This window comes from Aeromonas sp. 25-AL00135 (assembly GCF_054052385.1).
The window spans coordinates 1-93,719 of sequence record NZ_JBSTYQ010000020.1 but is presented as its reverse complement, the minus strand read 5'-3'; the positions used below and the strand labels follow the sequence as shown (position 1 = coordinate 93,719).

Here is a 93,719-nt window from a genome sequence, read left to right as displayed (position 1 = left end):
GGGCTGGGCTGGGCTGGGCTGGGCTTGGCTTGGCTGGGATGGGGAGGTGGGATGGATTGGCCAGAAGGGAGCCAGGGAAAGGTAAGGGGAGAAGTTAAGGGAAAAGTGAAGGGAGAGGGCTGATTGACCACCAATTCTCAGGTGGCGATATTGGGGAAAGGCCCGCCAGCCATCCCAAAAAACAAGAGGCCACCCCGTGGGGTGGCCTCTTTTATGCTCGACGAGCCGCGATGGCGGGGGGCACTTAGGCCGCCTTGGCCAAAGTTACCTCATCACTCTTTTTGACCCGCAGTTTTTTCAGGGCAACCGCTACCACGCCGGTGACGATGGCACCGCAGATCATGCAGAGCAGGGCCAGCAGCGGCTTGTTGACCGCGCCCAGCAGGGCCACGATGGGGCCACCGTGGGCGACGCTGTTGGTGATGCCAAACAGGAAAGCCATCACAGCTGCGGTCATGCTGCCCAGAATGTTGGCCGGGATCACGGCCAGCGGGTCACGGGCGGCGAACGGGATCGCCCCTTCGGAGATACCCACCAGACCCATGGCACCGGCGGCTTTACCCGCTTCGATTTCAGAGGCATCGAAGATACCGAGCTTGCGACCGAGTACGGTAGCCAGCGACATGCCAAGGGGCGCGGCCGGGATGGCGCAGGCCATGGCACCCATAAACTGGGTCTGACCGGAGGCGATCATGCCGACGGAGAAGAGGAAAGCCACCTTGTTGACCGGGCCACCCATATCAAAGCCGGCCATACCACCCAGCACGATACCCAGCAGCACCAGACTGCCACCGCTCATGGAGAGCAGCATGGCGTTGAGGCCAGTCATCATGTCGGCAATCGGGGCGCCGATGATGAAGATGAATACCGCAGCGATAAACAGGGAGCCGACGATGGGGGCGATCAGGATCGGCACCAGCGGTTGCACCATCTTGTGGTACTGGCGAGTGGCAATCCAGCGCACCAGATAACCGACCAGGAGGCCCGCAATGATGGCACCGATAAAGCCGGTACCGGCATCCGCGCCGTAGAAGCTGCCGTTGTTGGCGATCCAGCCGCCGATAAAGCCCGGTGCCAGCGCCGGACGATCACCGATGGCGTAGGCGATATAGCCCGCGAGAATGGGGATCATCAGGGTGAAGGCGGCCACGCCCACGTTGAGGATCTGGTTCCACATGCTCCCTTCGGGGATCTGCATGCCGCTCGGGGTCGGGTTGCCGCCGATGGCCAGTGACAGGGCGATCAGCAGACCACCGGTCACTACAAACGGGATCATGTGCGATACGCCGTTCATCAGGTAGCGGTAGAGATCCGAGCTGCCGCCGCTGGCGCGCTTCTCGTCACCCTTCTTCTCATCCTTGTCAGCCACATAGGCGGGGGCTTTCAGGGCCTGCTCAATCAGACCCTTGCCATCCTTGATGGGGGCTTTTACGCCGGTTTTGATGAGCGGCTTGCCAGCGAAGCGGGCCATGTCCACCTGCTTGTCACAGGCGACCACGATGGCGCTGGCGCGGGCGATCTCGTCCGCAGTCGGGCTGTTCTTGACGCCGATGGAGCCGTTGGTCTCCACCTTCACCTCATAACCGAGCTCCTTGGCGGCGCGCTCCAGCGACTCGGCTGCCAGATAGGTATGGGCGATACCGGCCGGGCAGCCGGTGACACCGATGATAAAGCCTTTGCTGGTGGTAGGGGCCGCGCTCTGCTCCTCTTTCTTGGCCAGCAGCAGCGCCAGCGCATCGGCCGGAGCTTTCGCCGCCAGCAGCTTGGCGATAAAGCCCTCTTCGATCAGCTTGCCGGAGAGCTCGGCCAGCACCTCGATATGGTGGTTGGCGCCACCGGCCGGGGAGGCAATCATGAAGAACAGTTTGGACGGCTTGCCATCTTCGGCGCCGTAGTCGATGCCGTTGCGGCTGATGCCGATGGCGACTGCCGGGGTGCTGACCGCCGCACTCTTGGCGTGGGGCAGGGCAACACCCTCTTCAAAGCCGGTGTTGTCCAGCTCTTCACGGGCCCACAGATCCTTGACGAACTGCTGCTCGTCGCTGACCTTGCCTTGCGCGACCAGCAGGCGGGCCATCTCGGTGAAGACCTCCTCCTTGCGTGTCGCTTTCAAATCGAGATTGATCAGATGTTCATTGATCAAGGTGGTTATCATGGCGCTCTCCCCGCTCCGTTGCCGGAGCCTGTTGGCATGCCGCCCTTGCAGGCCGGCATGCAGACAAAATTGACCCGACTATTATCGCGCTGGGGCAGAGGTCACCCTATCGGACAAATGTGCGAATAACTGGATTTTTGTGCGCCATTACCTTGAGTGTGACCCTGATCGCAAAGCTGAACAGCTGCCGACTTGGGGGCGGATTGAATCGCTCATATTTTTATTGATGATTAAAACCAATTGGTTGTGTTTGTTCGTGGTTCAGCGCTTTGGCCGTGCGGTGAGTTTTTACGCAGTGGATGGGCGCGCTCTTTCTATAAATTTGTGAGGTGAAAATCGGCGGCGGGATGTGAGCCAACGCACAGAAATGCCCCCGCTGGCGGGAAGCGAGGGGCAAGCGCAGGGGAAGCGTGAGCAACAAGCTGGAGAAATGAGTTGCACCATCGCTGCCAGATAGCTCACCACAACGGGCAAGAAACCCCACAGCCATCGGCGCACCGTAGGGTGCAATGAACAAAAGTGGATTGCACCGCCTGTTTGGGCAGGCTGGGTGGTGGCAAAGATAGAGGTGCAATGCGCTGCGCTTATTGCACCTTACTGGATTGATATTGATTACGCGAGAATCTTAATGCCTGTAAAAATTCAAGTTTGCAGGTTAACTTTTGGCTATTGCTTCTGGAAGATAAATCCAGCGGATAAGAGGACCTTTTCTCGATGCAAAGCGAATTTTAATCCAATCATCTTTTTGCCCGAGAGTTTCTACCTTGTCATTATGAATAAGATAGGCTTTGGTCTTTGATGTTTTTTCAGGTGATGAGTAGAGAAACACTTTCTCGGATGTGACTGGCCAGAGAATTTTCTTGCCATCAAAGTCAATCGCAACGGTGTCCAGTTTATCACCCTTATTATTAAATGTGTGCTCGTAAAGAGGGAAGGTCTCAATCTCGGAGTTCTGGATCTGATACTCTGTTGTTTTATATAGCCAGAGTTCACCCTGAGGATTATATTCGTAAGTGTCGTAATACCATACAGGGCCGGAGCGGCAAGAGCTAACCAAAGAAAGATCGTCTAATCGAACTGCAAGGTTATAGAGATCCCCGCAGGCAGAGGCGGGCATTTTATAGTCCGCAAATTTTAACTTTTTAAATGCTGCATTTATATGGTCATACAAGAATACATAAAAGACGGTATTTACCATGCCGAGAGAGCTAGAGATTGCGATATCTTTGTAACCGTCAAAGTTGAAATCTTTTATGATAATGTCAGATTGAAGTTCATCATCAACACATATCAGTGTTTCTTTCTCTTTTCCGGTAGCCAATAAATAATAACAGTCATTTTCTTTTTGTATTTCAATTTTGACTCTGTCAATCATATAAGATGAGTTTGTCTTTGCTGAGACGGAGAAACACAGCAATAAAGCTGTAATGATGACAAGATATTTCATGGTAATTTATTCTTCTGCGTGAGTTTTTGAAAAGTGTTGCTTTCGTATTTTATTTACTTTCTTGGACAGTTTTTATAAGTGTGAGCTGGTTTTTATCAACAATGTAATAGTTCGTGTAATAAACAAAATGTTTTCCGTCTTGACTGTTTTCAACTTTAACCGTTGTGAGAAGGCTGCTATCAATTTGGGGAGATTCTATCCATTCTCCCACACGGATATCAGATTCATCATTTACATCATATGAGCTATAAGCATTAAATACCATATCAAGTACCTTGCCCGTGCGTTTGTTGACAAGGACTTGATCATAACAACCAGATGAACCACATCCCCAGCCTGTCAGTACATATTCACCAGCATATACTGGTTTTTGTGACAAGGCCGCGGTAAGTCGGGTTCGGAATGTTCTGGCCAATTCAGAGTCTAGTGAAAGCTTGGCAGGCTTACCTCTATATACAGGTGGTGCCGGGTAGTCTTCTGTCCGAGGTGAAACTTGAGATCCGGTTTCATTAGCAAATGTGATTTGGCTGGATAACCCGAGGAAAAACAATAAATAAATTGCGCGTGCTTTCATAATTTTTTGTCTTGGTGTTCAACTGTTTATTTACACTAAGTTTTTAAAAGTCATTTAACTCTTAAACTTCTCAGCTCTTTATGTGGATTGTGTGGTAAGCAGTTAACGTATGCCTTAGCCGTATGATTATTGCCCATATCATCAACAATAGTGCAAGTCAGGTTACAAGGCTTACCAAGATCACGACGCCAGAAATGGTAGTGGTGTTGGTATTCTGCTTCAAATTCAGATGTTACTGTGACAGAAACTATCCAGTGGATAGGTATTTTCTTATTACATACTAATTTAGTAAGCAATTCTGAATATGATAGAGACATGAGCTTCAATTCATTTATATCTGGAGTTACGACTTTGGTAATCAACTCTATAGAAACGATTTTTGACTCTTTAGATTCAAGAGCTTTGTACAGTTTTCCTAATCCCCAGTATCCATCTATATCATTGTTTCTACTCGCAAAAGAATTGATGATGCCTGATGCTACACATATTAACTCTGTTCTACGCCCCATATTTATCCTCTACAGGAACTAGCCACCTTAGTTGTGACCAGCGCTCAAACTCCAATGGCTAGTTACTAGTTGGTTAAGATAGAGATTTACCTCTGTGCGAGTCGTGAAACGGTGCTTGTCGTTTGGGAATCGATCAAACAGCTCGCGATGGAATTGGCGGGAGCTTTTGCCGGCTCGCTGCCCATATTCCGATGCCCACTCCAGCAGTTGTTGAAAACTCTCTTCGGCTGCCACTGCATCCCGTTGCCTGGCACTTTGTGATCCGCGCGATAGCAGTGAATCACGGCATACAGACCAGTCGAGATCCAGAAAAAGCAGGGTATTGGCCGCATCAAGCAGTTGCTCGGCCAGGGCACCAAATACCCCTTCGACCACCCATGATGGCTCTTGAGCAAGTGTTTGAATGGCATGATCAATCTCATGCTGGGGCCGTTTTTGGTTAAAGCCGCCCGGTTGCCAGACAATGGTGCCCAGATTGACCTCTCGGATAGTTAACTGCTCAGCCAATCGAGCCGCCAACCAGCTCTTGCCCGATCCCGAGTTGCCAATAATCAGAATTCGTTTCATCTCTGAGCGCTCTTTTCTGGAACATCTCGTATGTTGGGCCAAACATCGTAGGTTGGAGCTGAACGAAGTGAAGCCCAACGTTTACCGCGACAATATCTTAATTGCTTACATCGACTTCAATCGCCCTTGGAAATGGCGGTAAACATCATCGTTATTAAAGCCATCTACATTCTGGCTGGAGAAAATAAGCGGGGTGACGCCTTGTACCAGCGCCAGTTTCTGCGCTTCGACTACCAGCGTATTGATCAGCACCATGCCGGAGATGGAGGAGAAGGCGCCAGTGACCCGATCATTGACTTCGCACAGGCCATCGCCCGGCGGCACGCAGTTGTCCAGTACCAGATCGGCCAGCTCCATCAGTTTCTGGCCTGAAGGGTGACGACTCGGATTTTGTGCCGATTGCGCCACCGAGGTAATAGCGATCACCTTGTGGCCGCGTACTCTGGCAAGCTGGGCCCACTCGATGGGCAGGGCGTTGCGCCCCGAATTGGAGATGACCACCATCAGATCCCCCGGCGCAATCGGCTGCTCCTCCCACAGGATGGCGGCAAGCCCGGGCAGTTTTTCCAGCGCCGAACTGCGCAGGGCGCCATCGGCTGTGGTGACGGTGGAGTCGAGCACGGCGTTGATATTGCCAAGGCCACCGGCACGGATAAACCCCTCCAGCCCGACCATATGGGAGTGCCCGGTGCCCAGCATATGGATCATCTTGTTGTGGACGATGGCCTCGCTAAACCAGTGGGCCGCCTGCCGGATCCCGGCTTCGTTCTGGCTGACCATGGTAGCGATGCGCGCTTGCAGTTTTTCGACGTACTCAAACATAACGGCGGGATCCTTGTGGATTGCTGGAGAGGGGGGTGTAGCCCTGGTGTGGCCAAGCGGCACGCTACCGCCCCTGGACGACAGCCTCCACTCTGCTGCTGTTAACCGGCGATGTGGCGGGAGGGGATGGCGCTATGGTGGCCAGAGCGATCTCGGCAACGCCCTTCCCAATCCCGGTTGCCAAGTGAGCCATGGTAATCAAGGTGGGGGCGATGCAAAACCGGCAGTAGGTAAAAACCTGCCAAGGATCAACAAACTACTTGCTTGATGGCGGGACTTGATTCGGTTGGTTGTGTGACGGATGACAGGTTGGAGCCATCAATACTCCAGAAACTTCTCCCCGCAGCGTTCGCAGATCAGATGTTTTACATGGGTGGTCTGGTAGGCCAGTGTTTCACCAAACGCCCAGTTGGTGATGCTGCTGGAAGTAAAGGCTTGCCAGAAGGCTTTGCGCGGATCCTTAGGCATGATGTCCTGGCTGTGATCGCGGGCGACCAGCACCACGATATGGCGGGTACGTTCTCTGCATTTGTCACAGCGATGGATTTCACTCGGCGGATTCTGGTCGTGCGGGTTGCTCATAAATGGGCTCGTGATGAGAGGGAGGTGCCCATCATATTCCTCTCCACTTGGCTCTCAATTTCTCCTTGCCGGCGCAGTGAGCTGGCTCACGTTTTGCGCTGCTGCGGGCTTGTCCAGCCAGCTCAGGCCGATTCCCGCTTCTGCGGTTTGCAGGTGAGCCGTGATGATATGGCGGGTTGGGACGAGCTCGGGTTGCTGCATCCGGGTCAGCAGTCGTTTTGCCGCCTGACGGCCGATTTCGCGGGCCGGTGAGCTGACGAAAGTGAGGGCGGGTGTAAGGTCAACTTGATGTGGATTTGAAAACATAACGGGGCCATCAGTGATGGCTCCGTTATGGTTGCGCTGTTTTCCCTTATGAGCAGACGCCGATATCAGGCGCGAATGGTCGTCGGGATAGTGCAATTCTGGCGTGACATGTCTGGTTCGATTGCGGGCTCGCTGAGCTCTGTAGCTGCTAGTGCAGTGCCTTGGGTCAGGGCTTCAGCCTGATGCAGCATGCGGCTGACCATATCGGTCAGGAGATCCACATCCAGCTTGTCCAGCCACTCGCGACACCAGAGCAGGGTGCTCTGCTCGCTGTCTCTACTGAGTTGCAGCACAGGCCAGTCGGCCATGGCGGCGAGGGAGGGGGTCTGGATATCCCCCAGCGGAATAAACAGGGTCACCAGTTGATCCCGCTCGCGAATATGGAGGCTGAAGGGGCCCGCCTGCAGATCCAGCCCTTCTTCGTGCAGGCACTCCTGCGGCAGGGTTAGCTGGCGAACGAGGGTTGATAGCATGGCATGGAACATCATTAATCCTCCCGATGGGTGTTATCAAAGACCGACTCTGTGGGCGGCCACAGGTTGGAGATAGGGGGGCGGGCAGGGGTACCGACCAGTGGCGCCCCTATGGTGGCGGCCCAGGGGTCGACTACCTTGGCGTGTGGCCCCCAGCTTTCCGGCTTGGTGAGTTCACTCCCCTCGGCGCGGCCAATCACCACAAAGCAGTGGGTCTGGGCGTGACCTTGTGCACCACGATGGGCCAGCACTTCGATCCGCTGGTCACTGTTGTGGCGCAGCAGTTCGGCCGCCGCCGAATAGGCCAGGGTCGAGCAGCAACCGGCCTTGGCGTCATCCACCGCCTTGGCGATGTTTTCCATGGTGCGCAAGGAGAGTGGCTGCTTGTTTCTGGTTATCTGGATGGCGGCCATATTGGCGCTGTTGTTGGCGCGCTGGTTGGCTGCCAGGCGCTGGGGATCCTGCCCGAAGGCGTTGAGTTTGCCGATGATCTTCTGATAGCTCGGGTTGTTGGGCTGGACAAAGGTCTGGGCGTCGGTGCAGGCGTAGCTGCCCAGTTTTTCCAGTCCGGCCATGCTCTTTTGCAGCAGGGCCTGGGTGCCACCTGCCATCACTTTCGGTTCATGTCGCGGGGCGGCTCTGGTGATGGCCCCCTGTTCTGCCAGGGCCTGCTTCAGTTCATTCAGACGAGCGCCGCGTGCAGCCACTTCTTTGGGGTGGTGCTGCTCCCAGTGCTGGATCGCATCCTGCACCCGCTGCGCTTTGCCGCTATCGGGGGCGCTTTGCAACTGGCGCAGGACGCTGATGACCTGCTTGAGATCGCTGCTCTGGAAGTGGCCGATGCCACGCTTGACGGATTGTTCGAACAGCTTGTTACCCTTGGCTAGCAGCGGGCTGGCCTCTGTCTGCTGGGGCGATGCTGGGCGGTTGAGGTGAATGTGTCCACCGATTGCTGGTAAGGCCATGATGTGATTCCCGACAGGGTTGACGATAAGGGGATGATACCGAGCCGTGACGGCGCGCTATATCGGGGAGCGGTCGGGGATTTGTCAGTTTTCCGCGTGTTGTGCTGTTTGTTCGGCGATGTGGGCAGCTTGCTGCCCTACCACTGTGGCCCTTCGCTCTGGCGCCACTGCTCCAGCCAGCGCAGAACCTCGGCGGTCGCCTCAATCTGGTCGGCGGGAATGTAGTTGTTGAGTTGGGCATCCCGATAGAGGGCTCGGGCCAGCGGGATGCGTTGCAGCACCGGGATCCCCTCCTCTTCGGCAATCTTGCGTACCTGCAGCGCCTGGGCATCGGTGAACTTGAGGGTCACCACAGGCAGCGGCGTTTCTCCCCGCTCGTAGCGGATACCGATGGCGATATGGGTCGGGTTGGCGACGATGACCGAGGAGCGCTTGACGTCAGCGCGCATGTTGCTCGATTGCAACTCCTGATGGAACTGGCGGCGCTTGCTCTTGATCTCGGGGCTTCCCTCCATCTCCTTGTACTCCCGCTTCACCTCGTCCTTGCTCATCTTGAGCTGCTTGATGTGCTGGTAGTGTTCGAAGGCGTAGTCAGCGATGGCTATCACCACAAAGCCCATGGCGCAGACCGCCATCAGCTGGCCCAGCATGCCTCCCAGCACCGGGGTGATGCAGCTCATGCCGCAGCCGGGCAACTGGAGCATCGCTTGCAGATTGCCCTTTATGGTGACCCACACCAAGAGGCTCAGGAGACTCACCTTGAGCAGGGATTTGACAAACTCCATCAGGCTCTTGATGGAAAAGATCTTCTTGGCCCCCTCCACCGGATTGATCTTTTTGATGTCGGGCTTGATGGACTCGCCACTCAGCAGAAAACCGTACTGGGCGAAATGGGATGCGAGTACCACCAGCACCGCGACCGCGAGGAGCGGAATGCAGAGATAGGCCATCTCCTGTATCAGGTTCTCCACTACATGGTTGAGCGCCTGGGTAAAGGGGAGGTTGATGTGGGATTCCGGGATCATCATCAATTTGCCCAGATGTTCGAGGTAGTAGTCGGACATCGCCATCAGCATGCCCACCAGACTGAGGATGATGGCGGTGGAGACCACCTCCTTGCTCTTGACCACTTGCCCCTTCTGGCGGGCATCCCGCAACTTTTTGGGGGTGGGTTGTTCGGTCTTCTCGCCGCTCATCGCGCCTCCAGAATGGGGATCAGCAGTTGCAGCGGATCCATCACTGCCAGCACCTGTTGATAGGCGTGGTCCATCATCAGCTTGATGTAGATGACCAGCAACAGGCTGGCGACGGCGCTTTTTATCGGCATCGCCAGCACGAAGACGTTAAGTGAAGGGGCGAAGCGGCTGATCAGCGCCAGCCCGAATTCGGCCAGAAACATGGCGATCAAGAGCGGCGCGGCCAGCAAAGCGCAGAGTAGCAACATATGGCTGAACTGGCTGTAGAAAAAGTTGACCCACTGCTCGTCGATGGTGGGGAAAAAATGCGCCACCGGCCAGCTGATATAGCTCTGGAACAGGGCGGCCAGCAGGGCGAGAAAGGCGCCGCTGGCAAAGAAGAGGGTGATCAGGGTCTGGGTCAGCAGCAAGCCGGTGGGACTGGTCTGGCTGCCGAGACTCGGGTTGAACAGGGAGCCCATGGCGGCACCGCGCTGGTTGTCGATCAGAAAACCGCTCGCCTCGATGGCCCAGAAGGGGATGGCGGCGACAAAGCCGATCAGCAGGCCGAGCAGCACCTCCTTGGCGATCAGCATGGCCAGCGCCATGCCGTCGATCTGATCCGGCAAGGTGTCGGCGACCGTGGGGTAGGCGTAGAGCGCCAGCGAGCAGACCACGCCGTTGCGGATCATCGCCCCTCCCAGCATCTGTTTGCTCAGTACCGGCAGCATCACGAAGCAGCTGATAAAGCGCGGCAGCAGCAGGGTATAGGCCAGCACCTGGGCCTGCAGGCTCTCCAGCGTCATTGGATCTGCGGCACCTTGAACAACACCATATCGGCAAAGCTGTAGAGCTCGTTACCCAGCCAGGCGGTGGTGGCAAACAGGGTGATCACCACGGCGATCAGCTTGGCGACAAAGCCCAGGGTCTGCTCCTGGATCTGGGTCAGTGCCTGCAGCAAAGAGACAAGGGTGCCCACCAGCGCCGCTACCAGTACCGGTGGCATGGAGAGGATCAGTACCAGCCAGAGCGCCTGGCTGGTGAAGTGAAGGATATCGGCGTGACTCATGCTAGCCTCCGTAACTGATGACCAGCCCGTGGGTCAGGCGGGCCCAGCCATCGAGCAGCACGAACAGCAGCAGCTTGAATGGCAGCGAGATGGTCATGGGGGAGACCATCATCATCCCCATCGCCAGCAAGATGTTGGAGATGATGAGGTCGATGGCGATAAAGGGCAGGTAGATGAGAAACCCGATCTCGAAGGCGCGGCTCAGCTCGCTCACGGTAAAGGCGGGCAGCAGGATCAGCAGGCTATCGGGCTCCAGCCGGTCGGCATATTTGCTGGGCCAGAGCTGCTTGGTGCTGTCGATAAAGAAGGCGTGCTCCCGCGGTTTTATCTGCTTTTTCAAAAAGTCGCGGTAGGGGGCAATCCCCTCATCGAGGAACTTCTCCACCGATTCGGCTTTCGCCAGCGACACCTCGTTCTGGCGCAGGTAATCCTGGGTGGCAAAGCCAACCGGCGCCATCACATAAATGCTGAGAATGATCGCCAGCCCGTACATCGCCATGTTGGGGGGGATCTGCTGCACCCCGAGGGCGTTGCGCAGCAGCGAGAAGACCACCGCCAGCTTGACGAAGGAGGTGGCCATCACGGCGATAAAGGGGAGCAGAGCCAGCAGCGCCAGCCCGACGATCAGGTTTAGCTCGTCTGGCAACTGGATCATGATTGTGACTCGTTGTCGAGGCGTTCGACCCGTACACCCAGGCGACCCTGGATCTCCACCAGTCGCCCCACTCCCAGCGAATGGCCATTGCTGATGATGCGCACTTCACCATCGAGGGGCGTGCCAAGATCGATCAGGGCGCCCGGTTGCAGGCTGGTGAGGGTATGCCAGTCCAGGGTCTGGCGGCCCACTTCGAAGCTCACCTGGATCGGCAGTTGATCCAGTTCGGTCGGGCCGAAGGGTTCAGCGGAGGCAGCATTATACATGGCAGTCAGTTCCAGATGTTGTTGATGGGGTTGGCAGTAGGCAAAGGGGCGACCCTCCACGCAGATCAGCAGTTGCTGGCCGAGTTGCGGATGGGGTGGCGGCAGCAGCACATCACCGATAGCGAGGGTGGCGAGCTCATCCATGGTCAGCCCCATCTCGCCCCACTGCAGGGAGAGGATGAGGGGCAACGGCAACCGCTGCTGCCGTGGCCGTGGTGGCAGCTTGTTCAGCAAGGGCTCGGGCTGCGGCAGCCAGAGAGTGAGACTGGCCCCTTCCCGTTGCAACAGCAGTTGCAGCGCGGGCTCGCCGGTCTGAACGTTACTCTCCGGTCGGGTCAGCGCCGAGCAGCTGAGGCCACCGAGGGGTTGTCCCAGCCGTTCGATCAGTGCCAGTTGCAGCGGCTCGGGCAGGCTGAACAGCGCCGCCTGCTGCAGATCGGGCGCCAGCCAGTGAGCCAGCTCGGCGCCGTGGCACAACAGCGGCAGAGAGAGCCCCTGCCACTGCAGTTGCAGCCGGGTATCGAGTGTCGCAGGCGGCAAACCGATGGCGAGGAGAAGCTCGCCGCCACTCCAGCCAAAGTGCTGGCGGTATTGGCTCAGGGTCTGCTGTAAAGTCAACTCCGCCAGCGAGGCGGAGGTGAGGGCAATCGGTGTCATGCGTCGGCATCCCACTCTTCGTAGATGGATCGTTTATGGCGTGAGCCCTGCTCACTGTCAGGCTGGCCGAAGAGATCGAGGGCGACCCGCTCGCCGGGATAGAGCCGTTGCAGGCGGTCGACCAGATCGCTGCGCCCCTGATTGAGCAGCAGCTCACCTTGCGCCGTGGCGAGGATCTCGATCTGCAGCTCGCCATGGTGGTGAGCGATGCGAATGGAGAGATCGCCCAGCTGTGGTAACGTCAGGCGCAGCAGTGGCGGGCGCTCCGGGCGGCCCAGCTCCTGATAGATATCCACTGCCAGCCGTTCCAGCAGTTGACCCAGCTCCCGATTATTCTCGGCTGGTGCCAGCCGGGCGAGCTGCAGATCCCCTGGGGTCACGGCAAGGGGAGCGATCCAGATTGTCGGGTTGGTAAAGAGCTCATTTTGGGGGGCTGTTTCACCTGTAGTGACAGACTTGAGCGCCACCAGCGGTGGTATTTCTGCGTCAAGTTGAGCTACCTGTTCACCGACCTCCGTTGGCTGGGGGGGGGCCAGTTCGGGAGTTATCACCTCGCTGTCCGTTGCCAATGGCAGTAGATGTGGCGTGGTATTGGCGAGGGTATGTATCGGGTTGGCGCTGCTTGCTTCATGAACCTCCATGACTGGACGCTGTTCATCAAGCCACTCGTTTTCAGTCAGCGTGGCTTGGGTAATATGACCATAGGGCTGGGTAATAATGGCGGTTAGCCCCAAACCTGCAGAGCTTTCGAGCAAGCTTGTCTCTGGAGCGCTTTGCATGCTCTCCGGTTGCGCGGTGAGCTTGCTCCCAATCCCCTCGGTGAGCGGCAGAGACTCGTTGAGGGGCGTTGAAATTACATCGCTGCTGGCATGTGTTGGCCTCAGTGCAGCCGGATTAGCGGTTATCGTCAGTATGGGGGGGCGTTGATCCTTGTCCTGAGCAGTGGGTTGTGTGTACTTGGTTTGTTGACGAGATGTGCGAGCCTTATCAAGCGTCAGTGTTATAGCATTTATTGGTGCAATGGCTGGTGGCACGAGTGGTGTGTTGGCCGTTACCGCTATTGGGTTTGTGTCGAGCAGTTCAGCGCTAGAATGTGCAGCAAAAGTGGGTTTGTCGTGCCTTTCTTTAGCTGAGATATCTGTTGCTGCCACTCGCTCATCAGTAAGGCGTTGGCTCTGATCTCCGTTAGAAGGGGTGAATGTTAGCTGTTGCGGGTTGGTTTGCTCGCTCCCCTGCCGCTGTTGTTTTGCAGTGATCTCTTTGTTGTCCGGCTGCGTGCCTTTGGTTGTGTGGTGTAGGGGAACTTGCTTGCCAGCTTCTGAGGGCGCGCGGTAGATATTCTGTTGCGGCAAGGGGTGGACGTCCGTCACTCTCTGTGAATGACGAATCTGCCCTTTACCATCAGGCTGCGGGTTGTGGCCGCGTTCTTTGAGGTTCTGATCCAGCCGCATCGCTTGCTCGAAACGCTGCTGTTGCGACCGATTGGCTTCAGCCATCTGGGTATCGCCCCGGGCTGTCACTGTGCCCTGTATCGGGAGGATTCGGTTCATGACTCGTTACATCCTGATCTGCTGGCGGAACTCTTCCTGTTCCTGCTCTTCGTTGTAGTCACGCAGGGCTTGCTGTGAGGCTTGCTCCTGACGGTGTAGTTCGGCAAATTTCTGTTGCTGCTGGCAGGCTCGGTGTACCGCCTGCTGGCGCTCCTGCAAACGGATGCGCTCTTCGGCGACCCGCTCGGCCTGTTCGGCCGCAGTTTGTTCAAGCTGGGCCTCTTTCTCCCGCAGCAGCGCCACTTGCTGTTGCCACGCCTTGAGCCCCTTGCGATCGAGCTGCTCCGCCTGACAGATGGCAAATAGCCGCTCCTCTTCGGCAAGGCGCCACTGGCGATAGTCGAGACTCTCCTGCTCCGCTTCGCGTTGGCGAACGCGGGCGAGTTGCACCCGAGCCTGCTGGGCGGCGAGCTGCTGCTCGGCCCGATCCAGCCGCAGGTCTTTTATTCGTTGCAGGCGGCCAATCATCGGGTCAGCGCCTCCAGAGTCGAGAGGGCTTCCGGCAGTGAGCTGGGTTCATGGGTGCCTTGCCTGAGCCACTGGCGAATAGTCTCGATGCGGGCGATCGCCTCATCGGCCACTTTGTCCTGCCCTTTCTGGTATTCGCCGATCTGCAGCAGCAGCTCCACCTCTTCATATTTCGCCAGCCAGCTGCGCAGTCGACCTGCCTGAGCCTGATGCTCGGGCTCGATGATCTGGTTCATCACCCGGCTGGCTGAGCGCAGCACGTCGATGGCCGGGTAGTGGTTGGCCGCCGCCAGTTTGCGCGACAGGATGATGTGGCCATCGAGGATGGATCGGGTCTCGTCAGCGACCGGCTCTGTCATGTCATCCCCTTCTACCAGCACGGTATAGAGGGCAGTGATGGAGCCCTTGTCTGACTGACCGGCCCGCTCCATCAGGCGGGGCAGGGCGGCAAACACCGACGGTGGATAGCCCCGTCGGGTCGGCGGCTCACCGGCGGCTAGGCCAATCTCTCGCTGGGCGCGAGCAAAACGGGTGACGGAGTCCATCAGCAGCAGCACCCGCTTGCCCTGATCGCGGAAATACTCGGCGATGGAGGTGGCGACAAAGCCCGCCTTGGCCCGCTCCATTGCCGGGCGATCCGAGGTGGCCACTACCAGCACGGCCTTTTTTAAACCCTCCTCTCCCAGATCCGCCTCGATAAATTCCCGCACCTCACGGCCCCGCTCACCGATCAGCGCCAGCACGGTGACATCCACCTCGGCGCTGCGAATAAGCGACGCCAGCAGGGTGCTCTTGCCACCACCGGCGGCCGCGAAGATCCCCATCCGTTGCCCCTCACCGCAGGTGAGCAGGCCGTCGATGGCGCGAATACCCAGCGAAATGGGCTCGGCGATGCGTTTGCGGCTCATGGGTGCGGGCGCATCCCGATAGACCGGGTACCAGGCATCTGGCTCCGGCAGATGGCCACCGCCAAAGGGGTTGCCGAGGCCATCGAGCACCTGGCCGAGCAGATGCTCGCCGACCCCGACCTGATGCATGGCTCCGGTCGGGCTTACCTCGGTGTTGGAGGAGATGCCGAACATCTCGCCAAGGGGGGTGAGGAGCGCCTGATGCTGGGCAAAGCCGATCACCTCCGCCTGCAGGGAGAGGGTGTTGTCGGGGTTGCGCAGATGGCAGAGCTCGCCGATCCGCACTCCCGGGACCACCGCCTTGAGCAGGGTGCCGGTCACCTGAGTGACCCGGCCACGGATCTGGATCAGGCGGCACTCGTCGATGGCGTGACGAAGCTGGTCGGGGATGTGGTCGAGGGAGAGGGTCATAACAATCTGCGCCATTGAAACTGGTGGCCACTATAGGGGATGGGGGGCTACGGGGATTTCAGCGCGAGTCGGGACTTTTTAGAAAACCGTTGGGGGCGGGCTAAAAATTCACGGCCGATTTTGGCATAGGGAGGCGAGGGCGATTTTTATAATGCCATCCTCGTCAATCCATTCGTCACGGGAGTTTCCATGGCCATTATCCAGAGCAACCCCTATGCCCCTGCCGCCCAGCCCGAGCTGCGCGGAGCAGAGGTCGCATCTCGTCAGGCTCCCCTGCAGGGAGGACAGTTTCAGGGGGAGCGGGTCGTGCTGGCCAGTGCCGCTCAGTCGCTGGCCGATGCCGCCGAAGAGCTCACCTTTGTCTTTTCCGAGCGCGCTGAGCTTTCGCTCGCCAAGCGCAAGCTGAGTGACAGCCATGCCCGCATCAGCGAGATCGAGGCGCTGGTCGGGGACTACCTCGACAAAGTGCCGGAGCTCGAACGCCAGCAGAAGATCAAGGAGATGGTGAGCCACCTCGGCAGCGGTCGGCTGGCCAATCTCTCCCAGCTGCTGGCCTACCTCGAGAGCTATTCGGGGGAGGTGAGCGAGCAGTTCGAGGCGCTCTGCCAAGCGCGCAAGGCCCTCGCCGGACGACCGGAGATGCAGGGCACCCTGGCGCTGGTGGAGCAGGCGCTGGCCAAGCTGGCGGACGAGCAGGGCAGTGCCATCGTGCTGGGGGCGCGCATTACCGGCCCCGCGGCCGAAGCGGCCAAAGCTGGCGTGGGAGCCGAGCAGGATCTGCGGGATCTCTATCGCGATGCGGTGCAGGACTACCGTGCCCTTTCTGCCGCCTGGCGCGATATTCACAGTCGCTTTGGCAACGGAGCGCTGGAGAAGGTGACCGGCTTCATGATGAAGGCCCTGAGCGCCGATCTCGACAGCCAGCAGCGCTGGCTCGACCCGGTCAAGCTGGAACGGGTGATGAGCGACATGCACAAGCTGCGGCTGCTCAACACTCTCTCGGCGCAAGTGGACGAGCTGTGGCAACGAGTGAAGGAGGGCTCGGCCCATGGCATACGGGCCTTCTGATCTGATGGGCGATCTGATCGCCCTGGTGGAGAAACGCTGGGCCAGCGTGCGGGATGTGGAGCAGGTCGGTGTGGCTCTTGAGCTGTCAGAGTGTCGCCAGCAGGTACTGCTCTATCAAGAGCTCAAGCGGCTGATCCGCCTGCTGCCGGTGGATCTGTTCAGTGAGGAGGAGCAGCGCCAGAACCTGTTGCAGTGCTGTCAGGGGGCGCTCGATAACGCCATCGAGCGGGAAGAGGATGAGTTGTCTGGAGAGTCGTCATGAACTGGATTGAACCCCTGCTGGTGCAGTTTTGCCAGGATCTGGGCATCACCATAGGGGATAACCCCCATTCGCTGATCCAGCTTGAACTGGAGCAGAGCGGCACTCTGCAACTGGAGCGCCATCAGGGGCAACTGACCCTCTGGTTGGCCCGCGCCGTGCCATGGCATCAGATTGGCGAGGCGATCCGCCGCGCCATGACCTTGACCGCCGCGGCGCAAGGCCCGGCACTGCCGGTGCGCAGCGGCTGGTTGGGGGAGGATCAGCTTATCCTTTTCGTCACTCTCGATGAGCGGGCCGTGACTCTGCCCCAGCTCCATCAGGCCGTGACCACCCTGACACGGTTGCAGCGAGAGGTGCTGGCGTCATGAGTCGGATCACTGCCGCGCATATCGGTATCGAGCAGCTCAGTGCCATTTCTCTTGACGATCAGGAGCGAAGCCTGCCGGGGCGTTATGCCCTGTTGCCCGATGGCCAGTCCATCGAACCCCATATCAGCCGCCTTTACCCCGAGCGGCTGGCGGATCGGGTGCTGCTCGATTTCGCCACCCCGGATCGCGGCTTTCACGACTTGTTGCGGCCGGTCGATTTCAATCAGGCGATGCAGGGTCTGCGAAGTGTGCTGGCAGAAGGGCAGAGCCCCGAGGTGCGAGCGGCCGCTGCGCTGCTCGAAAAAATGCACGCCGATGAACAACTGATGCAGATGACCCTTCACCTGCTGCACAAGGTATGACCATGGTGCTTACGTCACAGCAGCAGGATGCGCTGCTGCTCACCGGCTGGTTGCAACTGCAATATGGCCACCCTGACAAGGCGTGCGTCCTGCTGGCCGCCCTGCTGCAGATCCACCCCGACCATCAGGGAGGGCGACGGACCCTGCTGGTGGCCCTGATCAAACAGGGGGAGGGGGAGGCTGCGTTAGCCCATGTTGATCAGCTGATGCAACAAGGGGAGGCCGACGGCCCGCTCTGGCTCTGCCGCAGCCGAGCCTGCCAGTTGGCAGGGCGGTTGGATGAAGCCCGTTTTGCCTATCAACAATACCTCGAACTGGAAGAGCAGAATGAATCAACGCTCCCTTGAGCTGCTGCGCCGGATAGGCGAGCGCAAGGACATCATGCTGGCGATCCTGCTGCTGGCCATCGTCTTTATGATGGTCTTGCCGCTGCCGCCGGTGGCCCTCGATATCCTGATTGCCATCAACATGACCATCTCGGTGGTGCTGTTGATGATGGCGGTTTATATCAATTCGCCGCTGCAGTTCTCCGCCTTTCCGGCAGTGCTGCTGATCACCACCCTGTTCCGGCTTGCCTTGTCGGTGAGTACCACCCGGATGATCCTGCTGCAGGCCGATGCGGGGCAGATTGTCTACACCTTCGGCAACTTCGTGGTGGGGGGCAATCTGGTGGTGGGGATCGTCATCTTCCTCATCATCACCATCGTCCAGTTTCTGGTGATCACCAAGGGCTCGGAGCGGGTCGCCGAGGTGAGTGCCCGTTTCTCCCTCGATGCCATGCCGGGCAAGCAGATGAGTATCGACGGTGACATGCGCGCCGGGGTGATCGACGTGCACGAGGCGCGGGATCGCCGCGGGGTCATCGAGAAGGAGAGCCAGATGTTCGGCTCCATGGATGGCGCCATGAAGTTTGTGAAGGGGGACGCCATCGCGGGCCTCATCATCATCTTCGTCAACATCCTCGGCGGCGTCACCATAGGGGTGACCCAGAAGGGGTTATCCGCCGCCGATGCGCTGCAGCTCTACTCCATCCTGACGGTAGGTGATGGCATGGTCTCCCAGGTGCCGGCGCTGCTGATCGCCATCACCGCGGGGATCATCGTTACCCGGGTCTCCTCCGAAGAGTCTTCCGATCTGGGTACCGATATCGGCGCCCAGGTGGTGGCCCAGCCCAAGGCGCTGCTGATAGGTGGTCTGCTGCTGGTGCTGTTTGGTCTGATCCCGGGCTTCCCGATGATCACCTTCTTTGCGCTGGCGGCCATCGTCACGGCGGGCGGTTACTTTATCGGCTTGCGTCAGCGCAAGGCGCAGAGCAGCAACAGTCAGGATCTTCCTGCCGTGCTGGCGCTGGGGGCGGGAGCCCCCGCCGCCCGCAGCAAGCCAAAACCGGGCAGCAAGCCTCGGGGCAAGCTGGGGGAGAAGGAGGAGTTCGCCATGACGGTGCCGCTCCTGATCGATGTGGATGCCGCTTTGCAGGCCGAGCTGGAGGCGATTGCCCTCAACGACGAACTGGTGCGGGTGCGCCGCGCCCTCTATCTCGATCTCGGGGTGCCCTTCCCGGGTATTCACCTGCGTTTCAACGAGGGGATGGGGCCCGGCGAATACCTGATCCAGCTGCAGGAGGTGCCGGTCGCCCGCGGTCTGCTGCGCCCGGGCCATCAGCTGGTGCAGGAGAGCGCCTCCCAGCTGGATCTGCTGGGGATCCCCTACGAAGAGGGGGCGCCGTTACTGCCGGGACAATCGACCTTGTGGGTCGCTAATGAACATCAGGAGCGGCTGGAGAAGTCACGGCTGGCCACCCTCACCACCGATCAGGTGGTGACCTGGCATCTATCCCATGTGCTGCGGGAATATGCCGAGGACTTTATCGGCATTCAGGAGACCCGCTACCTGCTGGAGCAGATGGAGGGGAGTTATGGCGAGTTGGTGAAGGAGGCGCAACGCATCATCCCGCTGCAGCGGATGACCGAAATTTTGCAGCGGCTGGTGGGGGAGGATATCTCCATCCGCAACATGCGCGCCATCCTCGAGGCGATGGTGGAGTGGGGCCAGAAAGAGAAGGATGTGGTGCAGCTCACCGAGTACATCCGCAGCAGCCTCAAGCGCTACATCTGCTACAAGTACGCCAACGGCAACAACATCTTGCCTGCCTATCTGCTCGATCAGCAGGTGGAGGAGCAGATCCGCGGCGGCATTCGCCAGACCAGTGCGGGCAGTTACTTGGCGCTCGATCCCACCATTACCCAGAGCTTCCTCGATCAGGTGCGCCATACCGTCGGTGATCTGGCCCAGATGCAGAACAAACCGGTGCTCATCGTCTCCATGGATATCCGCCGCTATGTGCGCAAGCTCATCGAGGGGGATTACCATGCCCTGCCGGTGCTCTCCTATCAGGAGCTGACCCAGCAGATCAATATCCAGCCCCTCGGGAGGGTCTGCCTGTGAGCGGGGACCCGTTAACTACTGACCCCCTGATCCCCTGGCTGCAAGCCAGGGGAGTGGCGGTGGTACCTCACCATCTGGGGGCGACTCCCATCCAGATCGGCCACGGTTTTTGCTATCGCCAAATTTATCTCGCCTGGCGCTTTGATCCTGCGACCCGACGGGTCTGGATCCTGCTGGTGCGCCGAGAGGGGGAGCGGGCCGGACTGGCCAATCCCTTTGCCGCCCTCTATCTGCTGGCCGAAGCCACTCTGACAGCGCTCGGGCCGGGCCATTACCTCTACGGCAACGTCGATGTCTTTCGTGGCAGTAGCCTGAGCAGTGAGCGGCTCGGGCGCTTCTACCTGCGCTGGACGGGAGCCAGTGAACCCGAGCCCGGCTGGTTCATGCTGGCTGCCGAGCAGGTCTGTTCCCTGCGAGATATGCGAAAACGACAAAAGCACGGCCTTGCGTGACAGGCATGTCCAAAAGGGCCTCATAGAATAGGAGCCAAGATGAAACAACCGCGTTTTGCCGACCATAGCGAGACCATTTCGCAGGCAGAGCAGGCCATTGCCGACAGCGATCACCGTAACGCTCTGTTGCAAGAGATGCTGGCTGGCCTAGCCCTCTCGGATCAGACCTGTCAGCTGCTATTCGATGCGCCGACCGAGCAAGTGGCCGTGGCCGAGCAGGAGTTGCTGGCTGAGATCCAGCGCAGACAGGCGTTACTGCCGGCCCAGCCGGGAGAGGGCCGCAAGAGTCGCCGTCCCACCATGATGCGCGGACTGATGATTTAAGGAGTCGTGATGAGCACTATCCCTGACTACAACACCAACCCTGGTGCGTTCGTCGGCTGGCTTGATGGGCAAGCGCTGGACGCATTGCCGGGCCATAAAAACCCCAAGTTGACCGAACTGGTCGAGCTGCTCAAGGGCAAGATCACCATCAGTGCTGACTCATCGACTGCGCTGAGCAAGGAGCAGCTGGAGAAGTTGCTGGCTGCCTATCTGACGGATCCCGCCTCGATCAACGGGGGTTGGGCGATGGGCCAGTTCCGGGGGGGGCAAGATGCGGCCATTGCCGCCATCAAGGGAATGATCGAGCGGGGAGCAAAACAAACCCCGCCAGTCACCCACTGGACCGTCCCTGAATTTATGCTGCTCTCCCTCAGTGCGCTGACCATGGATCGCATCGATGACGATCTCATCACGACCTTTACCGGGGTGATGGCGTTTCAGGACAACCAGCGTAAAGGGCTGCGGGACGAGCTGGCAGAGATGACCGGTGAGCTGAAGATCTACGGGGTGATCCAGTCCGAGATCAACAAGGTGCTCTCTGCGGCATCCAGCCAGACCTTCAACACCAATTTCAATCTGCTGGATTACAAGCTCTATGGCTATCAGTCTCTGGCCGAATTTATGGATGGGTCAGAGTTCAAACTGTTGTCAAAAATGTTTACCGATGGGTCGGTGCAAAAAGCACAGCAAGATTTCACCAACGCTAAAAATGAGCTGGAAAAAGTAACGTCTGCCAACCTCGACCCCAAAACGCTGGGGGAGGCCAAGGCCGATTATGAGCGTAAAAAAGCCAATTTTGAGAAGATCGTAGCCACGCAGGTCATCACAGTTAAAACGTTCCTCGAAAGTGAGCAGAAGAAGAGCGGCGCGATGAAAAATATCGAAGTCAGCTACAGCTATGACAAGGACAACAACAAGCTTGGCAACTTCTCCACCAGTGTGAGCGACCGTTCTCGCCCGCTCAACGATCAGGTCAGTGAAAAGACCACCCGCCTCAACGATGTCAGCTCGCGCTACAACGCTGCCATCGAGGCACTCAACCGCTTTATCCAGAAATACGACAGCATCATGCGCGACATTCTTGGCGCAATTTGAGGAGAGATCATGCAGACCGATACCACCCTGACCCCGGAATATGAAGCAGAGCTGGAAGCCTTTATGGCTGACGGTGGCACCCTGGCCATGCTGCAGGATATCTCGGGCGACACCCTGGAGCAGCTCTATGCCCTGGCCTTTGGCCAGTATCAGGCCGGCAAGTGGGAGGATGCTCACAAGATCTTCCAGGCCCTCTGCATGCTGGATCACTACGAGCCGCGCTATTTCCTCGGGCTGGGTGCCTGCCGTCAGGCGATGGGAGAGTTTGAAACGGCGGTTCAAAGCTACAGCTTTGGCGCCATGCTCGACCTGAAAGATCCCCGTTTCCCGTTTCATGCTGCCGAGTGCCGGCTGCAACAAGGTGATTTGAACGGGGCCGAGAGTGGCTTCCACTCGGCCCGACTGCTGGCGGACACAGATCCCCGGCAGGCAGACCTGGCGGCAAGCGCCAAGGTCATGTTGGAAGCCATCGCAATCAGAAGGGATCTGCAAGATGAACCCGATCAGCAATGAAAGACAGGTTTCCCCGCTGGGAAACACAGGTGATGTTGCGGGCCTGGCGCCCGTAACCCAACCTCGCAGTGAAACACGGCTCGATGCCGCAACTGTGCAAGTCACCGGTCAGGCCCGCAAGTCAGGGGTCTCGCTGAACCCACCACTGGCGGTAAGCAATAGCCAGGTCAGTGCGCAGCAACTTGGTGAAATCGGCAAGTTGGTGGCTTCGGTGAAAGAGAACACCCGCTTGATTCTGCCGCACACCACCGGGTTGGTGACCGCAGCCTTTACCTCGCCCGAAGCGTTCGAGATTGAGCTGGGCAAGCTCACCAGCGATCTGGAGAAGACCCAGACCAAGCTGAAGCTTGATGATATCCGGCAAGCTCGCACGCTGAACGAGAAGAAGATCGGCGAGAACCAGGCGAAGATCAAAGAGGCAGAAGAGAGTGCCCAGGAGGCCAAGAAGGCCGGTATCTTTGGCAAGATTTTCGGCTGGATCAGTGCCATCGCCTCGCTGGTGATCGGCGCCATCATGGTGGCAACCGGGATTGGCGCTGCCGCCGGTGCCCTGATGATCGCAGCTGGCGTCGTTGGCGTGGTCAACATGGCTGTGCAGCAGGCTGCCGCTGATGGCCTTATCTCCAAGGAGGTGATGGAGAAGCTGGGGCCAGCCCTGATGGGGATAGAGATTGCATTGGCTGTGATTTCGGCCGCAGTCAGTTTCGGCGCGACCATTGGCGGTGCGATTGCCAAACTGGGCGCCAAGATTGGTGGCAAGGTTGCGGATGTTACCGCCAAAATCGTTGCCAAGGCGGGTGAAGTGGCCGCCAAATTTGGTGCCAAAGCAACCGCTGACGCGGTGAAAGTGACCAGTCAGGTGGCGAAAGTGGCCAAGATGGCCACCCAGGGTGCCGATATCCTCATTGATGTGAGCAGTGGCGTGGCCAAAACGGTCCAGTCGGCGAAAGAGTCCGAGTCGCTCGATGCTCAGGCTGATCTTGCCTTGAGCAAGAGCGAGATGACCGAGTTGCAAGGGGTCATCGACAAGCTCAAGGAGGCGATAGCCCAGATGATCGAGGCGTTCCAGCAGACCATGGAGATGATCTTCCAGATGATCAATGCCAAGGGCGACATGATGAACAACCTGGCCCGCAGACCTGCCGCTATCTAAGGAGTACCGACCATGATTAACAGTGATTATGCAAATGGCATGACCCGTACCGCCCCGCTGACCGAGGTGCAGGCCGGTGAGGCACAGCAGGTTCGCAGTGCGACCACTGCCCATGAGGCCGCCGCTTCGACCCGTTCGCAAGGGGCAGAGAACAAGAGCGTTCCTACTCTGCCACGCCCCTCCATCCCATTCGATACCAAAGGGGTGACCCAGATGGTTGCGCAGATGGACAGTGCGATGGATATGATGTCCTTGCTGTTCAAACTGGCCCGTCAGGCCCGTGAGGAGGGGTTACAGGTTCGGGATATCGAGAACAAGCTGGTCATCAGCAACCAGCAGGCACAGGTTGACGAGATGCGCCACGGCGCCAAGCTGATGATCGCCATGGCGGTGGTCTCCGGCGTGATGGCGGGGTTCTCTGCCATTATGGGCGGGATCAGCCTGGGCAAGGGTGCCAAGACTATCAAGCAGCAACAATCCCTTGATGGCAAGATTGCCGGTCGCGAGGCCTTGATTGACGCCAAGGTTGATAGCTTGAGCAAGCAGGGCCAACAGGTTGATCGTGCTGATGTGGGCAAAGTCTGGAAACAGGATCAAGTTGCAGACAGTAATGCGAGCCGATTGTTGGACAAGAAATTTGCTCGCACTTCCGAACGGGGTCAGGTGTTCAACACCGTAACCCAGTCTGTGGGGCAAATGAGCAACTCTGCGGTGCAGGTGGCGCAGGGTGACAGCCAGGCCAATGCGAAAGAAGACGAGGTCGAGGCGACCATCAGCCAGAGCGAGAAGCAGAAGGCCGAGGACAATATGTCCTTCAATGCTAACTTTATGAAAGATCTGCTGCAACTGATGCAGCAGTATTCCCAGAGCCAGAATCAGGCCTGGAAAGCGGCATTCGGCGTTGCATAAATGTAATGGTAATCAAGGCGCCCACTGGGGCGCCTTTTTGTTTTTTCCAGCCATTTTTCTTAAAAGTGCCGCCCTTGAGTGACAGCCTGCATGGCGGTGGCAGGCTAACATCTCTTCCTCTCTGCTGGAGGAAATCATGGATGTAACTGTCATCATCAATCGACTGCTCGCTGAATTTGCCACCAAATATGGTTTGCCATCCCTGGCTCTGAATCAGGAGGGGGTTGCGGCGCTCTGCTTTGACGAGCAGTTGCAACTCAGCCTGATCCTGGTGCCGGAGCGGGATCAGCTGGTGTTGCAGGCCGACGTGGCCGAGCTGCATCAGGTGGGCGAGGGGATTTTCCGTCAGTTGGCCAGCTTCAATCGTCACTGGTATCAGTTCAATCTTCACTTCGGTTTCGATGAAGAGAGTCTGACGGTGCAACTCTATCGCCAGATGGCGGCAAGCCGGTTGACCCTGGCGTACCTTGAAGAGAGTCTCGCCAGCATGCTGGAGCATGCCGAGTTCTGGCAGGAGCTGCTGCAACCCGGTACTCGGGAGGCAGGCAGCAGTGATCAGGTGATGGGAGTGCGGGTATAACCATGAAGATTCAGGAATCACAAGGCGCGCTGGCCCTGCATGGGGCAGAGGCGGGCAAGGTGGGGGCATTTGCAGGCAGAACCGTGAGTGCCCGGTCAGCCAGTGCGAGCCAGGTTCCCCTGTCGGCACTGCTGCGACGCTCCATTACCCTCAATCAGGTCCAGGAGCTGGCGTTGCAGCGACTGCAGCAGGGCGAGCACACCCCGCTGAGTGAACGGCGGATCCGGGTGTTATGAGAGGTCTGCTGCTACTGGTGCTGTTGGCCATGCTGGCCGGTTGTGTCACCACCCCGGAGCTGAAGCCCTTGCAGCAACAACTCAAAGGAGAGGTGCATTTCCCGCAAGCCTTGCCACGTCCGGCGACGGTGGAGGTGGCGGTGCTCAGCGTGATCGGGGGGCGTCCGTTGCAAGTGGCTGCCACCCGTTATGAGGTGACCATGCTGCCATTGCTGTTTGATCTGCGTTTGACCCCTCTGCAACTGGCGGAAGGGGAGATCTATCTGCGTGCCCGCTTGCGATTTATAGATGGCTCCGCGGTACAGGCTATGAGTCTGCAGAAAATTTTTAAGATTTTTAATGACAAAAAAATGGTTATTCAATTGCAGCCAAAAGCTTGTTATCCACAATGTCAGTAGTGATTGTGTTTAAATAAAGAGCCTTAAATCAATCATTTATTAATTTGCCAGTTAAGATTGAAGGTTTCTTTTTGTAACGAAGTATCTTTTGCTGTAAGCACACCATTAAGTCTGAGTCGTTGTACTGGATAAATAGTGTGTTAGCTCTAATTTTAGGCTGGTTTTTCTGCTTGTGACTGTTGTAGGATTCCCCCCCCTCATTTCAATGGTGATTAATTTTGAATTCACCAGTGGATGACTTGATTGCAAAATAATAAATAAAAATAACAGCTGATAATAAAGCACCCGAGAGCGACCCGCTTCCGGAGGTGTTACTGGTACTACACGCAGATTCAGGAAAATAAAACATGAAGGGCATTACTACCACAGAGAAGGGCGATATGGCCCTGCTCCAGTGGTGCATGTCTGCTTTTAACGTTATCGAACATCCGCAAGAGGGAATTTATATTCTCCTGGAAGGATCGATGAAGTGGCAGGACTGTACCGATACCTATGAATTATCCCCCAACGAACTTCTGTTCGTGCGCCGTGGCAACTACGCGGTCTGTACCGGTGACGGCCCCTGCCGCCTGCTTTGGCTACCTCTGTCAAACACCTTTTTGCAAGGCTTCTTGCAACGTTTCGGTTCACTGCTGAGTGAAGTCCCCCGGCTGGAGGGGATGGCCCCCACGCTGTTGCCGTTTCACTCATCCCCCTTGCTGACCCAATGTATTCAGGGGCTGCGCGGGTTGACTGAACATGAACATCCCCCCGCACTGGCCCAATTACGCACCGAAGAGTTGTTGTTTCTGCTCGCTTTTGGCGAACAGGGGCCTCAACTGATGTCTATTTTGCGCCAGCTGAGCAATCGCCAGGTCGAGCGGTTGCAACAGTTTATGGAAAAGCACTATCTGATGGAGTGGAAGCTCAGCGAATTCGCCAAAGAGTTCGGTATGGGATTGACCACTTTCAAGGAGCTGTTTGGCTCGATATATGGTGTTTCTCCACGCGCCTGGATCAGTGAAAGGCGGATCCTTTTCGCTCATCAGTTATTACTCAATAGTGAAATGAGCATCGTCGATATTGCGATGGAGGCCGGTTTCTCCAGCCAATCCTATTTTACCCAGAGTTATCGTCGTCGTTTTGGCTGTACGCCAAGCCGTGCCCGACACGGCACAGATTAACGCCGGACTAAAATAATCTGACGTTTTTTATAAGCCGCGGAGCGAGGCAATGGATAGAATAGCCAGCATATCGAAACATCATTCCATTATTGCCCGCAGCAAGATGAGCAAGGCATAGCATGAGTCAGCAAGATCACCATTCACCTAACCAGGGCCTGTTTGCAGGTCGTCGGGTTACCGTTGTCCAGCCAGATACCCTGAGTCGGGATCGTCTGGTCGGCCAGCTGTCCGTGCTCCGTTATCAGGATGCCGGCGTGATCACCTCGCAGCAGATGGCCCTGTTGCAACGACTGTTGCCCAGAACCCGACTGGAGAGCCTGTTGGGCTCCATCTGGTTTCAGCGCCGTCTCGATGCCGCGCTGGCCGTCTCGCGTGAGGAGCTGCAACAGATCTTGCGTCTGGCAGGCAGCGAGCGTTGTGACTGGATGCAGCAGCTGGGGGACCGCATCAATCTGGCGGATCGCCCCTTGCTGTGGCACTGGGTGCTCTATCCCTTGCACCGCTGGTGGGTTCAGCGTCTTGAACCACTTTACGGCGCCTGGCTTAACGAACTGGAGCAGTTGCAGGTGATGCGCCGCCAGCTCAATGCCCAGGCCGTGTTCTGGCAGACCGTGGTCGATGTACCGGCGGATCTGGAGAGCCGGATCGCCGATCAGCTTGAGCAGTTGAACCAGCGCGAGCAGGAGCTCACTCGGCTGCAAACTGATTGTGAGGCTCGTCTCCAGCTGGCCTGGCCTGCCTGGTATGCGCAAACGAGCAAGGAGGGGGACCCGGTTCACCTGATGCCGGTACCGCTTGAGCTCGGCACATTCTGGCATGCCCTGCAGGCACTGCCCCATCAGGACGAGGCAGCCCTAACCCTGCATGAGTGGTTGGCCGGCCGGGGCATTGCCCTGGGTCAGGATCACTTCTACTGGCAGCCTCCTGCGCCCTAGATAGCCCGAGGAACTATGCAAACGCTACTGAATCGATTGGCCGCAAACCTTGGCCAAGGGCCTTTTATTGCCGACGCACAGGGAAAGTACCATCTGCGGATCGATGGTTATCCCCTCTTTCTGACCCCCAGAAACGGTGAGTTGTTGCTGAGCACCCCGCTTGCAAGCAGCCAGAGGAATGACGCTGAGGCCCATGATCCGGCGCTGCTAAAGCGTCTGTTGCAACAGGTGGTGGCCTGGGGCCGTCATGCCCCCCATGCCCTGGTGCTGGATGATCTTGGCAATTTGCAGCTGGAGGCGCGGCTCGCGCTGGAGTGGCTCGATGAGGCGCTGCTGGCGGAGCGCCTGAGCCAGCACATCGCCCTGCTGGAGCGCTTGGAACCCCAATTGACCGAGGCCGCCTTGGCCCCCCAATGGAGACAGATGATATGGCACCCTTGAGTGTGCAACCCCTGCTGCGTCCCCTGTTGTGGGTCTGCCTCGCCGTGATGGCGTGGCAGCGTCCCGCCATGGCACAGGAGCTGGACTGGGTGCCCATGCCTTACAGCTATGTGGCAGAAGGGGAGAGTCTGCGCGACGTGCTGGTCAACTTCGGTGCTAACTACGAGGTCTCCGTGGTGGTCAGCGACAAGGTCAACGATCAGGTCAACGGTCAATTTGAACATGACGAGCCGCTCGCCTTTTTGCAGCAGCTCTCCTCCCTCTACAACCTGGTCTGGTACTACGACGGCAATGTGCTCTACGTCTTCAAGAACAGCGAAGTGCAGTCCCGTCTCATCAATCTGGAGCAGACTGGCGCAGCAGAACTCAAACAGGCGCTGCAACGAGCCGGGATCTGGGAACCCCGCTTTGGTTGGCGCCCCGATGCGGATAACCGGTTGGTCTATGTCTCCGGCCCGCCCCGTTACCTTGAGCTGATCGAGCAGACCGCGCTGGCACTGGAGCAACAATCCCAACTGCGCAGCGAGAAGACCGGGCCGCTGGCCATCGAGATCTTTCCCCTCAAGTATGCCTCGGCTACCGATCGCTCCATTCAGTACCGCGATACCGATGTGGCGGCGCCCGGTGTGGCGACCATTCTGGCCAAGCTGCTGAGCGATGCTGGCGTGCAGATGGTCAACGGCGAGGGTAGCAAGGCAGCGACGGCCACCTCCGGTCAAGCCATCGTGCAGGCCGATCCTTCCCTCAATGCGGTGATCGTGCGCGATGCTCCGGAGCGGATGGCGATGTACGGCAAGTTGATCGCCGCGCTCGACAAACCGGCGGCCCGTATCGAAGTGGCGCTCTCCATCATCGACATCAATGCCGAGGATCTCTCCCAACTGGGGGTGGATTGGCGAGTGGGGATCCGTACCGGTTCCAACCAGCAGGTGGTTATCAAGACCACCGGCGATCGCAAAGGGATCGAAGGGGGGGCCGCGCTCGGCAGTTTGGTGGATTCGAAAGGACTCGACTATCTGCTGGCCCGAGTCAATCTGCTGGAAAACGAAGGCAATGCCCAAGTGGTCTCCCGCCCGACCCTGCTGACCCAGGAGAACACCCAGGCGGTGATCGACCACAGCGAAACCTATTACGTGAAGATCAGCGGTGAGCGGGTGGCCGAGCTACAGGGGATCACTTACGGCACCATGCTGCGGATGACGCCACGGGTGATCCAGATGGGTGACAGACCCGAGATCAGCCTGAGCCTCCACATCGAGGATGGCAACCAGAAACCCAACAGTGCGGGGGCCGATGGCATTCCCACCATCAGTCGCACCGTGGTCGATACCATCGCCCGGGTCGGCCACGGCCAGAGTCTGCTGATAGGCGGTATCTACCGCGACGAGATGAGCGAGAACCTGAGCAAGGTGCCCTTTCTTGGTGACATCCCCTATCTGGGGGCGCTGTTCCGTAGCAAGGACACCCAGACCCGTCGTTCGGTGCGGCTATTTATCATCGAGCCTCGTCTGATTGATGACGGTATTGCCCACTATCTGGCGCTGGGAAATGGTCAGGATTTGCGAGCCGGGGTGCTCGGGGCTGATGAGATCTCCAATCAGAGTATCTCCCTTGGCAAGGTGCTGGGGGGCGCGCAATGCCAGCCGCTGGCTGCAGCCCGTGATGTGCAGCAACTGCTGCGTCAGGGGGGCAAGAGCTCGTCTCTCACTCAGTGCCGGATGGGCAATGAGCTGGGGTGGCGTCTGGTCGAAATGAACAAGGATCAAAAATGTACACCGGCCGCCAGCTGGTGTGTGCAGGCGGGCAATGAGGGCGCGACCCGATGAGCTGGAAGTGCCGCGTATATCGCGGGCTCAACCGCGGGGTAGAAGTTCCTCTGCCAGAGGGGCGTCTGGTCATCGGTTCCGATCCCCTCAAGGCTGATCTGGTGCTGGTGGATGAGGGGATGGCCCCCGAGCATCTGGTACTGCTGGTGAACGGGGAAGGGATCACTCTGCAAGCCTGGGCGGACGGTATTACCCCGACTCAGGACGGTGTCGCCCTAACCGCGGGAGAGACGCTCAGGGCGGGAACGCGCCTGGAGGCAGGCCCGCTGCTCTGGAGCTTCTGTGACAACAGTCGTTCGCTACCCGAACAGCTGGAGGCACTGGCGGCGGTGGTTGCTCCTTCTCGTGCGCCGAGGCGGCGGGCAGCGGGCGCCGATGTCTGGATGGGGGGCCTCTGCCTGAGTCTGGTGGTCGCAGTGGTCTTGCTGCTCGGCACGGGCTGGTGGCATGGCGCCGACGAGAACGAATCCGCCCGCAGTGAGCAGGCATTGAAGCGCTTTCTGGCCGCACCAAACTACCGTCAGGTGGTGCTGAACAGCAGTGACCCCGAGCTGTGGCAACTCTCGGGTTATGTCGATGAGAACAGCGCGCGTCTTGCCTTGCAGCAGTACCTCGACAGCAAGGGTTTCAACTACCGGCTGGAGCTGCGCACCATGGAAGATCTGCGGCAGGGTGCCGGCTTTATCTTGCAGAAGCTGGGTTATGAACAGCTGCAGATCCGCAATGGCAAGGAGCCCGGCTGGCTCAAGCTCAGCGGTGAAATTCAGGGGCAGGATAGCAAATGGAGCACTATTGAATCTCTGCTCAAGCAGGAGGTACCCGGCCTGCTGGGGGTTGAGAATCAGGTACAGATTGCCGGGGCTTATCGCAAGCGCCTCGATGCCTTGCTACAGGAGCAGGGGCTGGCTGGGACATTGCGGGTGCGCGAGGCGGGTGGGCGACTCGAACTCTCCGGCCAGCTGGATGAGCGTCAACTTGGCCAGTTTCAGCAGGTCAACCAGCAGTTTCGCCGGGAGTTCGGTACACACCCGACGCTGGAGCTGATCAATCAGACCAGAACGCCGCGTCAGGATGAGCTGGAGTTCGATGTGCGCAGCGTCTCGTTTGGCCGGGTGCCTTATGTGGTACTGGCGGACAACCAGCGCTATCCGGTCGGGGGCGCAACCTCCAGCGGGGTGCGGGTGCTGGCCATTCGCCCCGATGCGGTGGTGGTGAGCAAGGGCAAGCAGCAATACATCGTCAAATTAAAAGGAGCCGAGCGGCATGATGACCAGTTTGGAAGCGCGACTGTCCGGCGCTGATCCCGCCTTTGCCCGCGAGCTGCATGAGCAGCTTGTTCAGGCGCAGGGAGACGTGAAACGGCAACTGCTGCGCGGGGGAACCCCGCAACAGTATCGGGAGTGGCAACAACAGGCCGACGCCATCGAGGCGGGGCTCACGATCATTGGCAAGATAAAGGAGCACAACCATGGCTGAGATCTTTAAGTATGGAGAGAGTACCGCTACCAACACCCTCGATCAGGTGGCAAATAACCTTGCCGGGCAGGCCAATATCGCCAACGAGGATGTCAACAAGGCCATTGCGGCGATGGAAAAAAACCCTGACAACCCGGCGCTGTTGGCCGAGCTGCAGCACAAGATCAACAAATGGTCGGTGATCTACAACATCAACTCCACCGTGACTCGGGCCATGAAAGACCTGATGCAGGGTATTTTGCAGAAGATTTGATGATGAACCTTGAACTCAAGCGACAACTGGCCGAACTTGCGCTGGCTGGTACCGGCCACCATTGTCACCAGGAGGCGGCCACCATCGCCGACTGGCTGGATGGTGCGCCGGAGATGACCGAGTGTGTAACGCTCATTCGCCTCTCCTCCCTGATGAACCGGGGGGATTACCAGGCCGCTTTGCGGCTTGGTGGCGAGCACTGCACTCCGGATATCGAGCCCTGGCTGGCCCTGTGCGAGTGGCGGCTTGGCCAGCAGGAGGCGCTGGCTGCACGGTTGCTCCGACTGGAGCAGAGTGGCCAACCAACCTTGCAACAGTTTGCCGCCGGCCTGCGCGAGCAGATGACCTCATGAAAATTGAAGGCAGCGATCAGCCGGAGGGAGAGCAGCCGCTGCGTCAGCCCCCCCCGCCCGAATCCATGGCCCAACGCCAGTTCGAGCGACTGCTGGCCAAGACTCCCGAGCCGGATCTGTTCGAACGCTGGCAACAGGGGGCTCCCCTTGAGGGGTTGCTGGCCGGTGTAACACCAGCCGCCAAACGTGAACTGCTCTGGCAGATCTACCAACAGGGCGACAAACCGGCGCCGGAGATTGGCAAGCAGCTGTTTGGCCCTGTTACCGACAAGCTGATCGCGCGTTTTGGCGAGCGCCAGTCGCCGGTGGTGGATGCCATCGATCTGCCGGAGTTGCGAGCAACCATGCGGGAGTTTGATCCCTTGGCATCGCGGCGGGAGAAGGTGTTGCTGAACTTGTTGAGCGAGCTCAGGGACGGGCAGGGCGCAGTGCCCGCGGAACATGTGTTTCTCGATGCACTGGCCCGGCGCGAGCTGATGACCCTGATCCCGCTCAACGGCATGGTCGACAATCTGATGCGCAATTCGCACAAACTTGATCTGGAGGCGTGATGGAAATTGCACAGTCTGCCCAGGCGGTGGTCACCAGCCTGGATGAGTTGAAAGCGGTGGATCTCTCCTCGCCCCATGTCGCCAGTTTTGAACAGGCGATGGGGAGCACATCCCAGGGGATGGGGAGCTCTCTTCTGGGGGAGCTGGGGGAGTTGAAACAGCAGTTTGTCGAGGCCAAACAGAGCCTGCAAGCCGAGCTGGCGACCCCGGGGGATGATCCTAACAGCCTGATGCAGATGCAGTGGTCGCTGATGCGGATCACCATGCAGGAGGAGCTGATTGCCAAGACAGTGGGCAAGATGAGCCAGAACGTAGAAACCCTGTTGAAGACCCAGTGAGGTAGTGTGAAGAGATCGATGCTGATGGGGGTGCTTGGCGCCTCGCTGCTGCTCAGCGGCTGCAAAGTGGAGCTCTATACCGGGGTCACTCAGAAAGAGGGCAACGAAATGCTGGCGTTGCTGCAAACCGAGGGGATCGCCTCGGACAAGCAGCCGGACAAGGATGGCCGCATCAAGCTGCTGGTGGAGGAGTCTGACGTGGCGCAGGCCATCGAGACCCTCAAACGCAAGGGCTATCCAAAAGAGAGCTTCTCCACCCTGCAGGATGTGTTTCCCAAGGATGGCCTCATCTCCTCGCCCACCGAGGAGCGGGCTCGCCTCACCTATGCCAAGGCGCAGGAGATCTCCAATACCCTGTCGGAAATAGACGGCGTGCTGGTGGCTCGCGTCCATGTTGTGCTGCCGGAAGGCAATGAGGGGATCAGCAAGAAACCCTCTCCCGCCTCGGCCTCGGTCTTTATCAAGCATGCGGCGGATATCCAGCTCGATACTTACATCCCGCAGATCAAGCAGTTGGTCAACAACAGTATCGAGGGGCTCGCCTACGACCGGATCAGCGTGGTGCTGGTACCCTCGGCGGATGTGCGCCAGAGCCCGCTGATGCCGCGTAATACCTCGCTCTTCTCCATTGAAGTGAGCGAAGGTTCAAAGTGGCGGCTGGGCGGCTTGATTGCCCTGTTGCTGGCGCTGGTGGTGACCAGCAACCTGGCGCAATACATGTGGCACCGGAGCCGGAGTCGCGGATGACGGTCGGTTTGACCCCCTATCAGCTGCGCTTTTGCCCGGCCAGTTACCTCCATGAGGCGCACCTGCCCTCATCCTGGGCGCAGGTGCCGGAACTCTTGCCAGAGTGGCGGACGCTGCCAGCCAGTAACGGCGCTCTGCTCGAAGCGCTGACGCTGGGGATTGGCTACGAGATGCCCGCGCCTCTGGGGGGATTGGCACTCTTTCCCCAAAGCGAGCTGGTGTTGTTGTTGCGCCGTCTGGGGGCCGTGCTGCACGGTGAGGCGATCCGCCACTGCTTGCTGGCACCAACGCTGCGCCAGATCATCGCCCTGCTGGGGGAGGAGGGGCACAGAGCCGTACTCTCCCAGCTCGACTTGTTGATCGGCCCCTGGCCCGCTGGCTGGCAGCAGCCTCTGCCCGCTAAGCTCGATGAGGGGTTGCTGGAAGAGGCTGGTTTGCAGTTCTGGTTGGCGGCAGCTGGGGAAGGCTACCCCGACTGGGCTCGCCGTCTCACCCTGCGACTTCCCCCTACGCCACCCGGGCCATCATGGCCTTTGGCGGCTGATCAGCGGCCACTGGCTCGGGCGCTTTGTCTCAAGATTGCCAAACAGGTAACCCCCCAATGCTGCCATTTGTTGAAATAAAGAGTAACCATCTGCAACTGGCGCCAAGCCAACGCATCCTGCGTAGCCAGGATTACCTCTCCTACCTGAGCGCGCAGGAGCTGGTAGAGGCCGCCCGCGCCCAGGCAGCCGATATTGTGGCCGAGGCCCGCGCCGTCTATGAAGAGCAGAAAAGCCTTGGCTGGCAAGCCGGGATTGACGAGGCCCGGCGCGAACAGGCGGTGTTGATCCACCAGACCCAGTTGCAGTGCCAGGGGTACTATCGCACCGTGGAGCAGCAGATGAGCGAGGTGGTGCTGCAGGCGGTGCGCAAGATCTTGCACGATTACGATCAGGTGGCGCTCACCCTCAAGGTGGTGCGGGAGGCGCTCTCGCTGGTGAGCAACCAGAAGCAGGTGACGATACGGGTTCACCCCGAGCAAGTGCAGGCGGTGCGCGACCAGATCGCTCGGGTACACAAGGATTTCCCCGAAATCGGCTATCTCGAGATCTCCGCCGATGCCCGCCTCGATCAGGGGGGCTGCATTCTCGAGACCGAGGTGGGGATCATCGATGCCAGCCTCGACGGCCAGCTGGAGGCGCTCTCCCTCGCCATGAGCTCGGCGCTGGAAAAGCGTGGTGAACAGCAGGTCCGACTCGCCGGGGCGAATACCGCGGTTTAATAAGGCGGCTGAATATATGGCCGGCTACGTGAGAGAACATTCATCTGACAAATCCCGCCGGTTGTTACCTGCCCAAAACAAAACCGCCCCGGAGATCCGGGGCGGGTTTTTTATTTAGCGATACCGAGATGAGCCGTGAGCGACATAAGGGCTCAGCGATAGCGGCCACGTACCGAGCTGCTGGCACGGCCGGCCATCTTGATTAGGCTCTGGCGGGTGTGCAGGTGGCAGAGCGCGACGCCGAGGGCATCCGCTGCATCCGCCTGCGGGGTGGCGGAGAGTTTCAGCAGATGGGTCACCATATGCTGCACCTGCTCCTTGGCGGCACCGCCAGTGCCGACCACTGCCTGCTTGATCTGGGTAGCGGAGTATTCGCTCACCGGCAGATAGGCGTTGACCGCGGCGACGATGGCGCTGCCCCGGGCCTGCCCCAGTTTCAGGGCCGAGTCGGCGTTGCGGGCCATAAAGACCCGCTCGATAGCAAACTCGGTGGGTTTGAACTGGGTGATGATCTCGCATACCCCGTCATAAACCTGCTTGAGGCGCTCCGGCAGCTCGCCGCAATCGGTGCGGATGCAGCCAGAGCCCAAGTATTCGGCCTTGCCGCCCACGACCCGGATAACCCCGTATCCGGTGATCCGCGAACCCGGATCGATGCCCAAAATAATGCTCATGGGTGTTGATTGCTCTAAACGCGAGTGATGGCCGCCAAGATAGCAAACTGTGGCCCGTTTGGCTGTATGTCCCGGGTCAAGCGGGCAAAGATTGGCCAGCCTGCGTCGGGCGTGGTTAGCCCTTGAACAGCGCTATGGTGTCGCCATCCTGCAGGCTGCCCGCGCCGCGCACCACCACCCGGTCCCCCTGCTTGAGGGCGCCGCTCACCGCCACCTGCTGGCTGTCGCCAAACAGCACGGTGACCGGCACTCGGTTTACCTTGAGCGATTTGCCGCTTCTCGCCACCTGATAGACCACGCTGCCATCGGTGCCAAGCACCAGAGCATCTCGTGGCAGCAACATGCTCTGCTGCTCCCCCAGTGGCAGGGCGACCCGTACCGGCGAGCCGATGATGAAGGTGCCCGCTTCCGGTTTGAGGCGCAGCTCGATGAGGCGCGACTTGGGATCGGCGCTGGCGGCTCGCTGGTAATAGACGCCGTGACCACTCAGCTGCTCCCCCTCCACCCGCAGCCGGGTTTGCGGCGCAAGCTGCTGGGCCCAGAGAATGGGGGCTTGCAGGCGAATATCCGGCTGATCCGGGTTGACCAGCTCCAGCGCCTGCTCGCCCGCGTCCACATGCTCGCCGGGCTGGATGAAGTGGTTGTTCACCACTCCGTCGAACGGGGCATAGATGTGGCTGCGGCGCAGCTGTTCCTCAATCTGGTTCACCTGTATGGCGGCCAGCCGCTCGGCCAGCGCGGCCTGCTCCACATCGTAACTGGCCTTGTCGTACTGGCTCTGGGAGGCGCTCTTTTGTTGGTGCAGTCGGGTGATCCGTTGGGATTCGGCGCGGGCGAAGCGCAAGTTGCTCTGCCATTTCGCCTGCTCGGCGCGAGCTTGCTCCAGCGAGAGGCGCAGTGCCGCGCTGTCGAGGCGCAGCAGCTCGTCCCCTTTTTTGACCCGGCTGCCAAATTCGGCGATCCACTCCACCCGGCCGTTTACTTCGGCGCTGAGCGCCGCCTGCTGACGGCTCGCCACCGTGCCGCTGACCCAGATATTGGCGGCCGCATCCCCTTGGGTCACATCCGCCAGGGTCACCATCTTGCCCTGATCGGCCAATACCGGTAGCGCACTGCCTGCAATCAGCACAGCGCCAGCCAACATTCGGGTAATCATATGTGTCATCGATGAGCTCCTTGCTCAGGCCCGCTGGCGCAGGGGTTGTGGGATCGCCACCTGCTCCCCGAGACGCAGGAAGGCAGGCAACAGGATCAGGGTAAACAGAGTGCTGCAGCTCATGCCGCCGACAATGACGGTGGCGAGCCCGCGGTAAATTTCACTCCCCTCGCTCGGACTCAGCATCAGCGGCAGCATGCCGAAGATGCTGGTGAGACTGGTCATGGCGATGGGACGCATCCGGCTTTGCAGGGCATCGGCTACCGCCAGCTGGCGGCTCATGCCGTCTCGCTCCGCCGAGCGGGTCTGATGCACCAGCAGGATGGCGTTGTTGACCACCAGTCCCAGCAGGATGACAAAGCCGATGATGGTGAGCAGATCCATCGGCAGCGGCACCAGCAGCCCGCTCAGTTGCAGTGCCAGTACGCCGCCAACCGAGGCAAGGGGCAGGGTGAGCAGCACCAGCAGGGCATCCTTGAGAGAGGCAAACACCCCCCACAGCAGCACCAGCAGGATCACCACGGCGAACAGGAAGATGGTCCCCAGATTGTCGAGCGCCTGCTGCAGGCTGTCGGCATTGCCGGCAATGCGCAGTTCGCCACCAGCGGGCAGCAGGGGGCGGATGGCGGTAAAACTGCGGTTTTTCAGGGTGTCGAGCACCTGCTCCATGGTCATGCCCGCCGGGGGGGCTATCTGCAGGCTGATGCTGCGCCGCCCATCGGCCCGGAAGATACTGGCCGGGCCCATGTCGTGCTCTACCCGCAACAGCTCGCCAAGGGGGACGATGCGTCCGGAGGGGGTGGCCAGCGGCACTGCCTTCAGTTCGTCCGGATTGGCGGAGCTCTGTCCCATCAGCATGATGTCGAGCCGATCTTCGCCGTCGAAATACTCGCCAACCCGCAAGCCGTCGCCAAAGGTCTGGATGATGGCGGGCAGGGGCGTGCGATCCCAGCCCACTTCGGCGAGACGCCGATCTTGCGGCACCAGTTTGAGCTCGGGGGCGGTGAAGTCGAGACTCGGCTCGGGCCGGATCTGTGCTCCCGGCAGGTCCTTGCTGAGGATCCCCATGCTGGCTCGGGCCGCCTGATAGAGCTCGGGCAGGTTGCCCCCCTGCAGCAGCAGGGAGACGCCGTTCTCGCTGTCAAAGCCGCCAAACAGCGATCCCTGACCGCCGAACACCCGGGTGTCGGGAATGCCTACCAGCAGCTGTTTCATCAACAGGCTCTCCAGCTCCTTGATGCGGGTCTCGTCTTTGGGGCGCACGCCAATCTGGGCGCCCCCCGGGTAGCGCAAGATGTAGTAGTTCTTGAGGGCAGGCTCTTTCTCCCCCTTCATGTAGGGGGCGAGGCGGGCGATCAGGGTATCGATCACCTCTTCGCGCTGGGCCTTGAGGTTGACCCCGGGGGTGAAGTTCATCCAGACATCCACCGCGTCCCGTTTCACGTCCGGCAGATAGTCCATCTTGGGCAGCAGCGCCCAGGTGGCCAGGGCCGGCAGACTCATCATCAGGGTGATGACCGTCCAGCGCTGGCGTGAGGTCGAGGTCCAGCGGATCACGTGACGGGTAGTGCGCTGCCACAGCGACTCATAGGGGTCGGTCAGCGTTTCATGTCCCATCCAGCGCGCCGCCACCGCAGGCAGCACGATGACGGCGACCAGCATGGAGACTGTCACGGCGCAGGCGATGGTGAGCGCCAGATCGGCAAACAGCTGACCCTCCACATCGTTGAGCAGCAGCACCGGCAGGAAGATGGCAACCGTGGTGAGGGTGGAGGCGACCAGCGCCGTCCACACCTGACGGGTACCTTCGAGCGCCGCCTCCGCCTTGCTCAAATCCCCCCGCTCGTGGCGTCGGTAGATGCTCTCCAGCACCACGATGGCGGCGTCGAGCACCATGCCGACGGCAAAGGCGATGCCCGCCAGCGAGATGATGTTGAGGGTGCGACCCATCACCTTGAGCAGGCAGAAGGTGAGCATGATGCTGATGGGGATGGCGAGGGCAATCATCAGGGTCGCCTTGAGCTGGCGCAGGAAGAGCCAGAGGATGGCGCAAGAGAGCAGCACCCCGAGCCCCAGGTTGGCGGTGACCATGCTGACGGCGCGATTGATGTAGAGGGAGGCATCGAATGACTGCTCCATGTGCAGCCCGACCGGCTCCAGCACCTCGCGGTTGAGCTCGTTCACCCGGGCCTTGATCGCCTCAAGGGAGGCCAGGGCATTGGCGCCGCTCTCCTTGAAGATCTGGGCGGCGATGGCGGTATTGCCGTTCTGGATCCGCAGCACCGGGTTCTCCTCCCGTGCTATCCTTACCTCCGCTACATCCCGCAGATAGATGGGCAGGCCATTGCGCCAGTCCACCACCTTGTCCCCCAGCGTCTCGACATTATAGCGACCGGCGAAGCGCAGCTTGTACTCCCAGCGACCGATGTCGAGGGTACCGGCCGACACGTCCCAGCCGGTGGTGGCACGGCTGGCCAGTACCGGTATCTCCACCCCCAGCTCGGCGGCGCGATAGGGGTCGAAGCGGATCTGGATCTGGCGCTCGTTGATCCCCTCGACTGCGACCGTCGAGACCCCTTCAATGCGCTCCAGCTCGGGTTTGACCCGCGCCTCGATCAACGCCTGATGATCATCGATCACCCCCTTGGCGCCGGGCAGCTGCTGGATGAAGAAGAAGGTGAGGGTGTCGTTGCTGCTGTAGTTGTTGACGTAGGGGCCGCCGATCTTGTCCGGCAGTCCCGAGACCCGGTTCAGTCGCGAAATCACATCGAGTTGGGCCCGCTGCATGTCGGTGCCGAGGGCAAACTCCATGTCGATTTCGGTGAAGCCGGGATAGCTGTTGCTGACAAGGCTCTTGAGCCCCTGAACCCCCTGCATCTCCTGCTCGATGGGGTCGGTGATCTCCGACTCCATCTCTTGGGGCGAGGCTGAACGCCAGCTCACCGAGATGTTGAGGTGTGGACGGTCGATGTCGGGGAACAGCTGGATCGGCAGTCCCCGGATGCTGAGCAGGCCCAGCAGGAAAATCAGCACGATCGAGACCGCCACCCAGATGGGGCGTTCGATCGCCGTTTTGGCGAGGTTCATTCACTCTTCCTGAGTTGTTGTTATCGGCCATTCCGCTGGCCTTGCTTCCAAAGCCCCTGCAACAGGGACTCAAGCATTTAACTGGAATTCTCCTAGCTTGTAAATGCATGGTTAACAAACAAAAAAACCGGCCACGAGGGCCGGTTTGGTACTGGTTTGCCAAGGGATCAGGCTGCGTGCTCGACCTTGTTTGGCTGCTTGCTTGGTTGCTGGGAGAAGCCTTCCAGCTCGCCCGGGGCGAAGTTGTCTACCTGAATGGCTTCGTAGCGCAGGGCATCGGCGGCCAGCAGTTTGTCCGCTTCGTCCTTGCTCAGGATGGAACCGGCCAGTGCGGCGGCAACCAGCTCCGGCAGCGCCAGTTTGCGGGGCAGTTTGCCCTCTTTCTGGGCCTGCACCAGCTTCTTCTCGTAGGGCTGCACAGCGACCATGGCCTGGAAGGCGCGCTCCATCAGACCGACCGGATCCGCCTCGTCTTTGCCCACATAGCAGAGGGCGGTCAGACGGTCGCGGAACTCGCCCGGCTTCATCATGGCCAGACAGATGGCGTGGCAGCGATCGTCTGCCGGCATCTTGTAACCGACGCCGAACGGGAACACCACGCGCTTGAGTACGGCACCCACCACCTTGTTCGGGAAGTTCTGGAAGAAGCCCTCGAACGCCTTGCCAATCAGGTAGAGGTTGCGCTCCACCGCGTACTGCACGAACGGCAGATCGGAGACCATGCGGCCCTGATCCTCGTAATGCTTGAGGGTGGCGGAGGCCAGATAGAGATGGCTCAGCACGTCACCCAGACGGGCGGAGATCATCTCCTTGCGCTTGAGATCGCCACCCAGCATCAGCATGGAGACGTCGGCGCACAGGGCCAGCCCTTTACTCATGCGGGAGAGCTGCTTGTAGTAGCGAGCGGTTTCACCGGCTACCGGCGCGCTGTTGAACTGACCCAGAGTCAGCCCTTGGAACAGGGAGCCGAAGAAGTTGCCGGCGCCGAAGGCGATGTGCTTCATCAGCAGGGCGTCAAACTTCTCGAGACCGCGTTCCACGTCGGTATCGGCCGCCGCTTCCAGCTCGGCAAACACGTATGGGTGGCAGCGGGTAGCCCCTTGCCCGAAGATCATCAGGTTGCGGGTCAGGATGTTGGCCCCTTCCACCGTGATGGCCACCGGAATACCCATGTAGGCGTAGCCGGTGTAGTTTTTCGGGCCCAGCTGGATGGCACGACCGGCGTGGATGTCCATGGAGTCATCCATGATCTGACGCGCCATTTCGGTCATGTGGTACTTGGAAATCGCGGTGACGATGGCCGGTGCCTGACCCAAGTCCAGGGAACCGGCGGTCATACGACGGGCTCCTTCCAGCTGATAGGTGAGGCCGCCGATGCGAGCCAGCGCCTCTTGCACCCCTTCAAACTTGCCGATGGACATGCCGAACTGTTTACGCACGTAGGAGTAGGCGCCCACTGTGCGGCTCGCCATGTGACCGCAAGCGGTGCCCAGCGCAGGCAGCGAGATGCCGCGACCGGCGGAGAGGCACTCCACCAGCATGCGCCAGCCACGACCGGCGTAATCCGGGCCGCCGATGATCCAGTCGAGCGGAATAAACACATCCTTGCCGAAAGTCGGGCCGTTCAGGAACGCCAGACCCATGGGGTAGTGGCGATCGCCGACGCGCACGCCCGGGTGGCTGGTGGGGATGAGGGCGCAGGTGATGCCGAGCTCTTCCTTGTCACCCAGCAGTTTTTCCGGGTCATAGAGTTTGAACGCCAGCCCCAGCACGGTAGCGCGCGGCGCCAGGGTGATGTAGCGCTTGTTCCAGTTGAGGCGAATACCCAGCACCTCTTCACCCTTGTGCATCCCTTTGCAGATGATTCCCTTGTCAGGAATGGCACCTGCATCGGAGCCCGCCTCCGGCCCGGTCAGGGCGAAGCAGGGCACCTCTTTGCCATTGGCCAGCCCCGGCAGCCAGAAATCTTTCTGGGCCTGGGTGCCATAGTGCATCAGCAGCTCGCCCGGGCCGAGGGAGTTCGGCACCATGACGGTGACCGCCACGCTCAGGCTCTTGGTGGCGATGCGGGTGACGATGGTGGAGTTGGCAATCGCCGAGAACTCGCGGCCGCCATAGGATTTCGGAATGATCAGGGAGAAGAAGCCTTCCTTCTTCAGATAGTCCCACACCGGTTCCGGCAGGTCTTTGGTTTCGTTGACGATCTTGAAGTCATCGACCATGGCGAGCAGGGTTTCGACCTGATTGTCGATAAAGGCCTGCTCCTCTGCGGTCAGCTCGGCCTTGCCGTAGCCATGCAGTTTTTTCCAGTCGGGGTTGCCGCGAAACAACTCGCCATCCCACCAGACGGAGCCGGCTTCCATGGCCTCCCGCTCGGTAGCTGACAAGGGCGGCAATATTTTTTTGAAGATGCCGAACACCGGACGGGTTACCACCTTTTTACGGATGGAGGGTACGCCGAGCACAACGGCTATCGCCAGCACCAGCAGGACAAGCAATGTGATCATACCGAAGTTCCTTCTATTTCACTGTTTCCGTTGATTTATTGTTGGTTGTTACACGGCCAGGGAGAGCCTGGTCGACTCCACGGGCGCCCCGACTCCGGACGCCAGATAAGGAATAACGTTGCGCACCAGCCCTTCCACATCGAGCTGCTGGCCAAAGTCGGCCAGGGCGATGTCGCGCAGCGCATCGGCAGAGGCCATGGTGAATACGACGGTGCCCAGGGTGAAGTGCAGGCGCCAGAAGAGATCCGCTGGCGACAGGGCCGGATTGGCCTTGGAGATGGCCTGGGTGATCCGCATCAGAATGGGGCCGTAGTGGGCGGTGATAAAGCGGCGCAGGTGGCCCTGGCTGTCGATATAGCCGCGCCCCAGCAGCTGCATGAAGATGGCCGGGCCGTTGGCCCGCACCGCTGATAGCTTCATCAGCGGCTCGACAAAACTTTCAAACAGTTGCAGCAAGGTCAGCTGCTCCTGCTCCATCAGCACCCGCAGGCGGGCATCGAGATCGGGCATAAACAGGCTCAGATAGCGGTCGAGCACCGCCTGGATCAGCTCCTTCTTGGAGCCGAAGTGATAGTTCACGGAAGCCAGATTGACGTCGGCCTCGCTGGTGATCAGACGCAAAGAGGTATCGGCGAATCCCCGCTCGGCAAACAGCACTTCAGCGGCGTCGAGAATACGGTTTTTGGTATCGATTTTACTCACTGGACACCTCACTTAAACGAATGTTTAAAAAGTACGTTTCATAACGTGAAGTGTCAAGAGAATGTGAATGAGTGTTAGCGGAATGTTTTTCGATGAAAAAAGCAAAGTGGGCGGAACTTAGTCAAAAAGCAGGACTCTATATCTATGCCACTGCAATTAAACATTAAGTCTCGCCCAACCTGCTCCATGCTAGTTGGGCCTTTTTTTGCGCGTTTGTTACCGGTTTGCGGTTTGCAGGCAAAAAAAACCGCCGCAGGGCGCGACGGTGGGGAAAGTGAGTTCGCGTCATCCTGACGGCAAACTGTCGATGCGAGTTCAGGCATGTATCGACGGAGGCAGTATGCCAGCCAGAGCCCCTCAGACTATGTCAGCTTCGCGGTATTTTGTGACAAAGTGTGGCAAGCACTGGCGTGGCCCAAGCTGCCGCTCTTTGTTATGCTGCCCTTTCAAAATATGAGGGGAGAGAAGATGAAGTACCCGGTCGATACCCACACTCACACCATTGCCAGCACCCATGCCTACAGCACCATCCACGACTATCTGCCGATAGCCAGGGCCAAGGGGATCAAGCTGTTTGCCACCACGGATCACGGCCCCGAGATGGCCGATGCCCCTCATGTATGGCATTTTGCCAACTTGCCGATATTGCCAAGAGTGGTGGATGGGGTAGGGATCCTGCGGGGTATCGAGGCCAACATCAAAAACCTTGAGGGGGAGATCGATTTTCCCGAGCGTTACGAGTCGCGCCTCGACATGATCATGGCGGGCTTTCATGAGCAGGTATTCCCTCCCTGCGATCAGGCTACCCACACCCAGGCGATGATCAACGCCATCAAGAGCGGCCGGGTCGATATGATCAGCCACCCGGGTAACCCCGCATTTCCCATCGACATTCAGGCTGTGGTCAAGGCGGCTGCGGACTATCGGGTGGCGCTGGAGATCAACAATTCCTCCTTCATTCACTCGCGCCCGGGTAGCGAAGGCAACTGCCGCGCCATTGTTGAAGCCGCGCGAGATCTGGGGGCCTACCTCACCTTCGGCTCCGATTCCCACGTCGCTTTCAGCCTCGGCGATTTTGACCATTGCCACCGTCTGGTGACCGAAGCGGGCTTCCCGCTGGAGCGGATCTTGGTGCGTTCCCCCCGGGCCCTACTCGATTTCCTCGAGAGTCGCGGCCGGACCCATATCCCCGAGTTTGTCGATCTGTAAATCGGGCTCTAACACCATGAGCCAACTCATAAAATCGAGCTGGCTCAATTGACTTGCCGGTCATTTTTTATGAATGTGGAGAGCAACAAGCCGGTATAGCTCAGTTGGTAGAGCAGCGCATTCGTAATGCGAAGGTCAGGAGTTCGATCCCCCTTATCGGCACCATATAAAACAAAGAGTTAGCTTCTAGGTGAAGCTAACTCTTTGTGCTTTTTGGCTTGGGGTACCACATGGGGTACCACATCTAGCAAACGGTAAGAACATTACTGTATCCACTTACCTGGCCACTGGCAGGTCCTCCCAGCGTGTGGTGTAACAGGGGCTCAGGTGCTCTTGTCGCATCATCCACTCAGGCGAACCCGTACCTTGGCTGGCAAAGCCTACGCGCCCCAATCCCTTGGCTTTGATCTGGTCCATCACTGCCATCAGCGCGTCCGATTGAGCGGAGGACGGGGCAAACAGGTCAGCCTGTTGCTGCCCCTTGGGGGTAAACTCACTCAGCATGACCCCACCCTTCTGATAGCGGTAACCGTCGCGCCAAATCTGCGGTAGCAGCACGTTCACTTGCTGCAGCAGCAACCGGGTATCATCACTAGGGCAGACCAGCCGAACGCCAGCCTGCTCACTGTAGTAAGGGGCTCGTTCATCAAAGGGGCTGGTTCGCACGAACAGGTGCACCCGCTGGCAACACATCCCCTCGGCCCGCAGCTTCTCGGCTGCGCGAGCCATAAAGCCTGACAACGCTTGGGCCATTTCTCCACGGTCAGTCACGCGCTCACCAAAGGAACGGCTCGAGAGGATCTGCAGCTTCGCCGCCGGTTCAACGGTCAGCTCTGCGCAAGGCAGGCCACGCAGCTCCTGTACGATCCGCTCGACCACCACGCCGTATTGGGCGCGTAACCCTTTGGCATCGCTAGCCACCAGGTCAGCCACGGTGTTGATGCCTTGTGCCACCAACTTGGCTCCCAAGCGCCGTCCTATGCCCCACACCTCGTCCACCGGGGTGATAGCCATCAGCCGGGCACGGCGCAGCTCGTCACGCAAGTCCACGACGCCGCCAGTGGCAGGCCACTTCTTGGCTGCATAGTTGGCCAGCTTGGCGAGGGTCTTGGTGGGGCCAATCCCAACCCCTACCGTTAGGCCGGTCCACTGCCACACTCGCTGCCGGATCTGTTGTCCATAGGCTGTCAGGTCCCCGGCAAACGACTCCGACAACGCCATGAACGCTTCATCGATGGAGTAGACCTCAAGCTCGGGGGCCATGGTCTCCAACGTGCTCATCACCCTGCCAGACATATCGCCGTAGAGCGCGTAGTTGGAGCTGAATGCCACACCGCCATGCGCCTCGAACTGCTCGCGGATCTTGAAGTAGGGCCCGGCCATCTTGATACCCATCGCCTTGGCTTCGGGGCTGCGCGACACCACGCATCCATCGTTGTTGGAGAGCACCACGATCGGGCGGCCACGCAGCTCAGGGCGAAACAGCCGCTCACAGCTGGCGTAGAAGTTGTTTACATCAACGAGCGCTATAGCCATCACGCTGCCTCAGATTGCCAATCACATGGGTGACCACTCCGAACAACTCCAGGGAGAGGCTCATACAAGGGTCGATAGGCGCGAACGCCGGATTGGCTGGCAACAGCCGCAACCTCGGCTTGAGCTGCAAGGTCTTTACCGTGAAGCCGCCATCGAGTAGTGCAATCACCACATCACCATGGCGCGGGGTGAGGCTCTTATCGACTACCAGCAAGTCACCGGGAAAGATGCCGACCCCGGTCATGCTCTCCCCCTCGGCACGCAGATAGAAGGTTGCAGCAGGGTGCGACACGCAGTGGGTGTTGAGGTCCAACTTCCCTTCCAGATAGTCGCTGGCAGGGCTGGGAAAGCCACAAGAGGCGCGGTGCAAGAACAACGGGATGGTCACCTCGGCGGGTGATGGGTCTGAGGTTAACAGCTTCATGGCAACAGCACCTGTATTTATATACAGTCATTATAGCGCACCACCTTTGAACCAGCGCAAGTCCCGCATGCCAGTGATGGCGTACCATAGTGCCAATAGATAACAAAAGAATCAGTAATGCAGATGCCACGTTGTTAGTTAGTTCCATTCAAGCTACATCGATTTGAGAAGCAACGTCGACATTCGTTTGTTAGTGGTTCATGGCACTAAGCATCGCACTGACCTACAAATTAACTTTTCTGTCAGTAGTGTTAGAAATAATGTTCTAAATCAATGACCTCTAATCGAATTTTTGATTAAATTATTGCATTTGTGACCGACATTTCAGATCACAAAAGGCCTTTTAGGCACATTCATCACAGACCAAATCGTGAGAAAAAGGCTAGGTAAACAGAATGTGTTCACATTGAGTCTGTTATCATGGGCTTTGATAAATAAAATAGGCTGTAACCATGTTGCAATTGGACTTAGCTTTTACCGATGCACGATCCCACAGACTGTATATCAGACCAGCACATAGTTCAGAGTGACAGTCGGTCATAGGCAATCAGATGCCCAACATGAAGTAGTTAGTTCGGTGCTGGCTACTAGATTCACTCCCGCCGAGTAGCTTTATCATGCTTGAAAATCAATCACCCCCCAGAATCAGTGCGATGTTGCGTTTTGCAATCAAATCCGGTGCCAAGGCTGCAGTGGAACTACAGATACGTAACCGCTCCATGCTTGATGCTAGAGATGATCGGGGAAGGACACCGTTGATGCTCGCTGCGGAAAAAGGAAGCCAAGAGTTGTGCGAGCTGTTGCTTGATGCGGGGGCCAATCCAGCACTGGTTAGCAATGAAGGTAAAACAGCATCTAGCATAGCTGCGGAGATGGGTTATGACGTGCTCGGATGCATGCTGCATCGCGCTCAAGATGAACCAGCTGGTTCTTCGTTATTTGAAGTTGTAGTGACGCCTGAAGACATTCATCTGCATGAAATAGTTGGTGATGATAAAGCTGTAGTTCTAGGGGATGAAAGAGCTGCAGAGTCCACATCTTTGGGTTATTTCATGGCCGTCCAAGCCGTATCTCAGACTCACCAAGATGTATTTTCTGCCGGAAGTTCTGGTGTTTCTTCAGCGGATACAGGTCCATCTGATTATGGAGATTCAGGGGATGAAGATATAGAAGGTGATTCCAGTCAGTGGATTGCCTTATCAGATAATCCTGGTAAGGGGGTTACGCCGATCGTTCCGGATGTATTACTGAGCCAGCCAGATGTGATTGGTATAGAACAACAGAGAGTTAATTCCAGTTGGAATGAAGCATCTGATGGTCTAATTGATTTCCCCCCTTCGGAAGATTCTGCATGGGTTGATGCAGATACAAGTGCGCAGTTTGATGATATTGCACAAGCCGGGCCACATGATTTTGTTCTTTTGCACCTTCCTTTTTCAGATGTTCCTGTTACTGAGCTGGAGGAGGAAAATGACTCAGCTCATTTACATGAAGATGATGATTCTGGCTGGAAGGCAGAGGAGGAAGTGGTAACGCCAAAATCAGATGTGTCCCTTCTGATTTCCGTGACGCAAACCCATCGTCGTATATCCAGACACCGTGCTTTGAATACTGACGAATCTTGGGAGGATGTGGAGCTTGAGCTGCCAGAGGTGAAACCTGCAGTCATCCGGGGCTCCGAGGAGCAGGAGTTTCTGAGAGCACTCTTTGTCGAGGGTTTTCAACGTGGGTGGGTCACTTTTGACAAGGTCGCTGAGGCTTGCCAGCTTGATGCGGGCCCTGCTGCTGATGCATTACTTCCCGCTACTCTTCAGATACTTGAAGATTATGGTATCAAGGTTGAAGAAGCCAATCAGGAGAGTTTCACAGCGGAAGGTGTGGTGAATGAGGAGCTTGCGGTTCTGCTGGATGAGGCATTCGAGAGGTTGGAGGCGTACCTAAGTGAATCATTGTCAGAGGTGCATACATTCAATTCAAGCACTCTGAGAACGTATTCGCAGGATGCACGTGCAGTCGGCTTGATTTCCAAAGATGGGGAAATATTGCTTGGGACCCGTATGGACTCCGCCATCAAGGCTCTTGCACGGTATCTGGCTGCCTTGCCCGATAGCGCTTGGGTGGACTGTTTTGAGGATGTGCAGCCGCAACAAGAGGTTAGTGTTGATGAGCTAGATGAGGATGAAGCCGTAGATCTGGAGCAGATCGAGATAACTGATGAAGAAGGTCGTTTTTCCGGAAGCTTTGAAGATTATGTGAATATTTTACGTGCTGGAGACATTTCTGGTAAGACCGATGAAATGATCCCTCGCCCTTCCGCATCGTTACTGGCCGGTTTGATCAAGAAATTGCATCTGTTTGATCCGGAGCTCCAGCCTGAGCTGGCGTTAGAGCATATTCGGATTTTCGAGAAAGCCCGCCATGACCTAGTTAATGCCAATCTGCGACTGGTCATGAGCATTGCCAGCAAATATAGCAATAGCGGCATATACCTAGAAGACCTGATCCAAGAGGGCAATATCGGCCTGATGAAAGCTGCCGAGAAATTTGAAGTTCAACTTGGCTTTAAATTTTCTACTTATGCTACTTGGTGGATTCGTCAGGCCATTACCCGCTGCATTGCTGATCAGCTTCGTTTGGTGCGGGTGCCGGTTCATTTAGTGGAAAAAATCAACAAAGTGCAACGCGGTATTCGTGAGCTGGAGGGAAAATCCCTTGGTGGTGTAAGCGATAGCGAGTTAGCTGTGTCGCTCGATATGAGCGTCAATGAAGTTCGCAAGGTAAAACAAGTTGCCGATCGTGAAGTAATTTTCCTTAGTGGCTTTGATGAAATTGACAGTCCGGAATTACTCGCTGGGAACGAGTCTGATGGTTTCCATTGTGTAGAAAATGACGAACTAGCGAATGCAATCAGAGCTGCTCTATCCGAGTTGTCAGAGCGTGAACATCAGATTATCAAATATCGCTTTGGCATAGGGTTAGGGGATGACTTCACCCTGGAACAGGTCGGCATAATGTTCGATGTCACACGGGAACGGATTCGCCAGATCGAAGCCAAGGCCCTGCGCAAACTGCGCCATCCGAATCGACGTATGGTGCTGGCTATGTTTTGGGATGAAAACGATCTGCATGATGATATTGATGAAGGCCGATGAATATGAAAGTACAGAATATGCGACATGCCCCACCTCGTGCAGCCGCAATGATCGAAGCCTTGCGCGGGTTAGGTTACAACACTGCGACCGCGCTGGCAGACATCATCGATAACAGCATTGCAGCTGGTGCCGCAACAGTTGACTTGCGCTTTGTTTGGAACAATGAGCAGAGCCGGATTGAAATTCAGGACGATGGCCGCGGTATGAGCGCAGTTGAAATCGACAAAGCAATGCGGCTTGGGGAGAGGAGCCCTCTCGATGAGCGCAGTGCAGATGACCTAGGGCGTTTCGGCCTCGGCTTGAAGACTGCTTCGTTTTCACAGTGCCGTTGCCTGACCGTGGCTGCTTGTGGGCCGGATGGTTTGCAATGCCTGCGCTGGGATCTAGATGTGCTTGCCGCTGGAAAGAATGATGGTTGGTACTTGCTTGAAGGTCCAGCTGAAGGTTCAGAAGGATATTTGGCTCCTCTCAAGAACGCTGGGCGGGGGACTCTCGTTCTGTGGGAGGCGATGGATCGCATTGTGACTAAAGGAGTTGGAGAGCAAGAGTTTCTGGATCTGATCGATGCGGTAGACCGGCACCTTGGCATGGTTTTTCATCGTTATCTGGAGCATCCCCGACGTTTGTTGTTGCGTATCAATGGTCAGCCGGTGAAACCATGGGACCCGTTCCTTGTGGGGCATCCTGGCAAACCATGGCAATCACCTTCCGTATCACCGCCAGGAAATGCAGCAGTCAAGCTGCAATGCAATGTGTTACCGCATAAGGATAAGTTATCACCGTCCGAGTTCGAGACTGCAGAAGGACCTGACGGCTGGACGGCGCAGCAAGGGTTCTATGTCTATCGCAATGAGCGTCTTCTGGTTGCAGGCAGCTGGCTGGGGCTTGGCCAAGGGCGATCGTGGACAAAAGACGAGGCCCACCGTCTGGCGCGTATTCGCCTTGATATTCCTAACACAGCTGATGCCGACTGGAAAATCGATATTCGCAAGTCTACGGCTAGGCCCCCCGTTGCATTGCGAAGCTGGTTGATTGGATATGCCGAAGATACACGTTCCAGAGCCCGCAAAGCATTCGTGCATCGCGGAGTCGCACCGAAAATGCCTGGGGGGGGTGAGGTTGCACAATCTTGGAAAGCAGAGCACTTTGCTGGCGGTATGCGTTACCGGATTGATACGGACCATCCGGTGGTCCGTTCGGTATTGGATGATGCCGGTGTTTTGCTGCCTCAGATAAAGGCCATGCTGCGCGTCTTGGAAGAAACAGTTCCAGTCCAGCGAATCTGGCTGGACACCGCCGAGAATAAAGAGGCTCCGTGCACCGGCTTTGCCGGGGAGCCACCCGCAGAAGTGAAATCGGTGCTCGAGGTGCTTTATCGAAATATGGTAGGCGTGAAAGGTATGTCCTCGAGCATGGCGCGCGAACGGCTATCGAGAAGCGAGCCGTTCAATCAATATCCAGAGCTAGTTGCCAGCTTGCCTGAACAGCTATAAACAAGGAATGCCGTGTGTCTTTAATAGGTGAAGCAAACAAGATCAGTGTGGTCAAAATCGTTCAGGAATTGCTGCTGGCAGAGGATGCTCAGTCTATTCCTCACAGTTTGATCTCTGAAAAAATAAACCTCGTGCTCGCGCTGAATCCTCGTTGGACTGAAGATCTGGATCGTGAGTCCGTTATTAACGAGCTGATCCGCCGCCATAGCGAATGGGTTGGGACGGGGGGCATGCTCGGTGATGAGTCGGATCACGTTGCTTGGCTGACCGCACAACGTAAGAAGGAATGGCGTTACTGGCAGCGTTATCGTGAAATGCAGGAGACACGACTATCAGCAAATGCGGTTGCCAATCTGGATGAAACATCCGATCAGGTGTTGTCAATGCTGGAGGACCCTTGCCGCGAAGGTGCTTGGGATCGCCGAGGTCTCGTAGTCGGTCATGTGCAATCAGGAAAAACGGGCAACTATACCGGGTTAATCTGCAAGGCGGCCGATGCTGGTTACAAGGTCATCATTGTTCTGGCTGGAATGCACAACAATTTGCGCTCTCAAACTCAGATGCGTCTTGATGAGGGGTTTCTGGGATATGAGACACACTCTTCCAGTAACGAACCCCGGCCGATCGGTGTCGGTCTGATTGACCGGGATCCTGCGATTCGCCCGCACTACGCAACAACACGTTCCGAAAAAGGTGACTTCAGCATGGCCGCCGCGAAGAATCTCGGGATTTCTCCGGAAGAACGACCGTGGTTGTTTGTTGTCAAGAAGAATAAGAAAGTCCTTGAACGTCTGCACAAGTGGATCGTCAATCATGTAGCCAACACCGTCGAGGCAGAGTCCGGTCGCAAGATCGTGACACATCTTCCCTTGCTGGTCATCGATGATGAGGCAGACAATGCTTCTGTTGATACGGGTGAACAAATTTTTGGCGAGAATGGACTGCCTGACGAGGAGCATCAGCCTAAAGCCATTAATGGACTTATTCGTAAGATATTGCACGCTTTCCAGCGTAAGGCCTATGTTGGCTATACAGCTACGCCGTTTGCGAACATTTTCATTCATGAGCGAAATGCCACCCCGAAAGAAGGGCCAGATCTCTTTCCGGCCGCATTCATTGTCAATCTCGGCGCACCATCCAGTTACGTCGGGCCAACTCGCCTGTTTGGTATCAACAACGGTGGAACTCGTGCGGATGCATTGCCTCTTGTACGCAAGGTTGATGACCACTGTTCTGACGATGGCAAGGCCGGCTGGATGCCGATATCTCACAAGAATGGACACAATCCCAAGATCGACAATGAATTTGGTATGCCCGAGTCATTGGTAAAGGCGATAGATTCATTTGTACTTACGTGTGCATTGAGAAAACTGCGGGGACAGGGAGATTCCCATAGCTCAATGCTTATTCACGTAACAAGATTTAATCAGACTCAGGCGGCGGTACATGCTGTAGTAGATCAGTATATTCGACAGCAGTTGCAACGAGTAGAGCGACAAATAGGACATGAAGGATTTTTGGGGCGCCTTGCCGAACTCTGGCATAAGGACTTCTTGCCTGTTTCCACCGAATTGCATGCACAAATACCTGATATGGTCAGCCGGTACGATTTTTCGTGGGAACAAGTTGTTGAGCAAATACCGGATATTGTTTCGGAACTTTCTGTGCGGATGATCAATGGTACGGCCAAGGATGCACTGGATTACGCTGATTCTGGCAAGGGGCTCAAGGTTATTGCTATTGGTGGTGATAAGCTCGCGCGGGGGCTCACCTTGGAGGGGCTATGTGTAAGCTATTTCCTGCGTGCATCAAAAATGTATGACACTTTGATGCAAATGGGAAGGTGGTTTGGTTATCGGCCTGGTTACCTTGATCTTTGCCGTCTCTATACGACAGCGGATCTGGTCGAGTGGTTTGAGCATATTGCCGATGCCTCAGAAGAGCTGCGTGAAGAATTCGACATGATGGTTGCCAGTGGTGGGACACCACGTGATTACGGTCTCAAGGTCGTATCGCATCCTGTACTGATGGTGACTTCTCCCTTGAAAATGCGATCCGCCAAGACATTGCGACTTTCCTTTAGTGGGCATGTGGTCGAAACAGTGTCAATGCACAAAGAGTCTGCGATTGTTCGTGCAAACTTCGATTCGTTCCATAGTTTTGTTTCTGTGATCGGAAAGCCTTCAACCATACCGGAGAGGAAACGTGGGGATGGACGCGATCGCTGGACCGGAGCGTATTGGTCAAATGTATCCCATGCTGAGGTGACGTCGTTTCTTGCCGGTTATACAACTCACCCTAGCGCGTACAAGGTGAACAGCCAGATGCTGTGTGAGTTCATCGACTCAATGGCGCTTGATGGTTATCTGCTGAACTGGAACGTGGCTGTAGTTGGCGGAAGCATTGGCAAGGGCGCTTGGCAGATCGAAGACCTTGTTGTACCGCTAACCCAACGGGCTAATCGACAGCAGGCCGCCGGTCGCTACGCAATTGGTCGACTGCTGTCTCCGCGAGATGAGGCGCTGGATCTTGACGAAGTTGCTTGGCTTGCTGCGCTCGATGAAACGAAAAGACTCTGGCATGCCGACCCCGCCAGACCGGATGGCAAGAAGGAACCTGTGACTCCAAATGGGCCAGCCCTGAGAAAGATACGTGGATTCGGTGCAGAGAGAATTCCTGCCTCCCCAGAAACGGGATTATTGCTGATTTATTTGCTGAATCCAGTGGATGCAGGTTTACCTGAGGGTCATGAGCCTGTCGTGGCATTCGGGATCAGTTTTCCCAGCAACAACAGTGGGATAAAGGTCGACTACAAGGTCGGACATATTTTCTGGGAGCAAGAATTTGGATCTGCTGAGTAAGGAAGACATCCTCGGGACATGGCGCGCGTTATCAGGTGTGTCGAACGAGGACGTATGGAGAACGATTTTGCTTGTGCCGGAAGGTGTGTGTACTTTGCGAGCTGGTCGTTGTTTTCCTGGGAATGAGGAAGGTTTGTTAGTCCGGTTTGGCAATGGATATATTGGTTCATTACATGGACTACCTGCGGCCACTGGATTCACGGTCAAAAAAATTAAGCTAGGGAATAATAATGAAGAGTGGTTGGCATTGGTACGCCAGCCAGGAGGAAACCTTGATCTGTTTGCTACGGTCGTGACAGATCTTGTTGCAGTTTTGTTGGGTAGCTCAATTCTAGATGGGCGCCAACTATTGAATATATTCATGAAGCGTTTGCGTGCGTGGATGAGCTTCATGAAGAAAGGAGCTACCATGCTCGGCCCCGAAGCGGAGTTGGGTCTAGTTGGTGAATTACAGTGCATGTCCACATTGCTAGCTGCAGGCTGCTCGGCTGAAAGTGTTGTGGAAGGCTGGACTGGCCCGATGGATGGCTTGCAAGATTTTCAGCTTGGACATGGGGCTATTGAAGTCAAAAGCACATTGGCAAAAGACGGATTTTCCGCCTCTATTCTGTCGCTTGAGCAGTTAGATGACAGTGTTCGCAAACCTCTGTTTCTTTGTGCTTGCCGATTTTCAGTTGATCCGTCAGGGGTTTCTCTACCTGTTCGTATTGCATCGTTAAAAGAGCAGATGGATGAGGCCACAGCAGTTGTTTTCGGTTTTGCCTTACTGCATGCGGGGTACCTCGATGCGCACGCCGATTTGTATACAAGACAGTTTGTCGAAGTGAGTACACGTTACATGCTTATCGATGAAACTTTTCCGAGGCTTACTGGCGGGAATGTTCCGGTTGGTGTGGTCCGTGCAAAGTATGAGATAGAGCTGGATGCGATTGATGCTAAAGAGTGCCTAGCTGACGCAGCAATTGAAATGATTGGGATGAATTGAATGGAATTGGTTGATTTTTTGCGTCAAACGCAACAACAGGTTCGTGATGAAACTGTCGAAAGAGGGATTGAGGGCGGAGAAGCAGCATTCCCGGAGCTACTTTTTACTGAGATCGTTACAAGACATATGGCCGATATCGGGATGACTTTTGATCCTGAAGTGTGTGCATACGATGCCAGAGTTGGAAGTGGATTAGGTTCAGGAAATGTGAGGTTGAGTGGTTTCGCTGTTTCTGAAGACAATGAACAGCTAGATCTGTATGTGAGCGACTACGAAGGCCTAGATGAAATTGTCGACATTCCTAATGCCGAAGCACAGAAAGCAGCCGAACAATGCCTGCGCTTTCTTTCGATGTGTGTGGAGGGCAAACTAGCCAAGGAAATGGACGAGTCCCATCCGGCATATGCTCTAGTGCTCACAATTAAGCAGGTTTATCCTGACCTTGAGCAGATCCGAGTCTTTGTTTTGACCGACAGGCGTGCAAAAGTTCGTACATATCAACCGCGTACAATATCCGGTAAGGTTGTAAAGCTTGAAGTTATGGATATCCAGCGTTTGTTTAATCACTGGCAGGAGGGGCGTCCACGAGATGAACTCATTGTCAATTTCCAAGATATATCTGGCGGCCCTCTGCCCTGTATCTGGGTTCCGGACCAGATGGGGGAATATGATTATGCAATGACAGCTATTCCCGGTGAAGCCCTACGATTTTTGTATGAAAAATATGGTGCACGTATTCTTGAAGCCAATGTCCGTTCGTTTCTGAGCCAAGTTGGCGGGGTCAATAAAGGGATTGCAGAGACTTTACGCAAGCAGCCTGAACGGTTTATGGCCTACAACAATGGGGTTGTCATTATTGCTGATGAGGCAAGCTTGGGACGTACCGAGGATGGCAGCCTCGGTATTTTCGGGCTTAAAGGCATGCAGATCGTGAATGGTGGTCAGACGACAGCATCGATGTTCTTCACGAAGAAAAAATTTCCAGATATTAATCTCTCTCAGGTCAGAGTTCCCGCTAAAATCATCGTGTTGAAAAATGTAGGTTCAGAGCAGGAAGAACGTCTGATTTCAGATATATCACGCTATGCCAATAGTCAGAATAAAGTTCAACTGTCTGATTTGTCTGCAAATATGCCTTATCACGTAGAGCTCGAAAAACTTGCTATGGCTACATATTGCCCTGATGGCGTTAGTCGGTGGTTCTACGAGCGGGCCACAGGCAGCTACAAAGTGATGCTTGAACGTGAAGGTAAAACACCAGCTGGTATCAAGCGTATACAGGAAGGTATACCATCAACTCGCAAGATTACTAAAACGGATCTTGCAAAATATCAAAGTGCTTGGATGCAGCGACCAGACTTGGTGAGTCTAGGAGGCCAAAAGAACTTCAAAGCGTTCATGGATATTATTAATGCAGCTGGCGAGGCTAGGGGGCTGACTGATGTTGCTGAGTATAAGAGCATCATTGCTCAAGTCATTTTATTCAAGGAAGCGCAGCGTAGAATACGCCCACGCTTTGCAGCATTCCAAGCGAACGTGATTGCATATACAGTCTCTCTTGTGTCCCTGAAGCTTGGTGAGCGTCTGAGTCTGGAGCGTATTTGGTCCACCCAGACTGTATCGCCGCAACTTCTCGAGCAGATTGAAATATGGTCAGACGAGGTGAATGCACAGCTTCATGCGACTGCAAACGGGCGAATGATTTCAGAGTGGGCGAAGCGGCCTGAATGTAGGGAGATTATGTTCTCTCGTCCATTTTCTCAGCCAAGAGTAGATATTCCAGAATTAAATTGCTCCTAATATTTAACATCGCATAGGTTAATTAAATTTATCGTATTAATCCTTACACTATGGCTTGGGCTTACCAAGCCATAGTGTTATGGTTTCTTATATACTTCTGACACAGATAAGACATCTAAGATATCAGCTTCTATAAGTAGAAGATTTTTGCAAAATGTCTAACACCAAACGAGCTATTTTGTTTGCTAATAGGGGCGGCACTGCATTACCCACTTGATGATATTGCTGAGTTCGTCCACCTTGGAAAAAATAATTATCAGGAAAGGTTTGCAAACGAGCAGCTTCTCTTACTGTGAGGCTGCGACACTGTGTCGGATCAGGATGAATGAAGTAATGCCCATCTTTAGATATATGACTTGTAATTGTTGTAGAAGGTGCATTAGAAAGTTGAACTCGGAACCGATCCGAAAAATGCCCACTTTCCCAATTCTTGTGCGCTGGAGCTAAGGAGTCAAGACAAAATTCTTTGTGCCCCTTTGGCGATCTTCCTTCTATTTTAGCAAAACATGCAGCAAATCCGTATCGAATCAAATCATCAATTCTATGACCTCTGGTTTCGTGGTTCAGCCAAACTTTAAGTCGGTCATCATTGAACCATTTGTCAAGTTCACTAATACCAGTGGTACCTTCATTTTTCTCTCTTGGATATTGGAGAGAGCCTGTATCAACGTTCTGAAGAAAATCAGCTGTTTTACGAATATTATCTATCAGCTCTGAAGTGAGTTTGGACTCTTTAATTGCATTGTTTGCAAGCAGTTTTAATCCTTCTCGGATTTTTTGTTCCCATGCAGCAGCAGAGTCCTCTTCTCGACTTAATTTACTGCGTAATGGAGGCAGATTACCAATAGCATTATTAACTGTAATCCGACTCTCTTTGTTTAGCTTAGGTAAATTATGGCTGAAACGATCGTCTCTGATACCGAGTAGAATTACTCTATGACGAGCCTGAGGTATTCCATAGTCTTCGGAGCGAATAATGAAATTAGTTGCATCTATTTTTTGTGGATCATCACCATCCATGAATATTTCATCATTGACAAGAGATACGATATTATATCGTAAGCCATTATCTTTTTTATCCAATGCCATGCTAGGATTTGCAAGATCTCTTAGAATTTGATGAAAAATTAAACCGCCATTTATTTTTGATGAAAGAATACCCTTCACGTTCTCCATGACAAAAATATCTGGTTTATTATTTTTTATGATTCTTAAATACTCCAAGTATAGGAAGTGCCTAGAATCATCTTCGGGTATATAGTTAGAGTTACCTTTATTTCTCGAGCGCCCAGCAAGAGAATATGCTTGGCATGGAGGTCCGCCAATGAGAACCCATGGTAAATCCTTATTGCCTAATGCAGTTGTAATTGCAGAGTCAAGGGCTGCATTCCCCTTATCACTACCGATAGCAATACACATCGCTTCATGATTTGCTCGCTCCCAATACTCATAGGTTCTCTCAGTGAAAGGATTAGGTGATTTCCCATTGCAAAACTGATAGTAATCTGATAGTCCATCAGGAAAATTGCTTTTGAGTAATCGATAGTAAGCCCTGAGTCTTAGAGTCTGGTGAGCAACAGGATCCTTCTCTGCAGAGACCATAATCTGGAAGGAAGAACCTTCGTTAAGTGAAGAGAATCCTTCGCCTAGTCCTCCTGGACCAGCAAATAAATCGATAATTGGGATCGGTGATAAAACGGTGTTCATGGTCTAATACTGTGTTTTTGATCAGCTAACAAAGATACCAGGAAGATGCGTGAACGGGAAGCCAAAGCGTGGCTCTTGTCGATAAAAAGCCTTGTGTAAGGCTCATGGCGGGGGCTGGTAGCATCGGATGTATGCCGGAGAAGGCTGTTCAATCGGTTCCTTATGATACATGGCGTCGGTGCCATGACCTTATGAAGGCTTTCTTGGTACAACATCGCTATGACTTGCTTACTACCGAGTGTTAAATTATCTATCTGAGCTAAGCTGGTAGGTATTCGCCCAGCTTGATGTATATTGGGGGCTTTACATCGTTGCTTTCGCCATGTTTTCGCACGATTAATTTGGAAGATTGATAGCAACTTGGAATTTATTGTGAATTTATTGTAATGGTTACGCATTTATAATATCTTTGAAAATTCCATCTGTATGAAAAAACATGTTGTTTTTAGAAAGAAATTTTTAGGATGTGGATGGAATAATTTATAACATCTGTTAACCCCCCTGAATATAATATGCTTTCATGGCGGTCTTCGTTTTTATAATAGAAATCAATAACTTCATAGCATTCTCTGTCCTCATTTTCAAAGATAACGGTCCCATTGTTTATACTTCCATTTATTAACCATGTCTGGAATATCCAATCAGCAGATAAACCGACCATAGGAAATTTTTGGTTTAGCATGTCAATTTTATTAGTGTTGCCCATTTTATATCCCTTTGATATTGACTTATACTTTAATATGTTTAATCCGTAATGAAGGCGAAGAAGGGTTATGACCTCTATCGCACTTACAATTCCTACTGTAACAAATATTCATCGATAATAACCGTACTCTTTGCCTATGTCTGGAGATCAGTCTGGCTGGCGATCGTCAACAGCTCATCTTCGTTAACCAGAGCGGTGAGGAGATAGGTGCCGGGGTGCTCCCCGGCGATCAGTTTGTGATGCAACATGATGGTGCTCCATACGCCATCGCCCCACCGCGTGGGGTGCGGCAGGGTTGGAGAGGTATTTAGTGAAGGGGAAAACGCTGGGTTAGTTGGTTGTGTTCAAGCTGTCAGAGTTTTCTTGGCGTAGTTAGTCAGAGGCATGTGGTAATAGGTGATCAGCAGTTCTCTTAGTTGGGTGAGTCAGAAGTGAATCATAACCACGGTGTTAATGTGGCCACCAGTGGGAATGCGATCACGCCTTGGCGCAGTGCGTGATGTCCGCACTTATTGCGTGATAAATCGCGATGTAGACATAGCCGTGACTGCCAAGGGTATCGGCTTCGCAGGTAAAGCAGCTGTGCTGGATAGTGATGCAGTGCTGACGTTGGGCATCCAGTTCGCCGGTCAGCAGCTTGGCTTCCAGAGCTTTGATGATCTCCGGGAAAGCCAGGTCGAGCTTGGCTATCTGCGCCTCACTCCATTCACCTATCAGACTGGCCCGATCGGATAGAATATCGAGCCGGTAGCGACTCTGTATCAGACGAGCACCAAAGCGTGGCGAGATATCACGCGGCAGACCCCAGCAAATGCTGGGGAGCGGTGTGAGAGCTGGGGCCTCAGGTTGCTGTGTAGCAGAGCATGTGGGATGGGTTGTGGTCATCATTAGCGATACCTCAGTTGAATGTCGATGCGGGTGCCAGGCACGTTGTGGCGCTGGCGTAGTCTGGTCAGGTGTCCAGGGAGGTCGGTCAGGCTGGCTAGTCGTCCCCGGTAAAGCCGGGAGAGATTGATGTAGTTGGGATGGCTCACGGTGATGGTCACCTGATGCCCCGGCTGCCAGCGGCCAAACAGACGGGCTTTGGCCTCTTTGATGGTGGTGATGCCGGGAACGGGTAACGTCTGCCGGTTGCGCAGATGCAGTTTGTTAAGCTCGGGGGCATAGCGATGCACCTCGAGCCCGGTGATAAGACGGGTCATGTTCGGTGACTCCAATCATGCCAAGGGCCAGCCTGTGAGGGCTGGCCCTTTATGCTGTTTGTGGATGAGCGAGATTCAGGGGCGTCAACGAGCGCAGTCAGCTGTCTCATTGATAACCGGCTTGCAGTTGAGTCGGTCCAGCAGGTGCAGCGAGCCGTATTGAGCCACGAGCCGGTCTATGGCCATCTGGGCACAGGCTGTTCTGCTGGGCTTATTCTCAGGTATGGCGTAACGCGCGGTGAGCCAGCCGCCGAGCAGGGCTATGCGATAGCCACTCGGGATATGGGTGAGTGAGGTGCCGATGCCCCTCCCGTGAATGAGGAAGGGCACGGCTTGGCCACCGATGTCGATATCCATGCGCTGGCCCTTGAGTTCGAAGGTGGTGAGCTCGCCGGTTTGCGGATGTTTGCCTAGCACCCGGATGGTGATGTTTTTCGCCATGTCACACCTCCGGTTTGGCTTCAAAGTGGTGGGTCACAACGCCCGCCTTCGGGTCGATGCTGATAAACGCCGGGGCTTGTGGGTAGTACTGGTAGAGCCGCGCCAGCTCGGCACGAAACGCCTCGACGTTTGGCGCAATCACATGGCTGGTATCCCCTTCGGCGTAGGTAAAGGTCTCCAGCTTCTCGGTGTTAATCCAGATGCCGAAATACCACGCGTCATCCTCGGTATCGTATTGCTGCCAACCTTGAGCCAGTAGCGTGCGGTCGTAGTAGTAACGGTCAGCCTGATGGCTGCCCCGGTCGATGCGGCAACCCGTTACGGTGAGCTCGAACGGGATACGCCCCGCCTTGCGGGCTTTCTTGACCCGGCGCAGCAGTTTGAGGGTCTTGGCTCTGCTACGGCCATTACCAAGCGGGGGCGACTGCCTAGCCCGCAATGCGAGGTGGGTCATTATCTTCGGTGCGGTGTTGTGGTTGAGCTGGCCGATGGCAACGGTGAGCTGCTGAGCGGTCAGGGTGTTGTAATCACGTAAGTCATGCATGGTTGGGGTTCCTTCAAATGCAAACAGCCCCTCGGTGTGAGGGGCTGTATGGGGTCTTGTGTGTGCTGGTGGCCGTGGCTCAGGTGTGACTACTCCAATCCGGCTTGTCATTACTACCGTGGTTGACGTAGGCCCCGACAATTACCCGTTGCCACTCACCGACCGGCTGACCCGCTGCATTACAGGCGCAGCGAAAGCGGGCGAAGTTAATCTCTCGTGGCAGGTGCTCACGCATATCCCGTGGGCTGACAAAGAGCGAGGTTTTGTGCAGCACCGGGTTGGGGGCCACCAGCGGGCCACCAATACGCCGCCCCTCTACATCGTGGGCATAGGCAAAGCCCGGCAGCATCAACTGCTGACTGATGAGCTTGGCGAGTGCTGGATGGGCACATATGCCTTCCGCGACTGCGGCCTGGCTAAAACTGTCGGTAAATTCGATCATGGGTGTTTCTCCCTTTCTGCAGGTAAACGGTAAGCCGTTGCCAGTAGCGCAAACTGTTCGACGAGGTAACTGATGCTGATGCCCAGTTCATCTCTGACCCCATCCCCTAGATGGTGATGCAGGTGAGCCATGTCATCGGCAATGCGTTGGGCTATATGGGCTGTACCGTCCGGTGGTGAAGTCGTCATGGTCAGGGTGATGGAAATATTCATCACATCTCTCCCCAAAGGGCTTGGTCCCACAGTGACAGCCGTGTCAGCACGTCTTGCGCCAGCGCTTGCTGCAACTGCTGTATCACCTTCACTAGCCGAGGTGCCTGCTCAGGACTCCCGGTCCATTCGCTCGATTGGTACAGGGCGCAGCAGGTAAATTTGTAGAGGGCAACCAGTTCGGCATCGGTGAGTGGTGCTTGGTGGTAACGGTGGGCCGGTTTAAGCGGACTGAGCTTGGTAGAGCGGTGCTGACGTGGTTCCTGACGCCCCAGCTGATAGCGATGCCAGACTGCCCTCCGGTTGGCGATCATCATCAGCCGCACCAGCCGGTCTACCCGCCACGCCCAGGTACTGGTGACCTCCATTGGTGAGTTCCACCAGAGGGTGCGCAGTAGCTCCAGGGTGTAGTGCGGTGGCATCGGGGCATTGCAAAAGCGGTGTAACTGTACGGCAAAGGTAAGGTAGTCCTTGCGATCGATCATGAAGGCAGACATGGGCATAGTTCCTTGAAATGCAAAAGGCCACCTGCAGTGAGGTGGCCTTGTGGGTGATGGCGTTGGACCTGATGATCCGGATTGGCTAATCGCGCAGCTGATGTAGCAGCAAATCAATGACCTCGATGCAGTCAGCCTGGGTGAGCTGGTAGCCGTTAGGCAGTGGGCAACGATGGCGGGATCTGCCTGCATCTAGACGTTGTTTGCCAGCCAAAAGCGCAGCTCGAGGAGGATATCGAGGGCGGTGAGGTGTGATGTGCCTGGGACCAAGTTCATAGCTGACCTCTCTCTTTCAGGGATACCACGCCCACAGCACCGACCACCAGATGGTCAAGCAACCGGACATCCACCAGCGCCAAGGCCTCTTTGAGGGCTTGGGTAAAGACCCGGTCAGAGTAGCTGGGTTCCGGGTCACCACTGGGGTGATTATGCACCGCGATAATGGCCCCGCTGTTAAGCAGCAAGGCCCGCTTGACCACTTCCCGTGGGTAGATGCTGGCACTGTCGAGGGTGCCGCGAAACAGCTCCTCAAAAGCCAGCACGCGATGCTGGGAGTCAAGGAACAGTGCGCCAAACACTTCATGCTCCCGGTCTTGCAGCAGGGTTTGCAGTCGCTCTGCGGCCTCTGTAGTACTGGTAATGGCGGTGCCTTTGGCCAAGCGCTTACGGGCAATTTGGTTGGCGATACGCAGCAGGTCTTGTTCGGTCACGGGTTCAGTGACGACATAAGTGCCGGGGCACTCCCCGGCTTTGAGCTTGTAGTAATGCATGGTGGGTCTCCAAATAAGCAAAACCCCGGCACACAGGAAGCATGTCGGGGTTAAAGGCAAAGAGGTTGTTGGTTCACTATGAGGGGTGTTCAGTTGGCCGTGGTGGTGGCGCCTTCCCTGGCGGTGGGTTCCTGCTTCACCGGCATTAGTGGTTCGGGGACCAGCATGGTGAGCGGGATAGCGAGCGCAACGCTCAGCCGTTCTGCCAGCTCATAGGCAGGACCAATGGCGTCGTGGTCAGCAACCTAGGTAGCCAAGGCCAGCCCGCTGGCCTCCACAGCCCGCAGATAGACGCTGTAGCCTTGCACGGTTAGGCTACTGTCACGCACCACCTGCGTTTCTCCCTCTCGGTTGATGGCTTCCAGCTCAACGGCGATCGGTTGTTTGGGCATCATGTGCCTCCTCTTGGGGTAAGGGGTCACTCTCCACGCAATAGCCGTGATGAATGCAGCTACGCTGCAGGTCGTTCAAAAAGCTCCCCAGCACGCGGGGCTGCTCAGAGAGCGGGACAGGTCCTGCTTGGCAGCGCCAGAAACAGCGACGAGTGGGGTTCACGCAGATTTCATCGACATGCTGACTCATGGTGCGCCAATCCTCGGCATTGGTGAGGGAGAGCAGTTGCCACTGCACGCCAGACCAGCGCAGATGTAGCGTGACGGTGCGTGCATGTTTGCTACAAGGCGTCAGGTGCAGCAACCAGCGCTCGCCCTGGCGAATCGGCAGCAGCTTAGCTTTAGCCGCGACCAGTCCCAGCCACTGGCGTGAATAGTGAGAGAGCGGCAGTCCGTTAGTCATCACACACCTCCTAATCCCCACTGACCGTAACGGAGAAATACCCCAACTGGGCGTAGCTCATGAAATTGCTCTGCCACAGGGCGAACAGTTCCCGCGCTTCCACGCCGGGCAGTGGCCCCCAGCCTTGTAGGTAATGCTCGTCGCAGGAGAGGTTGAAGTCGAGCTCCTTGCAGAGCTCGGCATCCTGGCCCACTCCCTGATAACTGAAGTCGGTGATGTAATCGAAGACCCAGCCGTGCAATCCCCGAATAAGCCGCAGCTCTACCGGATGGACGCCACCCGTCTCGGCACTGTAGGCGGGGCTGCGAAAGTTGAAGGTCAGGGTCGAGAGGTCGGTGAGGTCGAGTTGTTGTTCCCGCACGACGCTGCGCAGTAAGTCAGGCAGCTCGGGCGAAATCGGCAGGGCCATCCCTGCCAAGTGAAATGGCATGGTCATCTTGATGTGTCCTTTCGTATCGAATGTGGGGCCCGTCAATCCCTGAACCAGCGCCAGGCGCGGTAGAGGCCGTAGGTGGCAGCCAAGGGTGCCGCCAGCGAGGTGGCCGAGCTACTCAGCAACGTACCGACTGCGGCGGTCACCACAGTCGTTGCTGACGGATTCAGTGCCGTGCTGGTGGTCATGCCTGGCAGGGCCGCAAGGGTAGGCTGCCGAGCCACTGTGCGAAGCGCCTGATGTGCGATACACCCCGTGGCAATCAGCTGGTTAATCTGCTTGCTGTAGTGAAAGCCCTCGATACACCAGAGCACGAAGTGCTCGCAGTTGTTAAAGAGCGTGCTGTAGTGCGCCTCTCCAAGACGGGAGTAAGCACGGTCGATACTCTCCTCCCGGTTGAAAGCTCGTGCACTGTGGTGCTGGATGCGATAGCCCCGCCCTTGGCTAAACTCGGCAAGCGTGGTGATAGCTATCTGACCGGAATGTATACCGGCACTGACCCCCTGGTAGTGGATGACCTGATGGTCCCCTAGATAGAGACCGTGGTGCTGGTAACCGGTGCGGGGGGAAACGAGGTGGTCCCCTGATTGCGGTAATGGCATGAACCGTTCCTTAAATAACATGCTGCATAAAACAGAGGGCACCCGAAGGTGCCCTGATGGTGGTGAATATGTAGTGGCTGGTGGTCAGGACTGCTTGCGCAGCGTCAGGCTGCTGGCATCCCATACCCAGCGCTGACCAAGATTGCCGGGCAAGTCGAGGGTGAAACCGTTGGGTTCGGGGGTCAGCTTGCCTTCATCGCTGCAGGTACCAAAGGGTTGTGAAAGCATGGTCAGCACACCAGTCTGAGCGACAGCCAACTGGTAGAGCACCGGGCATGCCACTCCGCCACTGTGGAGCTCAAACAAGACCGCCTGCCCGTTGGCCTGCGGCAAACGGTGCGTGAGTTTGATGGCGTCATATTCATCGGTGCGCAGCAGCACTTCACCCCCATGCCGGATCTCGATGCTGTCATCGTCATTTTTCACGATGGTAAATGACGTGGTACTTGATGCAGCTGACGCAGGTGCAAAGGAGGGCTCGAAGTAACGGCTGCCATCTGAATAGGTGAGCATAAAACCGTTCAGGGAAACCGGCTGGCTGACACTGGGTATGAGCCTCGGCTCATCTTCATCCAGCGGCATCAGCATGATGCGCTCCCCTTTCGAGGTCTCTATCCAAAACTGCATGCTGGCGAAATTTAGGGTGCCCTCAATGTTGGCCGGTACCCGCTTAGTGACCGTTGGCACCGTGAATTCAGGTGCGGCCCAGGCCGGTAAGGCAAACAACATTAACCATGTGCACCACAGTGCCAGTTTGATCTTTTCTGTCATGTCACTCTCCAGACGACTTATTCAATGGTGTAAGAGGCATTGCCCAGATTGGTGAAGAGGGTGACCTCCCTCAATCGGCACGGCTCGGTCATGACCAGCCGCCAGCTTTCGGTGTAATTGAGCTTGAGTGGGAAATAGGTTCCTCCCACCGACCCCATCAAGTCACTGCGCAGCATCACCCGGCATTTACTCTTGCCGCCATTAATCAGCACTTTTTGAATGGTGACTTGATCGTTGAGCGAGGTGACGACTATCTGAGGCCGCCCAATCGCGGTGTATTCCACGTCTAGACTGAATTCTGGGCTATTAGCGGATGCTGTATCGCAAGCGCTCAGTGATAGGCCACAAGCCAGCAGTAAGGGATAAAGCAGTGTGCGATTCATGATTTCTCCTTAATAAAAATGGCAAAAGGATACCTGACCGACGAGGCGAGCCTGTCGGGCGAACGGGTGTAAACGTAATGGGTTAATGGTGGTGCTGGCTGATAGCCAAATGCCACCAAGGGGATGGGTTGAGGTTAAGTCGTGTCGAACTCCTTTCGATGTTGGGGTAACTATTTCACTGGATTAGATCTAATGGGGTGATCCTCATCGCAAAGGGTCCTTAATGTCAATAAAAGTCCATAGTCAACTATCAGGGTTGACTGGAGGACGTATGACAAACATCAACTCTGAAGCGCTGGCCAAGAGCGTGGGCAAAGCGATTGGACGGCAACGCCAGCAGGCGGGGCTGACTCAGGAGCAAGTGGCAGAGCATTTGAAGATAGGTATGGAAGCCGTCTCCCGGATGGAACGAGGCCTCGTGGTGCCGACCGTCGTGCGGCTCGCAGAGTTGGCTCAGCTGTTTGGCTGTGAGCTTGCAGACTTTCTGCGTGAGACCAGCAACCGCCCCACCGAACAAGGCATTGTGCTCAGCCAGCAGTTGGCCAAGCTCGATACAACGGACAGAGCGCTGGTGCTGGAGTTGGTAGATAAGCTGGTGGCGCGACTGGCGTCTTAATGGCTCGCAGTGCGCATCTGTGACTGACTGACACCCGATGACTTGGGAGGCCGTAATGGCGCTCCCAAGCTGCTTCACAGCGATATGTGGTTGGTGTCTCTTAATGATATATAACTGAGATCCTTTTCAATCGAACCACGGAGCGATAACCGTGACCCGTCCGGCAATAGTTGATATCGGCCGGTAAATCGTTATGCGCTTTTGTTTTTTATCTCCGAGGCGTTGTGTTACAGGCAATCTTAAGCAGCAAAGCGGGCCGCATTGGGTTGAAAGAAGAGTCATTGCGTTGGCGTGATGTGTTTCAGCGTAGTGAAGATCTGCTGACTGCCACATTTTTTGGCCGTGTTCCTTATCTTTCTGATGGCGCCCTCTCTGCGTTATTGGCGTTTATGATTGGGCGATCTGTTGAGTTGTCCGGTTTTGAGGAGTTGGAATTATGGCCGCATTTGAAGAACTCCAGTGCACATAAAGTGGAGCCTGATGTTGTTCTTCATTTCAAGCGAGAGCTATTTGTCATCGAAGTGAAGCCTCCGTTTGGCGGTACACAGTCTCGTCAACAATGGCGGGATCAGATAGATGCTGTGCAGCGCGACAAGGCGTATGCCAAGCACAAGAAGATCTACTTCATCGCGTTGGGCAATGTGGTGCCAGCCGTGCTTGCACAATCTGCGTTGCCAACAAGGTTTGAGCCCATGGCAGCCTGCGAATGGGAGGCCCTCCTGAACTGGCTTCGACAGAACACGCATTTTTCGACACGCCAAGACAAAGCGATCCTGCGCGATTGGCAGAATGCATTCGAGTTGTTCGGGATGGCACCAATGATTCCAGATTGGCAGCCGATGGTGGAGATGTCCAAGTCTATTGACCCTGCGGCTGGTCTCGAACAACTTCAATATTGGCGTTAAGTCGGAGATAACTGATGGACGTATCCCAAGCACAGATCCTTATCGCTCAAGTCAGACATGCTCATCGTCTGATCGAAGGTTTTTATGAACGGATCTTGCCACAACTGGATAAGTTGGCCAGTGAGGCTGCAGATGCCCGTTTTTGCTACTGGGGGAACGCGGAGGGTGATGGCGTTGGCAGGGCGACCTCCAAACCTTCGGCTCGCGCTCCCTGGAGTTTCTTACCACTTTTTCGGTCTTATTACTGCTACCAGCGTGGCCGTGGGGCCGAACATGCTCAGAAAGGGGATATCGCACTCTATTTTCGCTTGAATATTGATGATGCATTCAACGAGGCAGCACCAGAAGCAACGGATTACGACCCCCACACCGGCAGTTCTTCGTTAGAAGTGCATCTATATCGTTTTACAAAAGATGCGTTGTATCGCTGGGATGCGATAGAGGGCGATCACCCTTGGGCTAACCATGACACTTGGACTAGCCAAGCGCAGGAATACCCCGAGGTGGAGTGTTGCAGTAAACGCGTTGCGCTAGAAACAGCGATCACGGCACCAAGTCAGCTCCATGATTGGATCTCCAACCAATTGGCGATCATCTCGCGGTAATAAGGGGGCCACTCTTCTTGGTGGCCCATTAGTCAGGCATTCATGAAGCTATCGAGCTCGTCCTCAGTTGCAATGATGAGTGCTTCATTGACTCCATACGCTCTGGCCAGTTCGACGCTAGCCAATAGGAGTTGTTGGTTGGTCTGTATATTGAAGGCGGCCTTTGTCAAATCACCCAGCGCGTCAAACTCAGCCATGATGCGCGCCAAAGCTTGTTGCTCAATCTCGCTTAACCGTCTAATAAAGGCTTCTTTTTTGTGATTTATTTCAGCGATCATTTTGTCGCTCATACCTTTGGCAACAGTGACTAGCATCTTTCCTGAGATTGAACCGATAAGAGCACCGAGTACTGGGATCGGGATGACTGCTTGGCCAGCTACTGTCATGGCACCAACAACTGCGGCTTCTGCACACACAATCATACCCAGATCGGTGAACTGCTCTATATCAATTTCCCCCCTTTGTAGTGACAGGGTTAGACTTCCAACACCTTTGGCCGCTGTGACCAGAGCGCTAGCAAAAGGAGCTCCCATACCGGCAAAGTTTGTTAGCGTGTAGATTGCTCCTGCAGACACTCCTCCGATTAGAGCACCATTGGCCGTATCTATACCAAGTTCTTGCCAATCACTCTTTGTGAGCTCCCCCTTGAAAATATTCCTTCCTTCACAGTATTTCTTGTAGATCCCTGTACCCAAAGTCACCACTCCAGCTACTGCGACTCCTATCATTGCAGCATTTGCCGCGCCTTGGAGTGATGGCCGGTGGTCATCAACAATCTCAGCTTTCTTTTGCTGATTTTGATCCGCAAGTTCCTGATCATACTTATCCAGCGTGTCCTCAATTCGCCCTAGTTGCACGTCACGGTAATCGGATATTCCAGGGCGGACTAGGTCATCAAACGAGCGTCCAGTAGCCTGCTCCATGGCCACGACTTTTTCTTGGATTGCCCTGATAGATTTTTCATTCAAGTCATCAACTGGCTTGCCATCCAGAACATCACGAATAGTTTGCCAGTGGTCTTTTGGTATGTGGTAAATCTCATCCGTGCGGCCAAATTCTCGGTGCTTGTCGAGGTGTCTGAGGACATGATCGAGATTGTCTTTGGCACCGTTTATGAATTTCGACTGCACAGCAATGTTATCGATCATGTAGTCCACAGGGGCTGTACGACCAACCCCCTCGAACGTAGCCTTAAGCAATGACTCGTCTTGCAGTCGTTCCTCAATAGCTTGGCGAGCATTGCGCACACCCACTTCGACCTGCTCGGCAATTTCACCATGCTTAGTGGACATCGATCCAAGAATGCCACTGGGGTTGGCAATGAAAACCCGCACCTTCTGCATTTGCTCTGTCGCCACCTCAAAGGCAATGTGCTGTGCGCTAAGTTGGATATTCATGGCTTGTTGGTTCATCTGATTAAGTTGATCAACAACAATCCCTGTCACTTGATCCTTCACTGGCTCAGCATGCTTCACTACCATTACTTAACCTTTTTGTTGATTAGCTGAGACAGCGAGTTGATGTGATTGATAAGTGAGGCAAGTTGCTGCTTTTGGCTAGGGACAAAGTCTTTGTAGTCGTGAGGTGCAGTCTTGCTTAGCACGTCGATAATGCTTTCGGTACCGTGATAATGCTCGGAGGTAAGCGAAACCATTTTTTTAACTGTGGTCTGGACAACATTGAGCTCACTACATTGAGCAAGTAATTTACGCTCTTCGCTTCGAGTCTCTTCGATAATCTTGCTGTTTTTGTTACGAGCTAGTAACGCGCCGCCTGCAATTCCAGCCGCCCCTATCCCCCACCCCAGTGGCCCAGCAAGTGCCAGCAGTGCTCCACCAGCAGACATGCCACCACCACCTGCAGCAAGGGCACCACCTCCCAACCAAGCTAGAGCTGCATTAGTCGCCGCAGCACCACTTAGCGTTGCTATAGCAGTTCCTGTAGATGCTGTACCAAATGTAGTTGCCACGGCCAAAGCTGCTGTGGGTGCAAAGGCTGCGAAGCCCGCACCGGCAGCAATCCCAACAGCAGCAGTACCCTTACCAACATGTGATTTGTTATATTCCATCTCAAGCTTTTCGACGACGTCATCAAATTCAACGATTTCAGCTTTGAATTCTGCGAATGATTTATCTAATTCGATGGGGGTATTCTTCATCCTGTTGATATAACTTTCCACTCGAGTAATCAACTCTTTACTGCATTTGGCGCGCCACTCATAGAGAGACGTGATCTCTCTCTGGGCCAGCACGACGTAGGCTTTGCAGCGCTTTTCAGCAGTTTCAAGATCTTGTAGTGCTTTTTTCCGCTCAGCGTTTAGTAACATGTAATCTCCATTGTTATTAACCATTGTTAAAGCCGACCAACCTGCCCAGTTGGCGATCATATCCAGATTATTGAATATCATTCGGGAATAGGGTGCGAAACATCACACTCCCATCATTCTCAGGGCAATCTGAATCCAAGATTCCTTAGAGGGCTGTATCAGTTGGCTAACTGAATGACCCCTGGACCATAAATGCTGCGTGGCCTCCCTCCGCGAGAACGGGCTGTCGCTCTCTCCATGCGGCCAAAGGTACGGCGGCCAGCTGGGAGAGTCGCCAATATCAGCTCATCAGGTTTGGTAAGATAACCCAGAGCCCCCAGTAGTAGCGCCTGCTTATCGGTATCAGCGTAATGCACCATCCCTATCCCATCAGTCCCCCATTCCTGGTACTGGACTCGACGGCTATTGCAGTTGTAATAGTTCCCCCGCCCATCGGTGATTGTCTCCCACAGCTTCCCCAAGGCTTTACCCAATGAGACATCCTGCTGATGCTTAGCCCCATTGAATATAAAGGTGAGGTGGAAATGAAAACGCCGCTCTATACCGTATTCTATCTTCCAGATATACCCCACCAGATGTTTGAATCGTCTCTGTATTACGCTCAGGTAATGACGTAAGTCATGGGTGGTATTATCCGCAGTTAATCGATGGTAGTGGGCCTCACGATACCCAATATCCAAACGAATGAATAATAATTTTGAATATTGAGAGAATAGACTGTTGATATAGGTCGCTATGCTGTGCTGATTGCGTTTCTCAACACGCCGTAAGTTATTTAGGCGCTTACGGTGTATCTGGTGCTTGGACGTACTTAGGAAGGCTCCCAGAGCATTATTTATAGCATCGGCCAGCTTATGGACTGTCTGGCTATCGAGGGAGGGCATCCTTGCGAGATGTAACTTAGGCACTGCTCGCATATGTGTCAGAAATAATTCTATGGTAGGGTGGGCTGAGGATATTTCGGTATGATAGTAGAAATAATCACGTACGGTCTCCAATACGCTAAAGAGGCACTTCGATAATGAGTGGTCTAGGCAATCTATATGCAACTCGCGGGCAGGGGTGTATGCCACGATTACGACTGGGAAAGTCGTATGCTGGAGTTTTCGTGATAGGAACAGGATATCCAAGAGTCTAACGGTATTAAACATGATGGCCTCGCTTAGGCAAGAGTAACCCTACGCTGTGTGATAGACACACGCGTATATAGGGGCGATTGGTGGAGTAGTATTGGCTAACTATGCTGGTGGTAGCATGACCACCACATGGGAGTGGTGTAATGGTACGCGATAGTGGTAATGGTTATTGGGGGGTATGGGGGACTGTACATAGCACAGGAATAGTATTGAATAGAAGTAATGTTTAATAATAAATAAACCTAAACGCGATATGCCTACCTCACCTACAAAAATACCAAAAAAACATATATAAGAAGAAATGGCTATTTTATTAACCCATTAACCTATCAAGATATGATTTATAACACTGAAAGTTATGGAGCTCACTAGGGATGAAAAAAGAGCATTCAAGACTGGCTGCGATGAATAAGCCAGCTATCAACATCGTGTTCAAACCAACCAATAGAGGACTGACCTATCTTGAAGGGTTTGGGGAATGTCTCGTCATAACGAGGGGACTTGGGATTAAGCCAGTCATAGATAGTAGACCTGGCCATGCCAATCTTGTTGATGAGGTCTTTGATGCGCAGGACTTTGATGGTGTTGTTCATGGTGTACTCCTGATGATGTAGTGGGTTGTTTCATCAGAAGAGCGGGCCAGTGAAAAAAAAGATGGTAGTTCAGCGAGCTGAGTGGTCATGATGCCAAATACAAGTATGTGCCTTCATATTGGTAACTTTCTATGGTTTGGAATGGTCACCCTCTCGGTGCACATAGGTAGCGATAGCCGGAGTAGTAGCCATAGGTAGGAGCATGCACATAGCCCATGGAGAATGAGTGAAAATTCAGATGAGCTTCGCTTTGCCATGCAAAGTCACTTCCCATGTTAAGTGTGATCATGGTTATGTACCGTGATTTGTAGCTAAGTGTGCGAAGCGGACATCTAGAAGTCCACCATTTGCTTCTTTGCATTTTTATCGTGATATTCAGCCGGAGTTATGGTTATTTGATAGACAAGTAATTCATCATCACAGCTAGTGACGTAAAAGGAGAATACTCATGACTGACGAAATTGATGTGATAGCAAAAGAAGAAAGGAGGAAGGTAGATAAGGGAGAAACAGAAGAGATACTTAAAAAGTTTTCAATTTATGAATATAGTGACTCCCTACTGAAAGCAGCTAAAAGAAATAGGACATATGCCCATATTGCAGCTACGATCAGTAGAGGTTTTATGCTCAAAACATCTGAAATTGATGACTATAGACTTCGTTTTATAAAATCTCTTGGGGTGAATAGACGCCATTACCTGAAAAAAAGTCGGGTTGTTTCGGGTGACGCTGATTTCTTTGAGCGAATTTTCATGTTGCTTAGATATATTGGGACTATTCGAGAATACAGTTATTACCACTTGCCTATGATTGGTCGGCGGATTTTTGAAATAAGTAATTTGGAAGATGAGCAGAGTGTTAACAAAGCATTCGAACTAATAAAGGATAGAATGGCAAGTCAAAAAGATTTATTGCCTGTGTATAGTGCGGTACAGAAGAAAGAGATTAGAAAAATACTTAGAAAGCTAATTTCATCAAATATTAATGCATTTATTTCAGATGAAGATTTTGAGAGGCATTTCAATGTGCACCCTGCAGTGCCATACTTTATTAAAGCTATAAAGTTTCATAGGCTGTCAATTGGTTGCGATACTGATTTCAATGAATATTACTCAGATGATGTTATTGGTGGGTTGGTAAGCTTTCTTAACGTTGTCTTTGACTCGAATAGCTATAAAGAAAGTGTAAGGGTGAGAGCATTTAATGTTGAGCAAAATATTAAATCCATATTTGGCTACGTAAAAGAAAAAGAGGAAGGGAACGCTCGTTATGTGGTCAGGTTTAGCTTGGGTTTCAAACAAAAAATAGAGAATATGTATGCTAAAGATAATGACATCCATATTGAGTCAAGCAATGTAGCTACACAGCCTGAAACAAAAGGCTTGGATAAGGAACCATTGAAAATAGCTTCCCAAACCGAAGGCTTCAAAGATAAGCTAGAAGAGTTAGTAGAAGGACGGCGCAAGCTTTTCATAAACTGCTCGAGAAATCGATTGTTTAGGCATGTAGATGGATATATTTGGAAGTTGGACTATTGCTCTGTCAGAGGATACTACATGCATGTTTTTTTGTTTTTAGGTCGAGGGTGGGAGCATAAACTTGACATAAGAGAGACGATCGGGCAGCTCTGGAAAAGTACTATCATAAAAGACGGCGAAGGGGATGTTTTTGCTTATCCTGGAGATCGGTATGAGTTTAATTTGATGGATGGTGGTAATAGTAGCCATGCTTTATATGAAGAGTTAGAATCTCTATTTAGGCAGGATGTTTTAGCCCATGTGGATACAATCCTTCCAAATGGTAAAAAAGCACGTTCTTTTGGTAAGGGAGCACAACGCAAGCCAGTAAGGAATAGATCTAAATATAAATTTTAGCAACAGCCCAAGGATGAAAGTAAATCCACAAAATTTAGCAGTGGATTACTCAAGCACGCTAAAAAACTAAATTCGCAGCTTTGGGCGTTATACTTTCATGGCTCGAGCGAAGTATTGCTCATATCTGTGCTTTCTGGCTGGCCAGAGGCGATAAGGCTGAGCATTCCAAGTGGCAGAAGGTCTATCAGGAGCACCTGCAACAGACCACCTGACAGGCAGGACTAATGGCCAGGGAAGGCGCCGCATCAGCTATGTGCCCATCAGGTGGCTGCGTAGCATATCAGGCTAAACAGGCTCATAGAAGGAAGCGGCCATCGGCCGTTTCCTTCTTAGGTCTGATTGAGCTGAAAACTCAGCGTTTACCGAATGTCCCTTGGATTACGTTCCCCATAACATCAGGTGATTTTTCTACTTCATGTTGGGCTATTTGATGTTTCACAATATCCCCCCACCGAAGAAATAAACTCCTCAGTTTTTCAGGGTTACGTAAAGCACCCGCCTGATAAGTTCGCAGGAGTTTGTCACTGATCTGGTGGTTCAGCATATGCTCTATCTCTAGAGGTCCTGCACCAAGTTCAATTCCACAGCAGTTTGCAACACTGCGCCGCAGGTCGTGTACGCTAAAAGGCTCAAGTTCAGCCAGCTTACGCTTCTGTAGCCGGTCAAGGGCACGCATAAGTGCGTCACCTGTGATGGCATGACCCAGCTTCGTCGTGGATTCGAACACATATGGACTGGTAGAGGAGGTTATAATTCGCTGCTCTGAAATGATTTCCTGAGCCAAAGGCGACAAGGTCACCACATGCGGGCGCCCATTCTTGGTTTCCGGGATCGTCCAGCGATCACCATCCAAGTGTGCCCATTGCATCGATATCACTTCACCTCGACGAACCGCGCTCAATATGACGATTTTAATTGCATTGGCGACACTTCCAGAAAGAACAGAAGTCGTAGCAATGCCACGGCCACCAGCTGTTAACGCTCCGCCACCTTCAACGCCCTCTTCTAATGCATGCCACAAGGCTCGTAATTCAGAGATTGGTAGCCAGCGATCTCGAGGTGGATTGGGGGTCGCATTGTACACTTTGGGTTTGAGTGCCAACGTGGGGCTCATCTCGATAAGCTGTCGTCGCATAGCCTCCTCCATCACCTGGTTCATTATCCCCATTGCTTTGCGAAGCCCTTCCAGAGAGACCTTCTGTAGCTTCTGATAGTGTTGGTGGAGGACGGCCATGGTGATATCGCAAACTCGATATTTACCAAGGACCTTTTGCAAGTGTGTTTGGTAGATTCGACGATAATCAGTGACGGTTCGAAGGCTAATCTCTGATCGAACGCCATCACGGCGTTTTACGCTGGCTTTGTGGCTAAGCCATTGCTCAAACAGTTCATCAAGCACGAGCATCTGTTCGTTCTTTTGTTTAGCTTCTGCAACAACCTGACGGGGATCGATGCCCTGTTTGACTTGCCCCACCGCAACACAATGTCGCTCACGAGCTTGAGCAAGTCCCATCGCAGGGTATAGTCCAAGTACCATGGTTTGTTGTTTGCCAAGTAGCCTAAATCTATACACGAAGCGTTTTTGCTTACCGGCCCGAACCTCGAGTGATAACCCGTTACCATGTTTAGAGCTGATAGCAAATCGGGTTGCGGTTGCACCTTCTTTAAGCTCTGCTGCCGCGACTTGTCGATCTTGAGAAATCATCCTAAAACCTCGTATTGGGGTACCACATGGGGTACCACATTTGGCATCGTATAGGGTTGTATGTCGTTGGACAAGAGTGAATTTGATGTGTATTTAACTCATTGAATTTAATGTAAATGAATTTGTTTGTTGGATTTATCAAGACAGGATTAAACATAAGTTTATTGACTTCGTAATGCGAAGGTCAGGAGTTCGATTCCCCTTATCGGCACCAGATCGTGAGGGCAGGTTTCATTTGTGAAACCTGCCCTTTTTACATGGCTTTTGCCAAGGCTCGCTCCACATAGAGATAGCCAATCCCCATCACCTGCTGGGCGCGGCTGAGCTGGCCGAAACGGATATGGGTGGCGTTGACCGCATCGCTGCAGTCGAACGGGTTGGCGCCGGTTTGACTGACGATCGTTTGCAGCCAGGTTTCACCAAAGTGGCAGCTGCGGCCATAGAGCCAGATGCGGTTGATGTTGAGGATATTGAGGAAGTTGTAGAGGCTCAGGCCAATGGCGCGGGCCCCTTCGTCCACCAGGGCGCGGATCATGGCATCCCCCTGATGGTAGAGCGTGAGCAGTTGGGCGGTATCCAGCTCTACACCAGTCTGCGCCGGGTTGTCGGCACTGGCTTGTTGTTTGAGAAAGACCCGGGCCCGTTTCTTGATGGCAAACAGCGAGGCGACTGTCTCCAGGCAGCCATAGCGGCCGCATGCACAGGCGCTGCCGTCCGGATTGATGATGGTGTGGCCTATCTGGCCGCTGCCAAACAGGGCGCCCCGGTAGATCTGGTCGTTGATGATAAAGGCCGAGCCGATACCGTAATCGACGTTGATGACGCAAAAATCCCCGTTCCCTTCCCGGTCCTGCCACTTCTGGGCCAGCGCCAGCATGATGCAGTCGTTATCCACCATCACCTCGCAACCCAGCCGCTCCTCCAGCAGGTACTTGAGCTCAACTGGCGCGTGCCAAGGGGCTTGCGGCATGGTTTGCGATACCCCGGTCGCCGGGTTGACCTGACCGTGTACCGCCAAGGCCAGCCGGATCGCCAGTCCCTTGTGGCGGCGCTTGTACTGGTAGTAGTGCGCTTCAATCAGGTGCAGCAGTTCATCGGGGGTTTGTGGGGCAATCTTCTGGTCGCTGAACTCATCCAGTGGGGTGATCAGGTTATCCACCAGGATGCTCTCCAGATGGGTGGGACTGATATTGAGGCAAAGAATGGCCCCCTGGCCGCTGGCAATGCGGTAGCTGCCGCCATTGATGCCGCGCTGGGAGAGGTTGTGATCGCTGTGGCTGATGGCGCCATCGGCCACCAACTCGTCAAGGATCTTGCTGACCGCCGGAATGGAGAGCTCGCAGTGGCGCGCCAGGGTGGACTTGCTCGCCTCCTTGAGCTGATAGAGCAGGGCAAGCAGCACCTGCTTGTTGTGGTGGCGGACCTTCTGGTTGTTCAACCCTATGCTCATCGCTTCACTAAACTCCGCTTGCTGTATTGCGTGATCTTTCAGCAATTAATGCAGGTTTAACCATTCTAATCTGGTCTCACTGAAAACTTTACTAACAAATGTTGAGTGAGGCGAGATTAATGAGAGCTGATGTCAAGGTCTGGGTAGAGACCATCTCACTGCCGACCTACGAGGTAGGCGCCGAAGATCCCAACCCCATGTTTCTCGAGAAGCGGGTCTATCAGGGCTCCTCGGGGGCTGTCTATCCCTATGGGGTGATCGACACCCTCACCGGCCAGAAGCAGATGAAGTCCTATCAGGCGGTCTGGCTGGAGAACGACTTTATCAAGGTGATGCTGCTGCCGGAGTTGGGTGGCCGTATCCACCGAGCTTACGACAAGGTGATGAATCGCGACTTCGTCTATTACAACGAGGTGATCAAACCGGCGCTGGTGGGGCTGGTGGGGCCCTGGATTTCCGGCGGCATCGAGTTCAACTGGCCGCAGCACCACAGACCCACCACTTTCATGCCGGTGGACTTCACCATTACGGAGCGGGAGGGTGGCGCCAAGACCGTCTGGCTCGGCGAGGTGGAGCCGATGCGTGGTCTGCAGGTGATGGCGGGGTTTACCCTCTATCCCGACAAGGCGCTCATCGAGATCACTGGCAAGGTGTTCAACGGCAACGACACGCCGCGCCACTTCCTCTGGTGGTCCAACCCGGCGGTGAAAGGGGGCGATGCCCACCAGAGCGTCTTCCCGCCCGATGTGACCGCCGTCTATGACCACGGCAAGCGCGACGTCAGTGCCTTCCCCATTGCCCGCGGCACCTACTACAAGGTGGACTACTCCGCCGGGGTCGATATCTCCCGTTACCGCAATATTCCGGTGCCCACCTCCTATATGGCGGACAAGTCTGACTACGACTTCGTCGGCGCCTATTGCCATGACGAACAGGGCGGCCTGTTGCACGTGGCGGATCACCACGTTTCGCCGGGCAAGAAGCAGTGGAGCTGGGGCAACTGTGACTTCGGTCTGGCCTGGGATCGCAACCTGACCGATGACAACGGCCCCTACATCGAGCTGATGACCGGGGTCTATACCGACAACCAGCCTGACTTTACCTGGCTGGATGCGGGGGAGGAGAAGGTGTTTGTGCAGAACTTCCTGCCCTACAACACCCTCGGCACCCTGCAAAATGCCAACACCCGCGCCGCCATCAAGCTGGAGCGTAGCGAGGACGGTCTGTTGTGCGGTGCCTACGCGATCGCGCCGCTGTGCCACGCCCGTTTCGAAGTGAGTGATGAGAGTGGCGTGCTGTTCACCCAGACGCTAGATCTGCAGCCGGGTCAGGCCTGGCTTGAGTCGCAGGCCATCACCAGCGAGGGACGCTTGCAGGTACGCCTGCTGGATGAGCAGGGCCAGCCGATCCTGAGCTATCTCGAGCATCAGCCCGCAGGCGAAGCCTTGCCGGATCCAGCTAACGCGCCGGAGCCCGCCGTCAATCTCGACTCGGTCGACGAGCTCTACTTCATCGGCCAGCATCTTGAGCAGTATCTGCATGCCAGCCGTTCGCCCTTTGATTACTACCTGCGGGCACTGGAGCTAGACCGTGGCGACTATCGCTGCAATCTGGCGCTGGCAACTCTGGAGTACAACCGCGCCAACTATGAGCAGGCGCTGGCCTACGTCAATCAGGCGCTGGTCCGTGCCCATCGCCTCAACAAGAACCCCCAGTGCGGCAAGGCGAGCTTGCTGCGTGGCTACATCGAGGAACGTTTGGGGCAGTTCGATGCCGCCTTCGATGACTTCTACAAGGCGACCTGGAGCGGTAACTGCCGCGACAGCGGCTTCTTCGGGCTGGCCCGCATCGCCATGGTGCGCCGGGATCCCGCGCAGGCACTGCAATTTGTCGAGAAGAGTCTTGCGGTCAACGGTACCCACTATGGCGCCATCGCCCTTAAAGGGTTGGCGCTGCTGGAGTCTGGCCAGCGGGAGGCTGCCATCGCTTATATCGACGAGCAGCGCGTCCGTTATCCACTTCACTATCAGCTGGCCTTCCTGCGCTGGCTGGCAAGTGAGCAGCCGACCGATCTCGAGGCGCTGCGGACCCTGTGCAACGGGCGCGGAGTGAATCTCTGCTTCCTGGCAAGCGATCTGCTGGCATTGGGACGTCCCGAGCTGGCGCAGCAACTGCTCTCAACACTGCAGTTGGAGGAGACCCTGCCGCTGCTGTTCCAGGCTGCATTGTTGCCGGAAGGTGAGGCGCAGGATGCCCTGCTGCAGCGGGCCGAGCAGGCGTTTGGCCGCAAGGTGCGCTTCCCCAATACCCTTGGCGAGGTGGCCATGCTGGCGCAACTGCCCCACAGCTGGTTTGCCAGCTATCTGCTGGGCTGCTTCCACTACAGCAAGCGCAGCTACCCGCAAGCTATCGCACTGTGGCAGCAGGTGTGCGAGCAGGCGCCCGGGTTTGCCCCGGCATGGCGCAACCTTGGCATCTATCACTTCAACAAGAGCGGCGATCCGGTGGCGGCCGAGCAGTGTCTGAGCCGGGCCTTTTCCCTCAAGCCGGATGATGCCCGTTTGCTGTTTGAACTGGATCAGCTGCACAAGCGCTGCGCCATGGCACCCGCCGAGCGACTGGCGCTGCTGGAGGCGCATCGTGAGGTCGCCCTCAAGCGCGATGATCTGACCGCCGAACTGCTCAGTCTCTATCACATCACCGGTCAGCTGGAGGCGGCGGCGGAGATCTTGCGGCTGCGCGAATTCCACCCCTGGGAGGGGGGCGAGGGCAAGGTGACCGGCCAGTACCTCATCAATCAGCAGCGCCGGGCGCTGGTGTTGATGACTCAGGGACGTCACGAGCAGGCTATTCCGTTGCTGCAACAGGCGTTGCACTACCCCCTCAATCTGGGAGAGGGGCGTCTGGTGGGACAGACCGACAACGATATCCATTACCTGTTGGCGCTCTGCCATCTGGCCTGTGACAACCAGAGTCTGGCGGCCCAGTGCCTGCAACTGGCCTGCCTCGGCCAAGGATCGCTCGGGGCCAGCCGCTACTACAACGATCAGCCGGTGGATTATCTCTTCTATCAGGGTATGGCGCTGGCACGTCTTGGTCGGGTTGCGGAGGCGCAGCGTCTCTTTGAAGGAATGGTCGGCTGGGCCGAGCAGGCGATGGGCGAGTCGGTCGAGGCGGACTTCTTCGCCGTCTCACTGCCGGATCTCATCGTGCTGGATGACGACCCGCAGCACAAACATCGCCAGCACTGTCTGCTGGTCAGAGCACTCGGTCTGTTAGGGCTGGGTCAGCGGGATGGTTGTGAACAGACCTTGCGAGAGCTGCTCACCCTTAACCCGGCTCACGACAAGGGACACCTCTTTGCCCTGATCTGCCGCGAGCTGTCACTCCACTCATAACTCTCATAACAAAAACCGGCGCCCCGCCACGGTGAGGGGCGCCACTGCACCCTACAATCGACAAGATAGAAAGGATGAGTCATGGAACGCACGAAAAATCAATTGGATACGAATGGGCTCAATATGAGCTACATCTGGATGATCTGTTTGGTGGCCGCCTGCGGTGGCCTGCTGTTTGGTTATGACTGGGTCGTGATTGGCGGGGCCAAGCCCTTCTATGAGGCCTATTTTGCCATCACGGATCCGGCCCAGTCCGGCTGGGCCATGAGCTCTGCGCTGGTGGGCTGCGTGCTGGGGGCCGCCATCTCCGGCTGGTCAGCCGACCGCTTTGGTCGCAAGAAGCCGCTGATCTTGGCCGCCATTCTCTTCACCATCTCGGCGTGGGGCACGGCTGCGGCCAGCAACTTCGATCTGTTTGTGGTTTATCGCATCATCGGCGGGATCGGCATCGGTCTGGCCTCTGCGCTCTCGCCCATGTACATCGCCGAGATCAGTCCGGCCAACAAGCGTGGCAAGTTCGTGGCCATCAACCAGCTCACTATTGTTATCGGGGTGCTGGCGGCTCAGCTGGTGAATCTGATGATCGCCGATCCGGTGGCAAGCAATGCGACTCAGGCCGATATTCTGGCGACCTGGAATGGACAGTCCGGCTGGCGCTGGATGTTCGGTGCCGAACTGGTACCTGCGTTGGCGTTTCTGGTGTTGATGTTCTTCGTGCCGGAGTCGCCGCGCTGGTTGGCCAAAGATGGTCAGTATGAGAAAGCCTCCCGCATGCTCGGCAAGATTGGCGGGGATGCCTATGCCAAGCAGACCCTGGCCGATATCCGCCAGACTCTGGTGGGCGAGACCCACAAGGTCTCGCTGGCGGAGCTGGGCAAACCCTCGGTGCGGCCGATCCTCATCATCGGGATTGTGCTGGCAGTCTTCCAGCAGTGGTGCGGTATCAACGTCATCTTCAACTACGCGCAGGAGATCTTTGCTTCCGCCGGGTTTGACATCAACAGCACCCTCAAATCCATCGTCGCCACCGGTCTAATCAACCTGCTGTTTACCCTGATTGCGCTGCCCATGGTGGACAAGATTGGCCGCCGCAAGCTGATGCTGATTGGCTCGGCGGGGCTGACCATCATCTACGGCATGATGGCGGCGGCCTATGCCACAGGCGTACTGGGGATGCCGGTGCTGCTGCTGGTATTGGCGGCGATCGCCATCTATGCCTTGACCCTGGCGCCGGTCACCTGGGTGCTGCTCTCGGAGATCTTCCCGAATCGGGTGCGTGGGCTGGCGATGTCGGCCGGTACGCTGGCGCTCTGGATCGCCTGCTTCGTGCTGACTTACACCTTCCCGCTGCTCAATGCCGGGTTGGGGGCTGCGGGCAGCTTCCTGCTCTATGGCCTTATCTGTTTTGCCGGTCTCATTTTTATCTATCGCAAGGTGCCCGAGACCAAAGAGGTGACGCTGGAGGCACTGGAAGCCCAACTGGCCCAGGGCAAGGTCGAACTGACGCCGACCAAGGCGAGCGCCTCGGCATGACGGTTTACACATTAAATAACCCGCATCTTCGGATGCGGGTCTCTGCACAAGGGGCCTGCCTGCTGGGGCTGGAGGATGACAAAGGGCGCCCGCTGTTGCGCGACACGGACCTGGCGCAGCCCTGGCATCCCGGCCAGAGCGCGCTGTTTCCCATGTTGCCGCTGGCCAACCGGGTCGCAGGCAACCGTTTTGAGTTATGGGGGGAGGAGCATCGCTTGCCAGAAAGTCCCGTCGATCCCGACTTTTTCCTGCATGGCGATGGCTGGTTGCAGCCATGGCTGTGGGTGGCGGGTTCTACCAGTTCGGTGACGTTGCAGTTGACCAGCCAATGCGGCCCTTTTCACTATCTGGCGGAGATAGACTATCGGCTGCATGGTGCGAGCCTGGTGGCGCGGATCAGCCTGACCCATCTCGGGGAGAGCCCCTGTCTCTACGGCGCGGGTTTTCACCCCTTCTTTTGGCGCGACGAGCAGACCCGCATCCGTTTTCTGGCGAGCGGCGTCTGGCAAGAGGGAGCAGATCATCTGCCGACCGACTGGTCGAGCAGGCTGGCGCCACACCTCGATTTTCGCCAGTGGGCTCGCCCACAAGGGTGGCTCAACCACTGTTATAGCGGCTGGCGCGGTCAGGCCGAGCTTGACCATCCTGCCCGCCAGCAGCGGCTGCTGGTTTCAAGCGAGTGTGCCTTCCTGATGCTCTACCAGACCGATGAGGGGAGTGGCTTCGTTTGTCTGGAGCCCCAGAGTCATGCCGCCAATGCCCACCACCTGGCCGGTCACCCCGGTTTGCGGCTACTCGCCAGAGGTGACCGCATGAGTATCGGGATGGCCCTGACAGTGGCGTCCGGGGGCTGATAATGATCTGGCTTGTGGTATTGGTGAACGCAAAGAGCCACCCGTCGGGTGGCTCTTTTTATTGCGGATTATCCTGCCTGTTACCTGATCTCCGGTCAGGCTATCTCCATCTCTGGCTGTGGTGTCGAGGTGTGTTGGCTGGTCAGCTTGTCGATGCGCACCGCAGCTACCTTGAACTCGGGGATCTTGGCGTGGGGGTCGGTGGCATTGATGGTGAGCCGGTTGGCCGGGGCTTCGGCAAAGTGGAACGGGATAAAGACCACACCTGGTTGCATCCGCTTGGTGACGAAGGCGGGCAGCTCGATATGGCCGCGGCGGCTGGTGACCTTCACCCGCTCGCTGTTGCTGATGCCCAACCGCTGCGCATCCACCACACTCATCATCACCCGCGGGCCAGCCAACTTGTCGAGCCCCTTGGTCTTGCGGGTCATGGTGCCGGTGTGGAACTGCTCCAGCAGGCGGCCGGTGGTGAGCACGATGGGATAGGTCTCATCGGGCAGTTCGGCGGCATAGCGGAACGGGGTGGCGACCATCTCCCCCTTGCCACGGGTGAACTGCTTGCCGTGGAGCAGGCGAGTGCCTTCGGGCGCCGTGTCGTTGCAGGGCCACTGTAGCCCTTGTACACCCACCTTATCCCACTGGATGCTGGCGTATTGCGGGGTGACTTGGCAGATCTCGGCGGTGATCTCCTGGGCGTTCTGATAACGCCAGTCGCCGCCCATTGCATTGGCAATCTGCTGGATGATCCACCAATCCTCCCGCGCCTCACCCGGCGCCTTGAGGGCGGGGGAGATGCGTTGTACCCGTCGCTCGGTGTTGGTGAAGTGGCCGCTCTTCTCGGCAAAGGAGCAGGAGGGGAGCACCACATCGGCGAGCTGGGCGGTTTCCGAGAGGAAGATATCCTGCACCATCAGAAACTCCAGCTGCTTGAGCCCCTCGATGACGTGATGCTGATCCGGATCGCTCAGCACCGGGTTCTCTCCCATCACGTAGAGCCCCTTGATGCTGCCCGCGCAGGCGGCATCGATGGTCTCGGTGAGGGTAAGGCCGGGCGTGCGCGGCAAGTCTGGCTGCTGCCAGGCTGCCACGAAGCGGGCATGTACCTCTGGGTTGGCCACCTTCTGATAGCCGGGCAGGCAGTTGGGCAGCGCCCCCATGTCACAGGCGCCCTGCACGTTGGATTGGCCCCGCAGCGGGTTGATGCCACCCCCTTCGATGCCGATGTTGCCGCACAGCAGTTGCAGGTTGGCGATGGCCCGCACGTTGTCGTGGCCGGTAGTGTGCTGGGTGATCCCCATCGAGTAGTAGATTGCGGTGCGTTCGGCGGTGCCGATGAGGCGGGCGAGCTCGATCACCTGCTCGGCCGGTACGCCGGTGATGAGGGCTATCTTGTCCGGTGCATAGGCCGGGGAGAGCACCTCCGCTTGCAGCGCTTCGAACCCTTCTACTCGTGCGGCGATATAGGCCTTGTCGTGCCAGTCGTGCTGGATGATCTGCTGCATCAGGCCGTTGAGCAGCATCACGTCGGTGCCGGGTCGGTGAGCCAGATAGAGGCTGGCATGGTCCGCCATCTCGATCCGCTTGGGATCGGCCACTACCAGCCGCGCCTTGCCCATGGTGACGGCCCGCTTGATATGGGAGCCGATGATGGGGTGGGCCGCGGAGGTGTCGGAGCCGATGATGAAGATGAGATCCGAGTGATCAATGCTCGGGATGTCGTTGGTCATGGCGCCGCTGCCAAGTGACGCCTCCAGCCCGGTGACGGTGGAGGCGTGGCAGAGCCGCGCGCAGTGATCCACGTTGTTGGTACCCAGCTCCCGGCGCATGAACTTCTGGAACAGGTAGTTCTCTTCGTTGGTGGTTTTGGCCGACGAGAAACCCGCCAGCGCATCGCTGCCATAGTGCTGGCGCAGGGCTGTGAAACGCTCGGCGACCAACTCTATGGCCTCCTGCCAGCTGGCGGGCACCAGCTCGCCATCCTTGCGGATAAGCGGGGTGGTGAGGCGCTCCTCGCTTTGGATAAAGTCAAAACCGAAGCGCCCCTTGACGCAGAGCAGACCCTGATTGACCGGTGAGTTGCGGTTCCCCTCCACATAGCGGATGCGGTTGTTCGCCTCATCGACGTAGAGGGTGACGCCGCAGCCGACCCCGCAGTAGGTGCAGATGGTATTGACCGGCGTGAGCAGTTCGGTGCGCCCCTGTGACTTGTCGCGGGCATCCACCAGGGCGCCGGTGGGGCAGACCTGTACGCAGGCGCCGCACTGCACGCAGTGGGAGTCGCCCATCGAGAGTCCCGCATCGAACTGCGGCCGGTTCGAGAGGGTGCCATCACTGTTCTTGGCAAATCGCAGCACACCCTGTACCGCTTGCTCACCACAGGTCTGCACGCACTGGCCGCAGCCGATGCAGCGGTTGGCATCAAAGACGATAAATTCGCTGCTGTTATCCACTGCAAACTTCTGGCACTGGCTGGTATCGAGAGCGCGCTGCTCGACCTCGTATTCGGTGGCGTAGTCGCGTAGAGCACAATCGGTGTTGGCCTGACAGCCGCACTCGAGGCAGCGGCTGGCCTCACTGCGGGCATCGGCATCACTCAAACCACGCTCCACCTCGGCAAAGCTGCCCTCGCGATCCTGCTCTGCCAGATGGGGCATGATGGTGCGGGCGACTTTTTTCAGGTGAGCAAACTGGGCGGGATCGACCTGCTTGAGTTTGGGGGCCTTGCAGGCGTTGAAAGGACGAACCGGGTCGATCATGTCACCATGGAGGAACTGATCGATGGCCAGCGCGGCCTTGCGACCATCGGCGACCGCCTCGATGGCGGTGGCGGGCCCGCGGCGCAGATCGCCGATGGCGAACAGGTTGCCGTGGCCGCTGTGCATGGTTTCGGGATGGGACTCCAGCGTTTGCCAGCGGGTGAAGGGGAGGGTGAGGGGCTCCCCTTCCATAAAGCTGAGATCCGGCTGCTGCGACACTGCCGCAATCACGGTATCAAACTCTTCAATGAGGTACTCGCCGGTGGGCTCCGGGCGGCGGCGACCGGAGGCATCCGGCTCGCCGAGGGCCATCTTCTCGAGGCGCACCTGACAGACGCGACCAGCCTCATCGGCCAGATTCTCCACCGGATTGGTGAGCATCAAAAAGCGCGCACCTTCGTGCTCCGCTTCGTCGATCTCGTAGGCTTCGGCGGGCATCTCGGCGCGGGTGCGGCGATAGATGAGGGTGGTTTCAGCCCCCAGCCTGACCGCCGTGCGGGCGCAGTCGATCGCGGTATTACCACCCCCGATCACCGCAACCCTCTTGCCGGTGGTGAGCCGCTTGGCCAGCATCCGATCCTTGAGGTAATCGACCCCGAGATAACAACCCGCCAGGGTGCTGCCCGGGTAATCCATCGGCACCGCCTTGGAAGCGCCGACTGCCAGACAGACCGCATCATAGTCGCGGCACAGTGCCGAGAGGGTGATCTGGTGGCCTAGTCGCTGCCTGGTGTGGATCCGCATGCCACTCTGGCACATCAATGCAATCTCCTGATCGAGGATCGCCTTGGGCAGCCGGTATTCGGGGATGCCGTAGCGCAGCCAGCCACCCGCTTCGGGCATCGCCTCGAACAGATCGACCTCGAATCCCTCGTAACCCAGATAGTAACCGCAGGTGAGGCCGCCCGGGCCGCTGCCGATAATGGCAACCCGCTTGCCCTTGGCGGGCTTCTTTGCCGGTTGATAGGGGGCCACCTCGGCCAGATCGAGATCGGCGGCATGGCGCTTGAGTTGACGAATGGCGAGCGGCTCATCCACCAGCGCGCGGCGGCACTCGGCCTCGCAGAATGCGGGGCAGACCCGGCCGATGGAAAGAGGCATTGGCAGGGTCTGTTTGATGACGGCCATGGCCGCCTCGTGCTCCCCCATGGCGATGTGGTGCAGATAGGATTGAATGTCCACGCCGGCCGGACAGGCGCGCTGGCAGGGGGCTTCGCAATCGGCGTAGTGATCCGAAAGGATGCGGCCGAGGGCCTGCTGGCGGTGGGCGCGCAGGGCATCGCTTTGGCTGGTGATCACCATCCCTGCCTCGGGGCGCGTCTCGCAGGCGCGCCGGATGCCAAGACCGGCAATCTCCACCACGCAGAGATCGCAGGGTGTCTTGGGGCCGCTGGTGTTGTCACCGCACAGGGAGGGGATATCAGTCTGGTGCTGTTTGGCTATCTGGAGCAGGGTCTGGGTCGGGTTAACCGTCAACTGAGCCCCATCGAGGGTGATGGTGATCATGGCGTCATAAACTCGCTTTCAAGGCGCAGAAAATGCTGCATCTGGCGGAGCCAGCAGGGGAAGCGACAGGGAGGCCGCTTGCTATACGCTCACCATAACAAAGATTATTTACAACTTTATTTGATTTTAGACAGCTTATTGTTCAAAAGAGAAAACGATTTCAGGTTGTCTTGTCTACCTCATCGGCTCGGCGCATCGTTGAGAACCATTCCTGTTACAGCAGGAAATTCATTGTCTTATTGTCAGTTTATGCGTCTGGTAGAAGAGAGGCTGCTCTCGCTCGCGGTAGGCGTGATCCGCCAGTAGCACCATTTGTGATGCAACTTATTTTGCATAAATGGTGGCTCTGATAAAGGCATGCGGCGCATGCAGAGCAAAGGGGGGCACTCGGTTGGATAAAAGGTTGGTGGATCGGGGGCGGGCATGCGTGAGTGGCGAGCCTGACACAAAGAAAATGGCCACCTTTGAAGGCGGCCATTCACGTTGTCGATCGGCGCGCTGTTGGCCCAAAGGGTTGGTCGCGGGAGATCAGCCGGATATCAGGGTGGGCAGCCGGGCTTGCCAGATCTGGTGCCAATGCTGCAGTTCGCTGCGCGGCATAGGGCGGGCGGTAAAAAAGCCCTGACAGATATCGCACCCCAGCTTGGCCAGCAGTTGCCAGGTCTGCACATCTTCCACCCCTTCGGCCACTGATTTCAGCCCCAGCTTGCGGGCCAGCTCGATGCTCGATTCGATAATGGCCAGACGGGAGGGGTCGGCATAGCAGCGATCGACAAAAGATCGATCAAGTTTGAGCTCGGTAAACGGCAGCAGCGCCAGCTGCTGCATCGAGGAGTAGCCGGTACCGAAGTCATCGATGGAGAGGCCAAAGCCGTGCATCCGCAGTCGTGTCAGCACCTCCAGTGCCTTGCCGATATCCTCGACAAACGAGCTTTCGGTCACCTCCAGGGTGATCAGCTCGGGATTGACGCCCCAGCGCTGGCACTGGTTGATCAGGAAGTGGCAGAGATCTCCCTCGATCAGCGAGGTGGTTGAGAGATTCATCGACAGATTGAGGGAGAGACCGGTCTGTCCCCACAGATGGCAATCCTGCAGCGACTTGTTGATGATGACATCGGTCAGCTGGTCGATAAGGCCGTTGTTTTCCGCCAGCGGGATAAACATGCCGGGGGAGATCAGCCCGTATTCCGGATGCTGCCAGCGGGCCAGCGCCTCCATCCCCACCCACTGGCCGGACGCAAAGCCGACCTTGGGTTGATACCAGGGCAGCAACTGGTCGTTGTCGAGGGCGCGTTTGAGCTCGTCCACCGACAGGACGAGGCCATCGTCCTTGCCCGAGGGAGCCGACTTGGGCGCCCAGGAGTCGATCAACTGGCGCAGCCGCTGCGGGCTGGAGGGTTTCTCGATGCGACCCAGCACATGGAGACCATAGGCCGCGCTCATGCGCAGCACGGCCTCCACCACGTCATCTTCCAGCGCGCTGGAGAGGATGATGCCGCCCCGAAAGCCACCCAGCGAGAGGCGGCGCAGCAGCGCCATGCCATCCATGCCGGGCATCCGCAGATCGCAGAACAGGATGTCGACAGTGTGGCTCTGGCATAGCGCCAGGGCTTCGATGCCGTCTGCGGCCTCCAGTAGTTGCTGATAACCGAGCGCCCGGATCTGGTGCATCAGGGTCTTACGTTGAAACCCGTGATCCTCGACCACCATGATGACCAACTCGTCTGCCGTTCTACTCATCGAGCCACAATCCCATTTCACGTTCAATATTGTTCATCTGTTCTTCCACTCTCTGTGTCAGCAGCGCGAGCTCGCTCAACTGTTTGAGGCGGGCCGCCGATTCCAGTTGCGCCGCCTGCTCGGCCAGGGAGAGCTCCCCGACCATTCTGGCTGCCCCTTTGATGCGGTGGGCGATCTCCACCAGCTCCTGGCTATCATCGGAGGAGAGCGCGCTCATCATAGCGTGGCAATCTTTCCGGTTGGAGGCCAGATACTCCCTTGCCATGCTTTTGGCAATCCCTTCATCGCCAAACAGATCTTGCCAGCGACCGATCATGTCGAGATTGATGGCCTGTCGTGCGGGCACTCTCTCTGTGATCGTAGTCGCGGGCAACCACCGCAGCAGCATCTGGCGCAGTGACTCCAGCGAATAGGGTTTGCACAGCATGCCGTTCATGCCGGCTGCCGTCATATTGGCTGCCGCCTCCTCCGAGGTATCGGCGGTGACACCGATGATGGGGGCCTGCTCCCCTTGTTCCCGCAGGCGGCGGGTCAGGGTGTAGCCATCCATGTGCGGCATGTGGCAGTCGGTGATCAGCAGGGCGAAATCCCGGGTTTGCCAGGCGCGCAACGCCTTCTCTCCATCTTCCACTACCTCGCACTCCACCCCCAGAATCGCCAGCTGACGGGTCAGCAGGGCGCGATTGACCAGATGATCATCGGCGACCAGCACCCGCCCGCCCAGTTTTTCGATGCTGGCGGCATGGGTGGTCACGGCTCGCCCGGTGATCAGTTCGCGGCAGCTTTCGAGCAACAGATCCGGATAGAGGGGGGATTGGCCGAGGCGCCACCAGTTCTCCGAGCCCATGCGCCCCCGCAACGCTTCGCGGGGGGAGAGGATGACCCCCTTGAGAGTGCCGGACTGCAGCAAGGTGTGCCAATCGCTCCCCATGCTGGACTCCAGCGCGGCCTCTTCCGCTAACAGCAGGCCGTCGAGATCGGCGGTGAGCTGGTGGATCTCGAGGGGGGTCAACCGGGCGCCGAGCCGTGCCATGGTGGCCTGCAAGGCGGCATCGCTACCCAGCCACCACCATTCGCTGCCCGCCAGTGCGGGTGGTTCCCACAGGACATTGAGCAGCGGGATGCTGAAGCGGAAACAGGCCCCTTCACCGAGCTGGCTCTTGACCGTCAGGGTGCCGCCCATCTTCCTCACCAACTGCTCACAGATGGCCAGGCCCAGACCGGTGCCACCAAAGCGGCGATTGATATCGGACTCCACCTGCTCGAACGGGGTAAAGAGCAGCGCTTGCTTCTCTTCGGCGATGCCGATGCCGGTATCCGTCACCGCGATAACCAGCTGCTGGTCCTGATAGCTGACCTGGATCGAAATGGTGCCCTGCTCGGTGAACTTCACCGCGTTGTTGAGCAGATTGGAAATCACCTGGCCCACTCTGACCGGATCGATATCGGCCAGATCGGGGAGTTGCTCCTCCCACTGGAGCGTGACCTTCAGCCCCTTGCTGTAGGCCAGTGCGGCATGGCCGCGGATCACGTCGCACACCACTGGTTGCAGACGGCAGGATTGGCGATTGAGGTGCAGTTGACCCGCCTCGATTTTGGAAAAGTCGAGGATATCGTTGACCAGATAGAGCAGGTGGTTGGCCGAGCTCTCCACATTGCGCAGCAGATAGCGCTGGTCATCATTGAGCTCGCTCATGCGCAGCAGCTCCAGCATGCCGTGCATGCCCGAGATGGGGGTTCTCAGCTCATGGCTCATGGTGGCCAGAAAACGGCTGCGAGCCTGCATCGCCTGCTCGGCCGCGGCACGCGCCTCGCGCAGCTCATGCTCCTGTTGCTTGATGGCGGTGATGTCCTGCACCACGCCGTTGAGCAGGCGATCATGGCCCTGTTGCGCCACAAAGTTGCCGCGGATCTGGATATAGCGCGCCCCCTGAACAGAGGGCACCAGCACCTCCATATCGAGCGGCTCAAGGGTTTGCGCATGTTTGGCCACCTTATCGATAAAGGTTGCCAACGCCTCGTCGTTCAAGCCGAGGATCACGCCGCCAGACTCGGCTGCCATCAACTCTTGATGGGTCATCCCGAGAATGTCGCTGGCTCCTTGGGACAGATAGAGGAATTTCCCCTTGCCGGCCCCTTGCCAGAGATATTGATAAACCAGACCCGGCATGCTGTCGGTGATGTCCCGCAGCCTGCCCTCCACTTCCCGCACCTTGTTTTCGGCGGCCTTGAGGGCACTGACATCGGTCAATACCGTCAGCACCCCCTGAATCGCGCCGTCTGCTGCGCGATAGGGCAACTTGACGTAGACCACGTGAAGGGGAACATCCCCCTCGCGCTGGGTATAACCCGATCCTTCGAAGATCTGGCCGGTTTCCCAGACTGCACGCTCCTCGCGCAGCATCTGTTGCCGCTCGTCCTCGGTCATATAGCCCCAGCGATCACCTTCTTCCCCATCACCGACAAACAGCTCGCGGTATGCCCGGTTGCTGAGGGTCAGGCGATGATCGCGATCCCGCAGCGCCACCATATTGGGCAGGGAGTCGAGCAGGGTCTGGATGAACACCAACTGTTCATTGAGTGTCTTCTCGGCCCGTTGTCGCTGCACAATCTCCCGTTTCAGAGTGCGGTTCCACGCCCAGAACAGGGCAAACAGCAGAGTGGCAGCCGTGCCACCTATTACGAACCAGAGCAGCACTGTTTCGCTGTTGATGCCGGTCTGCACGCTCATGGAGAGCCAGCGTCTCTCCACTTTATTGAGCTCCTCCGGCGGTATCGAATAGAGCACCTTGGTAAGGATCCGCTGCAGCATGGGATCTTTGCGCGTGGCCATGGCGACCGGCAGGCGCAAGTCTTTGCCGGCATAGACCACCTGATAGCGTTCGCTCACCCGCTTGTTGATGGATGGCAGGGTGACCATCACGTAGTCGGCATCGCCCGTGTCCAGCAGTTCCAGCAAGCGGTTGTCATTGTTGACCTCTACCGGATGGGCGCCGATGTGGGTCAGCAGCTCTTTATCCAGCGAGCCATGCACCATGCCGACCCGTTTCCCTCGCAGCAGTGAGAGATCGGTGATATCGGCACTGCGTTTGGGGGCAATGACTACCCGATCGACAAACAGATAGCCGGGGGTGAACAGCGCAAACTGGCCGCGGTCGTGGTTGGGGGAGATGGCCGGAATAAAATCGATCTGCCGCAACTTCAGCAGATTTTGGGTTTCCCCCCAGCTCTTGGTGCGAACCAGAGAGAACTTTAGCCCGGAGACTTGCTGCATCAGCGCCATCAGATCCGCCACATAACCGACCAGCCTGCCCCGGTAATTGAATTCGCTCATGGAGGTCCAGTCCGGAGAGACGCCGTAAGTCAGCTCAGGATGCTGGTTGAGCCACTCCTGCTCCTCAGGGGTAAACTGCACAGACTTTACCGCTCCTGAGTCCGCATGTTGGCTAGTCGTGGTAGCTGCCAGCATATGACGACGATCTTCAACCGGTATCTCGTTGAATGCCTTGCTCACCAGGCTGACCAGTGCCGGGTCGCTCTTGTGCATATTGATGGAGAGAGACGTGCCGCTTACCCACTCCGGGGTTGCAATGGTGAAGCCAGCCTTGGAGTGCTGATCTTTCACCATCACTAGTGACGGCATGTCAGCAAGATAGGCGTCAGCCATGCGCTTTTTGAGCATAAACGCTGCTTCGCTGCGACTCTCTGCCTCGGTCACACGGAGAAATCCCAGTTTTTTCAATTCACTGCAAGCATTGACTCCCGTGACACAGACCCAGTGCAAACCATGGGCATCCTGTCGTGACAACTTCGTTTTGCCATTGTTGAGCAGCACGCCGCGCGGCATGGAGAGCAAAAACGGGAGGGAGACAATATTGGATCGCCATTGTTCGCTTGGCTGGTCGTTCACCAGTATGTCGATTGCGCCGTGGCCAAGCCCGGTTAGCGCATCCACGTAGGAGGGGTAAACCTTGTAGCGCAGGGTCAACCCGAGCGTTCTGGCAATCTGCTGCGCGATGTCGGGGACTGGGCCGGTAAAGCGTTGATCTGCATCCTTATAGCTGTATGGAGGGTCACCCATCATCGGCATGCCGATGACCAACTCCTGGTGTGATGACAGCCAGGCGCGCTCAGACAGATCAAACTCGTCTTCATTCAGACTGGTAATGGCGTGCGCCGCCACGCTCCAGAGCAGTAGCAGGAGAAACAGGAATAGACGATCACATTGGCGGAGCATCAGAAGGAATCCAACAGAATTGGGCGCATATTGTAAGTGCATTAAAATGCAGCGGCCAACATCAATTTACTCAATATTGGGCCACGACATGCCACTGTGCGGCTGTGAGTTCGGCTAGTACCGGGATGGTAACTTGATGATAAAGCCTGCGCGGTGATGCACCTGATTTTTTGCCAAAGGCCAGTTCAAGGGGGATATTGGAAAAAAATCCAACCAGTTTGATATCGGTAAACAACATGGATGTCTAGTCCTGAAATAGGTTTACACATTTTCAACTAGCATTTCTCTACTCAGAACCCCCTATGTACCGCATCGGGGGTTCTGTAT

Annotated in this window: 90 protein-coding genes, 1 tRNA gene and 2 pseudogenes; 42 read left to right on the top strand and 51 right to left on the bottom strand. The window is 56.3% G+C overall.

Going from position 1 to position 93,719, the window contains the following annotated elements:
* Nucleotides 1-244: 244 nt before the first annotated feature.
* The 19 genes and pseudogenes from ACW5XC_RS17595 to ascN all read right to left on the bottom strand — a co-directional run bounded on the left by ACW5XC_RS17595 (nucleotide 245) and on the right by ascN (nucleotide 15,559).
* Nucleotides 245-2,155 carry a fructose-specific PTS transporter subunit EIIC gene (locus tag ACW5XC_RS17595; RefSeq protein ID WP_074042603.1) on the bottom strand — a complete coding sequence of 637 codons (1,911 nt, stop codon included), beginning with the start codon at nucleotides 2,153-2,155 and terminating at the stop codon, nucleotides 245-247.
* A 220-nt stretch (nucleotides 2,156-2,375) separates the two neighbouring features.
* Nucleotides 2,376-2,645, bottom strand: coding sequence for a hypothetical protein (locus ACW5XC_RS17590; protein ID WP_143182503.1), 270 nt, complete (start codon nucleotides 2,643-2,645; stop codon nucleotides 2,376-2,378).
* Between the two features lie 165 nt (nucleotides 2,646-2,810).
* Entirely contained in the window at nucleotides 2,811-3,602 is a 792-nt protein-coding gene (locus ACW5XC_RS17585) for an XAC2610-related protein (protein WP_042054035.1), read from the bottom strand.
* Between the two features lie 49 nt (nucleotides 3,603-3,651).
* A complete protein-coding gene (locus ACW5XC_RS17580; RefSeq protein ID WP_143182504.1) occupies nucleotides 3,652-4,176 on the bottom strand; it encodes a hypothetical protein in 525 nt (174 codons plus the stop codon).
* A gap of 50 nt (nucleotides 4,177-4,226) precedes the next feature.
* A complete protein-coding gene (locus tag ACW5XC_RS17575; RefSeq protein ID WP_074042604.1) occupies nucleotides 4,227-4,685 on the bottom strand; it encodes a hypothetical protein in 459 nt (152 codons plus the stop codon).
* A gap of 27 nt (nucleotides 4,686-4,712) precedes the next feature.
* Entirely contained in the window at nucleotides 4,713-5,252 is a 540-nt protein-coding gene (locus ACW5XC_RS17570; protein WP_042054038.1) for a P-loop NTPase family protein, read from the bottom strand.
* Nucleotides 5,253-5,357: 105 nt separating this feature from the next.
* Nucleotides 5,358-6,074 (bottom strand): sugar isomerase domain-containing protein, encoded by a 717-nt coding sequence (locus tag ACW5XC_RS17565; RefSeq protein WP_042054041.1) that lies wholly within the window; start codon nucleotides 6,072-6,074, stop codon nucleotides 5,358-5,360.
* A gap of 318 nt (nucleotides 6,075-6,392) precedes the next feature.
* On the bottom strand, nucleotides 6,393-6,656 hold the full coding sequence (locus ACW5XC_RS17560) for a hypothetical protein (RefSeq protein ID WP_005334591.1): 264 nt from the start codon (nucleotides 6,654-6,656) through the stop codon (nucleotides 6,393-6,395).
* Nucleotides 6,657-6,791: 135 nt separating this feature from the next.
* Nucleotides 6,792-6,935: pseudogene (locus tag ACW5XC_RS17555) on the bottom strand (substrate-binding domain-containing protein); the annotation flags it as partial.
* Nucleotides 6,936-7,027: 92 nt separating this feature from the next.
* Nucleotides 7,028-7,450, bottom strand: coding sequence for a type III secretion system chaperone family protein (locus ACW5XC_RS17550; RefSeq protein WP_042054045.1), 423 nt, complete (start codon nucleotides 7,448-7,450; stop codon nucleotides 7,028-7,030).
* Complete coding sequence (locus ACW5XC_RS17545; RefSeq protein WP_042054047.1) at nucleotides 7,450-8,400, bottom strand: hypothetical protein; 951 nt, start codon at nucleotides 8,398-8,400, stop codon at nucleotides 7,450-7,452. Before ACW5XC_RS17545 ends, ACW5XC_RS17550 begins: the two co-directional genes overlap by 1 nt.
* A gap of 137 nt (nucleotides 8,401-8,537) precedes the next feature.
* Entirely contained in the window at nucleotides 8,538-9,596 is a 1,059-nt protein-coding gene (ascU, locus tag ACW5XC_RS17540) for a SctU family type III secretion system export apparatus subunit AscU (RefSeq protein ID WP_042054050.1), read from the bottom strand.
* Nucleotides 9,593-10,381: a SctT family type III secretion system export apparatus subunit AscT gene (gene ascT / locus ACW5XC_RS17535; protein WP_042054052.1), complete on the bottom strand. Its 789-nt coding sequence runs from the start codon at nucleotides 10,379-10,381 to the stop codon at nucleotides 9,593-9,595. The genes ascU and ascT overlap by 4 nt, the downstream gene beginning before the upstream one ends.
* A complete protein-coding gene (gene ascS / locus ACW5XC_RS17530) occupies nucleotides 10,378-10,644 on the bottom strand; it encodes a SctS family type III secretion system export apparatus subunit AscS (protein ID WP_005334586.1) in 267 nt (88 codons plus the stop codon). Before ascS ends, ascT begins: the two co-directional genes overlap by 4 nt.
* 1 nt (nucleotide 10,645) lies before the next feature.
* Nucleotides 10,646-11,299 (bottom strand): SctR family type III secretion system export apparatus subunit AscR, encoded by a 654-nt coding sequence (gene ascR, locus ACW5XC_RS17525; protein WP_005334585.1) that lies wholly within the window; start codon nucleotides 11,297-11,299, stop codon nucleotides 10,646-10,648.
* Nucleotides 11,296-12,222, bottom strand: coding sequence for a SctQ family type III secretion system cytoplasmic ring protein AscQ (gene ascQ, locus ACW5XC_RS17520; protein ID WP_042054053.1), 927 nt, complete (start codon nucleotides 12,220-12,222; stop codon nucleotides 11,296-11,298). The genes ascR and ascQ overlap by 4 nt, the downstream gene beginning before the upstream one ends.
* Nucleotides 12,219-13,373 carry a type III secretion system needle length determinant gene (locus tag ACW5XC_RS17515; RefSeq protein WP_236727574.1) on the bottom strand — a complete coding sequence of 385 codons (1,155 nt, stop codon included), beginning with the start codon at nucleotides 13,371-13,373 and terminating at the stop codon, nucleotides 12,219-12,221. Before ACW5XC_RS17515 ends, ascQ begins: the two co-directional genes overlap by 4 nt.
* A gap of 405 nt (nucleotides 13,374-13,778) precedes the next feature.
* Nucleotides 13,779-14,240, bottom strand: coding sequence for a type III secretion system central stalk protein AscO (gene ascO, locus ACW5XC_RS17510; protein ID WP_042054055.1), 462 nt, complete (start codon nucleotides 14,238-14,240; stop codon nucleotides 13,779-13,781).
* Nucleotides 14,237-15,559, bottom strand: a complete 1,323-nt coding sequence (gene ascN, locus ACW5XC_RS17505; protein ID WP_042054143.1) for a SctN family type III secretion system ATPase AscN — start codon at nucleotides 15,557-15,559, stop codon at nucleotides 14,237-14,239. The genes ascO and ascN overlap by 4 nt, the downstream gene beginning before the upstream one ends.
* Before the next feature lie 189 nt (nucleotides 15,560-15,748).
* Between ascN and aopN the strand changes: the two genes are divergently transcribed.
* The 28 genes from aopN (at nucleotide 15,749) to ascL (ending at nucleotide 35,071) form a co-directional block, all read left to right on the top strand.
* Complete coding sequence (gene aopN, locus ACW5XC_RS17500; RefSeq protein WP_042054058.1) at nucleotides 15,749-16,627, top strand: SctW family type III secretion system gatekeeper subunit AopN; 879 nt, start codon at nucleotides 15,749-15,751, stop codon at nucleotides 16,625-16,627.
* Entirely contained in the window at nucleotides 16,608-16,889 is a 282-nt protein-coding gene (gene acr1 / locus ACW5XC_RS17495) for a type III secretion system gatekeeper subunit Acr1 (protein WP_042054061.1), read from the top strand. Before aopN ends, acr1 begins: the two co-directional genes overlap by 20 nt.
* The gene (gene acr2, locus ACW5XC_RS17490; RefSeq protein WP_042054063.1) at nucleotides 16,886-17,257 is read left to right on the top strand and encodes a SycN family type III secretion system chaperone Acr2; all 372 of its coding nucleotides are present in this window, start codon (nucleotides 16,886-16,888) and stop codon (nucleotides 17,255-17,257) included. Before acr1 ends, acr2 begins: the two co-directional genes overlap by 4 nt.
* Complete coding sequence (gene ascX, locus ACW5XC_RS17485; protein WP_042054064.1) at nucleotides 17,254-17,619, top strand: type III secretion system protein AscX; 366 nt, start codon at nucleotides 17,254-17,256, stop codon at nucleotides 17,617-17,619. The genes acr2 and ascX overlap by 4 nt, the downstream gene beginning before the upstream one ends.
* Nucleotides 17,616-17,966 carry a type III secretion system chaperone AscY gene (ascY, locus tag ACW5XC_RS17480; RefSeq protein WP_155397225.1) on the top strand — a complete coding sequence of 117 codons (351 nt, stop codon included), beginning with the start codon at nucleotides 17,616-17,618 and terminating at the stop codon, nucleotides 17,964-17,966. The genes ascX and ascY overlap by 4 nt, the downstream gene beginning before the upstream one ends.
* Entirely contained in the window at nucleotides 17,899-20,064 is a 2,166-nt protein-coding gene (gene ascV, locus ACW5XC_RS17475; RefSeq protein ID WP_321969351.1) for a SctV family type III secretion system export apparatus subunit AscV, read from the top strand. Before ascY ends, ascV begins: the two co-directional genes overlap by 68 nt.
* Nucleotides 20,061-20,516 carry an LcrR family type III secretion system chaperone gene (locus tag ACW5XC_RS17470; RefSeq protein WP_042054066.1) on the top strand — a complete coding sequence of 152 codons (456 nt, stop codon included), beginning with the start codon at nucleotides 20,061-20,063 and terminating at the stop codon, nucleotides 20,514-20,516. Before ascV ends, ACW5XC_RS17470 begins: the two co-directional genes overlap by 4 nt.
* A 39-nt stretch (nucleotides 20,517-20,555) precedes the next feature.
* Nucleotides 20,556-20,840, top strand: a complete 285-nt coding sequence (gene acrG, locus ACW5XC_RS17465) for an LcrG family type III secretion system chaperone AcrG (RefSeq protein ID WP_005334559.1) — start codon at nucleotides 20,556-20,558, stop codon at nucleotides 20,838-20,840.
* A 9-nt stretch (nucleotides 20,841-20,849) separates the two neighbouring features.
* Nucleotides 20,850-21,935, top strand: a complete 1,086-nt coding sequence (locus ACW5XC_RS17460; RefSeq protein WP_042054067.1) for a virulence-associated V antigen — start codon at nucleotides 20,850-20,852, stop codon at nucleotides 21,933-21,935.
* A 9-nt stretch (nucleotides 21,936-21,944) separates the two neighbouring features.
* The gene (gene acrH, locus ACW5XC_RS17455; protein WP_042054069.1) at nucleotides 21,945-22,448 is read left to right on the top strand and encodes a SycD/LcrH family type III secretion system chaperone AcrH; all 504 of its coding nucleotides are present in this window, start codon (nucleotides 21,945-21,947) and stop codon (nucleotides 22,446-22,448) included.
* The gene (aopB, locus tag ACW5XC_RS17450; RefSeq protein ID WP_042054070.1) at nucleotides 22,429-23,601 is read left to right on the top strand and encodes a type III secretion system translocon subunit AopB; all 1,173 of its coding nucleotides are present in this window, start codon (nucleotides 22,429-22,431) and stop codon (nucleotides 23,599-23,601) included. The genes acrH and aopB overlap by 20 nt, the downstream gene beginning before the upstream one ends.
* A 12-nt stretch (nucleotides 23,602-23,613) precedes the next feature.
* On the top strand, nucleotides 23,614-24,510 hold the full coding sequence (gene aopD / locus ACW5XC_RS17445; protein ID WP_042054072.1) for a type III secretion system translocon subunit AopD: 897 nt from the start codon (nucleotides 23,614-23,616) through the stop codon (nucleotides 24,508-24,510).
* Between the two features lie 136 nt (nucleotides 24,511-24,646).
* Nucleotides 24,647-25,090, top strand: coding sequence for a type III secretion system chaperone (locus tag ACW5XC_RS17440; protein WP_021229946.1), 444 nt, complete (start codon nucleotides 24,647-24,649; stop codon nucleotides 25,088-25,090).
* 2 nt (nucleotides 25,091-25,092) lie between these two features.
* Nucleotides 25,093-25,326: a T3SS regulon translocated regulator ExsE family protein gene (locus tag ACW5XC_RS17435; protein ID WP_005334547.1), complete on the top strand. Its 234-nt coding sequence runs from the start codon at nucleotides 25,093-25,095 to the stop codon at nucleotides 25,324-25,326.
* On the top strand, nucleotides 25,323-25,724 hold the full coding sequence (locus tag ACW5XC_RS17430) for a YscW family type III secretion system pilotin (protein WP_042054073.1): 402 nt from the start codon (nucleotides 25,323-25,325) through the stop codon (nucleotides 25,722-25,724). Before ACW5XC_RS17435 ends, ACW5XC_RS17430 begins: the two co-directional genes overlap by 4 nt.
* A gap of 347 nt (nucleotides 25,725-26,071) precedes the next feature.
* Nucleotides 26,072-26,887, top strand: coding sequence for a helix-turn-helix transcriptional regulator (locus ACW5XC_RS17425; RefSeq protein ID WP_042054076.1), 816 nt, complete (start codon nucleotides 26,072-26,074; stop codon nucleotides 26,885-26,887).
* 119 nt (nucleotides 26,888-27,006) lie between these two features.
* Nucleotides 27,007-27,822: a type III secretion system negative regulator ExsD gene (exsD, locus tag ACW5XC_RS17420; RefSeq protein WP_040065237.1), complete on the top strand. Its 816-nt coding sequence runs from the start codon at nucleotides 27,007-27,009 to the stop codon at nucleotides 27,820-27,822.
* Nucleotides 27,823-27,837: 15 nt separating this feature from the next.
* Nucleotides 27,838-28,263, top strand: a complete 426-nt coding sequence (ascB, locus tag ACW5XC_RS17415) for a YscB family type III secretion system chaperone AscB (RefSeq protein ID WP_017411838.1) — start codon at nucleotides 27,838-27,840, stop codon at nucleotides 28,261-28,263.
* Nucleotides 28,236-30,089, top strand: coding sequence for a SctC family type III secretion system outer membrane ring subunit AscC (gene ascC, locus ACW5XC_RS17410; RefSeq protein WP_178378360.1), 1,854 nt, complete (start codon nucleotides 28,236-28,238; stop codon nucleotides 30,087-30,089). The genes ascB and ascC overlap by 28 nt, the downstream gene beginning before the upstream one ends.
* Nucleotides 30,086-31,390, top strand: coding sequence for a SctD family type III secretion system inner membrane ring subunit AscD (gene ascD, locus ACW5XC_RS17405; RefSeq protein ID WP_042054079.1), 1,305 nt, complete (start codon nucleotides 30,086-30,088; stop codon nucleotides 31,388-31,390). Before ascC ends, ascD begins: the two co-directional genes overlap by 4 nt.
* Nucleotides 31,353-31,565, top strand: a complete 213-nt coding sequence (locus ACW5XC_RS17400; protein ID WP_042054080.1) for an EscE/YscE/SsaE family type III secretion system needle protein co-chaperone — start codon at nucleotides 31,353-31,355, stop codon at nucleotides 31,563-31,565. Before ascD ends, ACW5XC_RS17400 begins: the two co-directional genes overlap by 38 nt.
* The gene (gene sctF, locus ACW5XC_RS17395; RefSeq protein WP_005334534.1) at nucleotides 31,558-31,818 is read left to right on the top strand and encodes a type III secretion system needle filament subunit SctF; all 261 of its coding nucleotides are present in this window, start codon (nucleotides 31,558-31,560) and stop codon (nucleotides 31,816-31,818) included. Before ACW5XC_RS17400 ends, sctF begins: the two co-directional genes overlap by 8 nt.
* A complete protein-coding gene (locus tag ACW5XC_RS17390; protein WP_042054082.1) occupies nucleotides 31,818-32,171 on the top strand; it encodes a YscG family type III secretion system chaperone in 354 nt (117 codons plus the stop codon). The genes sctF and ACW5XC_RS17390 overlap by 1 nt, the downstream gene beginning before the upstream one ends.
* Nucleotides 32,168-32,722, top strand: a complete 555-nt coding sequence (locus ACW5XC_RS17385; RefSeq protein WP_042054084.1) for a YopR family T3SS polymerization control protein — start codon at nucleotides 32,168-32,170, stop codon at nucleotides 32,720-32,722. The genes ACW5XC_RS17390 and ACW5XC_RS17385 overlap by 4 nt, the downstream gene beginning before the upstream one ends.
* Nucleotides 32,722-33,060 carry a SctI family type III secretion system inner rod subunit AscI gene (ascI, locus tag ACW5XC_RS17380; protein WP_005320806.1) on the top strand — a complete coding sequence of 113 codons (339 nt, stop codon included), beginning with the start codon at nucleotides 32,722-32,724 and terminating at the stop codon, nucleotides 33,058-33,060. The genes ACW5XC_RS17385 and ascI overlap by 1 nt, the downstream gene beginning before the upstream one ends.
* Before the next feature lie 6 nt (nucleotides 33,061-33,066).
* Nucleotides 33,067-33,807, top strand: a complete 741-nt coding sequence (gene ascJ, locus ACW5XC_RS17375; RefSeq protein WP_179831119.1) for a SctJ family type III secretion inner membrane ring lipoprotein AscJ — start codon at nucleotides 33,067-33,069, stop codon at nucleotides 33,805-33,807.
* Nucleotides 33,804-34,430 (top strand): SctK family type III secretion system sorting platform protein, encoded by a 627-nt coding sequence (locus ACW5XC_RS17370; RefSeq protein WP_021229959.1) that lies wholly within the window; start codon nucleotides 33,804-33,806, stop codon nucleotides 34,428-34,430. Before ascJ ends, ACW5XC_RS17370 begins: the two co-directional genes overlap by 4 nt.
* Nucleotides 34,409-35,071, top strand: coding sequence for a SctL family type III secretion system stator protein AscL (gene ascL / locus ACW5XC_RS17365; RefSeq protein ID WP_042054086.1), 663 nt, complete (start codon nucleotides 34,409-34,411; stop codon nucleotides 35,069-35,071). Before ACW5XC_RS17370 ends, ascL begins: the two co-directional genes overlap by 22 nt.
* Nucleotides 35,072-35,223: 152 nt before the next feature.
* Here the strand turns inward: ascL and ruvC are convergent, their stop codons facing one another.
* The 5 genes from ruvC to ACW5XC_RS17340 form a co-directional block, all read right to left on the bottom strand.
* On the bottom strand, nucleotides 35,224-35,745 hold the full coding sequence (gene ruvC, locus ACW5XC_RS17360) for a crossover junction endodeoxyribonuclease RuvC (RefSeq protein WP_005334512.1): 522 nt from the start codon (nucleotides 35,743-35,745) through the stop codon (nucleotides 35,224-35,226).
* A 115-nt stretch (nucleotides 35,746-35,860) separates the two neighbouring features.
* On the bottom strand, nucleotides 35,861-36,910 hold the full coding sequence (locus ACW5XC_RS17355; RefSeq protein ID WP_042054088.1) for an efflux RND transporter periplasmic adaptor subunit: 1,050 nt from the start codon (nucleotides 36,908-36,910) through the stop codon (nucleotides 35,861-35,863).
* 15 nt (nucleotides 36,911-36,925) lie between these two features.
* On the bottom strand, nucleotides 36,926-39,988 hold the full coding sequence (locus ACW5XC_RS17350; protein ID WP_042054089.1) for an efflux RND transporter permease subunit: 3,063 nt from the start codon (nucleotides 39,986-39,988) through the stop codon (nucleotides 36,926-36,928).
* Nucleotides 39,989-40,155: 167 nt separating this feature from the next.
* Nucleotides 40,156-42,495: an acyl-CoA dehydrogenase gene (locus ACW5XC_RS17345; RefSeq protein WP_042054090.1), complete on the bottom strand. Its 2,340-nt coding sequence runs from the start codon at nucleotides 42,493-42,495 to the stop codon at nucleotides 40,156-40,158.
* 48 nt (nucleotides 42,496-42,543) lie between these two features.
* Nucleotides 42,544-43,197, bottom strand: coding sequence for a TetR/AcrR family transcriptional regulator (locus ACW5XC_RS17340; RefSeq protein WP_042020647.1), 654 nt, complete (start codon nucleotides 43,195-43,197; stop codon nucleotides 42,544-42,546).
* Between the two features lie 468 nt (nucleotides 43,198-43,665).
* Between ACW5XC_RS17340 and ACW5XC_RS17335 the strand changes: the two genes are divergently transcribed.
* Both ACW5XC_RS17335 and ACW5XC_RS17330 read left to right on the top strand, forming a co-directional pair.
* A complete protein-coding gene (locus ACW5XC_RS17335) occupies nucleotides 43,666-44,406 on the top strand; it encodes a phosphatase (protein WP_042054092.1) in 741 nt (246 codons plus the stop codon).
* Between the two features lie 89 nt (nucleotides 44,407-44,495).
* Nucleotides 44,496-44,571: transfer RNA gene (locus ACW5XC_RS17330), tRNA-Thr, on the top strand.
* Nucleotides 44,572-44,682: 111 nt separating this feature from the next.
* Here ACW5XC_RS17330 and umuC read toward each other — a convergent pair.
* Together umuC and ACW5XC_RS17320 are read right to left on the bottom strand one after the other, a co-directional pair.
* Complete coding sequence (gene umuC / locus ACW5XC_RS17325; protein WP_042054094.1) at nucleotides 44,683-45,942, bottom strand: translesion error-prone DNA polymerase V subunit UmuC; 1,260 nt, start codon at nucleotides 45,940-45,942, stop codon at nucleotides 44,683-44,685.
* Nucleotides 45,923-46,366: a LexA family protein gene (locus tag ACW5XC_RS17320; protein WP_042054095.1), complete on the bottom strand. Its 444-nt coding sequence runs from the start codon at nucleotides 46,364-46,366 to the stop codon at nucleotides 45,923-45,925. Before ACW5XC_RS17320 ends, umuC begins: the two co-directional genes overlap by 20 nt.
* Nucleotides 46,367-46,983: 617 nt before the next feature.
* Between ACW5XC_RS17320 and ACW5XC_RS17315 the strand changes: the two genes are divergently transcribed.
* Genes ACW5XC_RS17315 through mzaE form a run of 5 tightly spaced genes read left to right on the top strand, consistent with a single transcriptional unit; the run spans nucleotide 46,984 to nucleotide 56,657 of the window.
* Nucleotides 46,984-49,518, top strand: a complete 2,535-nt coding sequence (locus ACW5XC_RS17315; protein WP_080771389.1) for a sigma-70 family RNA polymerase sigma factor — start codon at nucleotides 46,984-46,986, stop codon at nucleotides 49,516-49,518.
* A 47-nt stretch (nucleotides 49,519-49,565) separates the two neighbouring features.
* Entirely contained in the window at nucleotides 49,566-51,011 is a 1,446-nt protein-coding gene (mzaB, locus tag ACW5XC_RS17310; protein WP_080771391.1) for an MZA anti-phage system associated ATPase MzaB, read from the top strand.
* 14 nt (nucleotides 51,012-51,025) lie between these two features.
* On the top strand, nucleotides 51,026-53,872 hold the full coding sequence (gene mzaC / locus ACW5XC_RS17305; protein ID WP_202904097.1) for an MZA anti-phage system associated Z1 domain-containing protein MzaC: 2,847 nt from the start codon (nucleotides 51,026-51,028) through the stop codon (nucleotides 53,870-53,872).
* A complete protein-coding gene (gene mzaD / locus ACW5XC_RS17300; protein ID WP_042054099.1) occupies nucleotides 53,856-54,857 on the top strand; it encodes an MZA anti-phage system associated PD-(D/E)XK motif protein MzaD in 1,002 nt (333 codons plus the stop codon). The genes mzaC and mzaD overlap by 17 nt, the downstream gene beginning before the upstream one ends.
* Nucleotides 54,858-56,657, top strand: a complete 1,800-nt coding sequence (mzaE, locus tag ACW5XC_RS17295) for an MZA anti-phage system associated AIPR family protein MzaE (protein ID WP_042054101.1) — start codon at nucleotides 54,858-54,860, stop codon at nucleotides 56,655-56,657.
* Nucleotides 56,658-56,780: 123 nt separating this feature from the next.
* Here mzaE and ACW5XC_RS17290 read toward each other — a convergent pair whose 3' ends face one another.
* From ACW5XC_RS17290 to ACW5XC_RS17220, 15 genes and pseudogenes are all read right to left on the bottom strand, one after another.
* Nucleotides 56,781-58,364, bottom strand: a complete 1,584-nt coding sequence (locus ACW5XC_RS17290; protein WP_074042606.1) for a DNA cytosine methyltransferase — start codon at nucleotides 58,362-58,364, stop codon at nucleotides 56,781-56,783.
* A gap of 1,183 nt (nucleotides 58,365-59,547) precedes the next feature.
* A complete protein-coding gene (locus ACW5XC_RS17285) occupies nucleotides 59,548-59,958 on the bottom strand; it encodes a type IV toxin-antitoxin system YeeU family antitoxin (protein ID WP_311731931.1) in 411 nt (136 codons plus the stop codon).
* Nucleotides 59,958-60,272 (bottom strand): hypothetical protein, encoded by a 315-nt coding sequence (locus tag ACW5XC_RS17280; RefSeq protein WP_042054105.1) that lies wholly within the window; start codon nucleotides 60,270-60,272, stop codon nucleotides 59,958-59,960. The genes ACW5XC_RS17285 and ACW5XC_RS17280 overlap by 1 nt, the downstream gene beginning before the upstream one ends.
* A gap of 84 nt (nucleotides 60,273-60,356) precedes the next feature.
* Nucleotides 60,357-60,713 carry a hypothetical protein gene (locus ACW5XC_RS17275; protein WP_042054106.1) on the bottom strand — a complete coding sequence of 119 codons (357 nt, stop codon included), beginning with the start codon at nucleotides 60,711-60,713 and terminating at the stop codon, nucleotides 60,357-60,359.
* A gap of 1 nt (nucleotide 60,714) precedes the next feature.
* Nucleotides 60,715-61,257, bottom strand: coding sequence for a hypothetical protein (locus ACW5XC_RS17270; protein ID WP_042054108.1), 543 nt, complete (start codon nucleotides 61,255-61,257; stop codon nucleotides 60,715-60,717).
* Between the two features lie 79 nt (nucleotides 61,258-61,336).
* A complete protein-coding gene (locus ACW5XC_RS17265; RefSeq protein WP_042054109.1) occupies nucleotides 61,337-61,699 on the bottom strand; it encodes a hypothetical protein in 363 nt (120 codons plus the stop codon).
* On the bottom strand, nucleotides 61,696-61,911 hold the full coding sequence (locus tag ACW5XC_RS17260) for a hypothetical protein (protein ID WP_042054110.1): 216 nt from the start codon (nucleotides 61,909-61,911) through the stop codon (nucleotides 61,696-61,698). Before ACW5XC_RS17260 ends, ACW5XC_RS17265 begins: the two co-directional genes overlap by 4 nt.
* Nucleotides 61,911-62,405, bottom strand: coding sequence for a hypothetical protein (locus ACW5XC_RS17255; protein ID WP_042054111.1), 495 nt, complete (start codon nucleotides 62,403-62,405; stop codon nucleotides 61,911-61,913). Before ACW5XC_RS17255 ends, ACW5XC_RS17260 begins: the two co-directional genes overlap by 1 nt.
* Nucleotides 62,406-62,677: 272 nt before the next feature.
* On the bottom strand, nucleotides 62,678-63,175 hold the full coding sequence (gene radC, locus ACW5XC_RS17250) for a RadC family protein (protein ID WP_042054112.1): 498 nt from the start codon (nucleotides 63,173-63,175) through the stop codon (nucleotides 62,678-62,680).
* An 89-nt stretch (nucleotides 63,176-63,264) separates the two neighbouring features.
* A pseudogene (locus tag ACW5XC_RS17245) lies at nucleotides 63,265-63,567 on the bottom strand (hypothetical protein).
* Nucleotides 63,542-63,970 carry a hypothetical protein gene (locus ACW5XC_RS17240; RefSeq protein ID WP_042054113.1) on the bottom strand — a complete coding sequence of 143 codons (429 nt, stop codon included), beginning with the start codon at nucleotides 63,968-63,970 and terminating at the stop codon, nucleotides 63,542-63,544. Before ACW5XC_RS17240 ends, ACW5XC_RS17245 begins: the two are co-directional and overlap by 26 nt.
* Nucleotides 63,971-63,980: 10 nt before the next feature.
* A complete protein-coding gene (locus tag ACW5XC_RS17235) occupies nucleotides 63,981-64,406 on the bottom strand; it encodes a DUF2787 family protein (protein WP_042054114.1) in 426 nt (141 codons plus the stop codon).
* A gap of 35 nt (nucleotides 64,407-64,441) precedes the next feature.
* Nucleotides 64,442-65,005: a lecithin retinol acyltransferase family protein gene (locus tag ACW5XC_RS17230; RefSeq protein WP_042054117.1), complete on the bottom strand. Its 564-nt coding sequence runs from the start codon at nucleotides 65,003-65,005 to the stop codon at nucleotides 64,442-64,444.
* 84 nt (nucleotides 65,006-65,089) lie between these two features.
* Nucleotides 65,090-65,776 (bottom strand): hypothetical protein, encoded by a 687-nt coding sequence (locus ACW5XC_RS17225; protein WP_236727573.1) that lies wholly within the window; start codon nucleotides 65,774-65,776, stop codon nucleotides 65,090-65,092.
* Between the two features lie 17 nt (nucleotides 65,777-65,793).
* A complete protein-coding gene (locus ACW5XC_RS17220; RefSeq protein ID WP_042054118.1) occupies nucleotides 65,794-66,159 on the bottom strand; it encodes a hypothetical protein in 366 nt (121 codons plus the stop codon).
* Between the two features lie 271 nt (nucleotides 66,160-66,430).
* Between ACW5XC_RS17220 and ACW5XC_RS17215 the strand changes: the two genes are divergently transcribed.
* From ACW5XC_RS17215 to ACW5XC_RS17205, 3 genes are all read left to right on the top strand, one after another.
* Entirely contained in the window at nucleotides 66,431-66,775 is a 345-nt protein-coding gene (locus ACW5XC_RS17215) for a helix-turn-helix domain-containing protein (protein WP_042054120.1), read from the top strand.
* Nucleotides 66,776-66,999: 224 nt separating this feature from the next.
* A complete protein-coding gene (locus ACW5XC_RS17210) occupies nucleotides 67,000-67,680 on the top strand; it encodes a hypothetical protein (protein ID WP_133164104.1) in 681 nt (226 codons plus the stop codon).
* 14 nt (nucleotides 67,681-67,694) lie between these two features.
* On the top strand, nucleotides 67,695-68,285 hold the full coding sequence (locus tag ACW5XC_RS17205; RefSeq protein ID WP_052451210.1) for a hypothetical protein: 591 nt from the start codon (nucleotides 67,695-67,697) through the stop codon (nucleotides 68,283-68,285).
* Between the two features lie 32 nt (nucleotides 68,286-68,317).
* Here the strand turns inward: ACW5XC_RS17205 and ACW5XC_RS17200 are convergent, their stop codons facing one another.
* The 4 genes from ACW5XC_RS17200 to ACW5XC_RS17185 all read right to left on the bottom strand — a co-directional run bounded on the left by ACW5XC_RS17200 (nucleotide 68,318) and on the right by ACW5XC_RS17185 (nucleotide 72,340).
* Nucleotides 68,318-69,766, bottom strand: a complete 1,449-nt coding sequence (locus ACW5XC_RS17200) for a hypothetical protein (RefSeq protein WP_042054123.1) — start codon at nucleotides 69,764-69,766, stop codon at nucleotides 68,318-68,320.
* Entirely contained in the window at nucleotides 69,766-70,611 is an 846-nt protein-coding gene (locus ACW5XC_RS17195; protein ID WP_042054153.1) for a hypothetical protein, read from the bottom strand. The genes ACW5XC_RS17200 and ACW5XC_RS17195 overlap by 1 nt, the downstream gene beginning before the upstream one ends.
* A gap of 158 nt (nucleotides 70,612-70,769) precedes the next feature.
* On the bottom strand, nucleotides 70,770-71,495 hold the full coding sequence (locus tag ACW5XC_RS17190) for a YagK/YfjJ domain-containing protein (RefSeq protein ID WP_236727575.1): 726 nt from the start codon (nucleotides 71,493-71,495) through the stop codon (nucleotides 70,770-70,772).
* A 641-nt stretch (nucleotides 71,496-72,136) separates the two neighbouring features.
* The gene (locus ACW5XC_RS17185; RefSeq protein ID WP_042054124.1) at nucleotides 72,137-72,340 is read right to left on the bottom strand and encodes a helix-turn-helix transcriptional regulator; all 204 of its coding nucleotides are present in this window, start codon (nucleotides 72,338-72,340) and stop codon (nucleotides 72,137-72,139) included.
* Between the two features lie 448 nt (nucleotides 72,341-72,788).
* Here ACW5XC_RS17185 and ACW5XC_RS17180 point away from each other — a divergent pair, with 448 nt between their 5' ends.
* A complete protein-coding gene (locus ACW5XC_RS17180; RefSeq protein ID WP_042054126.1) occupies nucleotides 72,789-74,213 on the top strand; it encodes a YagK/YfjJ domain-containing protein in 1,425 nt (474 codons plus the stop codon).
* A 352-nt stretch (nucleotides 74,214-74,565) separates the two neighbouring features.
* On the opposite strand, the gene ACW5XC_RS17175 is transcribed toward ACW5XC_RS17180, so the two are convergent.
* The gene (locus ACW5XC_RS17175) at nucleotides 74,566-75,918 is read right to left on the bottom strand and encodes a tyrosine-type recombinase/integrase (protein ID WP_042054129.1); all 1,353 of its coding nucleotides are present in this window, start codon (nucleotides 75,916-75,918) and stop codon (nucleotides 74,566-74,568) included.
* A 253-nt stretch (nucleotides 75,919-76,171) separates the two neighbouring features.
* Nucleotides 76,172-77,368, bottom strand: a complete 1,197-nt coding sequence (locus ACW5XC_RS17170; RefSeq protein WP_042054130.1) for an ROK family transcriptional regulator — start codon at nucleotides 77,366-77,368, stop codon at nucleotides 76,172-76,174.
* A gap of 119 nt (nucleotides 77,369-77,487) precedes the next feature.
* Here ACW5XC_RS17170 and ACW5XC_RS17165 point away from each other — a divergent pair, with 119 nt between their 5' ends.
* The 3 genes from ACW5XC_RS17165 (at nucleotide 77,488) to ACW5XC_RS17155 (ending at nucleotide 83,153) form a co-directional block, all read left to right on the top strand.
* Nucleotides 77,488-80,766 carry a DUF5107 domain-containing protein gene (locus ACW5XC_RS17165; RefSeq protein WP_042054133.1) on the top strand — a complete coding sequence of 1,093 codons (3,279 nt, stop codon included), beginning with the start codon at nucleotides 77,488-77,490 and terminating at the stop codon, nucleotides 80,764-80,766.
* A gap of 81 nt (nucleotides 80,767-80,847) precedes the next feature.
* Nucleotides 80,848-82,299, top strand: coding sequence for a sugar porter family MFS transporter (locus ACW5XC_RS17160; RefSeq protein WP_042054134.1), 1,452 nt, complete (start codon nucleotides 80,848-80,850; stop codon nucleotides 82,297-82,299).
* On the top strand, nucleotides 82,296-83,153 hold the full coding sequence (locus tag ACW5XC_RS17155) for an aldose 1-epimerase (protein ID WP_042054136.1): 858 nt from the start codon (nucleotides 82,296-82,298) through the stop codon (nucleotides 83,151-83,153). The genes ACW5XC_RS17160 and ACW5XC_RS17155 overlap by 4 nt, the downstream gene beginning before the upstream one ends.
* Before the next feature lie 95 nt (nucleotides 83,154-83,248).
* On the opposite strand, the gene fdhF is transcribed toward ACW5XC_RS17155, so the two are convergent.
* From fdhF to ACW5XC_RS17135, 4 genes are all read right to left on the bottom strand, one after another.
* Complete coding sequence (gene fdhF, locus ACW5XC_RS17150; protein WP_042054138.1) at nucleotides 83,249-87,415, bottom strand: formate dehydrogenase subunit alpha; 4,167 nt, start codon at nucleotides 87,413-87,415, stop codon at nucleotides 83,249-83,251.
* Nucleotides 87,416-87,943: 528 nt separating this feature from the next.
* On the bottom strand, nucleotides 87,944-89,155 hold the full coding sequence (locus tag ACW5XC_RS17145; RefSeq protein WP_005353540.1) for an EAL domain-containing response regulator: 1,212 nt from the start codon (nucleotides 89,153-89,155) through the stop codon (nucleotides 87,944-87,946).
* Nucleotides 89,148-93,392 carry an ATP-binding protein gene (locus ACW5XC_RS17140; protein ID WP_042054139.1) on the bottom strand — a complete coding sequence of 1,415 codons (4,245 nt, stop codon included), beginning with the start codon at nucleotides 93,390-93,392 and terminating at the stop codon, nucleotides 89,148-89,150. Before ACW5XC_RS17140 ends, ACW5XC_RS17145 begins: the two co-directional genes overlap by 8 nt.
* 70 nt (nucleotides 93,393-93,462) lie before the next feature.
* A complete protein-coding gene (locus ACW5XC_RS17135) occupies nucleotides 93,463-93,630 on the bottom strand; it encodes a hypothetical protein (protein ID WP_155397226.1) in 168 nt (55 codons plus the stop codon).
* Nucleotides 93,631-93,719 lie beyond the last annotated feature (89 nt).

Excerpts from the sequence above, each read along its gene's own strand:
- ascN (WP_042054143.1), bottom strand. The coding sequence starts at position 15,559 with ATGACCCTCTCCCTCGACCACATCCCCGACCAGCTTCGTCACGCCATC.
- ACW5XC_RS17355 (WP_042054088.1), bottom strand. The coding sequence starts at position 36,910 with ATGACACATATGATTACCCGAATGTTGGCTGGCGCTGTGCTGATTGCA.
- acrG (WP_005334559.1), top strand. The coding sequence starts at position 20,556 with ATGAAACAACCGCGTTTTGCCGACCATAGCGAGACCATTTCGCAGGCA.
- ACW5XC_RS17265 (WP_042054109.1), bottom strand. The coding sequence starts at position 61,699 with ATGATCGAATTTACCGACAGTTTTAGCCAGGCCGCAGTCGCGGAAGGC.
- ACW5XC_RS17350 (WP_042054089.1), bottom strand. The coding sequence starts at position 39,988 with ATGAACCTCGCCAAAACGGCGATCGAACGCCCCATCTGGGTGGCGGTC.
- ascT (WP_042054052.1), bottom strand. The coding sequence starts at position 10,381 with ATGACGCTGGAGAGCCTGCAGGCCCAGGTGCTGGCCTATACCCTGCTG.
- ACW5XC_RS17560 (WP_005334591.1), bottom strand. The coding sequence starts at position 6,656 with ATGAGCAACCCGCACGACCAGAATCCGCCGAGTGAAATCCATCGCTGT.
- ascS (WP_005334586.1), bottom strand. The coding sequence starts at position 10,644 with ATGAGTCACGCCGATATCCTTCACTTCACCAGCCAGGCGCTCTGGCTG.
- ACW5XC_RS17370 (WP_021229959.1), top strand. The coding sequence starts at position 33,804 with ATGACGGTCGGTTTGACCCCCTATCAGCTGCGCTTTTGCCCGGCCAGT.
- acrH (WP_042054069.1), top strand. The coding sequence starts at position 21,945 with ATGCAGACCGATACCACCCTGACCCCGGAATATGAAGCAGAGCTGGAA.
- umuC (WP_042054094.1), bottom strand. The coding sequence starts at position 45,942 with ATGGCTATAGCGCTCGTTGATGTAAACAACTTCTACGCCAGCTGTGAG.
- ACW5XC_RS17240 (WP_042054113.1), bottom strand. The coding sequence starts at position 63,970 with ATGACTAACGGACTGCCGCTCTCTCACTATTCACGCCAGTGGCTGGGA.
- ACW5XC_RS17205 (WP_052451210.1), top strand. The coding sequence starts at position 67,695 with ATGGACGTATCCCAAGCACAGATCCTTATCGCTCAAGTCAGACATGCT.
- ascQ (WP_042054053.1), bottom strand. The coding sequence starts at position 12,222 with ATGACACCGATTGCCCTCACCTCCGCCTCGCTGGCGGAGTTGACTTTA.
- ACW5XC_RS17440 (WP_021229946.1), top strand. The coding sequence starts at position 24,647 with ATGGATGTAACTGTCATCATCAATCGACTGCTCGCTGAATTTGCCACC.
- ACW5XC_RS17575 (WP_074042604.1), bottom strand. The coding sequence starts at position 4,685 with ATGGGGCGTAGAACAGAGTTAATATGTGTAGCATCAGGCATCATCAAT.
- acr1 (WP_042054061.1), top strand. The coding sequence starts at position 16,608 with ATGGCATACGGGCCTTCTGATCTGATGGGCGATCTGATCGCCCTGGTG.
- ACW5XC_RS17140 (WP_042054139.1), bottom strand. The coding sequence starts at position 93,392 with ATGCTCCGCCAATGTGATCGTCTATTCCTGTTTCTCCTGCTACTGCTC.
- ACW5XC_RS17285 (WP_311731931.1), bottom strand. The coding sequence starts at position 59,958 with ATGATGACCACAACCCATCCCACATGCTCTGCTACACAGCAACCTGAG.
- ruvC (WP_005334512.1), bottom strand. The coding sequence starts at position 35,745 with ATGAGCATTATTTTGGGCATCGATCCGGGTTCGCGGATCACCGGATAC.
- aopB (WP_042054070.1), top strand. The coding sequence starts at position 22,429 with ATGAACCCGATCAGCAATGAAAGACAGGTTTCCCCGCTGGGAAACACA.
- ACW5XC_RS17290 (WP_074042606.1), bottom strand. The coding sequence starts at position 58,364 with ATGAACACCGTTTTATCACCGATCCCAATTATCGATTTATTTGCTGGT.
- ACW5XC_RS17270 (WP_042054108.1), bottom strand. The coding sequence starts at position 61,257 with ATGCATGACTTACGTGATTACAACACCCTGACCGCTCAGCAGCTCACC.
- ACW5XC_RS17160 (WP_042054134.1), top strand. The coding sequence starts at position 80,848 with ATGGAACGCACGAAAAATCAATTGGATACGAATGGGCTCAATATGAGC.
- ACW5XC_RS17180 (WP_042054126.1), top strand. The coding sequence starts at position 72,789 with ATGACTGACGAAATTGATGTGATAGCAAAAGAAGAAAGGAGGAAGGTA.
- ACW5XC_RS17135 (WP_155397226.1), bottom strand. The coding sequence starts at position 93,630 with ATGTTGTTTACCGATATCAAACTGGTTGGATTTTTTTCCAATATCCCC.
- ACW5XC_RS17335 (WP_042054092.1), top strand. The coding sequence starts at position 43,666 with ATGAAGTACCCGGTCGATACCCACACTCACACCATTGCCAGCACCCAT.
- ascY (WP_155397225.1), top strand. The coding sequence starts at position 17,616 with ATGACCATGGTGCTTACGTCACAGCAGCAGGATGCGCTGCTGCTCACC.
- ascV (WP_321969351.1), top strand. The coding sequence starts at position 17,899 with ATGAAGCCCGTTTTGCCTATCAACAATACCTCGAACTGGAAGAGCAGA.
- ACW5XC_RS17220 (WP_042054118.1), bottom strand. The coding sequence starts at position 66,159 with ATGAATCGCACACTGCTTTATCCCTTACTGCTGGCTTGTGGCCTATCA.
- ascB (WP_017411838.1), top strand. The coding sequence starts at position 27,838 with ATGCAAACGCTACTGAATCGATTGGCCGCAAACCTTGGCCAAGGGCCT.
- ACW5XC_RS17280 (WP_042054105.1), bottom strand. The coding sequence starts at position 60,272 with ATGACCCGTCTTATCACCGGGCTCGAGGTGCATCGCTATGCCCCCGAG.
- ACW5XC_RS17260 (WP_042054110.1), bottom strand. The coding sequence starts at position 61,911 with ATGAATATTTCCATCACCCTGACCATGACGACTTCACCACCGGACGGT.
- ACW5XC_RS17345 (WP_042054090.1), bottom strand. The coding sequence starts at position 42,495 with ATGATCACATTGCTTGTCCTGCTGGTGCTGGCGATAGCCGTTGTGCTC.
- ACW5XC_RS17585 (WP_042054035.1), bottom strand. The coding sequence starts at position 3,602 with ATGAAATATCTTGTCATCATTACAGCTTTATTGCTGTGTTTCTCCGTC.
- ascD (WP_042054079.1), top strand. The coding sequence starts at position 30,086 with ATGAGCTGGAAGTGCCGCGTATATCGCGGGCTCAACCGCGGGGTAGAA.
- ascC (WP_178378360.1), top strand. The coding sequence starts at position 28,236 with ATGGAGACAGATGATATGGCACCCTTGAGTGTGCAACCCCTGCTGCGT.
- exsD (WP_040065237.1), top strand. The coding sequence starts at position 27,007 with ATGAGTCAGCAAGATCACCATTCACCTAACCAGGGCCTGTTTGCAGGT.
- radC (WP_042054112.1), bottom strand. The coding sequence starts at position 63,175 with ATGCATTACTACAAGCTCAAAGCCGGGGAGTGCCCCGGCACTTATGTC.
- ACW5XC_RS17230 (WP_042054117.1), bottom strand. The coding sequence starts at position 65,005 with ATGCCATTACCGCAATCAGGGGACCACCTCGTTTCCCCCCGCACCGGT.
- ACW5XC_RS17315 (WP_080771389.1), top strand. The coding sequence starts at position 46,984 with ATGCTTGAAAATCAATCACCCCCCAGAATCAGTGCGATGTTGCGTTTT.
- ACW5XC_RS17435 (WP_005334547.1), top strand. The coding sequence starts at position 25,093 with ATGAAGATTCAGGAATCACAAGGCGCGCTGGCCCTGCATGGGGCAGAG.
- ACW5XC_RS17430 (WP_042054073.1), top strand. The coding sequence starts at position 25,323 with ATGAGAGGTCTGCTGCTACTGGTGCTGTTGGCCATGCTGGCCGGTTGT.
- ACW5XC_RS17320 (WP_042054095.1), bottom strand. The coding sequence starts at position 46,366 with ATGAAGCTGTTAACCTCAGACCCATCACCCGCCGAGGTGACCATCCCG.
- ACW5XC_RS17400 (WP_042054080.1), top strand. The coding sequence starts at position 31,353 with ATGATGACCAGTTTGGAAGCGCGACTGTCCGGCGCTGATCCCGCCTTT.
- ACW5XC_RS17165 (WP_042054133.1), top strand. The coding sequence starts at position 77,488 with ATGAGAGCTGATGTCAAGGTCTGGGTAGAGACCATCTCACTGCCGACC.
- acr2 (WP_042054063.1), top strand. The coding sequence starts at position 16,886 with ATGAACTGGATTGAACCCCTGCTGGTGCAGTTTTGCCAGGATCTGGGC.
- ACW5XC_RS17550 (WP_042054045.1), bottom strand. The coding sequence starts at position 7,450 with ATGATGTTCCATGCCATGCTATCAACCCTCGTTCGCCAGCTAACCCTG.
- ACW5XC_RS17390 (WP_042054082.1), top strand. The coding sequence starts at position 31,818 with ATGATGAACCTTGAACTCAAGCGACAACTGGCCGAACTTGCGCTGGCT.
- ACW5XC_RS17580 (WP_143182504.1), bottom strand. The coding sequence starts at position 4,176 with ATGAAAGCACGCGCAATTTATTTATTGTTTTTCCTCGGGTTATCCAGC.
- ACW5XC_RS17570 (WP_042054038.1), bottom strand. The coding sequence starts at position 5,252 with ATGAAACGAATTCTGATTATTGGCAACTCGGGATCGGGCAAGAGCTGG.
- ascI (WP_005320806.1), top strand. The coding sequence starts at position 32,722 with ATGGAAATTGCACAGTCTGCCCAGGCGGTGGTCACCAGCCTGGATGAG.
- ACW5XC_RS17590 (WP_143182503.1), bottom strand. The coding sequence starts at position 2,645 with ATGGCTGTGGGGTTTCTTGCCCGTTGTGGTGAGCTATCTGGCAGCGAT.
- ascR (WP_005334585.1), bottom strand. The coding sequence starts at position 11,299 with ATGATCCAGTTGCCAGACGAGCTAAACCTGATCGTCGGGCTGGCGCTG.
- ascO (WP_042054055.1), bottom strand. The coding sequence starts at position 14,240 with ATGATTGGCCGCCTGCAACGAATAAAAGACCTGCGGCTGGATCGGGCC.
- ACW5XC_RS17425 (WP_042054076.1), top strand. The coding sequence starts at position 26,072 with ATGAAGGGCATTACTACCACAGAGAAGGGCGATATGGCCCTGCTCCAG.
- ascL (WP_042054086.1), top strand. The coding sequence starts at position 34,409 with ATGCTGCCATTTGTTGAAATAAAGAGTAACCATCTGCAACTGGCGCCA.
- ascX (WP_042054064.1), top strand. The coding sequence starts at position 17,254 with ATGAGTCGGATCACTGCCGCGCATATCGGTATCGAGCAGCTCAGTGCC.
- ACW5XC_RS17235 (WP_042054114.1), bottom strand. The coding sequence starts at position 64,406 with ATGACCATGCCATTTCACTTGGCAGGGATGGCCCTGCCGATTTCGCCC.
- sctF (WP_005334534.1), top strand. The coding sequence starts at position 31,558 with ATGGCTGAGATCTTTAAGTATGGAGAGAGTACCGCTACCAACACCCTC.
- ACW5XC_RS17190 (WP_236727575.1), bottom strand. The coding sequence starts at position 71,495 with ATGCCCTCCCTCGATAGCCAGACAGTCCATAAGCTGGCCGATGCTATA.
- ACW5XC_RS17275 (WP_042054106.1), bottom strand. The coding sequence starts at position 60,713 with ATGGCGAAAAACATCACCATCCGGGTGCTAGGCAAACATCCGCAAACC.
- ACW5XC_RS17595 (WP_074042603.1), bottom strand. The coding sequence starts at position 2,155 with ATGATAACCACCTTGATCAATGAACATCTGATCAATCTCGATTTGAAA.
- mzaE (WP_042054101.1), top strand. The coding sequence starts at position 54,858 with ATGGAATTGGTTGATTTTTTGCGTCAAACGCAACAACAGGTTCGTGAT.
- ACW5XC_RS17200 (WP_042054123.1), bottom strand. The coding sequence starts at position 69,766 with ATGGTAGTGAAGCATGCTGAGCCAGTGAAGGATCAAGTGACAGGGATT.
- ACW5XC_RS17170 (WP_042054130.1), bottom strand. The coding sequence starts at position 77,368 with ATGAGCATAGGGTTGAACAACCAGAAGGTCCGCCACCACAACAAGCAG.
- ACW5XC_RS17195 (WP_042054153.1), bottom strand. The coding sequence starts at position 70,611 with ATGTTACTAAACGCTGAGCGGAAAAAAGCACTACAAGATCTTGAAACT.
- ACW5XC_RS17385 (WP_042054084.1), top strand. The coding sequence starts at position 32,168 with ATGAAAATTGAAGGCAGCGATCAGCCGGAGGGAGAGCAGCCGCTGCGT.
- aopN (WP_042054058.1), top strand. The coding sequence starts at position 15,749 with ATGGCCATTATCCAGAGCAACCCCTATGCCCCTGCCGCCCAGCCCGAG.
- ACW5XC_RS17565 (WP_042054041.1), bottom strand. The coding sequence starts at position 6,074 with ATGTTTGAGTACGTCGAAAAACTGCAAGCGCGCATCGCTACCATGGTC.
- ACW5XC_RS17545 (WP_042054047.1), bottom strand. The coding sequence starts at position 8,400 with ATGGCCTTACCAGCAATCGGTGGACACATTCACCTCAACCGCCCAGCA.
- ascU (WP_042054050.1), bottom strand. The coding sequence starts at position 9,596 with ATGAGCGGCGAGAAGACCGAACAACCCACCCCCAAAAAGTTGCGGGAT.
- ACW5XC_RS17215 (WP_042054120.1), top strand. The coding sequence starts at position 66,431 with ATGACAAACATCAACTCTGAAGCGCTGGCCAAGAGCGTGGGCAAAGCG.
- aopD (WP_042054072.1), top strand. The coding sequence starts at position 23,614 with ATGATTAACAGTGATTATGCAAATGGCATGACCCGTACCGCCCCGCTG.
- fdhF (WP_042054138.1), bottom strand. The coding sequence starts at position 87,415 with ATGATCACCATCACCCTCGATGGGGCTCAGTTGACGGTTAACCCGACC.
- ACW5XC_RS17225 (WP_236727573.1), bottom strand. The coding sequence starts at position 65,776 with ATGACAGAAAAGATCAAACTGGCACTGTGGTGCACATGGTTAATGTTG.
- ACW5XC_RS17155 (WP_042054136.1), top strand. The coding sequence starts at position 82,296 with ATGACGGTTTACACATTAAATAACCCGCATCTTCGGATGCGGGTCTCT.
- ACW5XC_RS17255 (WP_042054111.1), bottom strand. The coding sequence starts at position 62,405 with ATGTCTGCCTTCATGATCGATCGCAAGGACTACCTTACCTTTGCCGTA.
- mzaB (WP_080771391.1), top strand. The coding sequence starts at position 49,566 with ATGATCGAAGCCTTGCGCGGGTTAGGTTACAACACTGCGACCGCGCTG.
- ACW5XC_RS17145 (WP_005353540.1), bottom strand. The coding sequence starts at position 89,155 with ATGAGTAGAACGGCAGACGAGTTGGTCATCATGGTGGTCGAGGATCAC.
- ACW5XC_RS17460 (WP_042054067.1), top strand. The coding sequence starts at position 20,850 with ATGAGCACTATCCCTGACTACAACACCAACCCTGGTGCGTTCGTCGGC.
- ACW5XC_RS17185 (WP_042054124.1), bottom strand. The coding sequence starts at position 72,340 with ATGAACAACACCATCAAAGTCCTGCGCATCAAAGACCTCATCAACAAG.
- ACW5XC_RS17175 (WP_042054129.1), bottom strand. The coding sequence starts at position 75,918 with ATGATTTCTCAAGATCGACAAGTCGCGGCAGCAGAGCTTAAAGAAGGT.